Annotated in this window: 105 protein-coding genes, 1 tRNA gene, 1 pseudogene and 1 riboswitch (2 of these 108 only partly in view); of the genes and pseudogenes, 51 read left to right on the top strand and 56 right to left on the bottom strand. The window is 71.7% G+C overall.

Going from position 1 to position 113,154, the window contains the following annotated elements:
* The 8 genes from O7627_RS01300 to O7627_RS01265 form a co-directional block, all read left to right on the top strand.
* Positions 1-122, top strand: the 3' portion of a protein-coding gene (locus O7627_RS01300) for a ribbon-helix-helix domain-containing protein (protein ID WP_278091662.1). 94 nt of this gene lie to the left of the window's left edge; 122 of the gene's 216 nt are visible here — the last part of the coding sequence; its start codon lies off the left edge, out of view; its stop codon occupies positions 120-122.
* Complete coding sequence (locus O7627_RS01295) at positions 119-472, top strand: type II toxin-antitoxin system PemK/MazF family toxin (protein ID WP_278091661.1); 354 nt, start codon at positions 119-121, stop codon at positions 470-472. Before O7627_RS01300 ends, O7627_RS01295 begins: the two co-directional genes overlap by 4 nt.
* Positions 473-680: 208 nt before the next feature.
* Positions 681-2,699, top strand: a complete 2,019-nt coding sequence (locus O7627_RS01290; protein ID WP_278091660.1) for an AAA family ATPase — start codon at positions 681-683, stop codon at positions 2,697-2,699.
* An 88-nt stretch (positions 2,700-2,787) separates the two neighbouring features.
* A complete protein-coding gene (locus tag O7627_RS01285) occupies positions 2,788-3,429 on the top strand; it encodes a transporter (protein ID WP_278091659.1) in 642 nt (213 codons plus the stop codon).
* Positions 3,426-3,740, top strand: a complete 315-nt coding sequence (locus O7627_RS01280) for a transcriptional regulator (protein ID WP_278091658.1) — start codon at positions 3,426-3,428, stop codon at positions 3,738-3,740. Before O7627_RS01285 ends, O7627_RS01280 begins: the two co-directional genes overlap by 4 nt.
* Positions 3,741-3,742: 2 nt before the next feature.
* Entirely contained in the window at positions 3,743-4,639 is an 897-nt protein-coding gene (locus O7627_RS01275; RefSeq protein WP_278091657.1) for an ABC transporter ATP-binding protein, read from the top strand.
* A gap of 4 nt (positions 4,640-4,643) precedes the next feature.
* The gene (locus O7627_RS01270; RefSeq protein WP_278091656.1) at positions 4,644-5,381 is read left to right on the top strand and encodes an ABC transporter permease; all 738 of its coding nucleotides are present in this window, start codon (positions 4,644-4,646) and stop codon (positions 5,379-5,381) included.
* A gap of 121 nt (positions 5,382-5,502) precedes the next feature.
* The gene (locus O7627_RS01265) at positions 5,503-6,291 is read left to right on the top strand and encodes a VOC family protein (RefSeq protein ID WP_278091655.1); all 789 of its coding nucleotides are present in this window, start codon (positions 5,503-5,505) and stop codon (positions 6,289-6,291) included.
* Here the strand turns inward: O7627_RS01265 and O7627_RS01260 are convergent.
* The 7 genes from O7627_RS01260 to mqnE all read right to left on the bottom strand — a co-directional run bounded on the left by O7627_RS01260 (position 6,275) and on the right by mqnE (position 13,384).
* On the bottom strand, positions 6,275-7,078 hold the full coding sequence (locus O7627_RS01260; protein ID WP_278091654.1) for an ABC transporter ATP-binding protein: 804 nt from the start codon (positions 7,076-7,078) through the stop codon (positions 6,275-6,277). The genes O7627_RS01265 and O7627_RS01260 overlap by 17 nt on opposite strands.
* Positions 7,075-8,145, bottom strand: coding sequence for an iron ABC transporter permease (locus O7627_RS01255; RefSeq protein WP_278091653.1), 1,071 nt, complete (start codon positions 8,143-8,145; stop codon positions 7,075-7,077). Before O7627_RS01255 ends, O7627_RS01260 begins: the two co-directional genes overlap by 4 nt.
* Before the next feature lie 10 nt (positions 8,146-8,155).
* Complete coding sequence (locus tag O7627_RS01250; RefSeq protein WP_278091652.1) at positions 8,156-9,085, bottom strand: ABC transporter substrate-binding protein; 930 nt, start codon at positions 9,083-9,085, stop codon at positions 8,156-8,158.
* Positions 9,086-9,174: 89 nt separating this feature from the next.
* Positions 9,175-9,316: riboswitch (cobalamin riboswitch) on the bottom strand.
* A gap of 36 nt (positions 9,317-9,352) precedes the next feature.
* Positions 9,353-11,251 carry a M14 family zinc carboxypeptidase gene (locus O7627_RS01245; protein WP_278091651.1) on the bottom strand — a complete coding sequence of 633 codons (1,899 nt, stop codon included), beginning with the start codon at positions 11,249-11,251 and terminating at the stop codon, positions 9,353-9,355.
* A gap of 174 nt (positions 11,252-11,425) precedes the next feature.
* Positions 11,426-11,710, bottom strand: coding sequence for a DUF4229 domain-containing protein (locus O7627_RS01240; RefSeq protein WP_278091650.1), 285 nt, complete (start codon positions 11,708-11,710; stop codon positions 11,426-11,428).
* The gene (locus tag O7627_RS01235; protein WP_278091649.1) at positions 11,707-12,153 is read right to left on the bottom strand and encodes a hypothetical protein; all 447 of its coding nucleotides are present in this window, start codon (positions 12,151-12,153) and stop codon (positions 11,707-11,709) included. The genes O7627_RS01240 and O7627_RS01235 overlap by 4 nt, the downstream gene beginning before the upstream one ends.
* A gap of 61 nt (positions 12,154-12,214) precedes the next feature.
* Positions 12,215-13,384, bottom strand: coding sequence for an aminofutalosine synthase MqnE (mqnE, locus tag O7627_RS01230; RefSeq protein ID WP_278091648.1), 1,170 nt, complete (start codon positions 13,382-13,384; stop codon positions 12,215-12,217).
* Between the two features lie 296 nt (positions 13,385-13,680).
* Between mqnE and O7627_RS01225 the strand changes: the two genes are divergently transcribed.
* The 4 genes from O7627_RS01225 to O7627_RS01210 all read left to right on the top strand — a co-directional run bounded on the left by O7627_RS01225 (position 13,681) and on the right by O7627_RS01210 (position 19,756).
* Positions 13,681-15,231, top strand: coding sequence for a C40 family peptidase (locus tag O7627_RS01225; RefSeq protein ID WP_278091647.1), 1,551 nt, complete (start codon positions 13,681-13,683; stop codon positions 15,229-15,231).
* Between the two features lie 168 nt (positions 15,232-15,399).
* Positions 15,400-17,307, top strand: a complete 1,908-nt coding sequence (locus tag O7627_RS01220) for a hypothetical protein (RefSeq protein WP_278091646.1) — start codon at positions 15,400-15,402, stop codon at positions 17,305-17,307.
* Between the two features lie 208 nt (positions 17,308-17,515).
* Positions 17,516-19,078 (top strand): DEAD/DEAH box helicase, encoded by a 1,563-nt coding sequence (locus tag O7627_RS01215; RefSeq protein WP_278091645.1) that lies wholly within the window; start codon positions 17,516-17,518, stop codon positions 19,076-19,078.
* A 51-nt stretch (positions 19,079-19,129) separates the two neighbouring features.
* Positions 19,130-19,756: a putative glycolipid-binding domain-containing protein gene (locus O7627_RS01210; protein WP_278098106.1), complete on the top strand. Its 627-nt coding sequence runs from the start codon at positions 19,130-19,132 to the stop codon at positions 19,754-19,756.
* Between the two features lie 22 nt (positions 19,757-19,778).
* Here the strand turns inward: O7627_RS01210 and O7627_RS01205 are convergent, their stop codons facing one another.
* Together O7627_RS01205 and O7627_RS01200 are read right to left on the bottom strand one after the other, a co-directional pair.
* Positions 19,779-20,876 (bottom strand): PLP-dependent cysteine synthase family protein, encoded by a 1,098-nt coding sequence (locus O7627_RS01205; protein WP_278091644.1) that lies wholly within the window; start codon positions 20,874-20,876, stop codon positions 19,779-19,781.
* A gap of 44 nt (positions 20,877-20,920) precedes the next feature.
* Entirely contained in the window at positions 20,921-21,391 is a 471-nt protein-coding gene (locus O7627_RS01200; RefSeq protein WP_278091643.1) for an Lrp/AsnC family transcriptional regulator, read from the bottom strand.
* A 300-nt stretch (positions 21,392-21,691) separates the two neighbouring features.
* Between O7627_RS01200 and O7627_RS01195 the strand changes: the two genes are divergently transcribed.
* On the top strand, positions 21,692-21,973 hold the full coding sequence (locus tag O7627_RS01195) for a BldC family transcriptional regulator (RefSeq protein WP_278091642.1): 282 nt from the start codon (positions 21,692-21,694) through the stop codon (positions 21,971-21,973).
* 49 nt (positions 21,974-22,022) lie between these two features.
* Here the strand turns inward: O7627_RS01195 and O7627_RS01190 are convergent, their stop codons facing one another.
* Positions 22,023-22,652, bottom strand: a complete 630-nt coding sequence (locus tag O7627_RS01190; RefSeq protein WP_278091641.1) for a UbiX family flavin prenyltransferase — start codon at positions 22,650-22,652, stop codon at positions 22,023-22,025.
* Between the two features lie 150 nt (positions 22,653-22,802).
* Here O7627_RS01190 and O7627_RS01185 point away from each other — a divergent pair, with 150 nt between their 5' ends.
* On the top strand, positions 22,803-23,837 hold the full coding sequence (locus O7627_RS01185) for a terpene synthase (protein WP_278091640.1): 1,035 nt from the start codon (positions 22,803-22,805) through the stop codon (positions 23,835-23,837).
* Here O7627_RS01185 and mqnP read toward each other — a convergent pair.
* From mqnP to hemL, 10 genes are all read right to left on the bottom strand, one after another.
* Positions 23,826-24,728, bottom strand: coding sequence for a menaquinone biosynthesis prenyltransferase MqnP (gene mqnP, locus O7627_RS01180; protein WP_278091639.1), 903 nt, complete (start codon positions 24,726-24,728; stop codon positions 23,826-23,828). The two genes, O7627_RS01185 and mqnP, sit on opposite strands and share 12 nt — an antisense overlap.
* A complete protein-coding gene (locus O7627_RS01175; protein ID WP_278091638.1) occupies positions 24,725-26,188 on the bottom strand; it encodes a menaquinone biosynthesis decarboxylase in 1,464 nt (487 codons plus the stop codon). Before O7627_RS01175 ends, mqnP begins: the two co-directional genes overlap by 4 nt.
* A gap of 68 nt (positions 26,189-26,256) precedes the next feature.
* A complete protein-coding gene (locus tag O7627_RS01170) occupies positions 26,257-26,985 on the bottom strand; it encodes a VTT domain-containing protein (RefSeq protein ID WP_278091637.1) in 729 nt (242 codons plus the stop codon).
* A gap of 199 nt (positions 26,986-27,184) precedes the next feature.
* Complete coding sequence (locus tag O7627_RS01165) at positions 27,185-28,036, bottom strand: C39 family peptidase (RefSeq protein ID WP_278091636.1); 852 nt, start codon at positions 28,034-28,036, stop codon at positions 27,185-27,187.
* Between the two features lie 190 nt (positions 28,037-28,226).
* On the bottom strand, positions 28,227-29,240 hold the full coding sequence (gene ccsB / locus O7627_RS01160) for a c-type cytochrome biogenesis protein CcsB (RefSeq protein WP_278091635.1): 1,014 nt from the start codon (positions 29,238-29,240) through the stop codon (positions 28,227-28,229).
* Entirely contained in the window at positions 29,240-30,898 is a 1,659-nt protein-coding gene (locus tag O7627_RS01155; protein WP_278091634.1) for a cytochrome c biogenesis protein ResB, read from the bottom strand. The genes ccsB and O7627_RS01155 overlap by 1 nt, the downstream gene beginning before the upstream one ends.
* On the bottom strand, positions 30,898-31,875 hold the full coding sequence (locus O7627_RS01150; protein ID WP_278091633.1) for a cytochrome c biogenesis CcdA family protein: 978 nt from the start codon (positions 31,873-31,875) through the stop codon (positions 30,898-30,900). The genes O7627_RS01155 and O7627_RS01150 overlap by 1 nt, the downstream gene beginning before the upstream one ends.
* Entirely contained in the window at positions 31,875-32,459 is a 585-nt protein-coding gene (locus O7627_RS01145; protein WP_278091632.1) for a TlpA disulfide reductase family protein, read from the bottom strand. The genes O7627_RS01150 and O7627_RS01145 overlap by 1 nt, the downstream gene beginning before the upstream one ends.
* Positions 32,459-33,106, bottom strand: a complete 648-nt coding sequence (locus tag O7627_RS01140) for a histidine phosphatase family protein (protein WP_278091631.1) — start codon at positions 33,104-33,106, stop codon at positions 32,459-32,461. The genes O7627_RS01145 and O7627_RS01140 overlap by 1 nt, the downstream gene beginning before the upstream one ends.
* Positions 33,103-34,443, bottom strand: coding sequence for a glutamate-1-semialdehyde 2,1-aminomutase (hemL, locus tag O7627_RS01135; RefSeq protein WP_278091630.1), 1,341 nt, complete (start codon positions 34,441-34,443; stop codon positions 33,103-33,105). Before hemL ends, O7627_RS01140 begins: the two co-directional genes overlap by 4 nt.
* A gap of 124 nt (positions 34,444-34,567) precedes the next feature.
* On the opposite strand from hemL, the gene O7627_RS01130 reads away from it, so the two are divergent.
* Positions 34,568-34,906: an STAS domain-containing protein gene (locus O7627_RS01130; protein ID WP_278091629.1), complete on the top strand. Its 339-nt coding sequence runs from the start codon at positions 34,568-34,570 to the stop codon at positions 34,904-34,906.
* Positions 34,907-35,002: 96 nt separating this feature from the next.
* Here the strand turns inward: O7627_RS01130 and O7627_RS01125 are convergent, their stop codons facing one another.
* From O7627_RS01125 to O7627_RS01115, 3 genes are all read right to left on the bottom strand, one after another.
* Complete coding sequence (locus O7627_RS01125; RefSeq protein WP_278091628.1) at positions 35,003-35,143, bottom strand: hypothetical protein; 141 nt, start codon at positions 35,141-35,143, stop codon at positions 35,003-35,005.
* Positions 35,144-35,929: 786 nt separating this feature from the next.
* Positions 35,930-36,484 (bottom strand): response regulator, encoded by a 555-nt coding sequence (locus O7627_RS01120; protein ID WP_278091627.1) that lies wholly within the window; start codon positions 36,482-36,484, stop codon positions 35,930-35,932.
* Between the two features lie 40 nt (positions 36,485-36,524).
* Positions 36,525-40,889 carry a HAMP domain-containing protein gene (locus tag O7627_RS01115; protein WP_278091626.1) on the bottom strand — a complete coding sequence of 1,455 codons (4,365 nt, stop codon included), beginning with the start codon at positions 40,887-40,889 and terminating at the stop codon, positions 36,525-36,527.
* Between the two features lie 156 nt (positions 40,890-41,045).
* Between O7627_RS01115 and O7627_RS01110 the strand changes: the two genes are divergently transcribed.
* Positions 41,046-43,145, top strand: coding sequence for a SpoIIE family protein phosphatase (locus O7627_RS01110; protein WP_278091625.1), 2,100 nt, complete (start codon positions 41,046-41,048; stop codon positions 43,143-43,145).
* A 165-nt stretch (positions 43,146-43,310) separates the two neighbouring features.
* Here O7627_RS01110 and O7627_RS01105 read toward each other — a convergent pair whose 3' ends face one another.
* A complete protein-coding gene (locus O7627_RS01105) occupies positions 43,311-44,720 on the bottom strand; it encodes an FAD-binding oxidoreductase (RefSeq protein WP_278091624.1) in 1,410 nt (469 codons plus the stop codon).
* Between the two features lie 93 nt (positions 44,721-44,813).
* Here O7627_RS01105 and O7627_RS01100 point away from each other — a divergent pair, with 93 nt between their 5' ends.
* A complete protein-coding gene (locus O7627_RS01100) occupies positions 44,814-46,898 on the top strand; it encodes a S9 family peptidase (RefSeq protein WP_278091623.1) in 2,085 nt (694 codons plus the stop codon).
* 49 nt (positions 46,899-46,947) lie between these two features.
* Positions 46,948-48,174: a family 16 glycosylhydrolase gene (locus O7627_RS01095; protein ID WP_278091622.1), complete on the top strand. Its 1,227-nt coding sequence runs from the start codon at positions 46,948-46,950 to the stop codon at positions 48,172-48,174.
* Positions 48,175-48,261: 87 nt separating this feature from the next.
* Here O7627_RS01095 and O7627_RS01090 read toward each other — a convergent pair whose 3' ends face one another.
* A complete protein-coding gene (locus O7627_RS01090) occupies positions 48,262-48,429 on the bottom strand; it encodes a hypothetical protein (protein ID WP_278091621.1) in 168 nt (55 codons plus the stop codon).
* 450 nt (positions 48,430-48,879) lie between these two features.
* On the opposite strand from O7627_RS01090, the gene O7627_RS01085 reads away from it, so the two are divergent.
* The gene (locus O7627_RS01085) at positions 48,880-49,794 is read left to right on the top strand and encodes a helix-turn-helix transcriptional regulator (RefSeq protein ID WP_278091620.1); all 915 of its coding nucleotides are present in this window, start codon (positions 48,880-48,882) and stop codon (positions 49,792-49,794) included.
* 13 nt (positions 49,795-49,807) lie between these two features.
* Complete coding sequence (locus O7627_RS01080; protein WP_278091619.1) at positions 49,808-50,014, top strand: DUF397 domain-containing protein; 207 nt, start codon at positions 49,808-49,810, stop codon at positions 50,012-50,014.
* 18 nt (positions 50,015-50,032) lie between these two features.
* Here O7627_RS01080 and O7627_RS01075 read toward each other — a convergent pair whose 3' ends face one another.
* A complete protein-coding gene (locus tag O7627_RS01075) occupies positions 50,033-50,980 on the bottom strand; it encodes a threonine/serine dehydratase (protein WP_278091618.1) in 948 nt (315 codons plus the stop codon).
* Between the two features lie 131 nt (positions 50,981-51,111).
* Here O7627_RS01075 and O7627_RS01070 point away from each other — a divergent pair, with 131 nt between their 5' ends.
* On the top strand, positions 51,112-52,059 hold the full coding sequence (locus tag O7627_RS01070; RefSeq protein ID WP_278091617.1) for a DUF4352 domain-containing protein: 948 nt from the start codon (positions 51,112-51,114) through the stop codon (positions 52,057-52,059).
* 26 nt (positions 52,060-52,085) lie between these two features.
* Here O7627_RS01070 and O7627_RS01065 read toward each other — a convergent pair whose 3' ends face one another.
* From O7627_RS01065 to O7627_RS01025, 9 genes are all read right to left on the bottom strand, one after another.
* Complete coding sequence (locus O7627_RS01065; RefSeq protein ID WP_278091616.1) at positions 52,086-53,648, bottom strand: FtsX-like permease family protein; 1,563 nt, start codon at positions 53,646-53,648, stop codon at positions 52,086-52,088.
* The gene (locus O7627_RS01060) at positions 53,645-54,346 is read right to left on the bottom strand and encodes an ABC transporter ATP-binding protein (protein WP_278091615.1); all 702 of its coding nucleotides are present in this window, start codon (positions 54,344-54,346) and stop codon (positions 53,645-53,647) included. Before O7627_RS01060 ends, O7627_RS01065 begins: the two co-directional genes overlap by 4 nt.
* Positions 54,343-54,879 carry a PadR family transcriptional regulator gene (locus O7627_RS01055; RefSeq protein ID WP_278091614.1) on the bottom strand — a complete coding sequence of 179 codons (537 nt, stop codon included), beginning with the start codon at positions 54,877-54,879 and terminating at the stop codon, positions 54,343-54,345. Before O7627_RS01055 ends, O7627_RS01060 begins: the two co-directional genes overlap by 4 nt.
* A 67-nt stretch (positions 54,880-54,946) precedes the next feature.
* Entirely contained in the window at positions 54,947-56,491 is a 1,545-nt protein-coding gene (locus O7627_RS01050) for a fused response regulator/phosphatase (RefSeq protein ID WP_278091613.1), read from the bottom strand.
* Between the two features lie 2 nt (positions 56,492-56,493).
* On the bottom strand, positions 56,494-57,888 hold the full coding sequence (locus O7627_RS01045) for a sensor histidine kinase (RefSeq protein ID WP_278091612.1): 1,395 nt from the start codon (positions 57,886-57,888) through the stop codon (positions 56,494-56,496).
* Positions 57,885-58,922 carry a SpoIIE family protein phosphatase gene (locus tag O7627_RS01040; RefSeq protein ID WP_278091611.1) on the bottom strand — a complete coding sequence of 346 codons (1,038 nt, stop codon included), beginning with the start codon at positions 58,920-58,922 and terminating at the stop codon, positions 57,885-57,887. Before O7627_RS01040 ends, O7627_RS01045 begins: the two co-directional genes overlap by 4 nt.
* A complete protein-coding gene (locus O7627_RS01035; RefSeq protein WP_278098105.1) occupies positions 58,910-59,329 on the bottom strand; it encodes an anti-sigma regulatory factor in 420 nt (139 codons plus the stop codon). Before O7627_RS01035 ends, O7627_RS01040 begins: the two co-directional genes overlap by 13 nt.
* Positions 59,326-59,814: an STAS domain-containing protein gene (locus O7627_RS01030; RefSeq protein WP_278091610.1), complete on the bottom strand. Its 489-nt coding sequence runs from the start codon at positions 59,812-59,814 to the stop codon at positions 59,326-59,328. Before O7627_RS01030 ends, O7627_RS01035 begins: the two co-directional genes overlap by 4 nt.
* Positions 59,814-60,686, bottom strand: a complete 873-nt coding sequence (locus tag O7627_RS01025) for an STAS domain-containing protein (protein WP_278091609.1) — start codon at positions 60,684-60,686, stop codon at positions 59,814-59,816. The genes O7627_RS01030 and O7627_RS01025 overlap by 1 nt, the downstream gene beginning before the upstream one ends.
* Positions 60,687-60,844: 158 nt before the next feature.
* Here O7627_RS01025 and O7627_RS01020 point away from each other — a divergent pair, with 158 nt between their 5' ends.
* Positions 60,845-61,201 (top strand): STAS domain-containing protein, encoded by a 357-nt coding sequence (locus O7627_RS01020; protein WP_278091608.1) that lies wholly within the window; start codon positions 60,845-60,847, stop codon positions 61,199-61,201.
* A gap of 20 nt (positions 61,202-61,221) precedes the next feature.
* On the opposite strand, the gene O7627_RS01015 is transcribed toward O7627_RS01020, so the two are convergent.
* A complete protein-coding gene (locus tag O7627_RS01015) occupies positions 61,222-62,508 on the bottom strand; it encodes an MFS transporter (RefSeq protein WP_278098104.1) in 1,287 nt (428 codons plus the stop codon).
* A gap of 128 nt (positions 62,509-62,636) precedes the next feature.
* Here O7627_RS01015 and O7627_RS01010 point away from each other — a divergent pair, with 128 nt between their 5' ends.
* The 4 genes from O7627_RS01010 to O7627_RS00995 all read left to right on the top strand — a co-directional run bounded on the left by O7627_RS01010 (position 62,637) and on the right by O7627_RS00995 (position 64,667).
* Positions 62,637-63,329, top strand: coding sequence for an FCD domain-containing protein (locus tag O7627_RS01010; protein ID WP_278091607.1), 693 nt, complete (start codon positions 62,637-62,639; stop codon positions 63,327-63,329).
* A 65-nt stretch (positions 63,330-63,394) separates the two neighbouring features.
* The gene (gene mscL / locus O7627_RS01005; protein ID WP_278091606.1) at positions 63,395-63,847 is read left to right on the top strand and encodes a large conductance mechanosensitive channel protein MscL; all 453 of its coding nucleotides are present in this window, start codon (positions 63,395-63,397) and stop codon (positions 63,845-63,847) included.
* A gap of 93 nt (positions 63,848-63,940) precedes the next feature.
* On the top strand, positions 63,941-64,228 hold the full coding sequence (locus tag O7627_RS01000) for a hypothetical protein (RefSeq protein WP_278091605.1): 288 nt from the start codon (positions 63,941-63,943) through the stop codon (positions 64,226-64,228).
* 28 nt (positions 64,229-64,256) lie between these two features.
* Positions 64,257-64,667: a hypothetical protein gene (locus O7627_RS00995; protein ID WP_278091604.1), complete on the top strand. Its 411-nt coding sequence runs from the start codon at positions 64,257-64,259 to the stop codon at positions 64,665-64,667.
* Between the two features lie 9 nt (positions 64,668-64,676).
* Here O7627_RS00995 and O7627_RS00990 read toward each other — a convergent pair whose 3' ends face one another.
* On the bottom strand, positions 64,677-65,612 hold the full coding sequence (locus tag O7627_RS00990) for an SCO2521 family protein (RefSeq protein ID WP_278091603.1): 936 nt from the start codon (positions 65,610-65,612) through the stop codon (positions 64,677-64,679).
* 240 nt (positions 65,613-65,852) lie between these two features.
* Between O7627_RS00990 and O7627_RS00985 the strand changes: the two genes are divergently transcribed.
* Positions 65,853-70,205, top strand: a complete 4,353-nt coding sequence (locus tag O7627_RS00985) for a HEAT repeat domain-containing protein (protein WP_278091602.1) — start codon at positions 65,853-65,855, stop codon at positions 70,203-70,205.
* Positions 70,206-70,237: 32 nt separating this feature from the next.
* Here O7627_RS00985 and O7627_RS00980 read toward each other — a convergent pair whose 3' ends face one another.
* The 4 genes from O7627_RS00980 to O7627_RS00965 form a co-directional block, all read right to left on the bottom strand.
* Positions 70,238-71,200 (bottom strand): SCO2522 family protein, encoded by a 963-nt coding sequence (locus O7627_RS00980; protein ID WP_278091601.1) that lies wholly within the window; start codon positions 71,198-71,200, stop codon positions 70,238-70,240.
* On the bottom strand, positions 71,197-72,114 hold the full coding sequence (locus O7627_RS00975) for an SCO2523 family variant P-loop protein (RefSeq protein WP_278091600.1): 918 nt from the start codon (positions 72,112-72,114) through the stop codon (positions 71,197-71,199). The genes O7627_RS00980 and O7627_RS00975 overlap by 4 nt, the downstream gene beginning before the upstream one ends.
* A 1-nt stretch (position 72,115) precedes the next feature.
* The gene (locus O7627_RS00970; RefSeq protein WP_278091599.1) at positions 72,116-73,957 is read right to left on the bottom strand and encodes an SCO2524 family protein; all 1,842 of its coding nucleotides are present in this window, start codon (positions 73,955-73,957) and stop codon (positions 72,116-72,118) included.
* Positions 73,958-74,111: 154 nt separating this feature from the next.
* Positions 74,112-75,152, bottom strand: coding sequence for a LuxR family transcriptional regulator (locus tag O7627_RS00965; RefSeq protein WP_278091598.1), 1,041 nt, complete (start codon positions 75,150-75,152; stop codon positions 74,112-74,114).
* Positions 75,153-75,214: 62 nt separating this feature from the next.
* Between O7627_RS00965 and O7627_RS00960 the strand changes: the two genes are divergently transcribed.
* The gene (locus O7627_RS00960) at positions 75,215-75,949 is read left to right on the top strand and encodes a protein phosphatase 2C domain-containing protein (RefSeq protein ID WP_278091597.1); all 735 of its coding nucleotides are present in this window, start codon (positions 75,215-75,217) and stop codon (positions 75,947-75,949) included.
* A gap of 69 nt (positions 75,950-76,018) precedes the next feature.
* Here the strand turns inward: O7627_RS00960 and O7627_RS00955 are convergent, their stop codons facing one another.
* Positions 76,019-76,597, bottom strand: coding sequence for a hypothetical protein (locus O7627_RS00955; RefSeq protein WP_278091596.1), 579 nt, complete (start codon positions 76,595-76,597; stop codon positions 76,019-76,021).
* A gap of 169 nt (positions 76,598-76,766) precedes the next feature.
* On the opposite strand from O7627_RS00955, the gene O7627_RS00950 reads away from it, so the two are divergent.
* The gene (locus tag O7627_RS00950; protein ID WP_278091595.1) at positions 76,767-77,675 is read left to right on the top strand and encodes a YegS/Rv2252/BmrU family lipid kinase; all 909 of its coding nucleotides are present in this window, start codon (positions 76,767-76,769) and stop codon (positions 77,673-77,675) included.
* Between the two features lie 15 nt (positions 77,676-77,690).
* Here the strand turns inward: O7627_RS00950 and O7627_RS00945 are convergent, their stop codons facing one another.
* Complete coding sequence (locus tag O7627_RS00945; RefSeq protein WP_278091594.1) at positions 77,691-78,059, bottom strand: Uma2 family endonuclease; 369 nt, start codon at positions 78,057-78,059, stop codon at positions 77,691-77,693.
* A 285-nt stretch (positions 78,060-78,344) separates the two neighbouring features.
* Positions 78,345-78,563, bottom strand: coding sequence for a hypothetical protein (locus tag O7627_RS00940; protein ID WP_278091593.1), 219 nt, complete (start codon positions 78,561-78,563; stop codon positions 78,345-78,347).
* A 74-nt stretch (positions 78,564-78,637) separates the two neighbouring features.
* Between O7627_RS00940 and O7627_RS00935 the strand changes: the two genes are divergently transcribed.
* Together O7627_RS00935 and O7627_RS00930 are read left to right on the top strand one after the other, a co-directional pair.
* Positions 78,638-79,414 carry a helix-turn-helix transcriptional regulator gene (locus O7627_RS00935; RefSeq protein WP_278091592.1) on the top strand — a complete coding sequence of 259 codons (777 nt, stop codon included), beginning with the start codon at positions 78,638-78,640 and terminating at the stop codon, positions 79,412-79,414.
* Positions 79,401-79,589, top strand: coding sequence for a DUF397 domain-containing protein (locus O7627_RS00930; RefSeq protein ID WP_278091591.1), 189 nt, complete (start codon positions 79,401-79,403; stop codon positions 79,587-79,589). The genes O7627_RS00935 and O7627_RS00930 overlap by 14 nt, the downstream gene beginning before the upstream one ends.
* Before the next feature lie 28 nt (positions 79,590-79,617).
* Here the strand turns inward: O7627_RS00930 and O7627_RS00925 are convergent, their stop codons facing one another.
* Genes O7627_RS00925 through O7627_RS00910 form a run of 4 tightly spaced genes read right to left on the bottom strand, consistent with a single transcriptional unit; the run spans position 79,618 to position 86,499 of the window.
* Positions 79,618-82,548, bottom strand: coding sequence for a TIR-like protein FxsC (locus tag O7627_RS00925; RefSeq protein ID WP_278091590.1), 2,931 nt, complete (start codon positions 82,546-82,548; stop codon positions 79,618-79,620).
* Entirely contained in the window at positions 82,541-83,470 is a 930-nt protein-coding gene (locus O7627_RS00920; protein ID WP_278091589.1) for an AAA family ATPase, read from the bottom strand. The genes O7627_RS00925 and O7627_RS00920 overlap by 8 nt, the downstream gene beginning before the upstream one ends.
* A gap of 10 nt (positions 83,471-83,480) precedes the next feature.
* A complete protein-coding gene (locus O7627_RS00915) occupies positions 83,481-85,460 on the bottom strand; it encodes a hypothetical protein (protein ID WP_278091588.1) in 1,980 nt (659 codons plus the stop codon).
* Positions 85,461-85,500: 40 nt separating this feature from the next.
* Positions 85,501-86,499 (bottom strand): hypothetical protein, encoded by a 999-nt coding sequence (locus O7627_RS00910; RefSeq protein ID WP_278091587.1) that lies wholly within the window; start codon positions 86,497-86,499, stop codon positions 85,501-85,503.
* Between the two features lie 715 nt (positions 86,500-87,214).
* Here O7627_RS00910 and O7627_RS00905 point away from each other — a divergent pair.
* Positions 87,215-88,591, top strand: coding sequence for a hypothetical protein (locus O7627_RS00905; RefSeq protein ID WP_278091586.1), 1,377 nt, complete (start codon positions 87,215-87,217; stop codon positions 88,589-88,591).
* 218 nt (positions 88,592-88,809) lie between these two features.
* Positions 88,810-91,836 (top strand): ATP-binding protein, encoded by a 3,027-nt coding sequence (locus O7627_RS00900; protein WP_278091585.1) that lies wholly within the window; start codon positions 88,810-88,812, stop codon positions 91,834-91,836.
* A gap of 86 nt (positions 91,837-91,922) precedes the next feature.
* Here the strand turns inward: O7627_RS00900 and O7627_RS00895 are convergent, their stop codons facing one another.
* From O7627_RS00895 to O7627_RS00885, 3 genes are read right to left on the bottom strand one after another with little or no spacing between them, the layout of a single operon-like run.
* The gene (locus O7627_RS00895; RefSeq protein WP_278091584.1) at positions 91,923-92,597 is read right to left on the bottom strand and encodes a hypothetical protein; all 675 of its coding nucleotides are present in this window, start codon (positions 92,595-92,597) and stop codon (positions 91,923-91,925) included.
* Positions 92,594-92,866 (bottom strand): zf-HC2 domain-containing protein, encoded by a 273-nt coding sequence (locus O7627_RS00890; RefSeq protein ID WP_278091583.1) that lies wholly within the window; start codon positions 92,864-92,866, stop codon positions 92,594-92,596. Before O7627_RS00890 ends, O7627_RS00895 begins: the two co-directional genes overlap by 4 nt.
* Positions 92,844-94,124, bottom strand: coding sequence for a GNAT family N-acetyltransferase (locus O7627_RS00885; RefSeq protein WP_278091582.1), 1,281 nt, complete (start codon positions 94,122-94,124; stop codon positions 92,844-92,846). Before O7627_RS00885 ends, O7627_RS00890 begins: the two co-directional genes overlap by 23 nt.
* A gap of 288 nt (positions 94,125-94,412) precedes the next feature.
* Between O7627_RS00885 and O7627_RS00880 the strand changes: the two genes are divergently transcribed.
* Positions 94,413-94,487 (top strand) — tRNA-Lys (locus tag O7627_RS00880).
* Between the two features lie 790 nt (positions 94,488-95,277).
* On the top strand, positions 95,278-95,937 hold the full coding sequence (locus O7627_RS00875) for a TetR/AcrR family transcriptional regulator (protein ID WP_278091581.1): 660 nt from the start codon (positions 95,278-95,280) through the stop codon (positions 95,935-95,937).
* A 29-nt stretch (positions 95,938-95,966) separates the two neighbouring features.
* Here the strand turns inward: O7627_RS00875 and O7627_RS00870 are convergent, their stop codons facing one another.
* Together O7627_RS00870 and O7627_RS00865 are read right to left on the bottom strand one after the other, a co-directional pair.
* Positions 95,967-96,155 (bottom strand): hypothetical protein, encoded by a 189-nt coding sequence (locus O7627_RS00870; protein ID WP_278091580.1) that lies wholly within the window; start codon positions 96,153-96,155, stop codon positions 95,967-95,969.
* A 108-nt stretch (positions 96,156-96,263) separates the two neighbouring features.
* Entirely contained in the window at positions 96,264-97,967 is a 1,704-nt protein-coding gene (locus tag O7627_RS00865; protein ID WP_278091579.1) for a hypothetical protein, read from the bottom strand.
* A 78-nt stretch (positions 97,968-98,045) separates the two neighbouring features.
* Between O7627_RS00865 and O7627_RS00860 the strand changes: the two genes are divergently transcribed.
* Complete coding sequence (locus tag O7627_RS00860; protein WP_347404627.1) at positions 98,046-98,603, top strand: DinB family protein; 558 nt, start codon at positions 98,046-98,048, stop codon at positions 98,601-98,603.
* 18 nt (positions 98,604-98,621) lie between these two features.
* On the opposite strand, the gene O7627_RS00855 is transcribed toward O7627_RS00860, so the two are convergent.
* The gene (locus tag O7627_RS00855) at positions 98,622-99,677 is read right to left on the bottom strand and encodes a cellulose binding domain-containing protein (protein ID WP_278091578.1); all 1,056 of its coding nucleotides are present in this window, start codon (positions 99,675-99,677) and stop codon (positions 98,622-98,624) included.
* Between the two features lie 116 nt (positions 99,678-99,793).
* Entirely contained in the window at positions 99,794-99,943 is a 150-nt protein-coding gene (locus O7627_RS00850; protein WP_278091577.1) for a hypothetical protein, read from the bottom strand.
* Positions 99,944-100,193: 250 nt separating this feature from the next.
* Between O7627_RS00850 and O7627_RS00845 the strand changes: the two genes are divergently transcribed.
* From O7627_RS00845 to O7627_RS00835, 3 genes are read left to right on the top strand one after another with little or no spacing between them, the layout of a single operon-like run.
* A complete protein-coding gene (locus tag O7627_RS00845; RefSeq protein WP_278098102.1) occupies positions 100,194-101,075 on the top strand; it encodes an ABC transporter ATP-binding protein in 882 nt (293 codons plus the stop codon).
* Positions 101,072-101,923 carry an ABC transporter permease gene (locus O7627_RS00840; RefSeq protein WP_278091576.1) on the top strand — a complete coding sequence of 284 codons (852 nt, stop codon included), beginning with the start codon at positions 101,072-101,074 and terminating at the stop codon, positions 101,921-101,923. Before O7627_RS00845 ends, O7627_RS00840 begins: the two co-directional genes overlap by 4 nt.
* A 9-nt stretch (positions 101,924-101,932) precedes the next feature.
* Positions 101,933-102,157 (top strand): helix-turn-helix transcriptional regulator, encoded by a 225-nt coding sequence (locus O7627_RS00835; protein WP_278091575.1) that lies wholly within the window; start codon positions 101,933-101,935, stop codon positions 102,155-102,157.
* A 38-nt stretch (positions 102,158-102,195) separates the two neighbouring features.
* On the opposite strand, the gene O7627_RS00830 is transcribed toward O7627_RS00835, so the two are convergent.
* A complete protein-coding gene (locus O7627_RS00830; RefSeq protein ID WP_278091574.1) occupies positions 102,196-102,993 on the bottom strand; it encodes an A24 family peptidase in 798 nt (265 codons plus the stop codon).
* Positions 102,994-103,620: 627 nt separating this feature from the next.
* Here O7627_RS00830 and O7627_RS00825 point away from each other — a divergent pair.
* From O7627_RS00825 to O7627_RS00770, 12 genes and pseudogenes are all read left to right on the top strand, one after another.
* Positions 103,621-104,187, top strand: a complete 567-nt coding sequence (locus O7627_RS00825; protein ID WP_278091573.1) for a hypothetical protein — start codon at positions 103,621-103,623, stop codon at positions 104,185-104,187.
* Entirely contained in the window at positions 104,181-105,107 is a 927-nt protein-coding gene (locus O7627_RS00820) for a hypothetical protein (RefSeq protein WP_278091572.1), read from the top strand. Before O7627_RS00825 ends, O7627_RS00820 begins: the two co-directional genes overlap by 7 nt.
* Positions 105,104-105,760: an SAF domain-containing protein gene (locus O7627_RS00815; protein WP_278091571.1), complete on the top strand. Its 657-nt coding sequence runs from the start codon at positions 105,104-105,106 to the stop codon at positions 105,758-105,760. Before O7627_RS00820 ends, O7627_RS00815 begins: the two co-directional genes overlap by 4 nt.
* Positions 105,761-105,762: 2 nt before the next feature.
* The gene (locus O7627_RS00810; RefSeq protein ID WP_278091570.1) at positions 105,763-106,563 is read left to right on the top strand and encodes a ParA family protein; all 801 of its coding nucleotides are present in this window, start codon (positions 105,763-105,765) and stop codon (positions 106,561-106,563) included.
* Between the two features lie 778 nt (positions 106,564-107,341).
* A pseudogene (locus tag O7627_RS00805) lies at positions 107,342-108,733 on the top strand (CpaF/VirB11 family protein); the annotation flags it as partial.
* Positions 108,730-109,638: a type II secretion system F family protein gene (locus O7627_RS00800; protein ID WP_278091569.1), complete on the top strand. Its 909-nt coding sequence runs from the start codon at positions 108,730-108,732 to the stop codon at positions 109,636-109,638. The pseudogene O7627_RS00805 and the gene O7627_RS00800, both read left to right, overlap by 4 nt.
* Complete coding sequence (locus O7627_RS00795; RefSeq protein ID WP_278098101.1) at positions 109,638-110,513, top strand: type II secretion system F family protein; 876 nt, start codon at positions 109,638-109,640, stop codon at positions 110,511-110,513. Before O7627_RS00800 ends, O7627_RS00795 begins: the two co-directional genes overlap by 1 nt.
* A 42-nt stretch (positions 110,514-110,555) precedes the next feature.
* Positions 110,556-110,780, top strand: coding sequence for a hypothetical protein (locus O7627_RS00790; protein ID WP_278091568.1), 225 nt, complete (start codon positions 110,556-110,558; stop codon positions 110,778-110,780).
* Between the two features lie 2 nt (positions 110,781-110,782).
* Positions 110,783-111,226: a TadE family protein gene (locus O7627_RS00785; RefSeq protein ID WP_278091567.1), complete on the top strand. Its 444-nt coding sequence runs from the start codon at positions 110,783-110,785 to the stop codon at positions 111,224-111,226.
* Positions 111,223-111,717 (top strand): TadE/TadG family type IV pilus assembly protein, encoded by a 495-nt coding sequence (locus O7627_RS00780; protein ID WP_278091566.1) that lies wholly within the window; start codon positions 111,223-111,225, stop codon positions 111,715-111,717. The genes O7627_RS00785 and O7627_RS00780 overlap by 4 nt, the downstream gene beginning before the upstream one ends.
* A complete protein-coding gene (locus O7627_RS00775; RefSeq protein ID WP_278091565.1) occupies positions 111,717-112,148 on the top strand; it encodes a hypothetical protein in 432 nt (143 codons plus the stop codon). The genes O7627_RS00780 and O7627_RS00775 overlap by 1 nt, the downstream gene beginning before the upstream one ends.
* A 22-nt stretch (positions 112,149-112,170) precedes the next feature.
* Positions 112,171-113,154, top strand: the 5' portion of a protein-coding gene (locus O7627_RS00770; protein WP_278091564.1) for a LysM domain-containing protein. 111 nt of this gene lie beyond the right edge of the window; only the first 984 of its 1,095 coding nucleotides appear in the window; the start codon lies at positions 112,171-112,173; its stop codon lies beyond the right edge, outside the window.

Below are 113,154 nucleotides of genomic sequence, written 5' to 3'. Positions count from 1 at the left end.
AGGCGGTCGAGATGCTGCGCCACCGGGACCTCGCCGCAGACTACGAGGCGGCGAACGACGAGTGGATCTCCAGCGGTGAGGCCGAGATATGGGACGTCGCGACCGGCGACGGCCTGCGATGAGGCGCGGCGATGTGTTTCTCGCCGATCTGAGCCCGGCCCTGGGATCGGAGGCGGACAAGCGGCGACCGGTGATCGTGGTGAGCAACGACGCGGCCAACCGGAGCGCGCTGTCCCGGGGCCGTGGAGTCGTCACGGTCATACCGGTCACCAGCAACACGACCCGGGTCTATCCCTTCCAGGTCACATTGCCCGCGAAGGAACCGACCATCGGACTGTCGGTCGACTCGAAAGGCCAGGCCGAGCAGATCCGGTCGATAGATGTCTCCCGTCTGAGCCGTCGCCTCGGCGCGCTGCCACCAGCTCTACTCCGCCAACTCGACGACGCCCTCCGCCTGCACCTGACATTGTGATCATGGCCGAGTAGGCGAGCCGGAGCCACGAGTCAACCAACGGCGACGCCCGGATAATTCGGTGGGATCGGGTTGGTGGGCGGCGTAGGGTGATAGGTCGCTCGACGGCCGGGGTGAGCGCACCGCACCGGACGTCCCGCGCCGGGGTGCCGGCCATCCGCCCCCGGACACGCGAGCGAGCCGCGGTTGACCCGGTGAGGACGTCAGCGTGCCCGACCTCGATCTCGACACCGACCTCGACCGGGAGCGCGAGCATCTCGCCGCCTCCCGGGCCGCCCTGACCCGGATGCGCCAGCGCGCCCAGGCACTGTTCGCCACCGGCGACAAGGTGGCCGGCGACGCGTACACCGCCGAGCAGCTCGGCCGGCATCTGTCCCAGCGGGTCGCCGAGCTGGCCGACCGGCCGGACACCCCGCTCTTCTTCGGCCGGCTGGACTTCGGCGGCGGCGAGCACGCCGGCCGGCGCTACCACATCGGCCGGCGGCACGTCACCGACGAGGCGGGCGAGCCGATGGTGCTGGACTGGCGGGCGCCGGTCTCCCGCTCGTTCTACCGGGCCAGCGCCCGCGAGCCGGAGGGGGTCGGGGTTCGCCGCCGGTTCGGCTTCAACCGCGGGGAGATCACCTCGTTCGAGGACGAGCACCTGGACCGGGGCGAGGAGTTGGGCACCGCGTCGCGGATCCTGACCGCCGAGATCGAACGGCCCCGGGTCGGGCCGATGCGCGACATCGTCGCCACCATCCAACCCGAGCAGGACGTGCTGGTCCGCGCCGACCTGGCCGAGTCGATCTGCGTCCAGGGGGCGCCGGGCACCGGCAAGACGGCGGTCGGGCTGCACCGGGCCGCGTACCTGCTCTATCTGCACCGGGACCGGCTGCGCCGCTCCGGGGTGCTGGTGGTCGGGCCGAACCGGGCCTTCCTGTCCTATATCGCGGCGGTGTTGCCGGCCCTCGGCGAGGTGGAGGTCTCCCAGGCCACGGTGGCGGATCTGGTCGGTGCCGCCGGGGCGGTCGGGGTGGACGGGCCGGTGACCGAGGCGCTCAAGCACGACATCCGGATGGCCGAACTGCTGCGCCGTGCGCTGGCGGCGGGGATCGGCGAGCCGGTCGAGCCGATCGTGGTGCCGGACGGCTCGTACCGCTGGCGGATCGGGGTGGAGCCGCTGCGCCGGCTGATCGCCGAGACCCGGACCGAGCCGGTGCCCTACGCGACCGGCCGGGACCGGGTGCGGGCCCGGGTGGTGGGCCTGTTGCAGCGGCAGGCCGAGTCGCGGCGGGGCGATTCGCCCGGCGACGCCTGGCTGCGCCGGATGGCCCGCTGCCGGCCGGTGACCGATCTCCTGGACGCGGTCTGGCCGGCCGTCACCCCACCGGCGCTGGTGTACCGGCTGCTTTCCGACGCCGACGCGCTGGCGGCCGCCGCCGGTGACCTGTTCACCGCCGAGGAGCAGGCCGCGCTGCGCTGGCCGCGACCACCGCGCAGCGTCAAGTCGGCCCGGTGGAGCGCCGCCGACGCCCTGTTGATCGACGAGGCGACCGGGCTGATCGAGCGGACCGCCAGCTTCGGGCACGTGGTGGTCGACGAGGCCCAGGATCTCTCCCCGATGCAGTGCCGGGCCATCGCCCGGCGCAGCGAGCACGGGTCGATCACCCTGCTCGGGGACCTGGCGCAGGGCACCGCGCCGTGGGCCGCCACCGACTGGCGCGACTCGCTGCGGCACCTTGGCAAGCCGGCGGCCCGGGTGGTGCCGCTGACCACCGGGTTCCGGGTGCCGGCGGCGGTGGTCGAGTTCGCCAACCGGCTGCTGCCCGCGCTCGCCGTCGACGTACCGCCGGCCCGGTCGCTGCGCCGCGACGGCGCGCTCGACATCCGTACCACCGATGACCTGGCGGCGGCGACGGTGGCCGAGGTGCGGGCTGCGCTGGGCCACGACGGATCGGTGGCGGTGATCGCCGCGGACGCGGCGGTCGAGGAGTTGCGGGCCGCGCTGCGCGGTGCCGGGATCGAGTTCGCGGCCGCCGACGATCCGACGGCCGCGGCGCGCGTCACGGTGGTGCCGGCCAGCCTGGTCAAGGGCCTGGAGTACGACCACGTGGTGGTCGTCGAACCGGCCGGCATCGTGGCCGCCGAGCCACGCGGCCTGCACCGCCTCTACGTGGTGCTGACCCGGGCGGTCTCCCGGCTGGCCGTGGTCCACCACGCCCCGCTTCCGGCGCCGCTGGGCTGAACCCGCGCGACGCCGCCCGGCACCGCCGTCAGTGACAAGGGCCACCTGCCCCTACCGGCCAAGTACTTTGCAGCATAAAGTGCTTTGCATGAGCCCGGGAACCGATGACACGCCGCCGGCCGACCCGGCCGCGGCGCTGCGCCTGATCGAGGAGCAGCAGGCCGAGGCGGCCCGTCAACTCCAGCCCGACCTGCGCCTCTACTACTGGCCGTGGGGGGTGGCCTGGCTGGTCGGCTTCGCCCTGTTCTTCCTCCGCTACGGACCCGACGGCCGGATCTTCGTCGACCTGCCGGGGTGGCTCCCGCTGACCGTCCTGTTCACGCTGCTCGGGGCCGCCGGAGCGGTCTCCGGGTACGCCGGCGCCCGCTCCTACGGCCAGATCACCGGCGACTCGAACCGGCGCGGCGGGTGGTACGGACTGGCCTGGTTCCTGGGTTACGCGAGTCTGGTCGCCACGAACGTCCAGCTCAGCGACCACCTGTCCGACGAGTTGACCAGCCTGCTCTGGGCCGGCAGCTCGGTCGGCCTGACCGGCGCCCTGCACCTGGCCGGCGCCGCGATCTGGCTCGATCGGGGACTGCTCTACCTCGGCACCTGGATCACCGTGACAAACATCGTCGGGTTGATCGCCGGACCGGGCTGGCACGCGCTGGTGATCGCGGTCGCCGGCGGCGGCGGAATGCTGCTGTTCGGCACCGTCGCCTGGGCGCGTACCCGGAAACGACCGTGAGCGCGCCCCCGGAGCTCGACCCGGTGATCCACGCCCAGGCCCGCCTGCGGGTGGTGGCGACGCTGGCCACCCTCGCCGACGGCGACCGGATCGCCTTCCCCCGGCTACAGGAGGTCCTCGCCATGACCGCCGGCAACCTCTCGGTGCACCTGCGCAAACTCGAGGACGCCGGCTACGTCGAGGTGACCAAGACCCATCACGGGCGCACCCCGGCCACCCTGCTGCGGCTCAGCCGCCGCGGCCAACTCGCCTTCGAGGAGTACACCGCGGCCGTCCGCGCACTGCTCGACCCGCCCACCGAGAGGAATTAGTCATGATCCTCGCCCGCGCCGACCAGGCCACCCGCCGGTACGGCGACGTCACCGCCCTGGACCGGGCCGACCTGGACGTCCGCGCCGGTGAGCTGGTCGGCCTGCTCGGACCGAACGGCGCCGGCAAGAGCACCCTGCTGAACCTGCTGATCGGGCTGCGCCGGCCGTCCGCCGGCCGGGTCGAGCTGTTCGGCGGCGACCCGCGCGACGCGGTCCGCCGCCGGCAGCTCGGCGTCACCCCGCAGGAGACCGGGCTGCCGGGCACCCTGCGGGTCGGCGAGGTGATCGACTTCGTCGCCGCGCACTACGCCGACCCGCTGCCCCGCGCCGACCTGCTCGACCGGTTCGACCTGGCCGACCTGGTCCGCCGCCAGACCGGTGGGCTCTCCGGCGGGCAACGCCGCCGGCTCGCGGTGGCGCTCGCCTTCGTCGGCCGCCCCCGGCTGGTCGTCCTCGACGAGCCGACCACCGGTCTGGACGTGGCCGCCCGGCACGCCCTCTGGGAGGGCATCCGCGCGTTCCACGCCGACGGCGGCACGGTCCTGCTCAGCAGCCACTACCTGGAGGAGATCGAGGCGCTGGCCAAGCGGGTGGTGGTGCTCGGCCAGGGCCGGGTGCTGGCCGACGACACGGTCGAGGCGGTCCGGGCGATCGTCGGGGTGCACCGGGTCAGCCTGGTCACCGGCGACGAGCTGCCGAAGCTCGCCGGGCTGGTCCGGGTCGAGCGGACCGACGGGCGGACCCACCTGCTGACCACCGACCCCGACCAACTCGTCCGGGACCTGGTCGGTTCCGGGGTCCCGTTCACCGGGCTGGAGGTCCGGCCCACCTCGCTGGAAGAGGCGTTCCTGACCATCACGGCCGTCCCCGACCAGCCGCTCGCCGCAGACCGGAGGTAGTCAGGTGTCCCTCGTCCTCGTGCACGCGCGTTACCAGCTACTGGAGACGGTACGGATCCCGATCGCCCTGGTCGGCAGCGCCTTCTTCCCGGCCGCCTCGATGCTCTTCTTCGTCGTCCCGTTCGCCGGCGGCGACCCCGTCGGCGCGCTCTTCGCGACCGCCTCGATGATCACTTTCGCCATCATGATCAACAACATCTTCCAGTACGGCATCGGGGTGGCCGAGGACCGCGCCCAGCCCTGGGACCCCTATACCCGGACCCTGCCGGCCGGGCCGGCACCCCGGTTCGCCGGCCGGATCCTGGCCGGCCTGACCATGACCTTCATCTCGCTGGTACCGGTGGTGGTGATCGCGGCGGTGGCGACCGAGGCCACCATCACCCCGCTGAGATTCCTGCTCGCCGCCGCCATCGTGCCCGTGGTGGCGATCCCGTTCACCCTGATGGGGCTCGCCATCGGCTACGCGCTGCCGAGCAAGGCCGCCGTGGTCGTCGCCCAGCTCGTCTTCTTCCCGCTCGCCTTCGGCGGCGGCCTGCTCAGCCAACCCGACCAGGCACCCGGCTTCATCGAGACCATCGCGCCGTACCTGCCCACCCGGGGGGCGGTGGAGCTGATGTGGGCGGCCGTCGGCGACTACTCGGTGAACGTCACCTCGCTGACCATGCTCGGCGTCTGGATCGCCGTCTTCGCCGGGCTGGCCGGCTGGGCGTACCGGCGCGACGAGGGCCGCCGGTTCCGGTGAGCCGAACCGGCCCGGCCCGGGGCGAGTTCGGGCGAATGCTGGCGCGGGGTCCGGCGCGGCTGCCACTATCCGCGGAAGGGGCGGCCAGCCGGGTCGCCGGCCAGCCGAGGAGCGATCCGACATGACCGAACCGCCCCCGCCGAAGCCCGTCATCGCCCCCGGCGTACCGAACTGGGTCGACCTGGGCACCTCCGACCTGGCCGACGCCATCCGCTTCTACGCCGGGCTGTTCGGGTGGACGGCGCAGGTGACCCCCCAGCCGGAGGCCGGCGCGTACACCATCTTCCAGCTCGACGGGGTGGCGGTGGCCGGCGCCGGCCCGCTCTTCGGCGAGGGCCAGTCGACCGCCTGGTCCACCTACCTCGCCACCGACGACGCCGACCTGGTCGCCCGGCGGGTCGAGGCGGCCGGCGGCACCGTGCTGACCACGCCGTTCGACGTCCCGGACCAGGGTCGGATGGCCGCCTTCCAGGACCAGGCCGGGGCCGCCTTCTCGGTCTGGCAGCCGCTGGGCATGCCCGGCGCCGGGGTCTTCAACGTCCCCGGCTCGCTGAGCTGGAACGAGCTGACCACCCGCGACCCGGACGGGTCGAAGGTGTTCTACGAGGCGGTCTTCGGGTGGGCGGCCGAGGACCAGCCGATGGGGCCGATCACCTACACCGGCTGGCGGCTCGGCGACCGGGTGATCGCCGGCATGCTGCCGATGGTCGGCGAGGAGTGGGGAGACCTGCCCGCGCACTGGATGGTCTACTTCGCGGTCGAGGACGCCGACGCCGCCGCGGCCCGGGCCGAGGAGCTGGGCGGGACCGTCGCGGTGCCGCCGAACGACCTGCCGCAGGGGCGGTTCGCGGTGCTCACCGACCCGCAGGGCGCGATCTTCTCGGTGATCCGGCTCAACCCGGCCGGGTAGGCCGGACCGGGACGACAAGCGGGCCGTGTTCCCCGTCGACCACCCGCACCCGGGCCCGGTAGTGGAGGGCCAGCAACCGTTCGGTGAGCACCTCCCGCGGCGGGCCACTCGCCACCACCCGCCCGCCGTCGAGCAGCACCAGGCGGTCGGCGTACTCGCCGGCGATGGAGAGGTCGTGCATGGTGGCCAGCACCGTCAGGTCGCCGTCGCGACGCAACTGGTCCACCAGCTCCAGCACCTCCTGCTGGTGTCCGATGTCCAGCGCGCTGGTCGGCTCGTCCAGCAGCAGCAGGGTGGCGCCCTGGGCCAGCGCCCGGGCCAGGAAGACCCGCTGCCGCTCGCCGCCGGAGAGGGTGGCCAGCTGGCGCTCGGCGAAGCCGGCCAGATCCAGCCGGTCCAGCACCTCCCGGACCGCAGCCAGGTCGGCCGCCGACTCGCGGCCCAGCGGCGGGACGTACGGGGTGCGACCGAGCAGCACGTAGTCGAAGACCGCCATCCCGGGCGGCACCACCGGGGACTGGGCCACCGTGGCGACGATCCGGGCCCGGTGGCGGCGGCGCAGCCGCGCGGTCGGCGTACCGAAGAGGGAGACCATGCCCGCCGCGGGCAGCAGGCCGCCGACGGCGCGCAACAGGGTCGACTTGCCGGCGCCGTTCGGGCCGATGACAGTGACCCATTCGCCGGGTTCGACGGTGAGATCGACGCCGTCGAGCACCGGCCGCCCGCCGAGGACGACCCGCAGCCCGGCCAGGCGCACCGCGGCCGAAGGGGTCGGGTTGGCCGTCATGCCAGCGCCCGCTTGGTGGTCCGCAGGACGAGCACGAAGAACGGCGCCCCGAACAGCGCGGTGACCACCCCGATCGGAATCTCGGCCGGGCTGGCCATGGTCCGGGCGACCAGGTCCGCCAGCGCCAGGAACGCTCCGCCGAACAGCATCGACAGCGGCAGGATCGCCCGGTAGCTGGTCCCGGCCAGCAGCCGGACGAGGTGCGGCACGATGATCCCCACGAACCCGATCAGGCCGGAGACCGACACCGCCGCCGCGGTGCCCAGCGAGGCCGCGCCGATCAGCAGGTAGCGGGACCGCTGCGGGTGCAGGCCCAGGCTGGCCGCCTCCTCGTCGCCCACCGACAGCACGTCCAGCTCCCGGCGGTGCAGCAGCACCACCGCGGCGGTGACCGCCGCGTACGGCAGGAGCAGCAGCACGTCGTGCCAGCCGGCGGTGGCCAACCGGCCGAGCGTCCAGGAGTAGACCTCCCGGATGCTGTCCGCGTTGCGCTGCAACAGGTAGGTCTGGCCGGCCGTGAAGAAGGCGGAGACCGCCACCCCGGCCAGGATCAGCGTGGCCGGCGACCGGTCCCGGCCGCCGGCCGCGCCGAGCAGGTAGGTCAGCAGTACCGCCGCCAGCGCGCCGACGAACGCGGCCAGCGGCACGCTCACCGGCAGCTCGGCGGTGACGTCGCCGGTGCTGTCGGCGCTGTCCGGGCCGGCGCCGAGCCGCAGCGAGATCACCGCGGTCACCGCCAGCCCGGCCCCGGCCGCCACCCCGAGCAGGTACGGGTCGGCGAGCGGGTTGCGGAACACCCCCTGGTAGCAGCCGCCGGCCAACGCCAGCATGCCGCCGACCAGCAGCCCGAGGACCACCCTCGGCAGCCGCAGCTCGGTGACGATGGCCGCCTCCCGCTCGGTCAGGCCGCTCTCCAGGCGTACCCCGGGGAGCAGGTCGAGCAGTTCCCGGGCGACCCCGCCCGGTGGCAGGCTGACCGGCCCGAACGCCAGGCCGGCCAGACCCGCCAGCCCGACCGCGAGCAGCCCGACCGCCAGCCACCAGGGCCGCAACCGGGCCACTCTCACGGCCGGTCGCTCACGCCGGCACCTTGGCGACCGCGTCCACGATCGCCCGGACCAGGTCGACCACCCGGGGCCCCCAGCGGGAGGCGATGTCGTCGTCCAGGGCGACGACCCGGCCGTCCCGGACGGCGCTGATCCCGGCCCAGCCGCCGCGCGCGGCGACCGTCTCGGCCGACTGGGCGCAGCACTTGGTGTCGGCCAGGAAGACGAAGTCCGGGTCGGCGGCGATCAGCACCTCCTCGGAGAGCTGCGGGTAGCCGCCGGCCGCCCCGTCGGTGTCGGCCGCGTCGGCGATGTTCGCAAGGCCCACCATGGCGAACAGCGACCCGACGAAGGTCTTGCTGGTCACCGTGTAGAAGGTCGGGTCGAGCTCGTAGTAGTAGGTGAGCGGCTCCGACCGGGTGGGCAGGTCGCCGACCAGCTTGCCGATGTCGTCCTTCATCCGGGTCACCACGTCGGCGGCGGCGTCCCGGTTGCCGGTCAGGGTGCCCAGCTCGTCGAGCTGCCGGTAGGTGTCGTCCAGGGTGACCGCGGCCGACGCCAGATAGACCGGGATCTTGAGCTGGGTGAGTTGGTCGACGACCTTGTTCGTGTCGTTGGCGAGGACCACCAGGTCCGGGTTCTGGGCGGCGATCGCCTCCGCGTTCGGCTGGAAGCCGGAGAGTTCGGTCCGGGGCGCCTCGGGCGGGTAATTGGAGTTGTCGTCGACCGCCGTCACCTGGCCGCCGGCGCCGATCGCGAAGAGCATCTCGGTGGCGGTCGGCGACAGCGAGACGATCCGCTCCGGGCGGGCGTCGAGGGTGACCTCGCCCACCGTCACCGGATAACTGGCGGCGCTGCTGCCACCGGTGGCCGGTTCGCCGGCGGAATCGTCGGCGCAGCCGGCGAGGGTCAGGGCCACCGCCGCGAACGCGGCGGCCAGAATTCTCGGGGTACGTCTCATCGGTCCTCCTGTCGGTCGAGGATCTGGTGCTTCGCCGACAGGGGACACCGCTGCGCGCCGCCCGCCCGCGAGGCGCCCCTCCTCGAGAGCGCTTGTCGCGACCAGTCCGCAGGCGACCTGGCTCGGCCCCCCCGGTCAGAGGGGCATCACAGTTGCGGGACAGCGCCGGATTCGCACCGGCTTCGCTACGGGGTGGTCGGAAGAACGGTAACGCACCAGGTCCCGGCCGATCCGGTCGGCCGGGACCCGGCTGCGTCGCGGGTCGGTTCAGGAACTGGTGATGGTGACGTTGTCGACGGCGGCCTCGACCAGGCTCGCGGTGGCGGCGTCCGCCGCCGACACCACGATCCGGACCGACTGCCCGGCGTACGGGGTCAGGTTCAGGTTGGCCACCGCCCAGCTTCCGTTGCGGTTGGTGGCCGCGCCGGCCTGGCTGAACAGGGTGGTCGTACCGCCGCTGTGCACCACGCTGACCCGCAGGTAGTCGGCGGACGACGAGTTCGAGCCGTGCGCGAGATACCAGGCCAACGAGAGGGTGAGGGTGCCCGAGGAGGGCAGCGCGATGGCCGGCGACTGGGCCGTGGTGACCCCGCCGTCCAGGTCGTAGTCGCCGGCTCCGGAGCCGGCCAGCCGGCCGGTGACCAGGTCGTTGCTGCCGGCGTACGGGGTGAGCTGCTTGGCGCCGCTGGAGTTGGTCGCCTGGGCGGCACCCCGCTCGAAGGCACCGGTGGTGGCGGTGTCGGTGCCGGCCGGGTTGACCGTCCAGCCGGTCGCCGTCTCGAAGGTGTCCGACCAGACGGTGGTGCCGCCGCCGGTCCCGCAGTACTCGGCCTGCTTGCCGATCGCCCGGTACGGGCAGTCGGCGTACTCGCTCAGGATCAGCACCGCGTCCCGGTTGCGGGAGGTCTGGGCGGAGATCACCTCGTCGGGCGGGTAGAAGCCGCCGCCGGAGGCGGACCCGGGGTACATCTCGAAGGTGTACGCCCAGATGCCGTGGGTGGCCCACATCCAGTCGATGCTGCTGCCGTCGGTGATGTAGAGGTCGGAGGACTGTTCCGGGGTGTAGCCGTTGGTGGCCGCCAGCTGGGAGCCGATGGTGGCGAAGGTGTTGTACTGGTCGGCGCTCATCCCGGGTGCGGTGTTGGCGGTGGTGTAGCCGTACGGCCAGAGCACCAGCTGCGAGTAGGTGTGGAAGTCGATGTTGGCCTTGATCTGCTGCGTCCCGCCGACCACCCGGCTGTTGACGAAGTTGCGCAGCGCGCTGGTCTCCGGCGCGGAGAACGCCGACGGGCCGCGGTAGGTGTCCGACGAGGTGGACGACGACGAGCCGCCGCAGCAGCCCCAGTTGAAGCTCCAGTTCCGGTTCAGGTCGGTGCCCACGTAGGACGATCCGCTGTTCGGCTGCCGGTTCTTGCGCCAGGAGCGGTAGGAGCCGGTGGCGATGTCGTACTCGCTGCCGTCGGGGTTGACGGTGGGGATGATCCAGAGTTCCCGGGTGTTGACGACGTTGGTGATCCGGGAGTCGCTGCCGTAGTTGTCGGTGAACATGTTGAGCAGGTAGACGGCCATCTCGACGGTGAGGTGTTCGCGGGCGTGCTGCTGGGAGTTGAAGAGGATCTCCGGCTCGTTCTCGTCGGTGCCGACGTTGTCGGAGATCTTCACCGCCATCAGGTCGCGACCCTCGTACGAGGAGCCGATGCTGATCTTGCGGGCGATGCTCGGGTGGTCGGCGACCACCTTGTTCACGGCCGCGGTCAGCTCGGCGTAGTTGTGGTAGGCCGAGTCGGCGGGTGGGAAGTCGAGGATGCCGACCCCGTCGTCGGACCGGTCGGGCAGCGCCGCGATCGCCTCGAGTTCGAAGCCGAGCGCCTGGATCGCCCGCGCTTCGGCGCCGGTCGCCGAGACGTGCAGGACGCCGTGTTCGGAGTAGTCGATGGCGGCGCCGGTGCGGGCCACCGCGTTGCGGTCGGCGAGCGTACGCGGGCCGAGCACCCGGTACTGGGCGGTGGCGACGCGCTCGGCGCTCTGCTCTGGACTGGGTTGGGCCGCGACCGGGTCGGTCACGATCGTGAACAGTCCGATGGCGACCGTGGTGGCCAGGATGATCGTCCGGCGAAGCGCCGCCGGGCCGGCTGATGGCCGGCTGTCAGGACCGCGATGGGGCATGCAAAACCTCCCGGGGTGGCGGAGGATCCCGCTCTGTGGGGACAGCGCACCACCCCGGGCATGGTCATATCAATAACGGTCACTCTGCGTTCCATGCCAACATGATCGTCACGCCGGCAAAGAGTTACCGCGACGGCGGCGTGGGAGAAGGATTTCGCCGCCGCGATCCACCCTTCAGCGCGAGGTCTGATCCGCGTCCGGGTCCGGCGGCGGCTGATCGTCGCCGGCCAGCGCCGACCGCAGCCGCTCCCGCTCGGCCCGGCGCCGGTCGGCGGCGCCCGCCAACTGCGCCGCCATCTCGTCCCGCCAGCCACGCAGCAGGAAGAACGACAGCGCGGCGGAGAAGACCACCGCGAGCATCAGCTTGAGGAAGATGTTCATCTGGATCGGCCACAGCGCCAGCGCCACCGCCAGGAACAGCCCGATCCGGCCGAGGGTGTACTTGACCGCCGGTTTCACGACTTCTTCTCCGTTCCGCCGGTACCGCCGGCCAGCAACCGCACGCCGGAGAACCAGACCACCGCGTACGCCAGGGTGGCGACCGCGGCGGCCAGCGCCCCGGACCACAGCGGCGCGACCCCGTCCAGCAGACCCGCCGCGAGCAGGCCGGAGGCGATCGCGAGCGCGAACGCGACAAGCGCCGCGGCGATCCGGGCCGGCCCGGACCGCCAGGCCCGGAACTCCTCCACGAAGAGCCAGGCCGGCAGGATCACCGCCAGCCAGCCGTTCGCCCGGCCGAACTCGCCGAGTCCGATCAGGTCGAACACCCAGTCGAAGAGGATCAGCGCGAGCAGGCCGATGACGAAGCCGGCGGCGACCACCCCGGCCAGGTCCGCCAGGCCGACGATCCGTCCGTCGGCGTCCCGGCGGGGGAATCCCGCACTGTTCGTTTCATCAGCCATGACCAGACGAGGGTACGCGACCAGCCGGCCCGTCCGCCCGGCATGCCGGGCGCAACGCGGGTCAGGCCCAGACCTGCTGCGGTTGCGACCGGCGGTCGGCCAGCGACGGCGGCGCGTCGTACTCGCGGACCACCTGGTAGCGGGTGTCCCGTTCGACCGGGCGGAAGCCGGCGTCCCAGATCAGGTGCAGCAGGTCGTCGCGGTGCATGGTGTTCGGGGTGCCGTAGGAGTCGGCGTCGTGAGTGATCTTGTATTCGACCACCGAACCGTCCAGGTCGTCCACGCCGAAGTTCAGCGACAGCTGGGCGACCGACAGCCCGTGCATCACCCAGAAACACTTGACGTGCGGCACGTTGTCGAACAGCAGCCGGGAGACCGCGAAGGTCTTGAGCGACTCGGCCGGCGAGGCCATCGTGGTGCGCGCCTGGATCCGGTTGCGGATCACGCCGTCCGCCGAGTCCACGAAGTCGTGCTGGTAGCGCAGCGGGATGAAGACGGTGAAGCCGCCCGTCTCGTCCTGCAGTTCCCGCAGCCGCAGCACGTGGTCGACCCGGTGCCGGGGCTCCTCGATGTGCCCGTAGAGCATCGTCGACGGCGTACGCAGCCCCTTCGCGTGGGCCAGCCGGTGGATGCGCGACCAGTCCTCCCAGTGGCAGGCGTGGTCGACGATGTGCTGGCGCACCTCCCAGTCGAAGATCTCGGCGCCGCCGCCGGTGAGCGACTCCAGGCCGGCGTCGATCAGCTCGTCCAGGATCTCGTCGGCGGGCAGCCCGCTGATCTTCTCGAACCACTGCACCTCGGTCGCGGTGAACGCCTTCAGCTTCACCGTCGGCAGCGCGGCCTTCAGCTCGCGCAGCACCTTCGGGTAGTAGCGCCACGGCAGCGTCGGGTGCAGCCCGTTGACGATGTGCAGCTCGGTGAGCTGCTCGTCCTGCATCTCCTTGGCCTTGCGGACCGCTTCCTCGATCCGCATCGTGTACGCGGCCTTCTCGCCCGGCTTGCGCTGGAAGGAGCAGTACGCACAGCTGGCGCTGCAGACGTTCGTCAGGTTCAGGTGCCGGTTGACGTTGAACATCACCCGGTCGCCGTTGCGCTCGGTCCGCCGGTGGTGGGCCAACCGGCCCAGCCAGGCGAGATCGTCACTGGCGTAGAGGTCCTCGCCGTCGCGCCGGCTGAGCCGCTCCCCGGCGTACACCTTCTCTTCGAGCTCGCGCTTGCGCCCGACGTCCATGCCAGCCCCTGCCCCTTCCACCGCGGTCCGGCGAGTTTCACCCGCGGTTGCGGCTTTCGAGCCTACGTCGGCCGCCCGGCCGGTGCCGATCTGACCGGCCGGTCAGCGACGCACCTCACCAGGCCAGCCGGGTCGCGACGACCCGGCGTTCATGGAGTTCTCAGGGTCCCGTTACCCGCTACCGCATCGACATCGACGACAGATTGAGGTAAGACAAAGTGGGACGTCGAGCGACACACGATGCGATACCTCGGCCGCGCTGCGGGCGCGGCGTAACAACGCCGGACGGGGAGAACATGGCCCAACGCAGGCACCACCCGAAACATCGAAGTGGAACGATCTCCCCCCGACTACGTCCGGTCCTCTGGTCGGCGATGCTCGCCGCCGCCGGAGCCGTCGCGTTCGCAACCCCCGGGTACGCCGATCCGACGCTGCCCAACACCGTCCCCGACCCGGGCTCCCGGCCGGTGCCGTCCGGCTCGCTGCAACTGCCCGGCGCCACCCCACCGCCGGCCACCAATCCCCTGCCGGCCCCCGTCAACGGACCCCTCGCGGCACAGGTCACCGCGCTGCAGATCGAGGTCGCGACGCTCGCCGACCAACTGCTGGGCCTGGAACAGCAGCAGAACACCACGGCCAGCGCGCTGGCCGCCGCCGACCAGACCCTCCGGCAGGCCCGGCAGGCGCTGGCCGCCGCCCAGCAGTCCGCCGACGACGCGGCCGGCGAGGCACTCAAGGACGCCGCCGCGCTACCCCCCGGCGCGTTCGGCTCCGACCTGCACGGGCTGGGCTCGCTGAGCCGGATCGAACGCGGCGAACGCAGCGGCGGCGACACCACCGGACCGGCCCGCGAGCTGAACCGGGCGCGGGCGGCCGAGCAGGCCGCGTACCAGGCCTTCGTCACCGCCCAGGCGCAGGCCGACGCGGCCGACGCGCAGTTCGCCGCCGCCCAGGGCAACTTCCGCAAGCGGGAAGACGCGCTGGAGAAGCTGCGCCGCGACAACCGCGACAAGCTCATCGAGATCGAGCGCCTCCAGGAGGAGGCGGAGGGCCGCCTCGGGGCGACGATCGGGATCGACGGCATCGACGGCATGGCCGCCCACCCCCGGGCGCTGGCGGCGGTCTCGTACGCCCTGGCCCAGCGGGGCGACCCGTACCTCTGGGCGGCCGAGGGGCCGGACCGGTTCGACTGCTCGGGGTTGATGTGGGCGGCCTACCGGTCCAAGGGCGCCGACTACCGCCAGCTGCCCCGGGTCGCCAAGGACCAGTACTACGCCACCCGCGGGCGGTCGGTCGACCGGTCCGCGCTGCTCCCCGGCGACCTGATCTTCTTCGCCTCCGGGAGCCACTGGACCACCATCCACCACGTGGGCATGTACGTCGGTAACGGACAGATGGTGCACGCACCGCGCAGCGGTGACGTGGTGAAGGTTTCCAACGTGACCTGGTCCCGGTTCTACCGCGCGACCCGGATCTTCGGCGCGATTCCCGCCCCGGACACCCCGCCACCGACGAACCCCGGCCCGACCAACCCGGGCCCGACCAACCCGGGCCCGACGACGCCGCCGCCGACCACGCCACCGCCCACGACGTCGCCGCCGACCACACCGCCGCCGACCACGCCACCCCCCACGACGCCGCCGACCACGCCGGCGCCGACCGACCCGCCCACCACGCCGGCGCCGACCACGCCGCCCGCCACGCCAGCGACGACGCCACCGCGCACGCCCGAGTCGTCGACCGAACCGACACCGTCGGACGGGGCGGAATCCTCGTCGGCGCCGACGCCCGACGCCACCCCGGAGACCTCGCCCTCCGGCACCTCGCCCTCGGCCAGCGCGGACTGACGGCCGGCGGCATCGGCCCTCGACTGTGCCTCGCGTTCCGGGATGTGGCACGGTGAGACATGAAGCACTCTCCGGCCGGCGCCACCGGCTGAGGGCTGGCGCGGGAGGCGAAGCGTGGGCGACGAACGGGATCCAGATCAGGTCCGGCACTCCGACCGGAGCGTCACCATGACCGGAAGCACCAGCCCTTCCGGGGATTCGCGGACCAGTCCCGCCGACGCGGACGGCGTGGATGAGCTGCCGCCGCCACCGCCGGTCGGGACGGTGTTGCCGGCCGGGCGGCCGGCCGAGGAGCTGCCGGCCGCGTACGAACTGCCACCGCCACCCCCGGCCGGTGCGCTCTGGCCGGATTTCGGGACCCCCACCGAAGCGGACCCGGACAACGCCGAGCCCGAGGCCCGCCCCGCCGAACCGGCCGCGAAGCCCATGGAAACGGCCGAGCCTGGAGCAAAGCCCCTGGATCCGGCCGAACCGGAAGTGCAGCTCCCGGAAGCGGGAGAGCCGGGAGTGAAGCCGCTGGAGTCGGCCGAGCCGGTGGATGTGGCGGGGCCGGTCGCGGGGGTGGCCGCGCCGACGGGCGGGGCCGCCGTCATCCGGGGCCGGGCCGTGCCGACCACCGGCGCCGCGCCGACCGCCGAAGAACTCGCCCAGGCGCGGACCGGCGCGACCTCCGGCACCACCTACCGGGCCGGCCAGGCGGAAGCTGCCGGAACCGGGGCGCCCTCGGCAGTTCCGCAACAGCGGAGTCGGCCGGCAACCGGTGAGGCTGCCTCGGCCTGGTCGGCATTTGCCAGCGCCTGGCAGGACGGACCCGCTCCGGAGAACGCCGAGCCCGGCATCGACGATGGATTGCCGGAGCCGCCGCGGGCACCCGCGACGGAGCCGGACCCGGCATCCGCCGGGGAACCGGCCGCGCCGACCACTTCGGAGGAGGTGGCCCCGGCGACGGTCGCCGAACCGGTCCAGCCGGTCTACACCCTGCCGGCTCAGGAGCGGGTCGGCCGGGCCGTGACGGTGGCGCGGGCCCGGGTCTCCGTACCCGGTCAACGCCGCCCGACCGCGGCGGAGGCCGCCGCGGCCTCCGGGGCGCCGGCCGCGCCGGCGAAGGTCTACCGCGGGGCGGAGCCGGTACCGACCAGCCCACCCGATCCACCGCTGCCACCCGAACCGGTCGCCCCGCCCACCCCGGCCGAGCCGCCGCAGCCCGACGCGCCGGCCCCGCCCGGTCCGGGACCGGCCCCCGATCCGTTCCCGGCGGTCCCCCCGCCACCCACGCCGCCGGCCCCGATCCCGCCCGAGCCGACCCCGGAACCGGAGCCCGCGCGGCCGACGCCGCAGCCGGTGCCGCCGGTCCCCCCGTCGCCCATCCCACCTGTCCCGGCACCGATTCCGCCCGGACCGCCGCAGCCGATGCCGCCGACGCCCCCCGGCCCGGCTCCGGCGCCGCCGTTCCCACCGCCGCCGATGGGGGCGGTCCAGACGTCCGGACCGCCCGGACCGGCCAGCGCCCCGGCCCGGTGGGCCAGCGACCGGGACAGCTTCGACCGCCGCCCCGAGGACGCCGGACTGCCGGCCTACTCGCTGCCGCCGGTGGCCGCGCCGACCAGCGCACCGCCGGTCGGCCACCCCGGCCACAGCCAGCCAGGTAGGCCCGCCAGCCACGCTGAGCCCGCCAGCCACAATCAGCCCAGCAGTAACACCCAGTCCCCCAGCCACAGCCAGCTCGGTGTCCAGAGCCCGTCGGGTGCGCGACCGACGGCAGCCGCAGAACCGGTGCAGTCGGCGGGATACCGCGACTGGGCGCGCGACCAGCAGCCGGGGACCGTCTACGGCGGGCCGGTCGGGCACCTCACGGTGGCGTTGCCGGCCGGCAACCCGGTGGAGAACTCCGGCTCGCTGACCGGGCACATCCTGGCCCAGGGCTGGTCGGACACGCCGACCCCGACGGCCAGCACGGCCCGCGTGGTGATGGTCCTGCTGATCGGCCTGGGCATCCTGGTGGCGGTGGGGCTAATCGTCGTCTTCGCAGCCGGCGACGCGTTCAGCTCGCTCTTCGACGGGCTGCTCAACAGCTGACCGGAGGGCGGTCGGACGGTCCGACCGGGGTGACCCTGCCCACTGCGGCTTGCCGGCGGTGGTCGTCGCCGCAGACACCCGTACACTTGTGGGGTTCACCGACCTGGCGCGCGGAGCCGCGCGCCCCTGGGCGATCTTGCGGGCGATTCGGCGGCGACCTCTGTCGCGGCGGGCCATCGCGAAGATGCGCCCCGCTTGAGAGGCACACTTGACGACCTTCGCTGACCCCAGCACGTTCCCATCCGTCTTCGACGCACCGGTCGACCCCGACCTGGCCGTCGACGCTGACCCGACCCTCGACCCGGCGACCCCTGATCGGGCCACCTTCGCCGAGTTGGGCGTTCCCCAACCGCTCGTCCGCGCCCTCGACCGGGCCGGCATCACCAGCCCGTTCGAGATCCAGCAGGCCACCGTCCCGGACGCCCTGGCCGGCCGCGACGTGCTCGGCCGGGGGCAGACCGGCTCGGGCAAGACCCTGGCGTTCGGCCTGCCGGTGCTGGCCCGGCTGGCCGCCGGTGGGCGGACCCGGTCGCTGCGCCCACGGGCGCTCATCCTGGTGCCGACCCGCGAACTGGCCATGCAGGTCAACGACGCCTTGGCGCCGCTCGGCCGGGCGATCGGGGTCTCCCTCAAGACCGCGGTCGGCGGGGTCCCCTACGACCGGCAGATCGACGCCCTCCGGCGCGGGGTCGACGTCATCGTCGCCACCCCCGGCCGGCTCGGGGACCTCATCTCGCGCGGCGTCTGCCAGCTCGACGACATCGAGGTGACGGTCCTCGACGAGGCCGACCAGATGGCCGACATGGGCTTCCTGCCGGACGTCACCGAACTGCTCGCCAAGACCCCGGCCGGCACCCAGCGGCTGCTCTTCTCGGCCACCCTGGACAACGACGTCGACACGCTTGTCAAGCGGTTCATGACCGATCCGGTGACGCACTCGACGGCGCCGCCGACCGCCACCGTGTCGACGATGGACCACCACCTGCTGTTGATCCCGCCGAACGACAAGTTCGCCGTGGCCGCCTCGATCGCCGCCCGCGCCGGCCGGACGATGATGTTCGCCCGGACCCAGCTGGGCGTCGACCGGCTGGTCGAGCAGCTCGCCGCGGTGGGCGTGCGGGCCGGCGCCCTGCACGGCGGCAAGACCCAGCGGGTCCGCACCCGCACCCTCGCCGAGTTCAAGGAGGGTCGGACCAACGTGCTGGTCGCCACCGACGTCGCCGCCCGCGGCATCCACGTCGACGGGGTCTCGTTGGTCGTCCACGTCGATCCGCCCAAGGACGCCAAGGACTACCTGCACCGGGCCGGCCGCACCGCGCGGGCCGGCGAGTCGGGCGCCGTCGCCACGCTGGTCCTGCCGAAGCAACGGCGCAGCACGTTGGCCATGCTGGTCAAGGCGGGTGTCGAGCCGGCGGAGACGCGGGTCCGCTCCGGCGACGCGGCGCTGGCCGAGCTGACCGGCGCGCAGGCACCCAGCGGCGTACCGGTGGTGGAGGAGCCGGTCCCCGCCCGGCGTCCGGGCCGGTCCGGCTACGACCGGCCCCGGCCGGAGCGCCGCTACGGCGGCGACCGTGGCCAGGGTTTCCGGCCCCGCGGCGAGCGTGGCCACGGCGACCCGGGGCATCCGGAGCGGGCCGGGGAACGACGGTTCGGCGACCGGCCCCGCACCGAGCGCCGCTACGGCGAGCACTCCGGCCGCGGTGACCGGCCCGGGGACTGGCGTTCGGGTGACCGCCGGTTCGGCGGTCACCGGCCCACCAGGGCGCGCTGATCATCCAGCGGGCCGGCCGGCGACGCCGGTAACGTCGACCACATGGCGACGATGCCGAAAACGCTGTTCTGGGTCCGGACCGACTCCCCCGGCGCGGAGCAGGCCTTGGTCGACGACCGGCAGGGGCTCTCCGCGCGGGGCACCGCGCTCGCCGTGGAGCCGGTGCCGTACACCTGCCGGTACGAGCTGCGCACCGATCGGGAGTGGGTCACCTCGCGCCTGGAGGTGACCTGCGAGGGCGCCGGCTGGCTGCGCAGCCTGCGGCTGGAACGGGCCGCCGGGCGGTGGCGGGCCAGCACCGCCGAGCAGGGTGACCTGTCGGCGGCGTTGACGGCCGCCGGTCGGGTCGACGCCGGCCTGCCCGGCACCGAGGACCCGGACCGGCTGGCCGCCGCGCTGGATGTCGACCTCTCCGGTTCGGTGCTGTTCAACACGCTGCCGGTCCGGCGGCTCGGACTGCGCCAGGCGGCGGCGGGTAGGGCGTACCCGATCGAGGTGGCCTGGGTGCTGCTGCCCAGCCTGGCGGTGGTGCCGGCCGAGCAGCGTTACACCGCGCTCGACGGGGGCGGGGTGCGGTTCGAGGTCGAGGGGTTCTCGGCGGACCTCTCCCTGGACGGCGACGGATACGTCATGCACTACCCCGGTCTGGCCGAACGCGCCGGTCCTACCCCACGCTGAGCCGGGCGGCGGCCGGGCCGGGTCAGGGCGCCGGGCGCCACCGTCCGGTGGCCAGGAAGCCCTCGATCGTCTGCAGGTGCGATGTCGGGTCGAGTCCCTGCCCGGCCAGCCACTCGTCGGAGTAGTACGTGTCGGTGTACCGTTCGCCGCCGTCGCAGAGCAGGGTGACCACCGAGCCGTTCTCACCGGCGGTACGCATCTGCGCGATGAGCCCGAACGCGCCCCACAGGTTGGTGCCGGTCGACCCGCCCACCCGCCGGCCCAGCACCGCCGAGGCGGCCCGCATGGCGGCGATCGAGGCCGCGTCGGGCACCGGCACCATCCGGTCGACCACGGCCGGCTGGAAGGACGCCTCCACACTCTGCCGGCCGATCCCCTCGATCCGGGAGCCCCGGTCGGTGGTCACCGACCAGTCCCCGTCCCGCCAGGCCGGGAAGAACGCCGAATTCTCCGGATCGACGACGCAGAGTTTGGTCGGCAGCCGCTGGAAGCGGGCGTACCGGCCGATGGTGGCGCTGGTGCCGCCGGTGCCGGCCCCGACCACGATCCAGGCCGGCACCGGATGCCGTTCCAGGGAGAGCTGGGCGTAGATCGATTCGGCGATGTTGTTGTTCCCCCGCCAGTCGGTGGCCCGCTCGGCGTAGGTGAACTGGTCCATGAAGTGCCCGGCCCGATCCTCGGCCAGCCAGCGGGCCTCGACCACCACCCGGGCCGGGTCGTCGACCAGATGGCAGCGGCCGCCCTGGAACTCGATCAGGGCGATCTTCTCCGGTGAGGTGGAGGCGGGCATGACCGCGATGAACGGCAGTCCAAGCATCCGGGCGAAGTACGCCTCGGAGACGGCCGTCGACCCCGAGGACGCCTCCACGATCGTGGTGCGCGGCCCGATCCAGCCGCTGCAGAGGCCGTACAGGAAGAGCGACCGGGCCAGCCGGTGTTTGAGGGAGCCGGTCGGGTGGACGGACTCGTCCTTGAGGTACAGGTCGATTCCCCACTCCCGCGGCAGCGGGAAGGGGAGCAGGTGGGTGTCGGCGGAGCGGTTGGCGTCGGCCTCGACGGCCGCGATCGCGTCGATCACCCAGGCGCGGTCCACACCGTCGAACCGGTCCACGTGTTCCATGCCGGCAAAGGTAACAACGCTGGCCGGGGCGGTAGCGGCGGCCGTCAGGAGGGGGCGGGACCGTCTCCGGGCACCAGCGATTGGGGCCGGTACTCCCATTTTGTCGATAATGCGACAGCGGTCCGGGTGGAGGCCACCCCGGCGGTTCGGTTCAACCGCAGGATCAGCTGCTCCAACTCGGCTATCGTGCCGACCCGCGCCTTGAGCAGAAACGACTCCACCCCGGCCATGAAGTAGCAGGACTCGATCTCCGGCATCGAACGGATCGCCGCCAGGACGTCGTCGGTGTCGCCGCCGGAGTCCTCCACGATGCCGATCAGGGCGGTGACGCCGAGGCCGACCGCCTCCGGTTCGACATCGGCCCGGTAGCCCCGGATCACGCCGGCCGCCTCGAGTTTGCCGACCCGTTCGTGCACGGCGGGCGCCGAGAGGCCGACCTGGCGGGCCAGCTCGGCGAAGGAGAGCCGGGCGTTGGCCCGCAGCAGGTCCACCAGCTTCAGGTCGATGGAGTCCACGGCCGGTAACCCTAACGCCGGTTCGGTCTGCGGCGGCGCCGCGGCCCCTCGATCGGCTGCGGCGGAGGTCCGTTCAGGGCGGAAATGCCGTCGCCGCCAGTAGGCGCAGGATAACACTTAAGCGCTTAAATGCCGCAAAAACGGCCTACGAACTTCCCACACAGTGCGTTTTCGCGTTTGCCGGACACGACACTCCCACGATGCTGTAATGACATCACGTTCCTAGCGAAGGCTCTGGCAGGCATGTGTCCGGGGGCGGTCTTTTCAGTCCGGGGGCTTCGTCGATGCGAGGAGGGGGCTGTGGACACTGGAGATCGTCTGCTGACGCCGGGCGAGGTGGCTGCGCTCTTCCGCGTCGATCCGAAGACTGTCACCCGCTGGGCCGCGGCCGGGCGGATCGGCAGCATCCGAACGCCCGGCGGACACCGCCGGTTCCGGGAGTCGGAGGTCCGGGCCCTGTTGGAGGGCGAGGGCATGCTCGACGAGGTCGACGACGGGATCGCCAACCGGCCGCGCAACGCCGGCCCGGCCACCCCGAGCGGCCCGGGACCGGCCAACGCCGGCAACGTCGGCCTGCACTGACGGTGAGCATGGCTGGCCCGGCCGGGGAAGACGGGGGCGGCGTCCGGGTTCAGTCCCGGTCCGCGGCCAGCTCACCCGACCAACGACGAAACAGCGAATGCGGTACGCCGAGCGCGTCGAGCACCTTGCCGGCCACGAAGTCGATCAGTTGCCGGGCGGTCGCCGACTGCCCGGCACCGTAGAAGCCGGGGCTGGCGGGCAGCACCACCGCACCCGCGTCGTAGAGGGCGATCAGGTGCTCCAGGTGCCCCCGGGTGACCGGGGTCTCCCGGGGCACCACGACGACCCGGCGGCGCTCCTTGAGGTTCACCTCGGCGGCCCGCTGCAACAGATCCTTCGACAGCCCGATCGAGATGCCGGCGCAGGCCGCCGTGCTGGCCGGCACCACCGCCATCCCGCGGGCCGGGTACGACCCGCTGCTCGGGCCGGCGGCCAGATCCCCCGCCGGCCAGTAGCGCAGGTCCGCCGCCGAGAGGTCCCGGTCGAGCCAGGCGGCGAGGTCGGCGCGCCAGTGCGCGTCCCGGAACGGCCGGCCGGTCTCGTCCAGGATCGTCAACCGGGCCGCCCGGGACACCACCAGGTCGACCGGCTGATCGGCGTCCAGTAGGCCGGCCAGCACGGCCGCCGCGTAGGGCGTACCCGATGCTCCGGAAACCCCGACCACCCACGGCCTTCGCATGCCTACAGCCTGCCTCAGCCGGCCGGGGCCGGCGGTGCCGGCCCGCCGGCTACGGTCGGACCGATCCGGACGCCGGGGACGGCACCGCCCAGAGCGGGCACATCTGGAATGCTGCAACTTGCAGGGGGCAGCCCAAGGGGAGGCGACGTCATGTCAGGCAACCCGTCGATGTTGCGGCTCGACTGTCCCATTCCGTCGCGGATCTCGCCGCACGCGGACGCGGTGGGCGACTGGCTGGTCGACTGGATCAGCGGATTCGACCTGCCGATGGACGCCAAGGCCCGCCGGCGACTGGCCCAGGGCGGCTTCGCCCGGTACGCCGGCCGGCTGTATCCGGACGCGTCCGCCGCCGACCTGCGGGCGATCGCCGCCATTTTCACCTGGTTCTTCCTCGTCGACGACGCCTGCGATGACCCGACCGGGCCGCGTCCACGCCAGGTCCGGGCGCTGCGGGACGGGGTGCTCCGGTTGCTGCGCCCCGGCGGCGGCCGGGCCGGACCGCCGGACGGTGAGACCGCCTTCACCGGGCCGCTGCGCCGGATGTTGCTGGATGTCTGGCGGAAGCCGCGCCGCCGGATGCCGGCGGCCTGGCAGGCCCGGTTCGCCGACGCGGTCGCCCACCATCTCGACGGCGTGCTGATCGAGGTGAGCAACCGGGCCGCCGGCCGGCAACCCACCGTCAGCGAGTACGTGACGCTGCGCCGGGCCACCTCGGCGGCCTACGTGTCGTACACGCTCATCGAGTTCGCCAGCGGGCTGCCGGTGCCGGACCCGGTCTACCATCATCCGGCCGTCCAGGCGGTCGCCGCGACCGGCAACGACCTGCTCTCCTGGTTCAACGACCTGATCTCGCTGCGGCGGGACGCGGCCAGTGCCTGCGGACACAACCTGGTGCTGGCCATCGCCCACGAGCGGGGGCTGCCGGTGGAGGAGGCCATCCAGGTGGCCGCCGACCGGTGGCAGCGGACCATGCACCGGTTCGTCGAGCTGCGGGCCGAGGTGCCGTCGTTCGGCGCGGCCATCGACGAGCCGCTGCGGCACCATCTGGACGGGGTCGCCAACTCGGTGCGCGGCACCATCGACTGGTCGTTGGAGAGCGGCCGGTACCGCACCGACGACGGGCCGAAACTGGCGGTCCCGCCGTACCCGCTCCCCACGGCGGCGGCCAGCGCGTCAGGGGCGTAGGTTCAGCCGGAGCACCAGGTCGAGCAGGGCGAAGGCGAACAGCGCGATCCCGACGAACCCGTTCGCGGTGAAGAAGGCCCGGTTCACCCGGGAGAGGTCGCCCGGGGTGACCACCACGTGCTGGTAGCCGAAGGCCACCGCGGTCAGCGCCAGCCCGATCCACCACGGCCAGCCGAGCCCGATGACCGCGCCGAACCACAGGAACAGCGCGAAGGTGACCACGTGCGCCACGGTCGAGGCGTGCAACGCGAACCGCAGGCCGTGCCGGGCCGGCACGCTGCGTACCCCGATCTGGCGGTCGACCTCGGCGTCCTGGCAGGCGTAGATCAGGTCGAAGCCGCCGATCCAGAGCCCGACCGCCGCACCCAGCAGCCAGGCCGGTCCGGAGCCGGCCAGGGTGCCGGTCACCGCCAGCCAGGCGCCGACCGGACCGACCGCCTGGGCCACCGCGAGCACCCCGTGCGGCCAGTCGGTGAACCGCTTCGCGTACGGGTAGAGCACCAGCGGGATCACCGCGAGCGGGGCCAGCATCAGGCAGAGCGGATTCAGCGCGGCGGCGGCGCCGAGGAACACCACAAGCGCGACCACCGCGCCGGTCCAGGCCGTCCGGACACTCACCGCCCCGGTCACCAGCTCCCGCCCGGCGGTACGCGGATTGCGCGCGTCGATCCGCCGGTCGATGATCCGGTTCGCCGCCATGGCGAAGGTGCGGGCGCCGACCATGGCGACGGTGACCAGCAGCAGGTCGACCCAGCGCACCCGCCCGCCGGCCACCCACATCGCGGCCAGCGCCGACAGGTACGCGAACGGCAGCGCGAAGACCGAGTGTTCGATGGCGACCAACCGCAGGAACGCCTTGACCCGGCCGGGTGCCGGCTCGACGGCGGTCATGAGAGGCCGTACTCCGCCCAGCGCTTGTCGACCAGCGACCGGATCTCCGGGGTCATCGTCATCGGCTCCGGCCAGCCCCGGGTGTAGCCCTCGGTGGGCAGCTTGCGGGTCGCGTCCACGCCCGCCTTGCCGCCCCAGAACTGCTGGTAGGAGGAGTGGTCCAGGTGGTCGACCGGCCCCTCGGTGAGCAGCAGGTCGCGGGAGTAGTCGACGTTGCCGAACGCCCGGAACGCCACCTCGGCGTAGTCGTGCACGTCGCAGTCCTCGTCGACGATCACGATCAGCTTGGTGAGCGACATCAGGTGCGCGCCCCAGATCGCGTTCATCACCTTCTGCGCGTGCTTCGGGTAGCGCTTGCGGATCGAGACGATCGCACAGTTGTGGAAGACCCCGGCGGCCGGCAGGTCGTAGTCGACGATGTCCGGGATCAGCAGCTTGAGCAGCGGCTGGAAGATCCGCTCGGTGGCCTTGCCGAGGCCGTGGTCCTCCTGCGGCGGCTGCGAGGTGATGATCGAGTGGTAGACCGGGTCGCGCTGCATGGTCATGCACTCGACGTGCAGCACCGGGAACGGCTCGACCGGGGTGTAGAAGCCGGTGTGGTCGCCGAACGGCCCCTCCGGCAGCCGCTCGCCGGGCTCCAGGTAGCCCTCCAGGACGATCTGGGCGCGGGCCGGGACCTGCAGCGGCACGGTCAGGCAGTCGACCATCTCGACCCGCTCACCGCGCAGGAAGCCGGCGAACAGGTATTCGTCGATGTCGCCGGGCAGCGGCGCGGAGGCGGCGTAGCTGACCACCGGGTCGCAGCCGATGGCGACGGCGACCGGCAGCCGTTCGCCGCGCCGCTCGGCGACCGCGTGGTGCGCGGTGGAGTCCTTGTGGATCTGCCAGTGCATGCCGAGCGTGTTCGCCGAGTGCTGCTGCAGGCGGTAGAGGCCGAGGTTGCGCTTGCCGGTCTCCGGGTGCTTGGTGTGGGTCAGCCCGTAGTTGTGGAAGATTCCGCCGTCGCCCGGCCAGACCTGCAGGCCGGGCAGCCGGTTCAGGTCGACGTCGGCGCCCCGGTAGACCACCTGCTGGCAGGGCGCCGTCCGGACCTTCTTCGGCGGTACGGACTTGAGCTGCAGCACCTTGCCCAGGCCCTCGCGGATCCCGGACCAGCCGACCGGCAGTTCCGGCTTGACCAGCGCGCCGATCCGGTCGCCGATCTCGTCGAGCCGCTCCACCCCCAGCGCCATCGCCATCCGCCGCTCGGTGCCGAACAGGTTTATCGCCACCGGCATCTCGCCCCGGGTGGGTCGTTCGAAGAGCAGCGCCGGGCCGCCCGCGCGGACGGTCCGGGTGACCACCTCGCTGATCTCCAGGGTCGGGTCGACCGGCACGGTCACCCGCCGGAGTTCACCGGCGGCCTCCAGCGCGGCGAGGAAATCCTTCAGATCGGGGTACGGAAACCCGGGTGCTGCCATGTCCGCCAGTCTGACCTACCGGGCCGTCGGGCTGCCAATGCGGGTGGCCGGCCCGATGTCGTTCCGGTTCAGTGCTGCTCGCGGGCCTGCTCGGCCTGGGCGTACTCGCGGGCCTCCCGCTCGGCCTCGGCGGCCGCCCGGCGCTCGGCCGGGGTGGTGCCCCGCCGGGCCGCCAGCCAGGCCCGGGTCAGCTCGAAGATGATCGGCAGCACGGAGACGAAGACGATGCCGATCAGGATGTACTCGATGTTGGCCTTGACGAACGGGATCTGGCCGAGGAAGTAGCCGAGCACGGTGACGCCGGTGCCCCAGAGGATGCCACCGACGACGTTGTAGACCACGAAGGTGCGGTAGTTCATCCGGCTGACGCCGGCCACGATCGGGGTGAAGGTCCGCACGATCGGCACGAACCGGGCCAGCACGATCGACCGGGCGCCGTACTTCTCGAAGAAGTCGTGCGCCTTGAGCAGGTTCTCCTGCTTGAACAGCTTCGAGTTGGGGCGCCGGAACAGCGCCGGCCCGACCTTGCGCCCGAACAGGTAGCCGACCTGGTCACCGGCGATCGCGGAGATGGTGATCAGCAGGCACACCAGCCACAGCGGGTAACGCAGGTACTGCCCGTCGGCGACCAGCAGACCCGTGGTGAACAGCAGCGAGTCGCCCGGCAGGAAGAAGCCGATCAGCAGGCCGGACTCGGCGAACACGATCGCCAGCACGCCGATCAGGCCGAACGTGGAGATCAGGAACTCCGGGTCCAGCCAGTCGGGGCCGAGGGCCTGAAGGGCGACGGGCGTCATCACGGGGCGGCCTCCGAAGGTCGCTAGCGAGAAACGGGGGCCGGCGCTCAACGCATCGGTACGGCCCGACAAGCAGTCTAGGGCCCGTACCTGAGAAGCCGCCGGCAGACTGCCGGCCCCGGCCATCGCCCCTGCGTACGCCGAGGGGCCGGCCCGTTGCCGGGCCGGCCCCTCGCGCGTCACTTATCGGGTGTGCCGCTCAGGCGGAGTAGCCGCGGTCGGCCATCCAGTCCGCCATCTCGTCGGCGGTGACCCAGTACTCACCCACCGGGTCGTACGGGTCGGCGATCTTCACGACACCGCCGCCATCGCGGTACCCCACGATCGTCAGGTAGTGCCCACCCTCGTACGCATGCACACCACCATCGACATCGGTCGCCGTGCCCTTGATGTTCGCCACCACCGCACGACCGGCATCCACCGCGGCCACCACATCAGCCGACAACCGCTCGGTCGCCGCCGCACTGGCCGACGGACCCTCAACCGTCACCGTCTTGTACACCCCACGACCATCCCGGTGCCGGTCGCCGCGCCGCTCATCACGCCCACGATCCCGATCCCGGTCGCCACGATCCCGACCACGATCCCGGTCGTCGCCGCGATCCCGGTCCCGGTCGTCATCCCGGCCCGCACCGCCACCATTGAGCACCCGGGTCACATCCTCAGCGGAATTCGTCCCCGCCTCGGTCGTACCCAACAGCTTCGCCACCTCATCCTGCGACGGCGCCGCACCAGCCGCCGTCAACGCGATCCGCGTCGCCGCCGGCCCACAGTAGTAATAGTTCTCCTGCTTACGGTACTCATACCGCACTTCCTTCACCCCAGCGTCACGCTGCTGCGCCGACGCCACCACCGGCGGCCGCTCCGGCGCCGCCTGCGCCGCCACCGGCGCCGCCACGATCCCACCAGCGAACGCCAGACCCGCGACACCCAACACCGCCCGCCGAGCCACCACACCAAAACGCTTCTCAGTCTGGAAAACAGTCATCAGACCCACACCTTCCATCCGGGGATGGACGACCACCCACACACCCACCGGCGCGCGGACCATCGCCAACGAAAGGAAAGAAGAAAACCAACGAAAGAAAAGCAGAGAAGAAGACGGCACGCCCGAGGGCGGGGGGCTCCTCAGGCGTACGCGAGATATAACCGGCCCGGCCCGCCCAGCATTCCGCCGAACCCGACCCCCACCCACCCGATCATGGCCCGACGCCGACGCATCCGGCGCCGCACCGGACAGCTCAGTCCAGACCGCCGTAGGAGTGCAGGCCCTCGAAGAAGATGTTCACGCCGAACAGGTTCATCATCATCGTGAGGAACCCGACAATCGCGATCCAGGCCACCACCGACCGCTTGACGGCCGGGGTCGCCCGGGCGTGCAGATAGCCGGCGTACACCACCCAGGAGATGAACGCCCAGGTCTCCTTCGGGTCCCAGCCCCACGGTCGGCCCCAGGCGGCCTCGGCCCAGATCGCCCCGGCGATGACGCCGAAGGTGAAGAGCGGGAAGGCGAAGGCGTGCAGCCCGAAGGTCAGCCGCTCCAGCGCGCCGGCCGACGGCGCCCACTGGCCGAGCAGGTACGGGAACCCCCGCCGGCCCTGCTCGTAGCCGGACCGGATCAGGAACAGCACCGCCGGGACGACGCCGAGCAGCAGGATGCCGGAGGCGGCGATCACGGTCGAGACGTGGATGATGAACCAGTACGAGTCGAGCGCCGGCACCAGCGGCACGATCGGGGTGTAGAGCACCTCGCCGGCCACCCCGAGCAGCAGCACCATGGTGAGGGTGACGAAGAGCCCCAGCCGGCGGAACTCCGGCCGGCGCAGGCGCAGCAGCAGCCAGCCGGCGATCCCCACGAAGGTCACCGAGAGCACGAACTCGTACATGTTGCCCCACGGCATGCGCTCGGCGGCCACCCCCCGGGTGACCAGCACCGCCAGGTGCACAAGCGCCGCGAAAACGGTGCCGACCAGGGCCGCCAGCCCGGCGTACGCCGCCACCCGGGCCGGGTCAGCGGACCGGGCACCTCGGCCGTCCGACGGGTCGTCGGGTCCCGGCCCGCCGGGAGCCACCCGGTCCAGGTCGGTGTCGCCGGCGCCCCCGACCCCGGCGCCGACCAGTTGCCGGGGCGGACTTGCCGTCACCCGGGCGGCGATGCCCCGGCCGCTGAGCGCGGCGTCGACGGCGTGGCAGATCATCGCGACCAGGTAGCCCAGGATCGCCACAACCAGGAGCTGGTCGGAGAGTTCGGCCATCAGTCGGTCCCTTCCGGCTGCCCGGCGCCCCGGGACGCCTCCGGCGCCGCACCGGTGCGCTCCCGCACCGCCTCGACAAGATCGCGGAACTCCGTGCCGAAGCCCGCATGGTCGGTACGCGGCAGCCCACCCACCTCGATCAAGCTACTACCGGCCGTCGTGGATGTCCCGGCTGGGGTCTCCCCCGGCGGCACCCGGAACCAGACCCGGCGGCGCCGGACGACCAGGGAGAGCATCAGGCCGGCGAGCATGGTGCCGGAGCCGACCAGCAGGATCAGCGTGCCCGGGTCGTACCGGACGGAGATGGTGATGTACCGCCGGGTGCCGAGAAACTCGACGGTGGTGCCGTCGTCGAGCGTCCAGGTCTCGCCGGGGCGCAGCAGCTTGGCGTCGCCGACCTGGTTGAGTTGGCCGGTCCGCACCTGCCGCGGGTCGAGGCGGTACACCGAGCCCGGTATGCCCGCGTCCAGGCCCAGGTTGCCCCGGTACGGGATCAGCAGCAGGCCGGGTGACCGCTCGGCCGGATATTCGGACCGCACGTACGGCGGCTCGGCCGGCGCGGTGGGCAGGTAGAGCCCTTCGAACGCCACCTGCAGGTCCGGGTTGCGTTCGCCGGTCACCGGGTCGACGTTGACGTCCGGGAAGATCGCCACTCCCTCGCCGGTCAGGGTGGCGTCGGCGGTCAGGAACGGCTCCGCGGTGGTCTGTGCCCGCCCGTTGCGGTCGGTGTAGCGGATCTCCGGGGCGTACCCGTGCCCGAGCAGGTAGACGTTCGCCCCGGCCAGCCGCAGCGGCGAGTTCACCGAGAAGTCCTCGCTGCGCGGCGCACCGCCGTCTTCGTCCACCAGCACGGTGGCGTTGAACGACGACGGCTGCCCGGACTCCAGGAAGGTCGCCTCGAAGTCGGTCAGTTCCAGGCAGAACGGCGGCAGGTCGGCGGCGTCGACCCGCGGGCCGAGGCCGGACTCGCTGTACTGCTGCAGCGTGTTGCAGAACGCCTTGTCCGCGCCGGCCACCAGCAGCCGGTTGCCGTGCCAGCCGTACCAGGAGCCGAGCGCCACCCCGACCAGCACGGCGATGAGCGAGAAGTGGAAGAGCAGGTTGCCGGTCTCCTTGAGGTAGCCCTTCTCGGCGGCGACCACGCCGTCGGTGACCGACACCCGCCAGCGGCGGCGGCGCAGCAGCGCCGCGATCTCGCCGGTGAGCTGGGCCGGGTCGGCGGAGCCGGCCGGCGCGGGCAGCGTGGCGTGCTGGGGCAGCCGGTCCAGCCGCTTCGGTGCCGCCGGCGGGCGGGACCGCAGCGCCCGGAGGTGGTCGCGCAGCCGGGGCACGATGCAGCCGGCCAGCGAGGTGAAGAGCAGGACGTAGATCGCGGAGAACCACGGGGAGGCGAAGACCTCGAACGCGCCCAGCCGGTCCAGCACCGGGGCCAGGTCCGGGTGGGCGACGAAGTAGTCGTTGACGTCCTCGATGTTGACGTCGCGCTGCGGCAGCACCGAGCCCGGGATCGCCGCGACCGCGAGCAGGAAGAGCAGAATCAACGCGGTACGCATGCTGGTGAGCTGCCGCCAGGAGTTGCGCAGCAGGGCCAGCAGCGGATGGGGCCGCCGGGGCGGCCGCACCGGTGGCCGCTCGACCCGGTCCTCGACGGCCGTCATCAGATCACCACTTCGGTGGCGCCGATGGCCGGTTGCAGCCAGGCCAGGAAGCTCTGCCAGGCCCCGCTGACCAGGGCCAGACCGACCAGGATGAGCAGCGCACCGCCGAGCCGGGTGACCCAGCGACTGTTGCGGCGGACCGCCCGGAAGACGCCGAGCAGCCGCTCGAAGGCCAGCCCGAAGACCACGAACGGCAGCCCGAGGCCGAGACAGTAGGCGACCGCGAGCAGCACCGCCCGGTCGGTCTTTCCGCTCACCGTGGCCATCATCAGCACCGCGCCCAGGGTCGGGCCGACGCAGGGCATCCAGGAGAGCGCGAAGGTCGCCCCGAAGACCGGCGCCCCGAGCAGGCCGGCGGCGGGCAGCCGGCGGATCCGGAACTCGCGGGCCATCCCCGGGACCAGCCCGAGGAACGCCAGTCCGAGCACGATGACCAGCAGGCCGGCGCCGATCTCCAACGGCCGGCGGTGGGTGAACAGGACCCGGCCGATGGTGGAGAAGAAGATCGCGGTGAGGGTGAAGACGACGGTGAAGCCGGCCACGAAGAGCAGCGTGCCGGCCAGCACCCGGCCGCGTACCGCCGGCTGGTCCGGTCGTTCGGCGACCGCGACGGCGCCGCCGCCGGCCGGCGCACTCCCGCCCGCGACGGCGACGCCGGCCGTTCCGCCACCGACAGCGACGCCGGCCGTCCCGCCGGCGACAGCGACGCCGCCGGCCGTTCCGGTGCCGGCAGCGTCGGCACTGTCGTCGGCCGGCGGACCCCCGCCGACCGCGGCCGTTTCGGTACCGGTCGCGGGCGGTGCGGCGCGGGCCACGTCGAGTTGGCTGCCGGCCAGGCCGGTCACGTACGACAGGTAGCCGGGCACCAGCGGCAGGATGCACGGGGAGAGGAAGCTGACCAGCCCGGCCAGCGCCGCCGCGCCGAACGCCAGCAGCAGCGGGCCGCCCCGGGCCAGCTCGGCGAACGCCTCACCCATCAGCCCGGCCCGTCCGGCGCCGGTGACTCCCCGGCGACCCGGGCCACGAGCGGCTCCAGGGTCTCCTGGCGGATCGGCGACCGGATCATTACCGCGATCCGGCCGTCCCGGTCCAGCACGACGGTGGCCGGGATGCTGTTCACCGGGACCTCGAAGTCGAGGGCCAGCCGGCTACCCGGGTCGAAGAGGCTGGGGTAGCTGACCCGGTTCTCCTCGAACGCGCGGGCCTTGTCCCGGCTGTCCTGGATGTTGATGCCGAGGAAGCGCACTCCCGATTCGCGGGTCGCCTGGTAGGTGTTCTCCAGGTCCTCGGCCTCGGCCCGGCACGGGGCACACCAGGAACCCCAGAAGTTGACCACCACCACCTGGCCCCGGTCCTGCCGCAGGTCGTAGCTGGTGCCGTCGAGCAGCTCACCGGCCACCTCGGGCGCGGCGGGCCGGTCGGCGGCGGCGCACTCGATCACGCCCTCGGGGGTGGTCTCGCAGGCCTCCTGCCAGCCGCCGTCGGTGCAGCCGGCCAGCGCCAGCGCCGTCGCGACCGTGACGATCGCGGCGGCGGCCCGCCCAGCCGCGGTACGGCGCATCAGGCCCCCTTGGCCGTCCGGGCGCCCGGCGACAGGGCCACCAGATGGGCGGCCGGCTCGCTGTATCCGATGCCGACCACCTTCGCCCCGTCGAAGTGGAACGAGGTCAGGCTCGCCAGTCCGCATTCGCGGCGTCGTGGGTCGTGCCAGAGCCGCTTGCGTTCGACGTGCCGGCGCAGCGTCCAGATCGGGAGCTGGTGCGAGACGCAGACCGCCTCCCGCCCCTCGGCGGCCACCCGCGCGGCGTGCAACGCGGCGAACATCCGGCCGGCGATGACCGTGTACGCCTCACCCCACGACGGGGTGACCGGGTCGCGCAGCACCCACCAGTTGCGCGGATCGCGGAACGACCCGTCGCCCGGCGACACCCGCTTGCCCTCGAACCAGTTGGCGCTCTCGATCAGGCGCTCGTCCACCCCGACCTGGAGCCCGAACTGGGCGGCGAACGGCTCGGCCGTCTGCTGCGCCCGTTCCAGCGGGCTGGCCACCACGTAGGCGATGTCGCGGTCGGCGAGCGACTCGGCCGCCGCCTTGGCCATCTGGACGCCGAGTTCGGAGAGGCGGAAGCCGGGCAGCCGGCCGTACAGGATCTTCTCGGGGTTGTGGACCTCGCCGTGCCGCAGCACGTGCACCACCGTGTTGCTCATCGCGTCGACCCCCCGTTCGCCGCCGCGGCGCGGGCCGCCACGGGTAGCGCCGCCGCCAGCACCTCCAGCGCGGCGTCGTCCAGTGCGGCCGAGACGAACCACGCCTCGAACGCGCTCGGCGGCAGGTAGACCCCGCCGGCCAGCATGGCGTGGAAGAACGCCCGGTACGCGGCCACGTCCTGACCCCGGGCGGTGTCGTAGTCGACCACGTCGGCGTCGGTGAAGAAGATCGAGAACATGTTGCCGGCGGTGGAGAGCCGGTGCGGCACGCCCTCGGCGGCCAGCGCCTTGGTCGCGAGCTCCTGGACCGTCCCGGCAGTGGCATCCAGCCGCCGGTAGAGCGCGTCATCGGCCAGCCGCAGGGTGGCCAGGCCGGCGGCGCAGGCCAGTGGGTTTCCCGACAGCGTGCCGGCCTGGTAGACCGGGCCGGCCGGGGCGAGCCGGGCCATGATCTCCGCCCGGCCGCCGAACGCCGCGGCCGGCAGCCCGCCACCCATCACCTTGCCGTAGGTGTAGAGGTCGGCGTCGACCGGCGACAGTCCGGCCCAGCCGGAGCGGGAGACCCGGAAGCCGGTCATCACCTCGTCGAGGATGAGCAGCGCCCCGTGGGCGTGGGCGATCCGGGCCAGGGCCTCGTTGAAGCCGTCCCGGGGGGCGACCACGCCCATGTTGCCGGCCGCCGCCTCGGTGATGACCGCGGCGATCGCGTCGCCCTCGGCGGCGAAGGCCGCCTCCACGGCGGCGACGTCGTTGTACGGCAGCACGATGGTGTCGCCGGCCGCCGCACCGGTCACGCCGGGCGAGTCGGGCAGGCCGAGGGTGGCCACCCCGGAGCCGGCGGCGGCCAGCAGCGCGTCCACGTGGCCGTGGTAGCAGCCGGCGAACTTCACGATCTTGGAGCGGCCGGTGACGCCCCGGGCCAGCCGGATGGCCGACATGGTCGCCTCGGTCCCGGAGTTGACCAGGCGTACCTGCTCGACCGGGGTGCGGGCGACGATCTCCTCGGCCAGGTCGACCTCGCCGGCGGTGGGCGTACCGAAGCTGGTGCCGTGGGCGGCGGCGGCCTGGACGGCCGCGACCACCTCGGGGTGCGCGTGCCCGAGCAGCAGTGGCCCCCAGGAGCAGACCAGGTCGACGTAGCGTCGCCCGTCGGCGTCGTGCAGCCACGGCCCGGCGCCCCGGACCATGAACCTCGGTGTCCCGCCGACCGACTGGAAGGCGCGCACGGGAGAGTTCACCCCGCCCGGCGTCAGGGCTCGGGCGCGGGCGAAGAGGGCCTCGGAGGCCGGCGCGTCGGCCGGGTATCGGTCGGTGCCGGCGGCATACGTCTCGGTCACGGTAGGCGCCATTGTGTCAGCGCACTCCGGACCCCGGCCAGCGACCCCGGACCGGGTAACCGGGCTCACCCTCCTTCGGGCCGCTCACCGGGCCGCGCCTCCTAGATCGCGATAGGCTGGCCCGGTGGAGCGTGCGGAGCTGACGATCGGGGCGCAGCGGACGGCGGAGGAGCTGGTCCTCACCCTCACCGGCGAGATCGACATGCTCACCGCCAGCCGACTCGCCAGCACGGTCAACGAGGCCCTCGCCGACGCGCCGCCGCGAATCGTGCTGGACCTGGCCGGGGTGACCTTCTGCGACTCCCAGGGCCTCGGCACCCTCGTGGTGCTCAGCCGCAAGGCCAGCCACGCCCAGAGCCTGCTGGTGCTGACGAACGTCGGCGACTTCCTGCTCCGGGTGCTGGACATCACCGGCCTCCGGTCCGCCCTGATGATCCGCAACGAACAGGGCACCACCAGCTGACCCCGTCACCCACGCCCACCCTCACCGCGACCGCACGAGGTGAACACCAGTTACCCTACGATGCAGTTTTAGGGTAACTGGTGTTCACCTCGTGCACTAAGTGATCTCGACTTCACCGCCCGCAATCGCGGCCAGGGACCCGACGGCCGCGCCAATCACCTCGGGGTAGTCGGTGGTCAACTCCAACAGGGCGCTTTCGTCGAGGCTGTGCCCGAGTTCGGCGGCCTGGCTCAGCAACAGCGCCCCGACTCCGCGTACGCGAAGCGGATGATCTCGATGACCCGCGCGCCGCCACCAGCGGGCAGTTGCAGTGCGTTGCTCTCGTCAGGATGGGGGCCCGGTCGGTCAACCGCTCCCGGAACCGCACCGGAGCGAGCCCGATCTCGGCCAGCCGGGCGTAGGTTCCACCCGGCCCGGTGTCCGTGTAACTGATCGCCGTGCCCTGTGTCACGTCCAGCGGGAGGAAGGACGTCGCGAGCTGAACGGGCCGACCGTCCACCTCAAGGCGGCGTGCCCTACTGAGCACCGGCGCCCCTGGTTCGACGCCCAACTCCGCCGATACGAAGTCCGGCGCCGGCACCTCGCCGACGATCACGTCCACCGCTCGGGGCCGTACCCCGGTGTCGTGGTCCTGGATCGCGCGGCCACTCGCCCACCAGTCACGGCTCAACCTGCCCGGTGAGGAACGTCTGAGCCGCTGGAAGCGCCGGACGTAGGTGCCCGCACCCTGGCGGGTGACCACGAGCCCCTCCCCGCGCAGCACGTTCACCGCGCTGTGCACGACGGCGGTTGTCACGCCGAAGCGGTCGGCCAGTTCCGGCAGCGAGGGCATCCGGTCGCCCTCGGCCATCTCGCCGGTGAGGATGGCGAGCCGCAGCTCATCCGCCACCCGCTGGTACGCCGGCACACCCACCACTGGACAGCCCTCTCGCTAGCGATCGCCGCTCCCGTTATGGCTGGCGACTTTACGCGTACGAACACCGGCGGGATGGTGCGCGACGGCGTCATCGGTCCGGGCCGAGGTCAGCCGGTGGTGCCCCAGCGGGCCTGTTCGAGCAGTTCGATGGCGCGGTCGCGGGCGGTCGGGTCGTCGGAGCGGAGCAGGGCGGTGGCCGCGTCCACCGCCTCGGTCATCGCCCGCCACCGCTCGTCGCGCTCCCGGACCAGGTCGGACTGGGCGGCGAGCTGGCGGCTCTTCGTCCAGAGCTCGACGAAGACGGAGACCTTGGCCCGCAGCACCCAGGGGTCGAACGGCTTGGTCAGGTAGTCGACCGCGCCGACCGCGTAGCCGCGGAGCGCGAGCTGGGCGTCGCGGTCCGCGGCGGTGAGGAAGATGATCGGTACGTGCCGCGTCCGCTCCCGCCGCTTGATGTGGCTCGCCGTCTCGAACCCGTCCATCTCCGGCATCTGGGCGTCCAGCAGGATCACCGCGAAGTCGTCGACGAGCAGCTGCTTGAGCGCGGCCTCGCCGCTCTCCACCGCCACCGACTGCACCGGCAACCCCTGCAGGATCGCCTCCAGCGCCATCAGGTTCTCCCGCCGGTCGTCGACCAGCAGGGCCCGGGCCACCTCGCTCACGATGACCCCGTTCCGGTACGCCGTCCGCCGCCGCGCTCGATCACTTGCCGATCTCCCGTCCGCTGCCGTTGACCCACGAGGCCATCAGTCCGATCAGCTCGTCCAGGTCGACCGGCTTGGTGATGTAGTCGCTGGCCCCGGCGGCCAGCGCCGACTCCTGATCGCCCGGCATCGCCTTGGCGGTCAGGAACACCACCGGCAGGTCGGCGAACCGGTGATTGCGGCGGATGGCCCGCGTCGTCTCGTACCCGTCCTGGTCGGGCATCATCGCATCCATCAGCACGATGTCGACCTCCGGGTGCTCGGCGAGCAGCCGGACCCCGTCGGCCCCGTTGTCCGAGTAGAGCACCGTCATGCCGTGCAGCTCCAACGCGCTGGTGAGCGCGAAGACGTTCCGCACGTCGTCGTCGATGATCAGCACGGTGGCACCGTCGAGTTGGCGGGTGGTCGGGGCGACCGGCCGCTCCCCCTCGGGCTCGCGCAGCAGCGGCGGCAGGTTGCCCCGCAGCGGCGGCGCCGGCACCGGCACCGGCGCCACCACCGCCTCGGGGGTCAGCACGTCGGGTACGAAGAGGGTGAAGGTCGATCCCTGGCCGGGCGCCGACGAGACGGTGATCGTGCCACCGATCAACCCGGCCAGGTCGCGGCTGATCGACAGGCCCAGACCGGTGCCGCCGTACCGGCGGCTGGTGGTGCCGTCGGCCTGCTGGAACGCCTCGAAGATCAGGGACAGTTTGTCGTCGGAGATGCCGATCCCGGTGTCGATCACGGTGAACGCCACCACCCGGCGGGCGCTGGCCAGCGCCGGGGTGTCGAAGTAGGCGCTCTCGTGAGCCGGGGCGATCCGCAGCGTCACCGCGCCCTCGTCGGTGAACTTGACCGCGTTCGACAGCAGGTTGCGCAGGATCTGCTGCAGCCGCTGCGAGTCGGTGACGAGCGTCTCCGGCAGGTCCTTGGAGATCTTCACCTGGAAGTCCAGGCCCTGCTCCTCGGCCTGCGGCGCGAACGCCTGCTCGACGTACTCGCGGATCTCGGCGAACCGCACCTCGGTCGGCTCGACGTCCATCCGGCCCGCCTCGATCTTGGACAGGTCGAGGATGTCGTCGATGAGCGACAGCAGGTCCGACCCGGCGCTGTGGATGGTGCGGGCGAACTCGATCTGCTTCTCGGTCAGGTTCTGCTCCGAGTTGTCGGCCAGCAGCCGGGCCAGCAGCAGCAGCGAGTTGAGTGGCGTACGCAGCTCGTGGCTCATGTTGGCGAGGAACTCCGACTTGTACGCCGATGCCCGGGCCAGCTGCTGTGCCTTCTCCTCCAGACCGATCCGGGCCATCTCGATCTCCCGGTTCTTGGTCTCGATGTTGCCCTTCTGCTCGGAGAGCAGTTGCGCCTTGTCCTCCAGCTCGGCGTTGGTGCGCTGCAGCTCGGCGGACTGTTCCTGCAGCTCGTGCGCGAGCCGCTGGGACTGGGCCAGCAGCTCCTCGGTGCGCCGGTTGGCCTGGATGGTGTTGACCGCGATGCCGATGGTGAGCACCAGCCGGTCCAGGAAGCTCAGGTGCAGCTGGGAGAAGGCGTCCACGCTGGCGAACTCGATGACCCCGAGCAGTTCACCCTCGAAGAGGACCGGCACCACGACGTGGTCGTTGGGTGTCATGTCCAGCAGCCCGGACCGCAGCGTGAGGGCGCCGGACGGCCCGGCGCCGACCCGGATCGGCCGGCGGGAGAGCGCGGCCTGCCCGACCAGTCCTTCGCCGGGGCCGAAGGTCACGTCGTGGTAGCGGGCCACGTAGCCGTACGACGCGGTCAGCCGCAGCCGCATCACCGCCTCGTCGTTGTCGGCCAGGAAGAAGGCGCCGAGCTGGGCGTCGACGAGCGGGGTCACCTCCATCATGATCATGCGGCAGACCTCGCCCAGGTCCCGCTGGCCCTGCAGCAGGCCGCTGATCCGGGCCAGGTTGGAGTCGAGCCAGCCCTGCTCGGCGTTCTTCTTGGTGGTCTCCCGCAGGGTGACGATCATCTGGTTGATGTTGTCCTTCAGCTCGGCGACCTCGCCCTGCGCCTTGACGGTGATCCGCTGGGTCAGGTCGCCCCGGGTGACCGAGGTGGAGACCCGGGCGATCGCCCGCAGCTGGGTGGTGAGCGTGGAGGCGAGCTGGTTGACGTTCTCGGTGAGGTCCCGCCAGGTGCCGGAGACCCCCTTCACCTGGGCCTGACCGCCGAGCTTGCCCTCGATGCCGACCTCCCGGCCGACCCGGGTGACCTCGTCGGCGAACGACGAGAGCTGGTCGACCATGGTGTTGATGGTGTCCTTCAGCTCCAGGATCTCGCCCTGCGCGTCGACCGTGATCTTCTGCGACAGGTCGCCCCGGGCCACCGCCGTGGTTACCGAGGCGATGTTGCGGACCTGGGAGGTCAGGTTCGACGCCATCGAATTCACGTTCCCGGTCAGGTCCTGCCAGGTGCCGGAGACCCCCTTCACCTGGGCCTGACCGCCGAGCTTGCCCTCCGTGCCCACCTCCCGCGCCACCCGGGAGACCTCGTCGGCGAACGACGACAGCTGGTCCACCATCGTGTTCACCGTCGACTTCAACTCCAGGATCTCACCCTGCGCGTCGACGGTGATCTTCTGCGACAGGTCGCCGTTGGCGACCGCGGTCGAGACCTGGGCGATGTTGCGGACCTGCGAGGTCAGGTTCGACGCCATCGAGTTCACGTTCCCGGTGAGGTCGCGCCAGGTGCCGGCCACGCCGCGGACCTGCGCCTGACCGCCGAGCTTGCCCTCGGTGCCCACCTCGCGGGCCACCCGGGTCACCTCGTCGGCGAACGACGACAGCTGGTCCACCATCGTGTTCACCGTCGACTTCAACTCCAGGATCTCGCCCCGCGCATCAACGGTGATCTTCTGCGACAGGTCGCCCTTCGCCACCGCCGTGGTGACCGAGGCGATGTTGCGGACCTGGGCGGTCAGGTTCGACGCCATCGAATTCACGTTGTCGGTGAGGTCCCGCCAGGTGCCGGAGACCCCGCGCACCTGGGCCTGACCGCCCAACTTGCCCTCGGTGCCCACCTCCCGCGCCACCCGGGTCACCTCGTCGGCGAACGACGACAGCTGGTCCACCATCGTGTTCACCGTCGACTTCAACTCCAGGATCTCGCCCCGCGCATCAACGGTGATCTTCTGCGACAGATCGCCCTTCGCCACCGCGGTGGAGACCTGGGAGATGTTGCGGACCTGGGAGGTCAGGTTGCCGGCGAGCTGGTTGACGTTCTCGGTGAGGTCCCGCCAGGTGCCGGAGACCCCACGGACCTGGGCCTGGCCGCCGAGCTTGCCCTCGATGCCGACCTCGCGGGCCACCCGGGTCACCTCGTCGGCGAACGACGAGAGCTGGTCGACCATGGTGTTGACGGTGTCCTTGAGCTCCAGGATCTCGCCCTGCGCCGCCACCGTGATCTTCTGACTGAGGTCGCCCCGGGCCACCGCGGTGGAGACCTGGGCGATGTTGCGGACCTGGGCGGTCAGGTTCGACGCCATCGAGTTGACGCTGTCGGTCAGGTCCTTCCAGGTCCCGGCCACGTTCGGCACGTCGGCCTGGCCGCCGAGCTTGCCCTCGGTGCCGACCTCGCGGGCCACCCGGGTCACCTGCTCGGCGAAGAGCCGCAGGGTGTCGGTGAGCGCGTTGAAGGTGTGCGCCAGCTCGGCCACCTCGCCCCGGGCCGAGACGGTGATCTTCTGGCTCAGGTCGCCGCGGGACACCGCGGTGGCCACCTGGGAGATCGAGCGCACCTGGTGGGTCAGGTTCGACGCCATCGTGTTCACCGAGTCGGTGAGGTCCCGCCAGGTGCCGGCCACCCCGCGTACGTCCGCCTGACCGCCCAGCTCGCCCTCGATGCCCACCTCGCGGGCCACCCGGGTCACCTCGTTGGAGAACGAGGAGAGCTGGTCGACCATGGTGTTGACGGTGCGACCGATGCGCAGGAACTCGCCGCGCAGCGGCCGGCCGTCCATCTCCAGGGCCATGTGCTGGGAGAGGTCGCCGTCGGCCACCGCCATGATCACCCGGGCGATCTCGGTGGTCGGCCGACCGAGATCGTCGATCAGCGAGTTGATGGCCCGCTGACCCTCCGCCCAGGCCCCGTCGAGCCCCTCCTCGTCCAGCCGCTCGGTGAGCCGGCCGTCCCGGCCGACGATCCGGCTGATCTTGCGTACGTCGAGGCTCTGCCGTTCCTGCAGGGCCACGACCTCGTTGAAGGCGTCGGCGGCCTCACCGGCGATCCCGGAACGACGCGGCAGCCGAACCTTGAGATCACCCCGGCTGACCCGCCGGAGCGCCTCGGTGAGCTCACCCAGCGCGACCGCTTCGTCTGAGGCGGACCGGTCGACGGTGGCGGTCTGTTTCGCCGTGGTCATCGTTCCTCGCTCAACTCGGGGAGGGTGGGCGGACGCGGGTCGCCGGCAGCCTGCCGGGTACCCGCACCTCATCATTGTCCCTGCTTCCCGCCGAGTGCCAGCACTGCGCGGTGGCCGGCTTGGCACCGGCCCCGGCTTGCGGGGAGGATACGAAGCGTGTCAGCGGAAGCCGGCGACGCGTTTTCCAGCGGCGCAGATGAGCACATCCGTCGGGTTCGGCTGCCCGCGGACCGGCGAACACCGGCCGCCGCCCGGGCGCTGGTGCGCTCGGTGCTGGCCGAAGCGCACCTCGACGAACTCCTGAACGAGGCGTTGCTGCTGACCACGGAGCTTTCCACGAACGCCGTGGAGCACGCCCGCACCGAACTGGACATCGAAGTCATAGCGGATGATATTGGTCTGACCGTCACGGTTTCCGACTTCGCCGCCGGCCCGATCGACAATGTGGCGGCCGGCCCCCGCAACAATCTGACGAACATCTCCGAGGTCTCCGAGCGCGGTCGCGGCCTGCTCCTGGTCGACCACTTCTCCAGCCGGTGGGGCACCACCCACCTGCCCACCGGGAAGGGGGTCTGGTTCCGGCTCGACCGCAAACATCCGCCCGCCGGGGTCCGAGGGACTCAGGCGACCGGCGGGGGTACGGGTGGTCCGGCCGGGACGCCGGGGTTGCCGACCGGCGGCGGCGCGAACGGCGGCCCGGCGCCGAGCGCGGGGGCGATGAGCGCGCTGATGCAGACCGCGCCCGACCCGTACGCCGACGACCCGCTGCCCAACTTCGCGGCGGACCTGCTGGTCCGGGTCGGTGACATGGTCGGCGCGGCCGGCGGCGCGGTCCGGCTGGACCGCGGCGACGGCTTCGGCACCCAACTGCTCGCCCGGTACGGACGGCAACCCCGACCCGGTGACGAACTGCTCCGGGTGCCGCTCGCGGTGAACCGGCCGTACGCCGGCGAGTTGGAACTCGACGCCGCCCCGTCCGGCTACGCCCGGCCGCTGGCCGCGCTGATGGCGGAACGGTTGTCGCTGCACCTGGAGAACGACCGACTCCGCCGTGCCGACCTGCGCCGGCAGACCTGGCTGACCTTCCTCGCCGAGGCGAGTGAGTTGCTGGCCCAGTCGCTGGACGTCGACCTGACCATGGCACTGATCCCGCAGCTCGTGGTGCCCCGGTTGGGCCAGTGGTGCGCCGTGCACATCACCGACGAGTGGGGCCGCCTGCGGTTGGCGTCGGCCATCCACGCCGACGAGGCGGTGCTGCCGAAGCTGCACGAGGTGCTGCGGGAACACGGTTCCGACTCGGTGCTGACCCGGCTGCGGGAGGCGTCCCGGACCGGCTCCCAGGTGCCGATCGGCCCGCCGCTGGACGGGTTCGCCGTACCGCTGGTGGCGCGCGGGCAGCCGCTGGGCACGCTGGCCGTCGGCCGTCACCTGCGGCACCGCCACGACCCGGACGAGGTGGCGGTGCTGGAGGACGTCGCCCGGCGGGCCGCGCTGGCCATCGACAACGCCCGGATCCACGACGAGCGCCGCCGGGTGGCCCGCACCCTGCAGCAGTCGCTGCTGCCGCCGGCCCTGCCGGCGGTGGACGGGATCGGCTTCGCCGCCGAGTACGTGCCGACCGGCGACGCCGCCGACGTCGGCGGCGACTTCTACGACGTCCTGCCGTTGCCGGACGGCCGCTGGCTGGTGGTGGTGGGCGACGTCTCCGGCAAGGGCGTCCAGGCCGCGACGGTGACCGGCCTGGTCCGGGATGTGATCCGGGTGCTGGTACGCGACGGCAAACCGCTGCCGGAGGCGCTGGCCCGGCTGAACGAGACGCTCTGCGAACGCGGCGGCGGCCGGTACTGCACGCTCGCCCTGGCCGCGGTCGGCCGCGGCCGCGACGGGCGGCTCGACGTCTCGCTGCACCTGGCCGGACACGACCGGCCGGTGCTGGTCCAGGGCGACGGGCGGGCCTCGTTCGTCGGCACCGGCGGCACGGCGCTCGGGTTGCTGGACTCGATCGCCGCCCCGTCGTCGCAGGTGCCGTTGGGTCCCGGCGACTCGCTCGTCTTCTACACCGACGGAGTGACCGAGCGGCGGCGCGGCCGGGAACTGTTCGGCACCGAGCGGCTGCGCGACGCTGCGGCCCCGCTCGCCGGCTACTCGGCGGACGTGGTGGCCGCCCGGCTGCGGTCGACGGCGATCGGCTTCTCGGTCGAGTCCCCCCGCGACGACATCGCGATCCTGGTGCTACGCAACGAACACGCGGCCTGAGCCGGCCAGCGGGCCGCCGACCAAGCGGCGAGCCGGCCACCGGCGCCAACCAAGCGGCCTGAGCCGGCCAGCGGGCCGCCGACGAAGCGGCGAGAGCCGGTCACAGCCGGCCGCCGACCAGGTGGGAGCCGGGCCAGGGACCGCCGGTGAAATGGCGAGAGCCGGCTAGAGACCGCCGGTGAAGCGGCCGGGGGCGAGGCGGCGGGCCGGGTCGAAGCGTTCCTTGATCCGGTGCAGCAGTGGCAGGTCGGGCAGCTCGCCCCAGAGGTCGATGGCCCGCCGCACCGCCGGTGGGGCGGTGAGCACGACGCACCGGCCGTCGCGGGCGAGCAGCACGGTCCGGACCGCCGCCAGGATCGCGGCGACCCGGTCCGGCGGGGTGCCGCCCGGCAGTGCCGCGTGCACCACGCCCAGGCCGGCCGAGCCGCGCACCGGCACGGGCGCCCCGACCGCGTCCCGCAGCGCGTAGACCGCGGCGTGCAGGTGGTCGTTCGGGACCAGCAGCCGCAACCCCACCTCGCCCGGGCCGAACGGATAGCGCCGCCACCACACCGGTGGCACGGTGGCGACGTCAGGGTCGCCGCCGAGCAGGTTGGACAACCGCGCCGTCCGCTCGGCCACGTCCGCCGGGCCGCCCTCCAGCAGCACCACCAGCCGACCGAACGCGGAGCCGGCCCGGGCGGGCAGCACCGGGCGGATCGGCGCTCCCGGCGTGGCGCCCGGCAGGTCCACCTCGATCGCGGCCGGCGCCAGCCCGGCGGTCAGGATCTCGCCAAGCAGGTCGTGCACCTCAAGTGGGGTCCAGACCGGCCGGGAGACCCAGATCCGGCTGGCCGGTACGGGCTGCACCCGCAGCGTCGCCGACAGCAGCACCCCGAGCGCCCCCTGCGAGCCGCAGAGCAGCCGGGTCAGGTCATCGACGGCGGGACCATCCGAACCCGGCCCGCCGTCGGCCGAAACCGGCCCGCTGTCCTCCGGTTTGGCGCCGCCGGCCAACGTCGGCCCGGTGCCGCCGGCCGGAGCCGGCGCGGCATCGCCGCCTGCCGGCCGGCTGGCCCGGTGCAGTACGCCGGCGCCGTCCAGGTAGCTGACCTCGATCAGCTGCTCGCACGGGCCACCGTGCCGGTAGCGCAGCGGCCCCGCCTCGTCGGCCGCCAGCACGCCGCCGACGGTGGCGCCGGTCGACGGCGCGTCGAGCGGCAACCGGCGACCGGTGCGCTCCAGGACGGCCTGCACCGCCCGCACCGGCGTGCCGGCGCCGACCTCGGCGTACGGTTCGCCGGCCGGTTGGTGCCAGACGCCGGCCAGCCGGCCGGTGTCCAGCACGATGTCCAGGTGGGACGGGGGCGCACCCCAATCGATCTTGGTGCCGGCGCCGCGTGGCACCACCGACAGCTCGTAGTCGGCGGCGACCCGCAGCACGGCCGCCACCGCCTCGACCGTGCCTGGTACCGCCACCCAGCGGGCCGACGCCCCGGCCACCCCGTCGGCCGCGCCGGCCGGCCGGGCGAAGTCCTCCCCGCAGATGCCGGCCAGGCGGCGTGCCACCTGGCCACCCCACGACGGATGTGCCATTCGAATATCCCCCACGACAGTCATCGTACAGGTGTTCTAATCTTTGCCAATGCCCCCGGTCCGGCGGTGGGAGCCGGGCGGTAACGTGACCGGGTGACCACTGACACGCCCGTCTCCGCCCCGATCGCCAAGCGGGTTCCCACCGAGCGCACCCACCACGGTGACACCGTCACCGACGAGTACGCCTGGTTGGCCAAGAAGGACGATCCGGAGACCATCGCGTACCTGACGGCGGAGAACGAGTGGACCGAGGCGAGCACCGCCCACCTGGCGTCGCTGCGGGAGACCCTCTTCACCGAGATCCGGGACCGCACCCAGGAGACCGACCTGTCGGTGCCGGTCCGCAAGGGTGGCCACTGGTACTACACCCGCACGGTCGAGGGGCAGCAGTACGGCATCCACTGCCGGCGGGCGATCCGCGACGGCGAGACCGACCCGCCGATCCCGACCGACGGCGCTCCGCTGGACGGCGAGGAGATCCTGCTCGACGGCAACGTGCTCGGCGAGGGTCACGAGTTCTTCGCGCTGGGCACCTTCGACGTCAGCCCGGACGGCCGGCGGTTGGCCTACTCGACCGACTTCAGCGGCGACGAGCGGTTCACCCTGCGGGTGAAGGACCTGCAGACCGGTGAACTGCTCGGTGACGAGGTCCCGGACGTCTTCTACGGCAGCGCCTGGTCGGCCGACGGGTCCAGCCTGTTCTATCTGACGGTCGACGAGGCGTGGCGGCCGTACCGGGTGTGGCGGCACCAGGTGGGCAGCCCGTCGAGCGACGATGTGACCGTCTACGAGGAGACCGACGAGCGGTTCTGGGTGGGCGTGGAGCTGACCCGGTCGGAGAAGTTCATCGTCATCGAGTCGCACAGCAAGATCACGAGCGAGGTCCGGGTCATCCCGGCCGGCAACCCGACCGGGGAGCCGGCGGTCATCGCGCCCCGCCGGCAGGGCGTCGAGTACTCCATCGAGCACCACGGCCACCGGTTCCTGGTGCTGCACAACGACGGCGCGGAGGACTTCGCGCTGGCGTACACGTCGGCGGACCGGCCGGGCGACTGGGTGCCGATGATCGAGCACTCGCCCGGGACCCGGCTGGAGTCGGTCGACGCCTTCGCCAACCACGTGGTGGTGCAACTGCGCACCGACGGGCTGACCGGGGTACGGGTACTGACCGCCGGTTCGACCGACGCGTACGACATCGATTTCCCGGAGCCGATCTACAGCGTCGGCCTGGACTCGAATCCGGAGTACCAGACCAACACCGTCCGGTTGCGCTACACCTCGCTCGTCACCCCGGATTCGGTGTACGACTACGACCTGGTGACCCGGGAGCTGGTGCTGCGCAAGCGCAAGCCGGTGCTGGGCGGTTACGACCCGGCCGGCTACGAGCAGCACCGGGGCTGGGCGCTGGCCGACGACGGGACCCGGGTGCCGATCTCGCTGGTCTGCCGGGCCGGCACCCCTCGGGACGGCTCCGCGCCGTGCCTGATCTACGGCTACGGCTCGTACGAGATCAGCATGGACCCGTGGTTCTCGGTGGCCCGGCTCTCGCTGCTGGACCGTGGGGTGATCTTCGCGGTGGCACACGTGCGGGGCGGCGGTGAGCTGGGCCGGCACTGGTACACCGACGGAAAGATGCTGGCCAAGAAGAACACCTTCACCGACTTCGTGGCGGTCGCCCGACACCTGGTGAAGACCAACTGGACGGCGGCGGACCGGCTGGTTGCCCGGGGTGGCTCGGCCGGCGGTCTGCTGATGGGAGCGGTGGCCAACCTGGCGCCGGACGCCTTCGCCGGCATCGTGGCGCAGGTGCCGTTCGTGGACGCACTCAACACCATCCTGGACCCGTCGCTGCCGCTGACCGTCACCGAGTGGGAGGAGTGGGGCAACCCGCTGGCCGATCCCGAGGTGTACGCGTACATGAAGTCCTACGGTCCGTACGAGAACGTCGCGGACCACGACTATCCGGCCATCCTCGCGGTGACCAGCCTGAACGACGCCCGGGTGCTCTACCACGAGCCGGCCAAGTGGATCGCCAAGTTGCGGGCCGTGGCGCCGGGCGGGACCTACCTGCTCAAGACCGAGATGGGTGCCGGGCACGGCGGGCCGAGCGGCCGGTACGACTCCTGGCGGGAGGAGGCGTTCGTGAACGCCTGGATCCTGGACCGTTTCACGGGGTAATCAGTTAAGAACCTTGCCAGAAAGCGCTCTCTGCGATAGAAGTGTTTCCATGTGGAAACGCCGTACCCCCTTGGCGCTGGCCCTGGCCGGCGCGACTCTGGCGACGTCACTGGTGGTCGTGCCCGCAACCCCCGCGGCCGCGCAGCCCGGCGCGATCACCTGGAGTGACGAGTTCAACGGTGCCGCCGGGACCGCCCCCGACGGCAGCAAGTGGAAACACGACATCGGTGGCTCCGGCTGGGGCAACAACGAGATGCAGTACTACACCAACAGCACCAGCAACGCGGCACACGACGGCAACGGCAACCTGGTGATCACGGCCCGGCGGGAGAATCCGGCCGGCTACAACTGCCACTACGGCAGTTGTCAGTACACCTCCGCCCGGCTGCTGACCGCCGACCGCTTCACCCAGGCGTACGGCCGGTTCGAGGCCCGGATCAAGGTGCCCCGCGGGCAGGGCATCTGGCCGGCGTTCTGGATGCTCGGCAACGACATCGGCAGCAACCCGTGGCCGAACAGCGGCGAGATCGACATCATGGAGAACATCGGCCGCGAGCCGGGCACCGTCTACGGCAGCCTGCACGGTCCGGGTTACTCCGCCGGCAGCGCGCTGACCACCGGCTACACCCTGCCGGGCGGGCAGGCCTTCGCCGACGCCTTCCACACCTTCACGGTGGACTGGGCGCCGGACTCGGTGACCTGGTACGTCGACGGCATCCAGTACGCCCGCAAGACGCCGGCCGACACCCGCGGCAACCGCTGGGTCTTCGACCACCCGTTCTTCATGCTCCTGAATGTCGCGGTGGGCGGCTACTGGCCCGGCTATCCCGACGGCAGCACCCAGTTCCCGCAGCAGATGCTCGTCGACTACGTCCGGGTCAACGCCTGGAACAGCGGCGGCAACCGCATCATCGGGTACGGCAACAAGTGCATCGACGTGCCGGGCGGCGACCCGGTCGACGGCGCGCACCTGCAGCTCTGGGACTGCAACGGCACCGCCGCGCAGGCCTGGACCTTCCCGGGCGACGGCACCGTCCGGGCCTTCGGCAAGTGCATGGACGTGGCCTGGGGCTCCACCGCAAACGGCGCGAACATCCAGCTCGTCGGCTGCAGCGGCAACCCGGCCCAGCAGTTCGTCCTGACCGCCGCCGGTGACCTGGTCAACCCGCAGGCCAACAAGTGCGTCGACGTCCGGGACTGGAACACCGCCAACGGCGCCAAGCTGCACCTGTGGGAGTGCACCGGCGGCGCCAACCAGAAGTGGCGCCGCGGCTGACCAACCTGAACCGTCCGTGGTGTGGCGACGGGCAAGTCGTCACTCCACGGGCGAGGCGTTGTCCCAGCCACCATCTCGACGCAACCGTCACTCGCCGCCGCACGGCACGGTGGCCGCCTCCGCCAGTGGGTCGACCAGCTCTGCCAGCGTCAACAGCGCCTCGACCGTCAAACCCTTGCTCCAAGCCAATATCGCCAGCTCGTGCATGGCCTGGTAGAAGCGCACCTGAACGGTCAGCTCGTCCAACAGGCTCACCGAGCCTCCCTGTGTCGGCTCCCAGGACACAGACTGCGGTCCCCGCTGATCACAATTGACCCGCCCCGAGGTCGGCCGGGGGGCGGTCACGCGGGACGCTGCCAGTCGGTGGGTGGAGCGGTGTTTTCGCCGCACCTTGGACACCGTGGGGACTTGACCCGGAAGCTGAACAGCCCAGCCGCGAAGCCCAGCAGGGCCACGCCGAGCAGGGCACCAAGCGACGCCATGAGCAATCCCTTCGCGAGGTACGGGCAACCCTGCCCCGGCGGGAAGCGGCGAGCTGACACCTGACCGAGCAGCCGCTCCCCGCCGGGTCTTGCACCGCTACCGCCAGGGATCTCGGATCCACCCAGCGGCATCGGACGAGTACAGAGTGGCACGACACTCTTCCGGGCTCAAGAGTTCAGTGTAAGTTTCTTCCAGTAAGTTCGATGGTCTTGGTGCGGCGGCTTGCCCGCCTCAGTCAAGAAAGGAAGACTGCGCATCTACTGGCTGGAGAAGGGATCTGACGTGCCCAGAGCAAGCGGTCCGACCATCGCCCGATGGCAACTCGGCAGGCAGATCAAGGCCGCCCGCGAGGCAGCGAGGATCACCCAGATCGAGATCGCCGAGGTCCTCGCCTGCAGCGAGTCGAAGATCTACAAACTTGAGGCCGGCGACGTCGGCATCAATCGTGGCGATCTCATCGTCATGCTCGACCGCTATGGGATCACCGACGAGCAGCGTCGCCTCACCATCTTCGACCTGCAACAGCAGGGCAAGCAGCGGGGCTGGTGGGCCAAGTACGGCCAACTGCCCAGCAACTACAGCATGTACGTCGGACTGGAAGGCGCCGCCGTCGAGGTGAAGAACTTCGAGCTGGCGGTCGTGCCCGGACTGCTTCAGACCGAGGAGTACGCCCACGCGATCACCAGCGCCGCATGGCCCGGTCAGGAGGACGAAGTCCGCCGGCGGGTAGAACTGCGGATGGCGCGGCAGGCATGCCTGACCGAGGACCCGCCGCTGAAGTTCTGGGGCATCGTCGACGAGGGCGTGCTACATCGGCGCACCGGCGGCGCAGAGGTCATGCGCGCCCAACTCCGCCACCTGATCGACCTGAGCAAGCGGCCGAACATCGAGCTACAGGTCGTCCCGTTCGGTGAAGGTTGGCATCCCGGCGCGATCGGCTCGTTCTCGATCCTGGAGTTCCCCGAGGACGTCCACAGTCCCGTCGCCTATGTCGTAAGTCAGGCCGGTGACGCCTATCTCGAACGCGAGGACGACATGCGGCGGGTTACGCTGACATACACCCACCTGCACGCGGCGGCGCTCAGCGCGAGCAAGTCCCGCGACCTGATCGCTGCCATCGCCAGGGACCTGGGGTAGACCCGAGGGAAGGATGCCGGCGATGGACCTCTCCGACGCCGAATGGCGCAAGAGCACCCGCAGTGACGCCAACAGCCAGTGCGTCGAGGTCGCCCGGAACCTTCCCGGGCTGGTGCCCGTACGAGACAGCAAGGAGCCTTCGGGTCCGGTGCTGACCTTCAGCCCCGCAGCCTGGGTGGCCTTCACCGCGTCCATCAAGGACGGAAAGGCCACCGGGTAACGGCTGGTCGCCACTGATTCAGCCGTCGGTGGCGGCAGTGGCCAGGACGGCTGGGTCGACGTTCCCGCCGGTGACCACCGCGACCGTCCGACCCGTGGGTAGGTCGGGCGCGCGGAAGATGCGGGCGGCGGTGGCCACGGCGCCGCTCGGCTCTACGACCAATCGGGTACGCCGCACCAGCCGGGCCATCGCTGCGACGATCTGCTCCTCGGTCACGGTGACGATGCCGTCCAGCCGCTCCCGCAGGTGGGCGAAGGTGAGCGCGGACAGGTTGGTCCGCAGCCCGTCGGCGCTGGTCCGGTAGGTCCGGTCGACCCCCCAGGCCACCAGCTCGCCGGTGGTGAGCGACTCGCGGGCGTCGGCGGCGTACTCGGGCTCGACCCCGTAGACGGCGGTGCCCGGCCGCAGCGCCTTGACCGCGGTCGCGACTCCGGAGGCGAGTCCGCCACCCCCGACCGGCACCAGCACCACCTCGACGTCGGGCAGGTCCTCGGCGATCTCCAGCCCGACGGTGCCCTGACCCGCGATGATCCGGCGGTCGTCGAAGGGTGGGATGAGCGTGCGGCCGCGCTCGGCGACGATCCGTTCGGCGGCCGGCAGCCGCTCGGCCGGCGGGACGATCAGCACCTCGGCGCCGTACGCCCGGACCTGATCGATTTTGATCTCGGGCGCGCCGGCCGGGATCACCACCGTGCACGGCACTCCGGCCTGCCGGGCCGCGTAGGCGAGCGCCTGGCCGTGGTTGCCGGACGAGTGGGTGACCACGCCGAGGGCCCGGCGATCCGGGTCGAGCCGGGCGATGGCGTGCGTCGCGCCGCGCAGCTTGAACGAGCCGACCGGCTGCAGGCTCTCCGGTTTGAGCAGCAACTCGTCGTCCCAGGGGCAGGGCAGCAGCGGGGTCCGGACGATCCGGCCGGCGAGGTCGGCCGCCGCCGCCCGGACGTCGTCGAGGTGTACCAGATCCATCCGATCATCCTGCCGCCCGCGCCGCCCGGCACCGGCCAGTGGGGGTGGCGATGCTTGTCGGCCATCTTCACCCGGACAAAGGCCACAAAAAGTAGTATTCGCCTGAGTAACGACAGCATTCGGGGGCCACGATGACCACGCCCGACCGGGCCGAGAGTGGTCCAGAGCAGCCCCACGCACAGCCGTGGGACTGGTCGGTGGACCCGCCGCCGCCGGTCGGACCGAGCCAGGAGCCGACGGCCGACCCGGCCGCCGGCCACTCGATCGACGAACCGCCGCCCGAGCCGCCACCCGAACCGCCGGTCTGGTCCACGCCGCAGACCCCGCCGCCGGCCTGGTCGACTCCGGAGACGCCGGTCACCGCACCCCCGCTCGGCGGCGCCGCGGCCGATCCCACCTCGTACGGCGGCGCCGCCGCGGGACCGGCACCGTACGAGGGCGCCCCGACGGGCTCGCCCCCGCACTGGCCGCCGTTCCCGCCCTGGCTGGCCGACCAGCCGGCCGGCGACCCAGGTCGGCAGCCGGCCGAGGAGCCCCGGGCCGGCCTGCCGAACCGCCGGCTTTGGCTGATCCTCGGCCTCGCGGCGATGCTCCTCTCCTGCTGCTGCGTCGCGACGGCGATCGTCGCCCTGACCTGGGGCGAGGACATCTACCGCGAGATCCGCGACCGGACCGATCGGACCGTCGGACTGAACCAGCCGGCCCGCGACGGCGACCTGGAGTTCCGGGTGCACCAGGTCGAGTGCGGCTACGACAGCGTGGGCGATCCGTTCGTCAACCAGGCTGCGCTGGGGCAGTTCTGCGTGGCCGAGTTGACCGTGCGTAACCTCGGCAGCGCCCCAGGCTCGTTCACCGACGGCCTGCAGCGGGCCTACGGACCGGGCGGCGAGGCGTACGGCGCGGACAGCACCGCCAGCATGCTGGCCAACGCCGACCAGCCCGGAGCGCTCGACGAGATCGGGCCGGGCACCGACCAGGCCGGGGCGGTGGTCTACGACATCCCCCGGGACTCCCGGATCGTCCGGCTGCGGCTGCACGCCACCGCCGGCTCGCGCGGCGTCCTGGTCCGCACCGACTGAGCCCGACCGGGCAGGCTCCGCCGCCGTCAGGCGACCCGCAGTTCCTCCACCGCCGTGCTCGGCCGCAGGAAGAGCAGGCCGATCGCGACCGTGACCAGCACCGCGCCGAACGCACCGGCGCCGAAGACCGCCAGCCGGCCGATCGCCAGGTCGACAGCGTGCCAGACCACCGGGTCCTCGACGATCCGCAGGTACGGCTGCCGGGCGACCGGATCGGCGCAGACCGCCGCGTCCGCGTCGCAGAACTCCGTCGACCCGCCCCCGCTCTGCACGTCGCCGAGGTAGCCCCGGGACAGCGCGCTGCCGACCGCGAGGGCGACCAGGATCGCCGGCAGCATCGGGGTCACCGCCTGCCAGAGGATGGCCCGGCCGATGACGCCGCGCGGCACCCCGGTGGCCACCAGCGAGGCGTACGTCCAGCGCCGGGAGACGATCTGCTCGGCGAGCATCACCACCAGACCACCGGCGGCGATCACCAGGGCCACCAGCACCGCGACGTCGATCAGGTCGATCGTCTGCAGGTAGAACGGATTCGACCACGCGTAGGTCCCCGGCGCGACCCCGTCGGCGATCTCGGACATCCGTTGCCGCTGCGCATCCGCCCGGTTGCTCGTGACGAAATGAGCCCGGGCGGCGATCGCACCCGCCCCGAAGACCACGCAGGCCAGCAGCGCCGCGAAGACCCTGCTGCCTGACCACGGATCGTCGGTGAGCCGCCGGGCGGCCAGCAGGGTCGCCGGCCGGCGGGCGTACCGGTGCAGGATCCGGCCGGCGGTGTACGAGATCCAGCCGGTCCCGAGCACCACCCCGATCATCGCCACCAGGCCACCGACCAGCAGGATGAGCGCCAGCAACGCGCCGGGGACCGACGCACCGCGTTCGCCGAGCCAGCGCAGGGCCGGCTCCAGGCCGGCGAAGGTGCCCAGGCCGATGGCGATCAGCAGCCCCGGCCACCAGCCCGGCGAACCCGTACGCCGCACCCGGCGGACCACGCCGGCCGGGGTCAGCGCGACCCGGCGCAGTAGGAGCGCGGCGGCGAGTCCTGCCACCAGCGGCAGCCCGAGGACCACCGCGACCAGCACCGGCGGCGCCGGCAGGACGTCGGTCGGCAGCGGGAGCCGACCGTCCGCGGTTGGACGGTGCAGCAGCTGCCGGCCGAGTAGATAGGCACCGAGACCGGCCGCCGCGCCGAGCAGGCTGGCCAGCCCGGTCTCGGTAGCGGCGACGGCGACCGCCTGGCCGGGGGTGGCGCCGGCCAGCCGGATCGCGGCCAGCCGGCGGTCCCGGGCCGGGGCGCCCAGCCGGGCACACTGTCCGGCCAGGGCGAGCACCGGGATGCTGAACAGCAGCAGCGTGATCGCCAGTCCGGGCCGCAAACCTGGTTCGATCAGCAGGTTGAAGGTGTAGTGCGTCGAGTGGTTGGCGGTCCAGTTCTCCGGATCGAGCGGCGGGGTCGGGATGGCGAGCACGGTGAACGCGGCCAGCAGTACCAGGGCGGCCAGGGCGGCACTGAACCCGGTGAGCAGCACCCGCAGGGTGTCGGTCCGGGTGCCGGCCAGCGCCAGCCGTACCAGGGTGGTGATCTTCATTGGACGCGGCCCGCCACGGGCGCGCCGAGGCCGAGCCCGGTCGGGTCGACCGTGCCGTCCCGGAGCAGCACCTCGCGGTCGGCGTAGCCGGCCACCCGCGCCTCGTGGGTGACCAGGATGACGGTGGTCCGCTGCTCGCGGGCGATCCGCACCAGGTGGCCGAGGACCTGCTCACCGGTGAGGGTGTCCAGCGCCCCGGTCGGCTCGTCGGCGAAGAGCACCCGGGGTTCGGTGATCAGTGCCCGGGCGACCGCGCAGCGCTGCTGCTGGCCGCCGGACATCTCCCCCGGTCGGTTGTCCGCCTGGTCGGCCACCCCGAGCCGGTCCAGCCAGGAGAGCGCCGCCGTCCGCGCTGCTCGCCGCCCCGTGCCGGCGAGTAGCAGCGGCAGCGCGACGTTCTCCGCCGCGGTCAGCTCGGCGACCAGCTGGCCGAACTGGAACAGCACCCCGAAGTCGCCCCGGCGCAGCCGGGACCGGGCCGACTCGGACCAGGTGTCGATCCGGTGCCCGGCGTAGTGCACCTCGCCGGCGTCGGGACGCACGATGCCGGCCAGGCAGTGCAGCAGGGTGGACTTGCCGCAGCCGCTCGGGCCGGTGACGGCGAGGATCTCGCCCTCCGGCACGTCGAGCGTCACGCCGCGCAGCGCGGGCGTGTGACCGTACGACTTGACCAGTGCGCGGGCCGTCAACAGGGTCATGAGTGCACCTCCCGGTGCCAGTCGGCGACCCGGTCCAGGGTGGTCTGCAACCACCGCAGGTCCGCGTCGAGATGGCCGATGGCGAAGTCGGCGGCGACGACCTCGCCGAGGCTCGCCGCCGGATCGGTCTTCACGGCGGTCAGCTCGCGCAGCCGCTCGGTGTGCGCCCGCCGCTGGGCGATCAGGTAGTCGCGGGCCAGCTGCTCGTCGGCGACCAGCAGGGCGACGACCACCTTCGCGAAGAGCGCGCTCGTCACGTACGGCACTGGCGGCTCCACGCTGCCGAGCCAACCGTCCAACGCCTGTCGGCCGCGGTCGGTGACGGCGTACCAGGTGCGGTCCGGTCCGCCGTCCCGGTCGCGGCCGGTCGGCTCGACCAGCCCGTCCCGCTCCAGCCGGCCCAGGGTGGCGTAGACCTGGCCGAACGGGACCGGCTTGGCCCGGGGCAGGCGCTCGTCGTGCGCGCGTTTGAGCTGGTAGCCGTGTTGCGGGCCGGTGGCGAGCAGGCCCAACAGGATGTTGGCGGTGGACACCCGAGCAACTATTCATCAAGAGAATAGCTGCGGTCAAGTCTCCACCGGTGAGTCGAAATCGGATCGGTCAGCGGCGGCGGAGGGCGAGGACGGCCACGTCGTCCTGGATCTCCGGTGGGGCGAGCTCGACCACCAACCGCTCGCAGAACCGGTCCAGGTCGTCGTCGACCGTCGCCGCGCAGCCGGTCAGCGCGCGCAGGCCCTCGTCGATGTCGGCGTCCCGCCGCTCGATCAGGCCGTCGGTGTAGAGCACGAGTGTCGCCCCGGGCGGCAGCACGAACTCCCGGTCCGGCGGCCGGGCGGCCTTCACGCCGAGCAGCGGGGCCCGGTGCTCGATCAGCTCCACCTTGCCGTCCTGCACGATCAGTGGCGGCAGGTGGCCGGCGCTGGCCATCCGGATCCGCCCGGTCGGCGGGTGCAGCAGCGCCACACAGACGGTCGCCAGCTCACCGGGGAGCAGCGTACGCATCAGCAGGTCCACCCGTTCCAGCACGGCGCCCGGCTGGTGGCCCTCGACCGCGTACGCCCGCACGGTGTGCCGGATCTCGGCCATCACCGTGGCGGCGTGCAGCGAGTGCCCGGCCACGTCACCGATCGCCACCAGCAGGTGGCCGTCGAGCATCACCAGCTCGTAGAAGTCGCCGCCCACCTCGCTCTGCGCGCTGGCCGGTTCGTACCGCACCGCCAGGTCCAGGCCGACGATCTGCGGAATCCGCTGCGGCAGCAGGCTGCGCTGCAGGGTGACCGCGATCCGGTGCTCCTCGTCGAACGACCGCTGCGCCTCGATCGCGGCAGCCACCGCCTGCGCCAACTGCACCAGCACCGGCGAGCCCGGCGTCTGCACGCTGGCCGGCACCACCACGTAGAGCGGAGCACGGTCCGGTCGCAGCCGGGCCGCCGCGACCGTCAGGCGCTCCTCCTCGGCCGGCCAGTCGACGAGCGCCCAGCCCGCCGGCCGCTCCTCGCGCAACGTCGAGCCCACCGGCACGCCGGTGTCGTCGACGATCCACTCCTGGACCGCGGGGGTGGCGTCGGGGCCGGCGGAGATCCCGGCGAGGCAGTCGCCGTCGAAGGTCTCGGCGACCACCGCCGCCGGGGTACGGAAGATCTTCGACGCGCCGGCCGCGGCCAACTCCAGCATCTGGCCGAAGTTCGGGGCCGAGTTGACCGCGAGGGTGGTGTCGGCGAGCCGGGCCAGCCGCTCGGCGAGCAGCTCGGCCCGCAGCCGGGCCCGGTAGTAGCGCAGCACCGCCTGGGTGGTGGCGACCAGCTCCTCGGGTTCGATCGGCTCGGCGAGGTAGGCGTCCGCGCCTCGGGCCAGCCCCTGGGTGCGATCCCGGACGTCGACGGCGTGCGCCGAGACGTGGATGACCGGCAGGGCGGAGTGGACCGGGTCGGACTTGATCCGTTCGCAGACCTCGAAGCCGTTGATGTCGGGCAGCCGGACATCGAGGACGACCAGGTCGATCCTGGTGTCGGCGACCCGGGCCAGCGCCTCGGTGCCGGTCTCCGCCTCGATCACCTCGAAGCCGGCCCGGGTCAACCAGTTGACAAGCAGGTACCGCTTGGTCGCGCTGTCGTCGACCACCAGCACCGTCGCCGGAGAGTCCACGGCTATCCCCCGCCTTCGGGCCGATCGGCCGCCGCCGCGGCCGGTACGCCGCCGATCGGCAGGGTGACCACGAACGTGCTGCCCGCACCGACCTCGCTCGTGACCTCCAGGGCGCCGCCGAGCAGGGTGGCGAGCTGCCGCGCGTACGGCAGGCCGAGGCCCGTGCCGGCGGAACGACCGCCCCCCGGCGCCTGGTAGAACTCCTCGAAGATCCGGTCCTGCAGTTTCGTCGGGATGCCCACCCCGGTGTCGTGGACCGAGATCCGCCAGAATCCGCCGTCCCGCTCCGCCACCATCCGGACCTCGCCGCGCTCGGTGAATTTCAAGCCGTTGTGCAGCAGGTTACGCAGGACGCGGGAGAGCAGCACCTCGTCGGAGCGGAGTACGGACCCGGGTGGCGGTTCCTCGACCACCAGCCGGGCCTTGGTTTCCAGGGCCCGCAGCGTCCCCCGGAGCTGACCGAAGACCACCCGCAGGTCCACCTCCGTCCAGGCCGGCTCGATCCGGCCGGACTCCGCCTTGGCCAGGTCCAGCAGGTCGTTGACGAGGGTGAGCAGGTCCGCCGCCGAGTTGCGGATCAGGTCGACCTGCCGGCTCTGCTCCTCGGTGAGTGGGTCGGAGGCCGAGTCGGTGAGTAGCCGACCCAGACCCAGGATCGCGGTCACCGGCGCGCGCAGTTCGTGGCTGACGTTGGCCAGGAACCGGCTCTTCGCCTCGCTGGCCGCCCGGAGCTGGGCGGACTTCTCGTCCAGCTCCGCGTAGAGGGCCACCACGCCCCGGTTGGTCTCCTCCAGCTCCTCGGAGAGCTGGCTGTAGAGCGCCAGCACGCCCTGGTTGGTCTCGGTCAGCTCCGCGTTCAGGCGGGCCAGTTCGTCCCGGTGCCGGCGGGCCTCGTCGAGTGCCGCGATGAGCTGGGAGTTCTGCGCGGACAGCTCGTCGAGCGGAGCCGTCGGACGGCTCTCGGTCAATTCGGTACGCAGCCGCGCCAACCGTTCACCGGTCACCGGTTCGGCACTGGGCGGAATGCGTCTGGACATCTGTACGACCGTAGCCTGCCCGACGTCCTGAATGTGGAGTTGGTCCACCAGCCGCGCGACGGCGACCGCCGGACCGGTCGACAGCGTGGTGGGCGGCACCGGCACCGGGGTCGTCAGCTCGACCTGCAGCCGTGGCTGGTCGCCCGCGACGGCGCGGAAGTCCACCTCGGCGCCGCCCGCGTCGACAAGCAGTTGGCGGGCGACCTCGCTGAGCGCGGTGGCGATCCGGATCTGGTCCTGGTGCTCCAGACCGACCGCCGCCGCCACCTCCCGGGCCCGCTGCCGGATCAGGAAGATGTCGTGTTCGACGCGCAACGCCATCCGCATCAGCGACTCGGGCTGGCCGAGTCGGTCGGTCATGTCGGTGCCCTCGCCGCGAGCACACAGGCGTCGTCCCGGCGGATTCCGGCGTCCCGGAGCACGGTGGCCGCCAGCAGCACCGGCGCCCGGCCGAGCAGCCCGGGATAGTCGGCCGGTCGCCACCGATCGGTCACCCCGTCGCTGTGCATGACGACGGTGCTGCCCGGCCGGAGCGGATACTGATATTCCCGCACGGTCCGGCGCTGGTGGCCGGCGATGCCGGGCAGCGAGACCATCCCCCGCCGGTCCTCGCCTTCCAGCACGGCCCCGGCGATGTTGCCGAGGCCGGCGAACCGGACCACGGCCGCCGGGACGTCGAGTTCGGCCACCGCGAGCGCGGCTCCTCTGGTGTGCCGGATCGACCGGTGCAGGTGTTCGACCACCTCGGCCGGCGGCGCCGTCGGGGCGGCCCGGAACGCGTTCAGCGCGGCGGCGGTGGCGGCCGCCGCGAGTGGGCCGTGACCGAGTCCGTCACAGAGCAGTACCTGGTGCCGGCCGTCGCGGATCCGGCTGGCGAACCCGTCACCGCTGACCGCCTCACCGGCCAGCGGCCGGTTGACTCCGGCCGCCCAGAACGGCTTCGGCGGCGTTTCCGGCCAGATCTGCACGGCGAGCGTGGTGCCCCGGTTCGGGACGGAGTGGGCGTCGAACCAGCTGGCCTGCCGGACGATGGCGCCGAGACCGATGCCGAGGGTGCCCGCGGTGGAGTGTCCGTCGGTCGCCGACCGATCCATGTCGATCATCCCGGGGCCGGTGTCGATGGCGATCAGTTCCACACCGGCCTGCTCGTCGGCCCGGACCGGGCGAAGCAGCAGCAGTCCTTCGTCGGCGTGCTTGACCAGGTTGCTGGCGAGCTCCGCCGCGACGATGGCCAGGTCGGCGGTGCGCTGCTCGCCGAGGTTGAGTTGGGCGGCGAGCCGCTCGGCGGCCCGCCGGACCGCGCTGGCCGCGCTCGTCACCTCGACCCGGAACCACGTCCCGCTGTCGCTGACCTGGTCGGATTCCAGCACGGGCGCTCCGCTCATCGGGACCATTTGGTCACCGTGACGCGGGTGCCTCGGCCCACCGCCGTCTCGATGTCGAACTCGTCAACCAGCCTACGCGCCCCACTCAGCCCGAGCCCCAGCCCGCCGCCGGTGGTGTAGCCGTCACTGAGGGCGAGGTCGAGGTCGGCGATCCCCGGTCCCTCGTCGACGAAGACGATCCGGACGCCCTTGCGGCGGTCGGTGCTGACCGTGCTCACCTCGACCGCGCCCCCGCCGCCGTACACCAGGGTGTTGCGGGCGAGTTCGCTGGCGGCGGTGACGAGTTTCGTCTGGTCGACCAGGGAGAGCTTGACGGCGACCGCGACGGTACGGACCAGTTGACGGACCCGGACCACATCCTGGTCCGCGGTGATCGTCTGCGTCTGCGGCCGGCCGACGTCGAGCCCGGCCATCATGGCTTGGTCGCCGCCCACGGCCCCGCATCCGGTGCCGTGCCACCAGTATTCGAGGATCCGGACCCGGGCCGGTCGGCCAGCCAGGGTGGCGGGTCCTCGGCCGCCTCGTCGGCGTGCCCGCCCTCCGCCTCAGTCCGGGCCGCCGCGATCAGGTCCATGCCCCGCTCGACGTTGAGCGCCGTCCGGATGCCGTTGAGCGAGAGCCCGAGCTCGACAAGCGTGATGGCGACGGCGGGCCGCATGCCGACCACCACCGTCTCGGCGTCGAGCACCCGGGAGATCGAGGCGATGGTGGAGAGCATCCGCCCGATGAACGAGTCGACGATGTCCATCGCGCTGATGTCGATGATCACCCCGTGACAGCCGGTGGCGACGATCCGGTCCGCCAGATCCTCCTGCAGTTGCAGGGCCGTCTGGTCCTCCAGGTCCACCTGGATGCTGACCAGCAGGATGTCGCCGATCTTCAGGACCGGCACCCGGTCCATCAGGCGTCCCGGCGGGCGGCGCGGCGCGCGGTTTCGACGCCGATGACCCGTAGCGCGTGCCGCAGCGCGTCCGCCAGGCTGGCCTTGGTCGCGATGTCGCCGAACTCGATGCCGAGCGCCACGATGGTCTGGGCGATCTGCGGCCGGATGCCGGAGATGACGCACTCGGCGCCCATCAGGCGGGCCGCCACCACGGTCTTCAGGATGTGCTGGGCGACCTGGGTGTCCACCGCCGGGACGCCGGTGATGTCGATGATCGCGTACGGCGAGCCGGTGTCGACGAGGGTCTGCAGCAGCCGTTCCATCACCACCTGGGCGCGGGCCGAGTCGAGCGTGCCGACCAGCGGCACCGCGACGACTCCCTCCCAGAGCTTCACCACGGGCGTGGAGAGTTCCAGCAGCTGCTCCGCCTGGTCGGCGATCAGCTCCTCGCGGGCCTTGGCGTACGCCTCGAAGGTGTAGAGCCCGAGTTCGTCGATCAGGCCGGAGAAGGCGACGAAGTCCCGCAGGGCGTCCTGGGCGTTGCCGCCGCCCTCCCGGTCGTCGTCCAGCACGTCGAGCAGCGCCCGCTTGAGCGCGAAGACGCTGATCGCCGTCTCGGTGGCCGAGAAGCCCTGTCGCGCCCGGTGCCGGCTCAGCTCCGCGAGCACCGCCCGCAACTCGGTCGAATCGTCGCTGTCGAGCACGATTCCGTCCCTGGCGGCCGACCGGAGCGCGTCACACAGCTCGCTGATCTGCTGCTGGAGTTCTGCCCGGCTGAGCCGCCCGCGTAGCGAGGCCGCGACGCCGTCGGTCCAGCGTTCGACGATCCGATCACCGTGCCGCGCCAGCAACGCCGTCAACCGGTTACTCTCATCCGCGTCCAACGCCACCGTGTACCTCCCCTAGCTCGGGCCGCGCCGGACTCTATCACCGCGCGCCCATGGACTAGTTGTCTCAAGGCAAAGGAATGGCCCAGGCCACCCCCGCTCCCGACCGGCGATCCGATGGCACCGTGGAGTACGGTTCGTGCAATACCAGGAGGTCGAGAATGTCCCTGACAGTGCACACGGAACAACGCGGTGACGTGGTCGTCGTCTCGGTTGCGGGCGAGCTCGACATGGCCACCGCGCCGCAGCTGCAGGACCAGATCACGGACCTGCTGGACAAGGGCCGGAGCCGGCTGGTCTTCGACCTGACCGAGGTCTCGTTCTGCGACTCGACCGGCCTGTCGGTGTTCGTCCGGGCGAAGAACAGCTGCGACGAGGCCGGCGGCGAGGTCCGGTTGGCCGCTCCGCAGCGCGGCGTGCTGCGGATCCTCGAGGTCAGCGGCCTGGTCGAGGTGCTTCAGACCTATCCGACGGTGGATGAGGCGGTCGCCGCCGAGCCGAATCCGGCCTCGTCCTAGCCGTCGCCCGCGCCAGCCGGTCACCGATTGGTGACCGCGCGTGGGTCGTCCTCGACGAATCGTGGTCGGGCGATCTCCAGTCCGGCGGCGGTCTGCACCGCCAGCGCCACGATGAGGAATCCGATCGGCACCGCCCAACCGGCGGTTGCCTCGTAGAGGATGCCGACAAGCAGTGGTCCCAGCGCCGCGATGGCGTACCCGGTGCTCTGGGCGAAGGCGGAGAGCGCCACGGTCCCCTCGGCCGTCCGGGTCCGCAGCCCGATCGCGGCCAGGATCAACGGGAACGCCCCGTGTCCGACCGCCAGCAGCCCCACCCAGGCCGCCGCCGCCCCACGCGGCGCCAGGGCCAACCCGAGGTACGCGACGACAAGCGCCGCCGACAGGATCAGCACCAGCGGCCGTAGCGTCCGCAGCCGGTGCACCACCGCCGGCATGACGAGCGCGATCGGCACCCCGAGCGCGGTCACGGCGGCCAGCAGCAGACCGGCGTCGCGCGGGCTGTACCCGGCGTCGCGGAACAGCTGGGCCAGCCAGCCCATCACGGCGTAGCCGCCGAGCGACTGGGTGCCGAAGTAGATGGCCATCGCCCACCCGAGCCGGGTCCGCGCGGGCCGGACCAGGAGCCGGCCGGCCGCCGCCGGACCCCCGGTCCGCCGGCCGGCGCCGCGCCGCAGGGCCAGCGGCAGCCACGGGAGTACGGCCAGCGCCGCCAGCCCGGCCCAGACGCCGAGCCCGGCCCGCCACGATCCGAAGGCGTGGGCCACCGGGACCGCCGCCGCGGCGGCCACCGTGGCGCCCGCGGTCAGGGCCATCATGTACGCCCCGGTGACCAGCCCGGCGCGGCCCGGGAAGTACTGCTTGACGAGCATCGGCAGCAGGATGTTGGCGACCGCGATGCCGGCCAGGGCCAGTGCGCTGGTGGCGATGAAGGTGACCGATCCGCCGACGAGCACCCGGAGCCCCTGCCCGACGGTGAGCGCGGCCATCGCCACCACCAGCACCCGGGCCGGCGAGAACCGCCGGACCAGCCACGGCGTCAGGGCGCCGAAGACGGCGAAGGCGATCGCCGGCATCGTGGTGACCAGGCCGGCCATCGCGCCGGAGAGCTGCAGGCCGGTGCGGACCTCGTCGAGCAGCGCGCCGAGGCTGGTCATCGCGGTACGCAGGTTGACCGCCACCAGCAGCATGCCGACCAGGACGAGCAGACCCCCGCGCCGGGTCGCCGCCGAGTCGCGGGGCGGCGCCGGAGCCGCCGCCGAGCCAGACGCGGCCGGCGGCGCGGGGGCCGGCGGCGCGGGGGCCGACAGGGTGGCGGGAGCCTCGGCGGGTCGGCTGGTGGTCGTCGAGCGGGGTCCGGTCAGCAGGGCAGGGGGTGGCGGGGTCACTCGCTCGACTCTACAATCATGGGATGATTTTTGATGGGGTGATGTAACCGATGACACCCCCGGCCACCGACCGGCCCGGCGCCCGCCCACCGGCCCGGCAGACCCTGGTTCGCCAGGTGATCGACGAGCTGCGCGCCCGGCTCGACGCGGGCGACTGGCCACTCGGCACCAAGATCCCGACCGAACCGCAGCTGGTCGAGGCGCTCGGCGTCGGACGCAACACCGTCCGGGAGGCGGTCCGGGCCCTGGTGCACGCGGGCGTGCTGGAGTGCCGGCAGGGCTCCGGCACCTACGTGATCTCCACCGACGAACTGGCCGGGGCCGTCACCCGCCGACTCTCGGCCGCCCAGGCCACCGAGACGATCGAGGTACGCCGAGCCTTCGAGGTGGAGGGGGCGCGGCTGGCCGCGCGGCGGCGTACCCCCGAGGATCTGGTCGCGCTCGACCGCGCGCTCGCCCACCGGGAGGCCGCCTGGCGATCGGGTCGCGTTGCCGAGTTCGTGGCCGCCGACACCGCGTTGCACGTCGCCGTCGTGGCCGCCGCGCACAACACCATGCTGGCCGAGCTCTACGCCTCGTTCGGCACCGCGCTGCGGGCCAGCGTGGCCGACGCGATGGGGGAAGAGCTGCGGCCCGAGCGGTACGTCGACCACGGTCGGCTGGTCGAGGCGATCCGGGCCGGCGACGCCGACGCGGCGGCCCACGAGGCCGGCGCTTTTCTCGAAGCGCCCGCCGGGGAATAGGTTGTCGCGGACAGCTCCGCCGGCGCTCCCGCCGACCGGCTCACCCCCACCCTCCGGAGACAGGGATGCTCAAGGGATTCAAAGACTTCATCATGCGCGGCAACGTGGTCGACCTCGCGGTCGGCATCGTGATCGGCGCGGCCTTCACCACCGTGGTCAGTCAGCTCACCAAGTCGTTCCTCGAACCCACGATCAAGCTGATCAGCGGTGGCAGCGGGGTCAACGCCGGCGCCTGGGAGCCGGTGACCGGGGTGAAGTACGACTGGGCCGCGTTCATCAACTCCGTGATCACCTTCGTCCTCACCGCCGCCGTGCTCTACTTCCTGGTGGTGCTGCCGATGAACAAGCTGGCCGAGCGGCGTCGCCGGGGCGAGGAGCCGCCGCCGGCCGCGCCGAGCGAGGAGGTCAAGCTGCTCACCGAGATCCGCGACGCGCTGCTGGCCGGCGGCCTCTCCGGCGACCGGAACCCGGACGCGCCGCAGCGGCCCCGGGACTACCCGCCGCCGCACCGGGGATGACCGGACGGCCGCGGGTCGAAGGGACGAATCGCCTGATCAGACCCATGATCACCCACCCAACCTACTCGAACGCATGTTCGATAGGGTCCCACCATGGAGCAGCGAAAGCACTGGTGGAACGGCAAGTGGGGACGGCTCGCCCGGCGTGACGTCTACCTGCGCGCCGACGCGGACCGATGGCACGTGGAACAGCGGGCGGGCGGCGCGGAGGGGATCTCCCGCTACTACGAGTTCGACGGCGAGGACGAGGCGTACGAAATGATGAAGGGGCTGCTGGTGGGGCCGGACAACTGGCGGGAGCTCTCCGCCGGCCGGCCGACCCCGCCGGCGGTCGACAGGTCCGGGCCGCCGGCCGGCGGCGAGGGTCGGCCCGACGTTTAGCGCCAGCGGGCCGGGGAACCGGACAGACATGCACACCGAACGCGACCGCCGCCCGATCCCGCTCGATCAGATCGCCACCGGGATGCGGGTGCTCGACGCGGCCGGCGAGGACGTCGGCCGGGTCACCGCGGTGGCCCTCGGTGACCCGTACGCGGCGACCGCCCAGGACCCGCCGGACGGTGCCGGGGTGCTCAGCGACCGGGTGCCGCACACCGAATCCGGCGACGAGCCCGAGGTGTCGCCGGATCTCGCAGCCCGGCTGCTGCGCTCCGGCTATCTCCGGGTCACCGCCGCCGGTACCGGCTCCGGCAACCGGCTGGCCGCCAGCGGCTTCGCGCCGAGCGGCGACTTCTACGTCGCACCGGACCAGATCGGCGAGATCAGCCCGGACACGGTGGAGCTGACCGTCACCCGGGCCGGGCTCGCCACCCGGCACTGAGCGGCACCGTCAGGCGACCGGCGCCTCCTCCAGCAGCGCGATGGTGCTCAGCGTGACCTGGTCCCGGATCCGGTTCACCGAGGTCTGCCACTGCCGGGTGAAGCCCGGCCGCCGTTCGAGGTCCTGCCAGACCGGCAGCACCGACTCGTCGAGCCGGGCCGCCGGCATCCACAGGTGCAGCAGGCAGTCGATCGCCGGGCGGAGCCGGTGGATCTTCTGCGTCCGGGTGCCGGGACCGGTCAGGCTGAACTCGATGAGCGACAGCAGCGTGGTCAACAGCCAGTCGTGCAGCGCCAGGTCCTCGCAGAGCTCGACGATCGCGTGTCCGTCGTCCTGCCCCGCGACCAGCTCGATGGTGCGCAGCCCGTTCGCCTCCACCCGGAACGTGCCGCGCGCCTCGGCCGACGGTTCGGGCGCCGGCAGGACCACCCACCGCAGCCGGGTCCGCTGGGTCCGGAACGGCGACCGGCGGTCGAGCCCCGACGAATTCTGTACGGTGTCCATCACCCGGTTGCTGATCGAGCCGAGGTTGAGTGTCTGCGGCTGGTACCCGGCGGTCAGGAACCCGGCCGCCATGTCCCGGGCGTCCACCTTACCGATCGCCTCGATCTGCCCGGGCCGGGAGAGATAGTGCGACCAGACCAGTCGGCGGTTCGCGGCCGCCCGGTCGACCCTGGTGTAGCTGGAGCCCTGCAGCACGTGCCCGCCGGTCATCGCGGCGTGCGAGACCACCGTGCCGACCCCCCGGGACACCCGCCCCGACGCGCTCGGCAGCCGGCAGTCGACCCCGGTGAACTGGTCCGGCGAGACCGCGTACGCGATCGGCCGCTCGGAGCGGCGTACCCGCTGCCCCACCATGACGTCGAGCAGCTTCACGGTCCGGTCCAGCGACAGCGGGCCGGAGTTCTGCAGCAGTCCGGTGTGGACCTCGCCCATCGTCAGCATGGCACCTCCACCGAAACCCGCTCGGCCACCCGCGGCACACTCGCCGCCGACCGCTCCGATCGGATGATTTCATCCCATCATCGGTGCCCGGCGCAAACGCGCCACGGCGGCCGCGCGTCATCCGATCGGACCTGCCGTCGACCGAAGTGCGATCGTCGAGGTGCCACAAACTGACAATTGCTTCTTGCGTCGCATTGCTACGGTGGCGTCACGTGCCGCTCACGCCGCCAAGGAGCCGCCGTGACCAAGGTCTATGTGTCAGCCACTTTTCGGGATCTGCAGGAGTGTCGCGCCGCGGTCCAGCTCGCCCTGCGCCGGCTGCGGGTCGAGGACATGGCGATGGAATCCTATGTGGCGGAAGATCGGCGACCCCTGGAACGCTGCCTGGCCGATGTTCGCGATTGCGACGTCTACATCGGCATTTTCGCCTGGCGGTACGGATTTGTCCCACCGGGATTCGATCAGTCGATCACGGAACTGGAGTATCGGGAAGCACTGGCCGGCGGAAAGCAGTGCCTGATCTTCCTCCTCAGTGAGGACGCGCCCTGGCCGCGCAACGTCGTCGACCGCGGTGCCGACGCCGACCGGATCGAGGCGCTGCGGGCGGAGCTGGCCGACCGGCACATGTGCAGCATCTTCTCCGACGCGGCGGACCTGGCGGCGCTGGTGACGGCGGCGGTGGCCAACTGCCTGGCCGACACCGGCTGGCCCGGCCAGGGGCTGCACGCGCTCAGCCCGGACACCCTCAAGCAGTACTACATCCGGCTGCGCCAGCAGTACGGCGTGCTCGACCTGGATGCGCTGACCCCGGCCCAGAACGAGGAGTACCTGCAGATCAGGTTGACCTCGGTCTTCGTCGAGCAGTCGGTGCGGGAGGATCCGCCACCGGTGGAGCTGCCCCGCGAGCTGCTGCATCGGATGCGGGCCGACGGGCACCTCGGCACCGAGGACGTGCCCGAGCAGGTGGACGCCGACGAGCTGGTCCACCTGACCGAGTCGTACCAGGCCCGGCCGGTGCAGCGGCTCTTCGACGTGTTGGGGGCGCCGGAGCGGCGGGCCATCGTGCTGCTCGGCGACCCGGGCGCCGGCAAGTCGACCGCCACCCGGTACATCGCGCTGGCGTTGGCCGGCGGACACACCGACGAGCGGCTCGCGGTGCTCGCCGACCACCTGCCGCTGCTGATCGAACTGCGGTCGTACGTGACCATGGCGGCCGAGGGCCGGTGCCAGAGCTTCCTGGACTACCTGGACCACCGGGCCGGCACCGACGGACTCGGGGTGGAGCGCGCGGCGCTGCTGCGGCACCTGAGCCTCGGCGGCCGGGCCGTGGTGATCTTCGACGGGCTGGACGAGGTGTTCGACCGGCGGCGCCGGGAGGAGGTGGCCGGTCAGATCGCCGGCTTCACGGCGATGTACCCGCAGGTGCGGGTGATCGTCACCTCGCGGATCATCGGCTACTCCCGCCGAATTCTCACCGAGGTCGGGTTCACCCACTACACCCTGCAGGATCTCAACGAGGCGCAGACCGCCGACTTCCTGACGAGCTGGTATCGGCTGGCCATCCACGACCGGCCGCAGGATGCCCAGATCCGGTGTGCCCGGCTGCTGGACGCGATGCGACACTCGCACGCCATCCGGGAACTGGCCGGCAACCCGCTGCTGCTGACCATCCTGGCCATCATCGGCAAGCACCAACCACTGCCGCAGGAACGCTGGAAGCTCTACGACCACGCGGCCACCGTGCTGGTCGAGCAGTGGGACGTGAACCGGCACCTGCGCGAGGAGAACAGCAGCCTGGAGTTCCTCGACACCGAGGACAAGAAGGAACTGCTGCGCCGGCTGGCGTACCGGATGCAGTCGGCCGAGCGCGGGCTGACCGCCAACTACATCGCGCGTGAGGAGCTCAGCGAGGTTTTCGAGCAGTACCTGACCGAGCGGTACCAGCAGGAGCCGGCAACCGCCCGGTCGGTCGCCCATCTCATGATCAATCAGTTCCGGGAGCGGAACTTCATCCTCAGCCGGTACGGCCCCCACCTGTACGGCTTCGTGCACCGCACGTTCCTGGAGTTCTTCTGCGCCGACGCGGTCCTCGCCAAGTTCGAGCACGACCAGGTGATCACCATGGACGAGATCACCGAACTGTTCCGCCGGCACTGGGCCGACCTGTCCTGGCGGGAGGTGCTCCGGCTGCTCGCCGGCGCGCTGCACGAACGGCACACCGCCCGCCTGATCCGGCTGCTCACCCACGAGGTGAACCAGCCCTGGCCGCCGGAGGGCTTCGCGCCGCCCCCGTGGAACCTGGCGCTGGCGGTGCAGTGCCTGGCCGAGGTGCGCAATCCGCACGCCGACGTCGCCGAGCCCGCCGAGTCGCTGCTGCGGCAACTCATCCTGCTGCTGGAGCACTGCGTGTCGATCGACGACCGGGAAACCGCGGCGCTGATCGAGGAGGAGATCCTGCCCTCGGCGAAGGCGATCGGCCCGGCCTGGCCGGGCCGGCAGGTCTACCTGTCCTGGTACCGGCGGCGGGGGGTACGGGTGGTCTGGTCGCCGGTGTCGGCGCACGCGGCCCGGCTGGCGGCGATGCTGTCGGCACCGGCCGAGCGGATCGACGACCTCTTCGACGAGGTGCTCGGCGAACTCAACGACAGCCCCGCCTCGTACGCGTCGGTCGCCGGGTTGGCGGAGGTCGCACAGCTGGCCACCACCGTCGTGGACAGTCCGGCGCATCAGGCCGCCGCCTCCCGGGCCCGGACCCGGCTGGTCAAGCGGGCCCGCGCCGACCGGCACGCGGGGGTCCGGCTGGCCGCCGTGCGCGCGCTGGGCGAACGGTTCGGCACCGATCCGCAGGCCCTGGAGCTCCTGGTGGAACGGGCCCGCGCCGACCTCTACCCGGGGGTCCGGCTCGCCGCCGTGCAGGCGCTGGAGGAACGTTTTCCCGGCGAACAGCAGGTCCGGGCGCTCCTGGTCGAACGGGTCAACGCCGACCGGCACCCCGGCGTACGCCGGGCGGCGGTGCAGGCGCTCGGCGACCGGTACGGTGGCGACGACGAGCTCCGCGCCGTGCTGCTGGAGTGTCTCGGCACCGACCACGACCCGGAGGTGACCCGGGCCGCCACCCACGCGCTCGTGGAACGGTTCGGCGCCACCCGCGAAGTCCGCGACCTGCTGATCGACTGCGCCCGCCGCAACGTCGACGGGCTGGCCCGCCGCACCGCCGTCCGGGTCCTCGGCGAGCGTCTCGGCACTGACGGCCAGGTGCGTGCGCTGCTTATCGACCGGGTCCAGAAAGATGGCGACGCCGGGGTGCTCCGCGCCGCCGGCCGCTGCCTGGTGGAACGGTTCGGCCCCGACGGCAAGCTCCGCGACCTGCTGATCGAACGCAGCCGCACCGACCGCGACGAGGTCGTCCGACGGACCGCCCTGCGGATGCTCACCGATCACTACGACCAGGACCAGCCGCTCGTCGCGCTGCTGACCGCCACCGCCCGCACCGACCGGGACGCCGACGTTCGACTGCTCTCCGCCGAGGCACTTGCCGATCAGATCGGTGTCGCGCCGTCGGTCGGCGACGTACTCGGCGAGTTGGCCCGGCAGGACGCCGACGCCCGGGTCCGGCTGGTCGCCGCGCAGGCGCTCGTGGACCGGGTCGGGATGGACCCGGCCGTCTGCGACGTACTCGCCGATCTGGCCCGCGACGACGCCGACCCGGCGGTCCGGCTCGCCGCCGTGCGGGCGCTGGCCGCCAGCCTCGGCAGCAACCCGGCCATTCCGGTCGTGGTGGCGGAACGCGCCCGGGCCGACAGCGACCCGGCGGTCCGGCTCGCCGCCCTGCGGGCGGTAGCCGCGGCCGGCGACCCGGACCTGGTCCCGGGCGTCCTCGACGACCTGGCCCGCACCGACAGTGACGACGGGGTTTTCGGGTACGCCGCGGCGACCCTGCTGAAGATCACCGGCTCCACCGGGGTCAGCTACCAACTCCTCGCCGACCGGCTCCGGGACGGCAACGCCCGGGTTCGACTCGCCGCGGTCCGGCTGCTGGTCAGGCACTTCGGCGTCGATCCCCCGGTGCGCGAACTCCTGATCGACCGGGTCCGCGTCGACCCGGACCCCGATCTGGTCCGGGAGGCCGCCGTCAAGCTCGCGGCCCACCACGGCACCGACATCGAGCAGTGCGAGGTGCTCGTCGCCCGGGCGACCGGTGACGACGCGACGATCCGCTGCGTCTCGGTCGCCATTCTCGGCGAGTGGTTCGGCGCCGACCGGCACGTCCGTGAGCTGCTCATCGAGCGGGCCGGCCACGACCCCGACGTCCAGGTCCGCCGGGAGGTCCTTCGGGTACTCGGCGAACGACTCGCGGCCCACCCCGAGGTCCGCAGCCTCTTCGTCGAACGCCTCCAGGACCGGGACTGGTCGGTCCGGGCCGCCACGGTCCGGGTCCTCGGCACCCAGTTCGGCACCGACCGGCAGACCCGGACGCTGCTGGCGGAGTTGGCCGGCACCGACGCCGACCCCGAGTTCCGCCGGCTCGCCGCCCAGGCGCTGACCTGGCTACCCGGGGCCGACCCGGACCACCTGCCGGACGTCCGGCCGTGACCGGCTGGGCGGTCGTCGGCCGGCCGGTCGGCTCAGTCTCCGACGAACGCGTACTCGACCCGCTCGACCAGGTCCTTCGGCAGGTCGACGTGTTCGGCGCGGCTGCGGGTGTGGATCTGATCCAGCACGGCCGGGTCGATCGAGACCTGGCTGAGGATGGTCCGCACCGCATGCTCGATCGGCAGGAACCGCGATCCGAGCACCGAGAAGGTCCGGTACGCGCTGAACGGCGCGGCCCGCGGGTTCAGCTTGACGACCGCCGGCATCTTGTCCCAGTCGTCCGGCCAGTCCTCGACCTGATAGGCGCTGGTGACGCCTTCCCCCTGGTGACGCAGCAGGCCCAGCCGCATCAGTTGCCAGACCGCTGCGAGGAACGGGCAGGACCACCGGCGGGTGCCGTCGTCCTCATAGTCCCAGAGCTCGACGTCGAGGAAGATCGAGTGCCGGTTCGCGGCGTTCTGGATCGGCGGCAGCCAGTCGCTGTGCGGGCTCATCGCCTGCGCCGGGCCGGAGACCGGCGACCGCTTGCCGTTGCACAGCCATCCGGTCTCGGTGACCGGTGGTCGCTCGCCGGTCGTCTCCGGCACCGGGTCGGAGACGAGTTGGCCGAGCGCCAGTTCGGCAAGCGGGATGTCGTCGGCCTGCGCGCAGCCGGCCTCCCGGGCGAAGTAGTCGATCACCAGGCCGGTGCCCTCGATCGCCTCCAGCAACTGGTCGAGCACCCCTCGCGGGGTGCTGAACCGGGTGAAGTAGTCGTCGATCAGGAAGCAGGTGCTGATCCGGACCCGGCCACCCGGGAGCCGATCCGCGGCCATCTGGCGGGCCGCGGTAACCCAGGGCGCCACCCGGGCGAAGTGCCGACGCAGCTGCTCCGGCCCGCCGGCGAACTCCTCGATGTAGAGATGACCGAGCTCGATCGAGAGGTGCGACAGCGGGACGGACTCCACTCCCCGCCGCGCCGCGGACTCCTCGAAGGTCACGTCCTGTTTGGTCACAGCGTCTCCCAGGCCGAGTCGTCCGCGATGCGTTTGGCCAGTTCGGAGAAGGCCTCGACGGTGCCCAGATTGGCGATCTTCCGGGCGTACACGTCGTTGTCCGAGATCAACTGCTCCTGCCACTGCAGCACCGGGTCGTGCGGGACCGTTCCCAGCAGCACGGTCCGGCCGACCCGGCTCTCGCTGGCGAGGTTGAGCAGGTCGCGGTTGCACTCCCGCAACCACGCCACCTGGGCCGGTTGCAGTCCGGCCAGCTCGGGCGAGTCCGGGTCGACGTACGCGGTCCGGACGAACCGCAGCGCGTTGCGGAGATCGTCCAGCTGGTGGCCCCGCTGCACGCCGCTGTCGAGAATCCCGTTGGGACTGTAGACCAGACTGGAAGCGGCGTAGATGTGCTGCCGCGTCCAACGGTGGAAGATCAGCCAGCGCGATTTCACCGACTTCATCTGGGGCAGCGCGGTCGCTTCCAGGGCCATCTGGGTGGCGTAGGACCGGCCGGCGCTCAGATCCACCAGGGTGACATCGAACTCCTCCTCCATCCGGAGGAAGAGCCGGGCGCACCGCTCGACCATCTCCCGGTTGTGCGGGAACTCGCCGCCGCCGCTGTCGCCGGGCAGCAGCACCAGGCGACCCGCGCCGGGCGGTCGGTCCCGCAGGCTCGGCCGGAGCGACTCGGCCCATACCTCCAGCCGGTGCGGCTCGGCCAGCGAGCCGTCCAGGTATCTGTGCAGACCGCCCCGGGTGGTGCCGTGCGAGACCGAATCGATGGCGAAGATCGTGCCGGCGGTCGGCGAGCCGAAGTCGAAGTCGAGGTAACCCACGTCGAGACCCTGCAACGCACTGCGGTAGAGCACGTTGCTGCTGGTCACCGATCGGCCGGTACCACCCTTGTCGGAGGAGGCGAAGACGAGCATCTCAGGTGGCCTCCCCGACGTCACGGCGGGCCATCGTCATCTCGTCGAGCAGCCGCAGTACCCGCTGGGCCAGCGCGACCGAGGTGCCGGGACGCTCCTGGACGACCTCCCGCGCTCTGGTCAGATTCACCTGCATGATCTGCAGTTGCTGTTGGATGGTCGGTCCGGCCTCCGCCGCCCCGTTGAGCAGCTCGACGTCGTACAGGTGTTCCGCCTCGGCCAGCAGGGCGACCGCGATCTCGACCAGCTTCTCACTGCTCAACGGCGCCCGTTTGAGCATCTTCGCGGTGGCGATCAGGGCCTGGACCACCCGCTCGGTGTAGTACCACGACACATGGTCGTAGTGGCCCTTGACCTCGGAGAAAGCCTGATCCGGCTGGTCCCAGAGGCGGCGTCCGATGCCGTCCTGCAACCGCCGCCGGACCAGGTGCTCCCAGATCTGGTCGGCGAGGTCGAGCAGTTGCGCCCGCTCGCTCGACTCGTTCAGCAGGCTGGCGATGAAGGACGTGCGCTGCAGCAGCAGCGCGGAGAACTCGCTCACCAGCCAGCGGAGTCCCCGCTCGCCAAGTTGTTCGGTGCCGACCAGGCGCAACCTGACCCCGGGGTCGTGCAGGCTCAGGGCCGGATCATTGTCGACCGGACGGCGGGTGATCCGCGCCCGGTTCGCCAGTTCCAACAGCACGCCGCCGACCCGGGCGAATTCGACGTCCCGGCCGCGCTCGCTCACCAGACCCTTCACGGCGAGGGAGGTGACCAGCAGGGTGTAGTAGTCGGAGGAATCCTCGTCGGTGGTGCGCCACGGGATGTCCTCGAGCGGCCAGCGGTGGCCGTCACCGAAGGTGGCGACCGTGGCCCAGTAGGTACGGGTCAGCTCCCACCGCAGTTGCAGCGCCCGGCCGAGCCGTTGCTGCTCCTCGTTGAGCAGACCGAGGACGCGGGTGCGTTCGGAGAAGAGGTCCTCGATGGCGTCGATCGCGATCACGGTGAAGTAGAGGTACGGCTCCTCCGGCGCCACACCCTTACGCTGCTCGCCGATCGGTTCGGTGTTCTCCACCTCCGGCGCGTCCCGGACGATCCCCCAGGACCATCCGCACTCGAAGAGCCGGCTCGTGCTCTCCAGGTCGGCGACCTGGCCGGATCCGATCATGACCTCGCGGAAGCTGGCGATCGTCTCGAGCAGTTCCTTGCGGAGCTTGGCGACGACCTGACGCGGCGGCATGTTGTCCTGGTTGAGGGTGCGGACCAGCGCCTGTCCCTCACGCGAGTCGAGGTCGAAGACGTTCACCGCGAAGCTGCGGAGCAGTCCGACCATGGCCGCACTCAGCCGGGCACTGGCCAGCTCCTCCAAGGTGGCGATCTCCCGGTGGATCTCCTCCCGCCGGACCGCGTTCCGGAAGACCTTCGCGAAACCGATGGTGGCCAGGGAGAGGGTGACCGACACCGCGAAGGAGTCCACGATGTCCAGCTGCAACTGCTGCTCGGTGGGGTGCGGGCCGTCGTCGTCGCTGGGGAAATACGAGCCACCTGAAAATACGGGCGTACCGGAAGCGTCGGTGTACCTGAGGAAGTACTCGGTCAGCACCCTGATCAAGACCTGCGGGATCTGGCTGGCGTTTCCGAGCGGGCGGAGCGCCCTGATCATCGCCTCGGCCGTCTGATCCGGATTGTCTATCTTGAAGGTGCTTTCCTGGGTGGCCGGGAGAAGGAGACAGAGCAGTTGCTCGGCATCACTTATCGAGTTCGGCTCGTTCCGTCCCCCCCACTGCCAGGCACCATCCTTCCAGGACGCCCGTACGGTGGCTGCCCAGATCTCCAACAACTCCTGACGAGGTCGAATCCTCATCTTTCGCGCACCACCATCCGCCGATTTCGCCGTCTGACCTGCGAGCGCCGCTCGTGTTTATGTGGCTGGGACGCCGGAGCTTCCCGGGAGAGACAAAGTAGACACAGCCCTCTCCCCCAATGATGGCGTACGCGTCAAGCCGTCGGCCGGATCGTCAGGGACGGCCGGCCGGATCATTGAACTGGTGTTCGAGGGCCCAGAGGGCGGCCTCGGTCCGCGACGCCGAACCGGTCTTGCGGAGCAGGTTCGACACGTGCACGGTGACCGTGCGGATCGAGATTCCGAGCGAGCGGGCAACCTGCTTGTTCGACATGCCGGCGGCCAGGCAGCCGAGCACCTCGATCTCCCGACCGGTCAACTCGGCGGGGACCCCGGCCGGGCCGGCGTTGACCGGCCGGCGGGGCGCCGGGCGGGCCGGCGCCGGCCGGTCCGCCAGGCCCGCCAGCCCGCGCCGGCCGTCCGTGGCCAGGTATTCGATCAACCGGTACGGGTTGCCGCCGGTGCGTTGCCAGACCGCGGCCGTCACCGTGGCGGGCACCTTCTGGTCGGGATAGACCTGGGCCAGCACCTCGGCCACCTCGGTCCGGGTCAGCTCGTCGAGGTGCTGCCGGACCGCGCCGGCAACCCCGCAGAGCCGGGCCAGGGTCCGCCGGGTGAGTTCCGGCGAGACCGCGGACGCCGCCGGTCGGCTGGCGGCGATGAGCAGGACCGGCAGCTCCGGCGCGGCGGCCAGCTCGCCGACCAGGTTGAGACTCGCCGGGTCGAGCGCGTGCAGGTCCTCCACCACCAGCACCGCCGGGCCGGCGCCGACCAGGGCCCGGACGGTACGGACGGCCAGCCGCAGCAGCGCGTCCGGGGCGTACCGCTCGCGGGGCGCGTTCGGGTGCTGGGCGAGCCAGGCCAACGCGTCCGCCGGCAACGGCAGATTTCGGGTGTCGCAGCCGGTCAACACCGCGGCGAGCCAGTCGTAGGGGGCCGGCGAGTGCACCCGGGCCGAGCCGGAGAGCACCGCGCTCGGCCGGGGGATCAGGGCGTCCAGGGCGGAGGCGATCAACAGGCTCTTGCCGACCCCACCGGCGCCGGTGACCACCACCGTGCGGGCGGCCCGTCCCGGTCGCCGGTCGACCACGGCCGACCAGGCGCGGACGAGCTCGGCCAACTCGCCGGCGCGCCCGACCATGGAGACCGGCATCATCGCTTCACCCTACGCAGTACTGCGTAGAGACGGATCCGGGGAGTTCTTGGCAAGATCGACGCATGAGCCTGATCCTGCGCGCGGTGGCCGTCACCGATCCCGGCCTGGTCCGGCCCGAGAACGAGGACGCCGCGCACGCCGGTAGCCGGCTGATCGCGGTGGCGGACGGGATGGGCGGGCTGCCGGCCGGCGAGGTGGCCAGCGAGATCGCGATCCGAGCGCTGGCGGCGCTGGAGTGGGCGCCGGCCGACGACCCGGTCGCCGCGCTCAACGGCGCGGTCGAGACGGCGAATCTCCAGATCCGGGCGGCGGTCGAGGCCGACCCGGCACGGGACGGGATGGGCACCACCATCACCGCGGTACTGCTGGCCGACACACTTCTCACCGTCGCACATGTCGGCGACTCCCGGGGTTATCTGCTGCGCGGCGCCACGCTGCGACGACTGACCAGAGACGACACTCTCGTCCAGGCGCTTGTCGACCAGGGGGTGTTGACCTCGGCGGAGGCCCGCCGGCATCCGCAGCGCTCGCTTGTCACCCGGGCGGTGCAGGGCGCCGGGCTGGCGCCGAGCATCGACACCGTCCCGGCCGCCGCCGGTGACCGGCTGCTGCTCTGCAGTGACGGGCTCTCCGATGTGGTCGACGACCAGGCGATCGGGCAGACCCTGGCACACTGGGCCGACCGGCACCAGTGCGGGGAGCAGTTGGTCAAGCTGGCCCATCAGGCGGGCGCGCCGGACAACGTCACGGTCGTGGTGGCCGACGTCGAGACCGAGCCGGCCCCGCCGGCCGGGTGACGGACGAGGCCGGACGGGGGCGGACCCCCGCTGTCGCGGGAGTCCGACCACCCGTCCCGGGGTCCACGCTCAGCGGCTCTGCAGGGCGTCCAGCGCGACCGCCATCGCGACCACCAGGCGCCGGTCGAGGCCCGGGTTGTGGATCTCGACCACGTACTTGTCCCGCAGGCCGAACTTCTTGATCACGGAGAAGGCCGGCTGGCCGTCCAGCACGAAGTCGAAGTGGTACGGCAGCCAGGAGAGCGAGTCGACGAACCGCCGCAGGATGGCGACCGCCATGTTCCGCTCCTGGCCGATCATCGCGCCCAGGCCGGGCTGCTCAAGGTGCCAGGTGGAGCGCAGCAGCGACTGCTTGAAGTCCTTGCGGAACAGGCCGATCGCGCTGCCACCGGCGTCCGTCACGTCGTAGGTGGCGGCGAGGTCGAGGACCTGGCGGGCCTTGAAGCCGAGCACCGGCTGCTGCTTGGTGTCGTCGCTGTAGAGCGTCACCTGCTCACGGAAGGCCATCCGCTTCTGCTGCGCGTACGCCAGTAGTTCGCCCTCGCCGCCGTCCGGTCCGGCGGCCAGGACCTCGTACTGGTTGACCATGAGCCGGATCCGCTGGCGCACGATCAGTTGGCGCTGGGCCTGGAGTGTCTCGATGTTCATCGTCGTCCCCTGTCGTTCGCCCGGTCGGAGGGAAGGGCGTCGGCCGGGAGTGTTGCACAGGGTTCCGGGCTCGCCGCCCACCCACCCCGGCCAGGCGCCGGGGCCCCATCGGCTGGCCGAGGCGCGGCGGCGCGGTAGCTCCGGCGGCCGGTTGGGTAAGCGGGATGGCATGAAACAGCCAGCAGCGCCCCGAGTCGCCGTCGTCGCCCACCGCCGGAAGTCCCTCGGCGGCGGCCTGCCCGAGCTGCGCCGGCTGCTCGCCGACCGGGGCATAGAAAACCCCATCTGGTACGAGGTGCCGAAAAGCCGCAAAGCCCCAAAGAAGGCCCGCAAGGCGGTCGAGAAGGGCGCCGAACTGGTGCTCGTCTGGGGCGGCGACGGGATGGTGCAGCGGTGCATGGACGCCCTCGCCGGCCGCGACGTGCAGACCGCGATCATCCCGGCCGGTACGGCGAACCTGCTCGCCACCAACCTGGGCATCCCGGAGGATCTGGAGAAGGCGGTCGAGATCGCCTTCCACGGCCGGCCCCGGGCGATCGACCTCGGCAAGGTGAACGGTCAGCACTTCGCGGTGATGGCCGGCGCAGGCTTCGACGGCGAGTTGATCGGGGACGCCGACCGGGGCCTGAAGGACCGGGCCGGCAAGCTCGCGTACGTCCTCACCGGGCTGCGGCACGTGCGGGACGAGTCGGTGCCGACGAAGATCAAGGTGGACGGCCGGAAGTGGTACTCCGGCGACGCGACCTGCGTGCTGTTCGGCAACGTCAGCATGATCACCGGTGGGATCGAGGCGTTCGACGACGCGGAGCCGGACAACGGCCGGCTGGAGGTCGGCGTGGCCACCGCGCACGGCCCGCTGGACTGGGCCCGCACGATCGGCCGGATGGCGGTCGGCCGGACGGAGAAGTCCCCGTTCGTGCAGGTCACCCGAGCCAGCAAGGTGACCGTGCGGCTGGCCGAGAAGACCACCTACGAGCTGGACGGCGGCGAGCAGGGCGCAACCCGCAAGCTGAAGGTCAGGGTGGTGCCCGCCGCGATCACGGTCCGCGTCCCGGTGCCCGACCCCGCCGAGGTCTAGGCGGTCTGGTCGGTTCTAGTCGAGATGGTCGCCGGGCGCGGTCTGCAACAGCCAGGCCAGCGGCAGCTTCGCCTGCTCCTGGTAGCCGCCAAGCCCGGTCAGGCGGTGCAGGGTGGCCGTCTGAGCGTCGTCCCGGTCGACCACCCAGTAATGCGGGATGCCCACCGCGGCGTACTCGCGGAGCTTGGTCACCGAGTCCATCGCCTCCGACCCCGGTGAGACGATCTCGACGACGAGGAGGATGTCGGGGGCCGACAGCCAGACGCGGCGGGGCGGTTGCTTGCGCCAGACGCTGAGGTCGGGGATCCGGCCGCCATCCCCGTCCGGCCCCGGAATCCGCACCCCGGCGGCCTGCAACACCTGCTCGGCCGGCCAGCCGGCCATGATGAGCCAGGCGAACAGCCTGCTGGCGATCTCGCGTGTTCGGAGTCGGGTGGGGGCGTGACCGACAGGACCCCTTCGGGGCTGGTGTCGTAACGGTGACCGTTCGAGTCCGCGGCGTTCATCGCCGCCACGTCGTCGAGCGTCACGATGGCGGGCATATGCATGCCGACTGCATCAGCGCTCATGACCCCTCAATGTAGTTTCGCTACAGAAAGATCGTCAGGACATTGGGCACGCTATTTCGGCGCTGGGCGTGCTGAATGTCCTGACGATCTTTTCGGTCGGCTAGGCGTTCGGGTCGTCGGCGGCGCGCCGGTCCAGCGTCAGGTTGTAGAGCCTTTTCTGGGCCTGCCGGCCGTAGAAGCAGAGCCCGGTTTCCTCACCGAGTGGCAGGCCGCAGCGGCAGTTCTTCTCGTCCTTCGCCTCGTGTCGGGCGAGCAGTGTTCGCAGCGTGTCCGCTTCGACGTCGGCCGGGATCGCGTCCGGCACCGGCTTCCCGAGCACGCCGGACAGGGTCCCAGTGCCGAACGCCGGCCGCCGAATGCCCGACCCGCCTTTCGTATACGGGGGTGATACCGGTGAGCGAGCTTCCGAAGACCGTCAGACGGCTCCGCACCGAACGCAAACTGACCCAGCGCCAACTCGCCAGATCGATCAAGGTCAGCGCATCGTTGATCACGGCCATCGAGAATGGCCGGCTCATTCCGCAACCCGACACCACTGATCGACTCGACCTCGCCCTCGGCGCAGAGGGAAAGGTCCGGGAGGCGGTCGCGACGGCACGGGACGAGGCGACGGAGCTCTGGCTGCGCCCGTGGACCTACCACGAAAGCCGCGCCACCATGCTGCGCTGGTTCGAGCCCAGCCTGATCCCGGGCCTGCTCCAGACCGAGGACTACACCCGCGCGGTGCTGCGCGGCGGCCGGCTGCCGGAGAGCGAGGTCGAGCGCACCACCAAGGACCGGCGCGAGCGGCAGGCGGCCACCGTCGGCCGCCCCGATCCGCCGATGCTGACCGCCGTCATCGGCGAGTTCGCGCTGCGCTGCGGCCCGCCCGAGGTGATGAAGGACCAGCTCGACCACCTGATCAGCGCCACCCACCAGACCCGGACCCAGGTGCTCGTCATCCCGAACGGCACCGGCCTGCACGCCGGCCTCGCCGGGGCGTTCGTGCTCGCCACCCTGCCCGGCCGGCAGCGGGTCGGCTACGTCGACGGTCCATTGCGCGGCGACGTCACCACCGACGCCGACGACATCGCCAAACTAGAATTGGCCTGGGAGATCGTCTCCGGACTGGCGCTGCCCGTCGACCTGTCACGCAAGCTGATCGAGAAGGTGGCCGATGAGTACGAGTGAGCGCCCCCGCTGGCGCACCAGCACCCGCAGCAGCTCCAACCAGGGCGCCTGCGTCGAGGTGGCCGACAATCTCCCCGGCCGCGTCCTGGTCCGCGACTCCAAGGACCGCCCCGGCCCCACCCTCACCTTCACCCCCACCACCTGGCAGACCTTCATCCAGTCCGCCAAGCGGTAGGGAGCCGAACGAAGTCCCAGATCATGGGTCATGGCGCATCCGGCTCGCCTTCGAACTGGAACCCTGCCTCAACAACAGGTCGACGTGAGCTGCGTGATGACGGCTCATCCTCTGCCGAGCTGTGCAGAGTGAAGAGGCGATTACGGGCCACTTCCAGCACCACCTGCAGGTCCTCGTCGAAGGCCCGGTGACTGAGGATCTCCGGCCGGAAGGCGAAGGCCTCACCGGCGCTGGTCCCTCGGGCGAACAGGCGGCGCAGGCCGCCAGCGAGCTGAGGCCAGTTCTCTCTGGTCTCCCGATCCTCGGGGTTGATCGGCACCATCGCCGTGGTTACCAACTCGGAGCGCCGCGTTTCTATCCACTGCGACAGAACGCGGCGATAGGTCGCGATCTGCCACACCCAGCAGTCGACCAGCAGTACCACGATCCCCCTGGATGGCATCCTGGTCCAGTGCCCAGCCAATGGCGACACCTCGGAGGTGAGCCTGCGCTTGGAAGCTACCGCTCGGGCGAAATCAGCCAGCGGTTGCCTGAAAGTCGGCCGGTACGGTGCCCACTCGACCGAGTACTCCCCGTAGTAGGCGACATCGCGTCGGACCGCGCGCGCCTCCCGCCGATTCGGCGCTGCGATCACGAAATGCACATGGTCCTGGACTACGTGGCTGTACGGGGAGCGACCATCCGGTCCGCGTAGGGCGCCTTGCCGGTTTACCCTTGGCGACTCTATCGACGTTTCGGCTTGGTGAAAAGCGCTCGGCACCCCCACGAACTCCACCCGCTCCTGCCGCGGAATCGGCGGCAACGGATCGGTGTCGACGTTCTCCACGATCTGATCGGCGAGCACCGCCAGCAGTTCGATGTACTCGTCCTGGTTACGACTCAGCCGCAGCAACTGCCGCAGACCGTCTCGGCGATACCCCTCCCCGAACGCGGCGCTGTCGTACTGCAGCCGCTGCACTGCCTCCGGCACCTGACGCGGCGGCAACCAGAACGCCGGAATGATCGTGCGAGACCGGGAGCCGGTGGCCAGTTGATGCCGCTCGACCCGCTCGGTGAAGATCTGCCACTCCCGACCGCACGCCTCACTGACGAAGTACCGCGGCGAGCAGAGCGCGACAAACGTGCCGGACTCGGCCAACGCATCCACCAACTCCGACGACCAGGTCGCCCCGATACCGATGCTGTGGGTATCGAAGAAGCCGACCTCCTCACTGCTGGCCAACCCCGCCCGCACCCGCACCTCACCACAGAGATCCCGGAAGAACTGCTCGACGTACGGATCATCGTCACTGCGCGCATAACTGAGGAAGAAGTAAAGCCGGGGCCGCCGCGGCACCTCCTGCTCCACATCGTTGCCACCGGCCGGAGACTGCCACGGAGGCTTCGGCGGCCGACTGCTCGTGAAGCGTGTCCCGCCTCCGGTCAATGACCTACTGGCCGTTTCTATCGTGATCGGATCCTGGTCCGGTGGCGTGACGCCGAGGAGACGCAGGATGTCGTGTGACGCGTCCGCGAGCGGGTGACGGCCAGGCACAGACAATTCGGTCTGACCTCCGACGGCCAAGGTCAACTGACCGGACGGAGTGAAATTCCGTTCGACGTACCTGCTGACCACCTCGTATGCGCGCCAGGCGTCGTTCGCAGTGAGCAGCGCGCTCAGGGCTGGACGAGCGTCCGGGTAGAGATGGAAGACCGGACCGTCGACCTCAGAGACGACAGTTCCGATTCCGCCAACCAGTACCTCGGCCATATCGCTGACGGTGGCCAGTGGGACCACCTCTTGGCGGAGAAGATGCAGGTGCTCGATGCTGACCGCGCTATGTGGCGCGCAGAGGGCGGCGAGCCGGACGGCATTCTCGGACGCGATATGGCGGAAGCGCGCCACCCGGTCGATCGGGTTCGAGTCGGGGATCGAACGGTCAGCCAGCCGGTCGACGCGGCCGGAACTGGGCACCAGCACCACCTCGCACCCCCGGGGATCGAGACGCATCAGCGTATCCGCCCAGCGTGAGATCGAATGGGGCGTCAACGTGAGGACCGGGACGGGAAGCCAGCCATCAGAGCTGGTCGATAGGCGCAACAGGGTGGGAAGAAAGTAGTGCAGCTCGCGATTCGCCGTACCGATGCGCGACGCGTGGACCGTGGCTCCGGGCAGCGACAGCCCTGTGCGACGCCACAGGGTCGGGCTCAGCGGATTGATAAGGGCGGTCGGCGTGCGGCGGCACCAGTCCCAGACGGCTCGCCAGGTCCTCGATTCCTGCCATGAATCGCCCGCACAGTCGGAGATAACAAGCACCAGCAGGCGCTTATCGGGTGTCCTCAACCGGCTGACGTGGATCGTCCGACCCGTCGCCTGGTCGGCGAGCGCGGGCCCGCTGTCGTTCACCGTGAGCTTCCAGGACCGGACGGATCGGAACGCGCCGGTATGACGCAGCGTCCGTACCAGCGCATGAACGGTCGATTGCCAGACGGACATCGAAGGTGAACCGTCGACGACGACCGCTACCTCGAACCAGCGTTCGGGAGCCGGCCGCATGATCGGAATCAGTTGGCCGGTCTGGGCGTATCTCTCGACGGTCGTCCCCAGGTCGAGTTGCTGGCGCCGGCCGCTAGGCCATGGCCGCCGAAAAGCCCGCAATGCTCGCTCGACGTCGAGTGCAGCCGGCAGCGCGGTCGCGCCCCGTACTCGCAAGTTCTGGTCGGCAGGGTTTGATGGTTGGTCGGCCGTGTCGTAGAGGTTGAGCGTCGCCGACGACCGGTCCGGCCGGCCAGGGTCCGGGTTTTTCGCCTGAAGCAGTGTGTGGGGGTCTGGCGATTCTCGGTCCTCAACCGAATCTGGGGCACGGATGGTGGCGGCCAGCCACAGCGCTTCGGCGATATTGGTCGCGTCCAGGGCAGGCCCGAGGTGCCGGATGGCCTGGACCGCCCAGTCGAGTGCGCCGTCGGCGAGGTCAGGCACCGGAGAGCTCGCGGAGCAGGTATTTCATCACCTGGTCGCGCTGGTAACCCACCGGAGCGGCGCCGCCGATCACCACGAAGACCGCGTTGAGGAGTTGGTCGAGCGCGAGCAGGTCGCCGGACCGGGTCCGGGCGACGAACTGCTCGATGAGCTCGACGATTGGCTCGCTCTCGACGTCGACCCCCTCCAGGTGCGCGCGCACCGCCCGCTTTACGACTTCGATGTCGGTGTGGACGGGCATGGTGTAGCGGATGCATCGGCGAAGGAACGGCGCAGCGAACTCGCGCTCGCCGTTGTCGGTCATGACGATGACCGGAAACTGCGTGCAGGCGACCCGGCCTCGAGTGATGCCATGAAGCTGGTTGCTGTCCCAACCGCGTACGGCAACGGTTGCCCGCTCGTACCGAGCCAGCTCCGGGATCTCGAACTCACCTCGTTCCAGCACGTCGAGCAGATCGCTGGGCAGGTCGAGATCGCTCTTGTCGATCTCGTCGATGAGGAGTGCTCGGGGCCGGGCGGCGGGCAGCAGCGCGGTCCCGAGCGGTCCGAACTGGAGAAATGGGGAGATGTCGTCGGTGTCACTGCCGAGCTGCCGGGCGTGGATACGACCGAGGACGTCGTAGCGGTACAGCGCCTCGGTCAGCGAGCTCCGGGAGGTGATGTGCCACCGCAGGACCGGTCCCAGATCCAGCTCCTCCGCCACCGATTCGATCACTGTCGACTTGCCCGAACCCGGTGACCCGGTGATGAGCAGCGGGCGACGGAGGAAGAGCGCGGCGTTCACCGCGCTGACGAGGCCGGGCGGTGGTTGGAATTTCCCGCCGAGCGATTTGCGCGGAAAGGTCCGCCAGGGCGGAGGCGGCGGCAGCGCGACGCCGGGCCGCACCACCCCATTGCCCTGATACACCGGATCCCAGGTCATCGGTCGCTCCTCATGCCTTGCCGAACTGATACGACTTGCAGAAATCGAGCCATTCCTGGTCATCCCAGACGGCCCGGAGGTCAGCGATGAGGCTGCTCTGCTCCGGGTTCCGCCACCGATCGCGATAGGCTGCCAAGAGTTCCGCGGGCATCCGGTCCCAGCAGTGCGTGAGGGCAAGACGGCTGCCGGCATCCAGTGGAGCGACGGTGCAGGGCCAGAGCATGACCGGGACGTACGCGAGGAGCAGCGAGAACAGCCTCGCCTTCTCGGCCGGAGTGGCACTGAGCGCCACCGCCGGGTACGCCCCGCCGGTCAGCCTCTCTTCGAGACCCACCAGGTCGGCGATCTCGCCGATGTCCAGCCACTGCACCGGCATCTCGCCGTTCGCCATCCGCGCGAGTCGACCTTCGGCGCTTGTCACGACCCACTGCATCGCGTCCGGCGGGCTCAACCGCTCAGCCCACCGCGTCACCACGTCGAAGCGGACGCCCAGCCACTCGCCGCGTTTGATCTGCTCGGGACGCCAGTCTGCGAGCAGTTGAGTGGGCACGGCCACATCCACCTGGCGCAGCGGCAGCCGCATCGAAGCCGCGACCCGCTCCGCTTTGTCGACGGCTCGTGCGATGGCCAGTTCGACGCCGGACCGGTCCGGACCGGCACACTGGAGCCGTTCCTTGCTGTGGATCTCGCCATCCAGCACCAGCCAGGTCTCGATCAGTTCGGGCCAGGTGCCGCCGATGGAGGCATGCAGACTCACGACGAGGCGCAGCCGGCGCTCGGAGTTGAGTCGATTGGCCCAGGCCACAGCGTCGTTGACCTGCTTCAACGCCGTGATGGACAGCGCCCACGTCCGCAGAAGCGGATCGTTGAGGTTCTGAACGTCGTCCAGAGCGAGGGCTACAACGAACCGACAGATCTGCGATCGGCAACTCCCGTCCCTCGCCGGATACGAAAGCGCCAGCCGCTCCAGGACGTCCGACACGTCGTCGAGAGCGGTGACCCGAGGAGCCTGTGGGGCAGCGGTCAGCGCGACCGCCCTGCGCAGCCGATCGGTTTCGATCGCGCCGGGAATCCACTCCTGAAGGAAGCGCGCCGTCTGCGCCGCTATGAAGAGGGAATCAGCGACCTGCTGCGCGCGCACCGCCTGCGGTGACAGCGGCAACTGACTGAGCCGTTCCCGCAGGGACGCCAGCTCCTCCGGAGTCCATCGGCTGGTCATCGCTGGCTGGTCATCTATCGCTGCGAGTGCCTGGTCCAACTCGGCACGTCCGGCTCGCCCCAGGTAGGCGGAGGCCCGGCCGGCCTGGTGACCATAGTTGCGACTGAGCCAGAGTGGTTGCGGTGTGCTGGGATCGCCACCGAACTCAAAGACACTGATGCTGGGACCGCTTGGCTTTGACCCGAGCGCGCTTCGTACTGTCTGCAACTCCAGGACCGCCGGCGCGTCGTCGACGCCGCTGCGGAGGAGGTCAGTGATGTCGGCGGTGAGGCGCAGGTCGTAGGCGTTCTGGCCGACGCCCGACGCCATCAACAGGCCGCACCGGGTCCGGCCACTGCGTTGGCCGGTGACGATTCGACCGATCGCCGGCACCGCGCCGGCGGCCGAGCAGGTGTCGATGATCCCGATCAGGCCGGCCAGGCCGACATGGTCGGCGGCGTCGGTGAGCAACTGGCTGACGTTGACCGCCCCGATCGACTCGCCCTCCCGGGAATCACCCACCATCAGATAGAGGTCGGATCCATCGCCTGGGCTGAACCCGTGTCCCATGAGTGCCAGCACCAGGACCGCCCCCTCCGTCCCCGCGTGGCGGACAGCCGCCCGCACGTCGGTACGGACCTCGTCGGCAGTCAATGCCCCGACCCGGATCGAACCACCGGGCAGCGGGCGGTGGGTGGACGGCAGAGCCGGCACGCAGGCTCCGCGCTCGGGGTCCAGGAGGGTTGTGTGAAGTCCGTGCGCTGCCTCGGCGAGCGTCTCCAGGGTCGGCATGGATGTGCACTGCGACGCCAGGACAAGGAGATGGCGCCTGCTACTCACCGGTCGCCCGTCCGGCCATCCGTTTGAGCGCTGCGGCGACCCGCCCACCGACCTCGGGATGCGCCAGATACTTCGTCGCCGTGTGCACCCAGACCCCGTCGGAGTCCACCCGGCGACTCTCTGGGGCCACCTGCCGGTCGTTAGCGGCAATGTCCGCCTCCAGCTTGGGACGGGTCACCACCAGGTCATCGCGGTCCCAGCAGTTCAGCCACGCATCCACGCACGCCGGTGTGGTTGGTGGCTGGGGTCGCAGCTTGGGCCACACGACCGAGCGCATCCCCAACGGTGAACCGATCGTCACCAACAGCGGGACCGTCAAGCGGTGGTGGTGAAGGGCCTCGAACGCCACCACCGTTCCGAGTGAATGCGCAACCACCACCGCCGGCTGGTCCGACAACCGCGACAGCAGGATCTCCCGGATCCGCTCGTCCAGGGTCCGGCCCTCCTCGACCTCCCGCCGGGCGAGATAGCGAACGACCTGTGAGAGGTCCCGGACCAGCAGTTTGCCGCTGAGCCACTGACCGCCACGCGCCACCGGCGGGAGAGAAAGCAGAGTGGTCGCGGCATTGAGCGAGCCGCGGACGAGGTTGCCGGTGCCCTGCGCCGTCCCGGTGGGTCGAAGTTCTCGCTTGGCCGACGAAAGCACCTGACGATGTACCGGATCATCGGTCTCTGCCAACCGCCCGTCGATCACCTCGTCGAGCAGATGACACAACATGACGGCCTCATCACGGTCGTGCACCCCAGCGTCCGCCATCCCTTGAGCGCCGCGCGGGGCGAACAGGTCGCCGTAGTACGCGAAGACCGTTTCGCAGCGGCCCTCGTCGGCGAGCAGGTCCGACAGGTCGGAATGCCCGGCTCGACGGGCACCGGCCAAGAGAGCTGACAGCCAGGCCGTCCGCTCGGTATCGGCGTCGCGGTGGCCACCCACTCCGTGCACAAACACCAAACGCGACGCCAAAGCTACTCCCCGGTGTCGTTCGGCCGCCATGATGCCACATCACGCAAAGCGTGGGAAGGTCGCGAACGCACTGCTCTAGACCGCCCAACTGTGCGTGAGTCCGATCAGGATCTTCAGTCGATCCTTGACGAAGACGCTGGGCGCCTGCGACCGTCAGCCGTGCCTGCCCCGAACCCGTTCAGCAGGGGCGTCAGGTCTAGATCGCCGCCCGGGCTCGACCGGGAATGCGTCCAGACCTATGCCCAGTGCGTCCAGGGCGCGCAGGATCAGACCGAATTCAGCGGTCGACTTCCCCGCTTCGAGGCCGGATAGCCAGCGACGGCTCACTCCAGCCGCTGCGGCCAACTCCGACTGGGTCTGACCCCGGTCGCGCCTCGCCTGCCGGACGGCGAGACCAAGGTCGCGCGCGTTTACGATCCTCATCGAGCCCTCAGATGTGCACGATCGTGCCCATGATCGCTCATGAGAACGTTCGTGCTTACATCTTCTCGTGCGCACGAACGTGCACATCCCAGGGTGGAAATGCTGAGCGAACCTGCATGCATCGTGTCGAACGGGTCGCCCAACGCCCCGAGCGGCTCGACAGTCTTAACCGGACAGTCAGATAACCGGTCCCGCAGAAGGGCGCCGACCCGGTACCTTGTGTCTTCCGGTGTTTCGAGCCGGCCCATCGGTCGGCGGTTCGCCGGACACCACCTCTCTCTCGCACCGCCCACCCGCGGTGCCAATCCCATGGGGGTTTGCTTTGCGCGTTCTCCGCGGTGCTGTTGCCACCGCTGTCACGCTCGCCGCAGTCCTGACCGGTCTTCCCACCACCGCCGCCTCCGCCGCCGGGTCGGCCGCCGCCGCCCAGGCCGGCGCGGACGGCACCTACCGTCCGGTCGGCCCGCAGCGGCTGCTCGACACCCGTAGCGGGCTCGGTGCCCCGGCCGGCGCCCTGCCCGACCGCCGGGTCCTCAATCTGCAGGTCACCGCCCGGGGCGGCGTCCCGGCCAACGGCGTCTCCGCGGTCGTGCTCAACGTGACCGTGACCGCGCCCACCAAGGGCGGCTACCTCACGCTCTACCCGGCCGAGTCCACCCAGCCGACCGCGTCGAACCTGAACTTCTCGGCGGGCAAGACGATCGCCAACTCGGTGACCGTGCCGATCGGTGCGGGCGGCCGGGTCGCCATCCTGCACCGGGGTGGCAGCACGCACGTCATCGCCGACGTGGTCGGCTACTACCTCAGCGCCGCCTCGACCGACATGGGCGGCGAGTATTACACCGTCGAGCCGGGGCGGATCCTGGACAGCCGGGACCCGGACTTCGGCGGGCCGCTGCCGGGCGGCTGGATGGTGACCGTGCCGGTCGACTTCGGCGAGGAGGGCAACGCTCACCTGCGCGCGCTGGCGGTCAACGTCACCGCGGTCAGCCCGCAGACCGGGGGCTACCTCACCGCCTGGAACGGTGAGAACGACCCGCCGAACACGTCCACGCTGAACTACGGCAAGGGCAAGATCGTGCCGAACATGGCAATTGTCCCGGTGGCGCCCTGCCCGTGGGACTACCCGTGCGCCGGTCTGCCGTCGATCAGCATCTACAACGGATCCAGCGGTGGCACGCACATCCTGATCGACCTCTTCGGCGTCTACGACGACGGCACCTTCGCTGAGGGCCTGCGGTTCCGGCCGCTGAGCCCGACTCGGGTCGCGGACACCCGGATCGGGCTCGGAGCCCCGAGCGCGATCGGGCCGAACAGCACCGCCACGATCACCGCTGGCGAGCCGGTCTCGACGCCGGACACCCGGGCCCTGGCGCTCAACGTCACCGCGGTGCAGCCCACCGCCGGCACCTACCTGAGCGTCTGGCCGGCCGGTCAGGACCGGCCCGTGGTCAGCACCCTCAACCCGGCCCCGGGCGAGACGGTGCCGAACGCCGCCATCACCGAGATCAGCCCGGCCTACGGGTTCAACGTCTACAACCGGTCGGGCAGCACCCACCTGGTGGTCGACGTCGCCGGCACCTTCGAGTACCTGTACCCGGCCGCGCGGAACCCGGCCGATCGGGCGGCGGAGGGTCGGCTGCCGGGCGGCGCCGAGCCGCGTCCGGCTCCCGCTCCGGTCGCCAAGCGGCTCGGCTGACGCCACGACGCTGAGCTGCCCGCCCCGGCGGCGTACCAGTTGATCCCGGGCCCCGCGATCGTGATCGCGGGGCCCGGGGCATGTCCGGTCGGCTGCCGGGATGTGTCGTGCCCGCCGTGGTCACATTCATCCGATTGGCCGGAGGCGTCGACAAACGACGATCTACCCGCCCGGGTCGGCCGGTCGACTGTCGACTGTGGCTGCCACAGACTTGCGCTGTGACGCGATCAAACTGGACCGGGCTGTGGCTGGCGTTGCTCGGCCTGGCAGCGGTGGGTAGTGCGGTAGCAGCCGTCAGTTGGGGACTGCGGGGCGTCGAGGTGGCCGGCTGGATCGCCGGCATCGGCAGCTTCCTGCTGGCCGGCGTCGCGTTGCTCCTGGTCAACAGCGGCGGAGGCGGCTCCGCGAAGCCGGCGAACACGTTCCTGGCCAGCCTGGGCGGAAAGATCCGGCGGATGGTGCTCCCGGCCGCGGGCAACACCGTCCGGGCCACCACCGGCGGGGTCATCGAGGACGTCCTGGTCGGCGAGCAACGCCCGGTCGCCGCCGAGCCCTCGGCCGTCAGCGAACCGGCGGGGCTGCAGACCGTCATTCCACCCGCCACGCCGATCAGCCCGCCGCAGATCTCGCCGTCAACTCAGCCGCAGACTCCGCCGCCGGCTCCGCCGTCAACCCAGCCGTCGGCCCCGCCGGCGCTGACCAACGGGTCCATTCGCATCACCGCCGACGGCCTGGTGGGCCGGGACGCCCAGCTCGATCGGCTGATCAGCGGCATCCGGGCCGGGCGGGGTGGGACGTTCGTCGTCCTCGGCGGACACGGGATGGGCAAGACCTCCTTCCTGGACCAGCTTCGCGCGGTGGTGGAACGGGATCTGCCCGACGTGGTGCTGCTGCCACATCGCGGCATGACCGTCGAACCGTACGGGCTGGATGAGGCGTACCGGGGCGAGTACGGCGAGCACGCCACGATCAACACCCTGGCGCTGCGCTTCAAGCAGTCGACCCAGCTGCTCGGCGACCTGGTGCAGGATCTGGACGGCCAGTTCAGCGGCTTCGTGACGGCGGTCGAGGGTTCCCGCGGCGAGGCGACCGCCGCGGTCACCGTGTACCACAACCTGACCGCCAAGACGTGGGGGCGGATCTCCAACGCCGACCTCCCGACGACGAACGTGTACGCCTCCGGACGGAGCCCGCAGGAGCGGCTACACGAAGCGCAGGGCCGGGTCGACAAGGCGTTCGTTGCGGACTGGCGGACCTTCCTGGCCGGCCGGCGGGGCGTACTGGTGCTCGACGGATTCGAGACGCTCATCGACGACGTGGTCGGGCAGTGGTTCGTCGGACTCGCCGCCCGGCTGACCGACACGGTGGTGGTGCTGCCGATGGTGCCCCGCGAATACGCCGAGCACGGTCGCGCGGTACTCGACCCGGCACTGGCCCAGGAGCTACCGAAGTTCTCCCTGCCGGAGGTCACCGCCTACCTCGACCACCATTTCGGGGACCGGTCCGGTCCGGCGCTGGCCAGCGTCGTCATGCGCTACACCGGCGGCCACCCTTACGGCCTGAAGCTGGTGGTCCAGTTCATTCGCTCCCAGCTCGAACAGCAGCCGGCCCGGTCCGGCCAGCCGCTGAACGCCGAAGACCTGCGCGACCTGCTGCAGAAGCTCACCAGCAACGACGAACTGCCGGTGGACGCACTGGTCAAGGCGGTCGTCGCCCCGCACCGGAATCCGGAGGTGTGGCAGATCGTCGAGACCGTGTCGCTGCTCAACACCTTCGACGTACCGATGGTCCGGCAGCTCCTCGCCGCCGGTGACGACGCGATGGACCAGGTGGTGGCGGGCAACGCCCTGCAGCGGATCGAACGGCTCGGCCTGCTCGACCCGCTGCCGATCGACGGCCGGTTCCGGCTGCACGACTTCATCCGCCCGGCCCTCTCCCGCGCCCTGCGCCAGTTCCAGCCGGCCCGCTGGGAGGAGATCCATCGCGGCGCCGCCAGCTACTACTACGACAAGATCTCCTCGTTCGAGGACAAGACCCACAAGACGTACGGCTCCTGGTTCAAATTCGAGGACCCGCTCTGGCAGATGTACGAGGCGGAGTGGCTCTTCCACTCCGCCCAGCTGCCCGACCAGCGCGACCTCACCCGTACCCAGTTCGTGGTGATCTTCCTGGAGGCCTTCTGGTGGTGGGCGCTCTACATCGACTTCCCGTTCTGCCACTCGCTGCTGGACAACTGGCAACGGGCCAGCCGGGACGACCGTGACCGGACGCTGCTCGACCAGCTCGGCCGCTTCCACCGCAACTACCCGGTCGGCTGGGACAAGCGTCCCGGCCCGCACTGGACCGAGGCCCGCCGGGCGCTGCGCACCATCGGCGAACTCTGCGACCTGCACCGCGGCTGGCGGGACCCGGCCTATCCGGCCGAAACCCAGGAGGTACGCCGGCAGGCGTGGCTCTACCTGCGCCTGTTCACCGCCCACACGCTCTGGTACGACAAGCGGTACGACGCGGCCGACGCCGCGTACCGCGACCTGGAACCGGAGTTCGCGGAGCTCGACGACGAGTTGCTGCTCGCCTGGTTCTACTACGAGTGGGCGGACATCGCGGCGGGTGCGGGTGACCGGCGGGCGGCGGCCGGTCGGGTCGGGCAGGCGGTCTCGTGGATCCGCCGGATGGCGGCCGACGGTGAGGTCGAGTCGGAGCTGCTGGGCAATCTGCACCGGGTGCTGGCCGACCTGCACCGCGACACCGATCCGCTGACCGCCGCCGCCGAGTACGGGCACGCGGTGCTGCGGGCCTTCCTGTTCCAGCGGGTCGACAACGCGCTGGAACACTCCCTCAACGCACCCGACGAGTACACCCAGCAGTTCTACCTGGAGATGACGACCCGAGCGGCGCAGCAGATGCTCGCCTGGGGTCGACACCAGCATCGATCGGAGTTCATCGCCGCGCTGGTCGGCCCGATCGGCGGCGACCCCGGAGCCGTCCCGGTCGGCTCCGATGCGGCGGTTGCGGCCGCTGCCGACGATGCCGCCGAGTCGGCCGAGCGGGTGGTCCAGGTGGCCGGGCTGCTCTTTCCTCGCGGGCCGCTGGAGGCGGAGCTGCACGGACGCAACTCCGAGTTCACCGATCACTGGGGCGACATCGTCGAGACCCTCAGCGTCGACACGATGGCCGAGCTGGACCGGATCGAGGCCCTGGCGGCCCGGACCGCCGCTGGTGACCCCCGGTCCGCCGTCGGCTGACCTCGGTCCGGAGCTGCCCCGTCCCGACCCGCAGGCCGGCTGGCCCGCAGGCCGGCTGGCCCGCAGGCCGGCTGGCCGGCGACGAGTCAGCCTTCGAGGTCCAGGTGCTCGACCAGCCACGTCGCCTGCCAGCGGCGCTCCTCGGCGTACCGGTCTCTTGTCCCTTCCGCCCGTCTCGCCTGGGCGGCGCGGGCCGCGACGTACCCCATGCCGGCGACCGGATAGACCCCGAGCATGTCGATCGCGTCGACGAGGTAGCCGCAGACCTGGGCGGCGGTCCGCTGGCCGGCCAGCGCCGCCGCCTCCTGCCGCCGGACGGCCACCTCCCGCAGCGCGGCCAGCCCACCGTCGGGTTCCGGGCCGACGATCGGCTGGTCGGGGTCGGCGTGGTCGGCCAGCCGCTCGGCGGCGGCGGCCAGTGCTCCGTCGTCCAGTTCGCCGCACTCCGCCGCCGCGTGGGCGGCCGTGCGGGCCAGACACCTCCGGCCGAAGGCGTCGGCGCACTGCGCGTTCCACCCGACAACCTGCCCGACCAGCCGGGCGCGCGGCGCCACCACCTGGTGTCCCAGCCGGGTCACCGGGCCGGCCAGCTCGATCCGCCACAACTCGTCGTGCAGCCAGAACGGCAGATCGGTGGGCCGGCAGGCGTGTACGCCCTGCTCGCAGGCGACGACCTGCCGGGCGTCGAGCCAGTCGTCGGACCAGGGATGACCGGAGAAGGGCGCGATCCGACCGGCGGCCAGGAACTTGTAGTAGGTCATCCGTCGGTCCGATCGGTCGCCGCCCGGCCGGCGTTGGTGGCGAGGGTCAACAGGTCCGCCGGGATCTGCTGGGCGCCCGGTCCGGGGTGCTGACCGGGCAGGTCACCGAGGAAGGCGCGCAGGTCCCGCACCTTGCCGAGGTGTGCCAGGCACGCCGGGCAGACCAGCAGGTGCATCTCCACCAACTCGCGACGGTCCGGCTCGACCGCCCCGTCGACCAGCCGCGCGGTCAACGACACGACGTTGTCACAGCGCAGGAAGTTGTCCATCCGATCCCTCCTCGTCGAGTGCCCGGTCGATGAGCGCGATGACCTCGGCGCGGGCCACGCCGACCAGTTCGTGGTGCTCCTGCTCGGACTGCCCGGTGACGGCCACCGCCTGCGCCGGGGTCAGGCCGAGCACGTCGGCGAGGACGACCGCGACCCGCGGCAGCGGAGGCAGCCGGCGCACGGTCGGCCCGGCCAGTCGGGTGAGCGGGGTCCACTCCGTCCACTGTGGCGGGTCGCGGCGCCACCAGCCGGCCCACGGGTCGTCGTCGCCGGCGAACCACCAGCCGAGCACCGAAGCGTCGGAGGGGTCATCGGAGACGAAGAAGAGACCGGCGTCGGAGAGGGCGTCCAGCAGGTCGGTGATCACCGCCAGGCGCGGGATCGGGATCGACTCCCCCCGCGCCATCCGGTCCAGCACCCGGTGCCAGACCTCGTCGAGCACCGGCACCGCGCGGTCGTCCACGGCGAGCAGTCCCAGGGCGGCCAGCGTCGCCGGATAGTCCCGGCGCAGCAACTCGGCCGGGACGTTCAGTGGTGGGATCTCGGCGTACCGGTCGGGTGGCAGCAGGGTGAGCTGCCGGCCGCCGCGCTCCACAATCGCCAGCAGCGCGGCGAGTTCCGGATCGTCGTCCGCCCGCACCCCCTCGGCCGAGTCGAAGTACTCGGTCAGGAAGGCGTGCAGCAGCCGGGCGGGTACCAGCTCGCCGGCCCGCTCGTCGGGTGCGACAACGAGCAGCATGCCGCGTACCCGGTCCTGGTCGGCGGCCACCCGGGGCTGCACGAACGGGACCGGCAGCAGGCGATATCCCTGCCGCTGGTAGAAGCGCACCCGGGCCGCCGGATCGCCGAACTCGGTGGGCCGATGGGCCCGCGGATCCTCGATCTCCGCCACCACGATCTCGGAATCCGAACGGTCCCGCCAGCTCGGCAGCAGGTGGCGCAGCAGCGCGGCGCCGACCCCGCCGCCCCGGATGCCGGGCCGGACCGCCAGATAGCTCAGCAGCAGCACGGGGGCTTCGTCGAAGGTGTCCGCCACCACCATCCCGATCGGAGCGTCCTCGTGCAGGGCGACCGCGGCGTACGTCGAATTCGCCGCGACCCGGTCGGCCAACCCGTCGAGGTCCTCCAACTCGCCCGGTGGCAGGCTCGGCACGAGGATCTCCAGATAGCCGCGGCGCAGCAGGCCGGTGTCCGGATTGACGGAGAGGTCCTGAAGATAGATCTTTCCGAATGGCACGTCGACGGCCGAGAGACTCACCTCGGTATCGTGGTTCGCGAATCCGTCGTCCACAACCCTCCCGACGGCCGAGCCACCGAGGGCCGGGGGGCCATCCGACCGAACTCTCCTGGTTCCGGTCCGGTCCGCTACCGGTCGACGTGGTGGTAACGGCAGGTGACGATCTCGACGTCGTCCTTGGTGATCCCGCCGCACCGGCTTTGTGGTCTACTGTCCCGTATCGGGCGCGCTGGCCTGACCTGGGCGTCTACCGGCGCCGGAAAGCCTCGCGCCCGCCCCGCAGGGCCTCGGGTAGCCTGGTGACGCGGCGGGCCGCTAGCTCAATGGCAGAGCTGTGGACTTTTAATCCATAGGTTCGGGGTTCGAATCCCCGGCGGCCCACCAAACCCCCAGGGCAGCGGCCCGGTGGAAGCGTCGCGTCGCGTACCGCCGCCACTGCCAGGGCCCCGGGCCGCAGGTCCGCGCTGTCGCGGCGCAACCAGTGGACGCGTACCCCGGTGGGTGTCTCGACCGGCCGGATGTCGGCTCCGGTCGCGACCTCCAGGTAGACCTCCGTGGGCAGTGTCGGCGGCGTGCCGTCCAGGATCGACAGGATGGCGGGCAGCGCGCTGTCGTCGCCGACCAGCAGTTGCCCCTGCACGTTCTCCGGCAGCCGGTAGGTGGTGCCCATGTCGAAGATCCCGGCCGGATCGCCCGGCTCGGCGCGGCGTGCCCAGGCCGACAGGGGAGAGTCGCCGTGCAGGGCGACCTCGATGTCGATCTCGTTGTCGGCCGGTCGGGCCTGCCGGATCGTGAGGCTACGGACCCAGGGGCGGGCCGACTTCGGCGTCAACAGCAGCTGGGCCATCCAGGCGTCGTTCGAGAAGGTGGGCATTCGCAACCCGGCCTGGCCCTCGCGGGGGAAGAACAGCCGGACGGCCTGGTCGTTGCCGGTGACGATGAGGTCGCGCAGGGCGGGGCCGCCGAGGGTGACGCTGGCGAAGCCCGGGGTGAGAAGCTCCCGGCGTCGTACCTCCAGCGTGATCATCGTACGCGACTCGGGCAGCTGGACCCTGGGTATCACGATCCACTACCCGATCCGTACGCGTCCTTGTTTTTGCAGCTCACCGTAATATTCTGAGCAATAGCTCAGCTTTCTGGCTACTCGCTTTTTCCGCTGCCGAGGAGGACCCGGATGCCATCCGGCGACCATCGCCTTGCGCCACGTCGCAAGCCCCGCCAGGTCCGTGCCGAGCTGACCCGGGAGCGCATCCTGACCGCCGCTGCTCACGTCTTCACCGAGTTCGGCTACGCCGCCGGCACCACCAACCGCATCGCCGAACACGCCCGCATCTCCATCGGCTCGCTGTACCAGTACTTCCCGAACAAGGACGCCATCCTCGCCGAGTTGCTGGTCCGGCACATCGATCGCGGAGCTTGGCAGCATGCCGATCAGGTCGACATGTCCGCCGGAACCCTGAAGGCGATGGTCCAGGCGATCGTCCGCGACGCGGTCGACAACCATCGGGACGACCCGCAACTGCTCCGCATCATGATCGAGGAGGCGCCGTTCTCGCAGGAACTGCTCGGCAGGATCAACCGGCACGGCGAGATCCGCGTTGGTCAGCTGCGTGACCTGCTCACCCGGCACCCGGATGTCGACGTACGCGACGTAGCCACCGCAGCCGAGCTGATCCTGTTCACCGTGGAGGTCAACACGCACAAGCTGATGGCCGATCCGCGCGGCATCCCGGTCGAGACGCTCGAAAACGAACTGGTCGACATGGTGACCCGGTACCTGCGTGGTGACAGCGTCGGAAAGGCGGCCCCGGCTCGCGCCGGGACCGCCTCCTGAGCCTCCGCGGCGTCCGCGGACGAGGTTTGTCACCGACGCCAGGCCGGACGCCGCTTCCGGTTGCCGTGCAACATGTCGGCCCCCTTGCGGAGCAGCCCGCTGGTCCGGGACGGCCCGCGCCGCGACTCCATCTTCTGGCTGACCTTGCGGGCTCCCGCCGCGGCGACTGGCACCGCCACGGCCATCACAGCCCACCGGGCGATCTGCTTGCGCACCATGACAATCTCCACCTTCCGGGTCCGCTGCCGTCGTCTGTCGTGGCTGAGGGATACCCCACTCACCCGCCCGTTATGCGGCCGAGTGACCGCCATCGCGTCCGAGCCCGCTCAGCCGACGTCAGCGCCGAGGCTGGCCAGGACGGCTCCCCGGTAGAGCACGAGGGGCGGCTCGGCCCCGTCCAGCCGGACCAGGACGATCTCGTCGCGCGGCCCGGGGTGGGGGTACCCCCCGGCGGCCGCCCGCAGCGAGACGATCAGGTGCTGACCGTCCGCGGTGGCGACGAAACCGTTGATCCGTTGGTCGGCGTCGGCGCCGGTGTCGATCTCGACGCTGCCGCCCCCGGTGTCGAGCACCGAGAGCCGGTCGTGCCGGGTCTGGTCTCCGTCCTGTGCCGTCAGCAGATGCAGCATCCGCTCACCCGGCAACCCGAGCCGCGGGACCAGCCCGGGCGGGGCGACCGTCACGGTGCCGTCGGCGGCGATGGATGCGGTCTCCCCGCCGGGGGCGAAGCGGAGCGCTGCGGGCTCTCCGGCGGCGCGCTCACTGACCGGGTCCGCCCCGCCGGCGGGACCTGCTCCGCCGGCCGGGTCCGGGCCGGGTGCGAGGGAGCCCGACCATTCGCTTGCGGTCCGTCCGGTCGCCCGGGCGGTGGTCGCGGCAGCCACCGTGGTGATCTCCCGCAGGTCTCCGGTGCTCAGGTCCACCGCCTGGACCCGAGCCGGTCGGGTGGCGTCCGGATCCAGGTCGACGGCGCGGATCTCGGCGACAAGTGCCCGCGACCCGGTGACCGTCATCACCACCCGGCCCTCGATCGGCGCGGCCCCGGTGACCGGGCGCACCGTGCCGGCGGCCAGGTCGACGACCGCGAGTCGACTCGGCTCCGGGCGGGTCTGCACGACCAGCGCGAACCGGCCGTCCGGAGCGAAGGCGACCTCGCCGACCGGGGTGAGCAGCGTCCGCACCGTGCCGTCCGGGCGTACCACGAGCAGTTTGCGCAGTTCGCCCGGGCGGTGGTGCACCGTGGCGTACCCGTCGGCGGTGAAGACGCCGGCGCCGGTCGCGGAGCCGCCGGGCAGTTCGATGCTGGTGGGGGTCGACGTCCCCCGCTCGGCGTCCCCGATCACCAGCCGGCGGGGTCGGTCGCGGGTGACCGTCGCCAGGTGACGCCCATCGGCGGAGACGGCGATCGGATGGTTCGGTAGGGAGACCGGGCCGGTGGCGGTGCCCGTGGTCGGATCGATGCCGCCGTACCGGGGCTCGCTGCGTACCTGCCAGGTGAGTCCGCCGTCGCGGGTGGCGTGGCACCTCGCCTCCACGGCCGGCCGGGTGACCGTGGCGTCCGCCCGGACGATCAGGCAACGGGACTCGGTCCACGACCGGTCCGGGCCGAGGCGGAAGACCCGCTCGGCGTAGGTGTCTTCGGGCAGGGTCGTGTCGACCAGCCGGCCGCCGACGAGGAGCGCATCGCGGGGGTCCTCGGCCAGCCCTTCGGCGACGGTGGGCGTCGTCGGGTCCCCGAGGGCGATCCGGGCGTGCCGGCGGGCGGGCGGCACCTCCGCGATCTCGTCGCCGAACCGGTGCACCGAGACCAGGCCGACCAGATCGGTACGCCGTTCGTCCTCGACCCGGACCGCGAAGACGGCCGGGCCGAGCCCTTCGACGCCGGCCGGGACCGGGTTCACCCGGACCGGCCCACGGGAGTCCTCCTCGCCGCCGCTGGAACAGCCGGCACCGGCCAGGACCACCAGCAGGACCGTCGCAACCCGGCGGGTGGAACGGGAGGAGGAGGCCATGCCGGGATTGTCGATCATCAGGGCAAACCTCGCCGGGTCACCACCTCAGCCGACGCGGACCGAAACCGTCCGGGGTTGCCGCTAGCCTCCCGAATCATGGACATCGACTGGACCGGGCAGCTGGCGGATCAGCTGGACTGGCACTGGCAGCACCTGCTGCGCCCGCGCCTGCACGGGCTCACCGACGCCGAATACTTCTGGGAGCCGGCGCCGGGCGGCTGGAGCGTGCGGCCCCGCGCCGAGGTGCCGACCGAGATCGCGTACGGGGCCGGCGATTACGTCATCGAGTTCGCCCGGCCGGAGCCGAACCCGCCGCCGGTCACCACCATCGCTTGGCGACTGGGCCACATCATCGTCGACGTCTTCGGGTTCCGCAGCGCCAACCACTTCGGCGGCCCGCCCTGCGAACCCGACATCTTCGCGTACGCCGGCAGTGCCGACGAGGCGCTGCGCCAGCTCGACGCGGCGTACGCCACCTGGATCGGTGGCGTACGCGCGCTGGGCCCGACCGGTCTGGCCCGGCCGTGCGGCCCCGCTGAGGGCCCGTACGCCGACGCGCCCCTGGCCATGCTGGTGCTGCACATCAACCGGGAGGCCATCCACCACGGCGCGGAGATCTGCCTGCTCCGCGACATCTACCGGGCCCAGGGATGACCACGAACCGGGCACCCGTCAGCCGGCCGCCAGCGCACACTCCTCTCCGTTGAGCTGGAAGGCGGTCGGTGCCGCGTTGGCGCCCGGCCGGGTCGCGACGAACCCGATCGAGGTTTCACCGCCCGGACGGATCGCCCCGTTCCAGCTGGCGTTGCGGATCGTGACGCCGCTGCTGTCCTGACCGACCAGTTCCCCGCCCCACATGTACTGGATCCGCTGGCCGCCCGCGAAGCGCCAGGTGAGCGTCCAGCCGTTTGTCGCGACCGAACCGGTGTTGTGGATCCGCACCTCGGCCTGGAAGGCGCCGCTCCACTCGCCGGCGATCCGGTAGCCGATCGAGCAGCCCGCCGTCGAGCCGCCGGTGGTGGTCACGGTGACCGGTTGGGAGGTGGCCGAGTAGTTGCCGGCGTCGTCGCGCGCCCGGACGGCGAACCGGTAGGTCGTCCCGGGGCTGAGGTTGCCGACCCGGGCGGTCGGCCCGGTGGGCGGGTGCTGCGGTGCGGTCGCGACCACCTTGCTGCCGGTGTCGTCGATCTGGAGCACCTCGTAGAGCGCCACATAGATGTTGTCGGTCGACCGGGGCCAGGTCAGGGTGACCGAGGTGTCGTCCAGGCTGGTGACGGTGGGCTGGCCGGGCACGGACGGCGCCTGGTCGTCGCCGGGCGGCATGGTCAGCCGCAGCGACGACGCGGACCGCGAGCCGTTGCCGGCGGCGTCGTAGGCCCGCACGTGGAACGTGTAGGTCTGGGAGGGGTAGAGCCCGGTGACGGTGATGCTGTTGGAGGGCGTGTTACGCACGATGCCGTAGTCGGCGGTGAACTGGACCACCTCGTACCGGCTGACGCCGACGTTGTCGGTGGCCGCCGCCCAGATGAGCTGCACCTGGGTTTCGCTGATCTCCGCGACCTCGATCGCGCCGGGTGCGCTCGGCGGCTCGGTGTCGGCCTGGGCGGCGTGGGCGGGTGCCGCCCCGACCCCGCCCAACGCCGCGAGCACGGCCAGGGCGGCGGCCGACGCGGCGGCCCCCGCCCAGGACCTGTTCAGGCCACCGGGCGACCGGTCCCTCTCCGTCATCGGGTCTCACCTTTCCGTCGATAGATATTCATGATGAACGATGCAGTCAGGGTTCACCAATAGCTATCGGGGATCGGCGCCGAAAGATCGACGATTCCGGGCCGGACGGACGCCGGTCAGCCGTCGGTGAGGACCGGCCAGGCGTAGGCCAGCAGGGCGAAGGCGGCGCCGAGCAGGGCCAGCGAGATGCCCCGCGGGCGCAACGGCAGCGCGGAGACCGCGACGAGGATGATGGCGATCAGATAGAGCACGGCCTGGACCGACACGGTTCGCTCCTTGGGAGGTCGGGGTGCTTTTCAGGGACGCCGATCACTACCCGGCCACCCTCCACAGCAAACGGACCGCCGGCGGCGGCGGAACCCGGTTGCGCCCACCTGTAGCATAAGTGCTATCTTCCGAGGCAGAAGTACGACGGGGAGGATTGGGTCAGTGGCGGTCGACAACGATCTCGGCAGCGCTCCGCGTACGCTGCCGCAGCCGGACGTGGGCGCGGCGCTCGACGTGCGCGACCTGCGGATGCGGTACGGATCCACGGACGTGCTCAACGGCGTCTCGTTCACCGCGGGGCGGGGCGAGGTGCTGGCCCTACTCGGCCCGAACGGAGCCGGCAAGACCACGACCATCGAGATCCTGGAGGGCTTCCGGATGCGCTCGGCCGGCCAGGTCAGCGTGCTCGGCGTGGACCCGGCCCACGGCGACGAACGCTGGCGGGCCCGGCTCGGCGTGGTCCTGCAGTCCTGGCGCGACCACAGCAAGTGGCGGGTCCGCGAGCTGCTGACCCACCTCGGCTCCTACTACGCCCCGTACTCCACCGAGCGGATCCGCCGGCCCTGGGACGCTGACGAACTGGTGGAGGCGGTCGGGTTGACCGCGCACGCCGGCAAGAAGGTCGGGCAGCTCTCCGGTGGGCAGCGCCGCCGCCTGGACGTGGCGATCGGCATCGTCGGCCGCCCGGAGGTGCTCTTCCTGGACGAGCCCACCGCCGGCTTCGACCCGGCCGCCCGGCGCGAGTTCCACGACCTGGTGCACCGGCTCTCCGACACCGACGACACCACCATCCTGCTGACCACTCACGACCTGGACGAGGCCGAGAAGCTGGCGGACCGGATCCTCATCCTGGCCGGCGGCCGGATCATCGCCAGCGGCTCGGCGGACCAGCTGTCCCGCCGGATCGCCACCGACGCCGAGGTGCGCTGGAGCCGGGGCGACGACCGGTTCGTCCACTCGACGAGCGACGCCACCAGGTTCGTCCGCGAGCTGTTCCAGCAGCACGGCGAGGAGATCACCGACCTGGAAGTGCGCCGGGCCAGCCTGGAGGACACCTACATGGCCCTGGTGTACGAGCACGAGGCCGGCCACGGCGGCTCCGCCGCGCTGGCGTTCGAGGAGGCCCGATGAACCCGATAGCGACGGCGGCCCGGGCGGGCCAGCAGCGCGGCTGGATCGAGCTGCGGCAGTCCTTCACCAACGCGGAGACCCTCTGGGGATACCTCTTCCCCACGGTGATCCTGCTGGTGGTGATGTTCTTCCTGCGCGGCTCGAAGGTGCCCGGTACGGAGTTCTCACTGGGCGCGCAGACCCTGCCGAGCACCCTCGGCATGACGGTGGCGTTCGGTGGTCTGGTCAGCATCGCGTCGATGCTGGTGACCGAACGGGAGGACGGCACCCTGCTGCGGGCCAAGGCGACCCCCAACGGGATGCTCGGCTACCTGATCGGCAAGATCGTGGTGGTCTCCGGGATGACCCTGGTCAGCATCCTGCTGCTGCTGGTGCCGGGCGCGCTGCTCTTCGACGGCCTGAACCTGGGCAACCCCGGCGGCTGGTTGACCCTGGCCTGGGTGCTGCTGATCGGCATGGTCGCCACCATGCCGATCGGCGCGGTCCTCGGCTCGCTGCTGTCGAACCCCCGCAACATGGGCCTGATCATGCTGCCGATCATGGGCCTGATCGCCACCTCCGGGATCTTCTACCCGATCACCAGCCTGCCGGGCTGGCTGCAGGGAGTGGCGCAGGTGTTCCCGATCTACTGGCTCGGGCTCGGGATGCGCTCCGCGCTGCTGCCGGCCAGCCTGTCGGTGGTCGAGATCGGACAGTCCTGGCGACATCTGGAAACGCTGCTGGTGCTCGGCGCCTGGGCGGTGGTGGGGCTGGTCGTGGCGCCGGGGGTGCTGCGCCGGATGGCCCGGCGGGAGTCCGGGTCCAGCGTGGCGGCCCGGCGGGAGAAGGCCATGCAGCGGACGATGTGAGAGGGCGCCATGAGTGAGGTGGTCTACAACCGCATCGCGATGCTGCGCGCGGAGCGCGGCATCTCCCGCCGGCAGCTCGCCGAGGCGCTCGGCGTGCACTACCAGACCGTGGGCTACCTGGAACGCGGCGAGTTCAGCCCCAGCCTGCACCTGGCCCTACGCATCGCCCACCACTTCGAGGTCCCGGTGGAGACCATCTTCTCCGCCACCCCCTTCCCCCGCCTCGGCACCTGACCCGCCCGCAGATCTTGGTGGCGATCGGCCCCCTGGGTTCATCGGGTGAGCGCGATCGCCAGGAGGGCGCCGGCGAGGAGGAAGGGGCCGTGTGGGATGTGGTCCTTGCGGCCGGCTCGGCGGGCGATGAGCAGCGCGGTCGCGTAGCAGCCGGCCAGGACGAAGCCGGCGGCGGCTCCGACGAACGCCACCGCCCAGCCGAACCACCCGGTCGCCAGCCCGACGGTGAACGCGGCCTTCGCGTCACCCAGCCCCATCCCCGCCGGCGCGACGAGCACCAGCACGAGGTAACCCACCCCCACCACGACCGCGCTGACCAGCGCCGTTCGCAGCTCGGTGGCCCGACCGTCGGCCAGCGCCGCCATCCCGAACAGCCCGAGGCCACCGACGAAGGCGGCCAGCGTCAGCCGATCCGGCAGCCGGTGCACGGCGATGTCGACGAAGGCCAGCACCACCCCGATCGTGGCGATCCAGCCGAGCGCGGGCCACGACCACGGGTCGTCCACCCGCCACGCGAGCAGCGCCAGCACCGTCGCCGCCACGATCTCCACCACCCCGGTACGCGGACCGACCCGCTCCGCGCAACCCGGGCACCGACCTGTGGGCCGCGACACCGCCAACCACCTGGGCCGGCGCGACCAGCCGAGCCCGCCAGGCTGGCCGGGCGCAGGCTGGTCGGGCCGGCCAGTGTGGACCAGTTGGGTGCCGCAGTGGGGGCAGTCGGTGCGCCACGGCTCGCCGGCTGGCACGGCGTACCGGAAGATCTGGGACCGCAGTGGCGGCCCGAGTGACGCGCCGACGGCGGCGGCGACCACGGCGGCGATCGCGTCAGCCATCGGCGGGCCGCCGGACGCCCTCGATCACCACAACGCTAAGTAACTTCATGATCGCATTTTGGCCACAGTACTGGCCGGTGTGGACGGTCGGTGAAGGGCCGGATCGGCCGGCCGCGGGCGACCCCGCACGACCGCGACGACCCCGCCCGAACCGGGGTACGGACCGCACCACACCACCCTCATCCCTGGCAATTCGCGCCACGGCAAATCGCCAATTCGCCCCGAGAGTCCGCCCCCGCGTAACCGGCGGGTAACCAGTGATCCGATCCCGATGATCACCGGCCACCTAACCGCCACGACCTTGAGTGACAACGACGCCCGTAACCGTACGTGTTCCTTCGGATTTCCTCTGTTGCTTCGTCGGCGGCAAGCTTATGCTCGCCCCCTGAAGGCTGCGCTACCGGCCAGAACAACGGCGCTACCGGCCGAAAGGGCGGCGAGCGGCGACCAAACTGAAGATCGACTTTAGTAAATGCAGGATGGGACGGCACCGGATCCGGACAAGACCGACCGGGCCCACTGTGTCGTGCCCGACGACGAAGGCAAGACCCCTCACCCGGCGGCGTCGGCGTGGGGCCACCCTCACCCGTGGGATCGATGGCGAGCGGTGGAAGGAGAGGACGCACGTTGCGAGCACAGCATCCGAGCCGGCTCCCTACCGCGCTCGTCGCGATCGCGGCACTCGCCTGCGTCACCACCGGCTGCGCCCGCGACGAACCCGCCCCGACCGAACGCCCGAGCGGCGCGTCGGCCCCGGCCCAGGACACCGAGGCGGAGGAGGCGGCGGCCGCCGAGGCGGCCCTCGCCGCCTACGCCGGCTATCTCGCGGCCTCCCAGAAAGCCGAACAGACCGGCAATCACCGCCACCCTGACCTGAAGAAATACCTGGCCGACCCGCTACTGACCCGGGTTCGGCTTGCCATTCGCGATGCGAAGGAGAACGGCGCGATGCGCACCGGCTCGCTCATCTCCGACCCGACTGTCACGTCGGTCACCCTCGACTCCGTCCCGGCCGCCGTCTCGATCCAGGACTGCATTGACGCCACCAAATACAAGCTGGTCAACAGGGACGACAAGAAGGCCATCCCGGGTACGGTGAACAGTCGCTATCTGGCCACCGCCACCGCCACCCGATATCCGGACGGTCGCTGGCTGATCAGCGAGGGCGCCGCCCACGAGGACCAGCCGTGCTGACCGCGACCCGACCGACCAGCCACGGAAGGGCCGGGCGGCGTCATCGACGGTCCGCGGACGGGCGCCTGCGTCGGCTCGTCTCGGCTGGCACCACCCTGGCACTGGCAGCCGGAGCCGCGCTGGCCATGCCGGCGCCCGCACTCGCCCAGGGCGGGGCGGAGTGCCCACCAAGCCAGACCAACTGCCACGTGTGGAACCCTGGCAACCCCGGTAACCCAGGCAACCCCGGAAATCCGGGCGATCCGGGGGATGGTGGCGGCGGTGGCACCTACGACCCCGACTTTGGCTGGCTCAGCTCGGACGGCTGCTACTACAAGCTGGCCGAGCCGCAGCCGGACAACGTGCCACCGGGCCAGCTCGCCTACGTCCAGACCTGCCTGGGCCCACCGCGACAGACCATCGAGGTTTTCCGGGCCGCCCCGCCGGACGGATTCGACCCACCGAACCCGGCGGACGTCGCGCGGGACCTCTGGGCGGAGGTGGATCGGCGCCGGCCGACCATCCGAATGGCGCCCAGTGACGGCCCCGGCCTGGTGGGACTGCCGGTCTGGCTCTGGACCGACCAGGACGCCGAGGCGCAGCGCCGCACCTGGGGCGAGCTGTCGGACAGCATCACCGTGCAGGGCGTGACCGTCAGCATCACCGGCAACGTCCAGAAGATCGTCTACCGGATGGGCGACGGCAGCGCCCCGATCGAGTGCGTCAAGAGCCGGCAGGGCGTCTTCAACGACGGCGATCCCACCCGCGAACCGCCCTGCGGCTACCGCGGCTACCAGCGACCCGGGACCTACGAGATCACCGCCCGGTCGTACTGGCTGGTCGAATGGGTCAGCGGCAGCCAGACTGGCGAGTTCCCGGACGACGAACTGACCGCCGAGGCGACGATTGAGATCGATGAGCTTCAGGTGGTGACCGAGTGACCGTGGCCAGTACCCGCAGCACGCCCGGGCCGGTCGACTCGCCGGTCGCCCCACCCAAGGTGGTCCGGCAGCGCCGGATGCGCCCCGGCCTGCTCGGCCTCGCGGTCCTGCTGATCGCGCTCGGCGGCCTCGGGTCGGCGTTCGCGGTCACCTCGGTCCGGGCCACCGGCAGCTACCTGGCCGTCGCCCAGGACGTGCCGGTCGGCACCGTGCTGACCGCCGACCACGTGATGACCGTCGAGGTCTCCGGCGGGCAGGGGCTCTCACCGGTGTCGGCGAGCCGGCTCGCCGAGGTGGTCGGCATGCGGGCCGCCGTCACTCTCACCCCGGGCACCCTGCTCACCATGGCCCAGCTCACCGACCAACCGCTGCTCGGCCCCGACCAGCAGCAGCTCGCCCTCGGCCTCGGGGTCAGCGCGGTACCGGCCAAGAAGCTGCGCCCCGGCGACAAGGTGGTGCTGTTCAGCACGCCCGGCCGCAACGAGACCAGCAACGCGCCCGGCACCCGGTTCGAGGCGACGATCATCGACACCGCCACCCCGGAACGCGGCGACGTCGTGCTCTACCTGGCGCTGGCCACCAAGGACGTACCGGCGGTGGTGGCGCTGGCCGACCAGAACCGGGTCGCCGTCGTGCTGGACGCGGCGGCCTGACCGTGGCGATCATCGCGCTCGTCGCCGCCAAGGGCTCCCCCGGGGTCACCACGGCGGCGCTGGCCTGCACGCTCACCTGGCACCACCGGGTCGTGCTGGCCGAGTGCGACCCGGCCGGCGGTTCGATCCTCGCCGGCTACCTCGGCGGTGCGCTGGACGGCCCGCGCGGCATCGGCGAGCTGGCCGTCGGCGAACTGCGCGACGGCAACCTCGAAGAGGCGTTCTGGTCGCAGCTGGTCGACCTGGACGCGCCCAAGCGGGAACGGCTGCTGCTGCCCGGGGTGGTCGACCCGGTCCAGGCCGGCAGCGTCACCCCGCTCTGGCAGCGGTTCGCCGACTTCTTCGTCGAACTGGAGAAGGGCCAACCCGCGTACGACGTGATTGTCGACTGTGGGCGGCTGCAGGTGGTCGCCCCGCCGTGGCCGCTGCTGCGGGCCGCCTCGGTGGTGCTGGTGGTCACCTCCGCCCACCTGCCGCACCTGTCCAGCGCCCGGGCCACGGTGAACGCGATCGAACGGGACTTCGCCGACCACCGGGTGCCGGCCGGATCGCTGCGGCTGCTGCTGGTCGGCGACGGCCACGGCCGCGGCGAGGTCAGCAAGGCCCTCGGGCTGCCGGTGATCGCCCAACTGCCGCACGACCCGCGTACCGCCGAGGTGCTCAGCCACGGCGGCACCGTGCGCGGCGGACGGCCGCTGATGCGGGCCGCCGACTCCCTCGAAGTGCCGGTACGCACCCTGATGGACCGGCGCCGCGCGCGGCTGAGCTGGCCGTCCAGCCAGGAGGTGCCGCATGCGGTTTGAGCCGGTTTCCAGCGACCCACGGGTCCCCGACGACAGCGCCACCTCGACCACGCCCCCGCTCGGCCCGCCGCCACTGCGCGCCGCCCCCGGCACCCCGGCGAACCCCGACGACCAACCGCCACATCCCGGCCCTTCCGCGCCCGGAAGCCAACCGCCCCACGGCGGCCAGTCGGCTCTCGGCAACCGGCCCGCCCTCGGCAACCTGCCGGCCCACGGAAGTCAGCCGAACTACGGCGGCCAACCGAACTACGCCGGCCAGCCGAACTACGCCGGCCAGCCGAACTCTGACGGCCAGTCGGTGCACAGTGCACCGTTGCCGGGTGCGGCGCGCTCAGCTCACCCGGCCAACCTGGTCCGGTACCCGGCACCGCCCGGTCAGGCGGCGCCCGTCCGCACCGCCACCCCGGCGCACGGCGCGCCGACCGGCCATCACCCGACGACCGCGAACCGGGCGGACGACGGCGCAGCGCCGACCACCGGGCGGTCCGCCCCCAACGGCCATTCCACCGCCGCTCGCCAGGTCGCGTACGCCCCGCCGACCGGGCGGCCGCCGGCGAACGGTCCGGGCACCGGGCACGGGCCGGCGCGACCGCCGGAGCACGCCGGGCATCCCTGGCACCCGGAACCAGGTCCGCCGTACCCCCGGCAGGCCCCGCAGCACAACGAACCGGCCCCCCGGCACGCCGACCCGGTCCCGCGACAACTCGGGCCGGGACCGCAGCACGCGGCGCCGGCCGCGACCGCCCCGAACGGGTACGCCGCCCCGGCCGACGGTGCGCCGCCGCTGCGCGCCCGGGTCGACTTCGCGCTGGTCCGCCAGCTCCGCCGGGAGCTGAGCGAACGGCTCACGGTCTGGCAGCGCGGCCGGGCGTACACCCCCGCCGAGGAGGACGCCGAGCGCGGCCGGCTGGCCGTGGCGGTGGTCGCCGAGTACGCCGACGCGGCCCGCCGGGCCGGCACCCCGATCCTGGCCAGCGACGAACGCAGCCTGCTCGACCAGGTCACCGCCGAACTGGTCGGGCTCGGCCGGCTGCAGACCCTGCTGGTCGACGACACCATCGAGGAGGTGCACATCCTCGGCTGCGACCTGGTCCGGATCACCCGGCGCGGCGGCGGCGTCGACTGGGGCGACCCGATCGCCGACAGCGACGAGGAGATGGTGGAGATCCTGCAGGCCGCCGCCCGGCGGGCCGGCTCCACCGAACGGTCGCTGTCGACCTCCAAGCCGACCCTGGACCTGCAACTGCCCGACGGCAGCCGGTTGGCCGCGGTCTTCCTGGTCAGTCACCGCCCGTACGCGGTGATCCGCAAGCACAACACCCTCGACGTCACGCTCGACGAGCTCTGCGGGGCGCGCGGCGACCTGGACGAGATGCTCGACGTGCTGATCCGCGACTTCCTGCGGGCCGCCATGCGGGCCGGGCTCAACATCATGGTCGCCGGGCTGGCCGGGGCCGGCAAGACCACCGTCATCCGGGCGCTGATGGACGAGATCCCGCCGGACGAGCCGTACGTGCTGCTGGAGGAGAGCCGGGAGCTGCTGCCGGCCCGGCGCCGGCTCAAGCACCGGGCGGTGATGAGCTTCGAGTCCCGCGAGGGCCACGGCGAACGCGGACTGGACGGCCGCCCGGCCGGTGAGGTGACGATCGCCGACCTGATCCCGGTGGCGCTGCGGATGGGCGTACTGCGGATCATCGTCGGCGAGGTCCGGTCCCGCGAGATCGTGCCGATGCTGCAGGCGATGACGACCAGCCGGGGCTCGATGTGCACCATCCACGCCCGTACCCCGCACGGGGTGAGCGAGCGGATCATCGAGCTGGCGCTGGCCCACGGCCGGGAGATGACCGTGGAGCAGGCCCGCCGGATGGCCGGCAACGCCCTCGACCTGATCGTCTACGTCACCATCGAGGACGAGACCGCGATCGGCGGCCGCAAGCACCGCTTCATCTCGCACGTCGAGGAGGTGATCGGCGTGGGCGACAGCAGCCGGATCACCACCACCACGGTCTTCGGTCCCGGCCCGGACGGCCGGGCCATCCCGATGCACCTGCCGGAGCGCATCCGCGAGCAGCTGCTGCGGGTCGGGTACGACGTACGCCTGCTCAGCCGCTACATCGAGGCCCGGACCGGCGCCTGGCGCCGGCCGCGCAACACCAGGTTGGCGCCATGAACCTGCCCGCCAACATCGAACTGATCGCGGTGCTCAGCGGGGTCGCCTGCGTGACCGGGCTGGTGCTGGCGATCGTCGCGCTGGTCGGCACCACCCGGCCGCCCGGCCCGCCGTCCCGGCTCGGCGGCTCGGTGCGGCGGCTCTGGCTCGGCTCGGGCACCACCAGGCGCGACCAGCGGGCCCACCAGACCCTGCTGGCGTTCGCCGCGCTGGCCGGTGCGCTGGCCTTCCTGCTGACCGGGTTGCCGATGGTCGGGCTGCTGGTGGCGGTGGCGGTGCCCGGCGCGCCGTGGCTGTTCAGCGTCGGCAGGGCCGAGCAGCGGGCGATCGCCCGGATCGAGGCGGTCGGTGAGTGGACCCGGCGGCTCAAGGACGTCTCCGGCACCGGCCAGGGGTTGCAGCAGGCCATCATCGGTACGGTCGCCACCGCGCCGGCGGAGATCGAGCCGGAGGTACGCCAGCTCGCCGCCCGGCTGCAGGCCGGCTGGCTGGGCCGCTCCGCGCTGCTGGCCTTCGCCGACGAGATCGGCGACCCGGTCGCCGACCAGGTGGTCGCCGCGCTGATCCTGCACATCACCGACCGGGGTGAGCGGCTCGGCGACGTGCTCGCCTCGATCGCGTCGGCGGCGGCCTCCGAGGTCGCCACCCGCCGCGAGGTGGAGGCGAAGCGGACCCAGCCGCGCTTCGCGGTGCGGTTCCTCACCGGGATGACCCTGCTGGTGCTCGGCTACGGGCTGTTGAACCCCGGCTACATGCATCCGTACGGCACCCCGGTCGGCCAGGTGGTGATGGTGGTGCTCGGCGTCTGCTTCATCGCCCTGCTGGTGTGGGTGCGGGCGATGAGCCTGCCGCCGACGCCGACCCGGTTCCTCTCCCCGCCGCCGGCCGAGGAGGTGGTGGCGTGATCCTCAACTGGCAGCTGGCGCTCAGTGTGGTCGCCGGAGCGACGGTGGGACTCGGCCTGTTCCTGCTGGTCCGTGAGGCGCTGCCGGCCACCCCGGCGCTCGGGCCGGCGCTGCGGCGGCTGCACCCGCCGGTGACCGTTGGCACCGCCCGGTCGTCGGTCTCCGCGGGCGGTGAACTCGACTGGCTCACCGGGGTGGCCCGCTGGCTGCGCCCGCCGCACCGGCAGCTCGCGCTGATCGGCCGGACCCCCGAGCAGTACGCCCTCTCGCTGGTCCTCTCCGGCCTGATCGGCCTGGCCGCCCCGATCATCGCCACCACGCTGGTGTACGTCGCCGGCCACCGACCGCCGGTGGTGGTGCCGGCCGTGGCGGGGCTGGGCCTCGGCCTGCTGGCCATGCTGGTCGCCCACCGCGACGTGTTGAGCCGGGCCGCCACCGCCCGCCGGGAGTTCAGCGCGGCCGTCTGCACCTATCTCGACCTGGTCGCCCTGCAGCTCTCCGCCGCGCACGGTCCCGTCCAGGCGCTGGAACGGGCGGCGGCGGTCTGCGACGGCTGGGTGTTCGAACGGATCCGGGAGGCGCTGCGGCTGGCCCAGTTGCAGATGCACTCCCCCTGGGACGAGTTGCGGGATCTGGCCGAGAAGATCGGCGTCCCGGAACTCGGCGACGTGGGCGCCATCATGCAGTCCTCCGGCACCGAGGGCGCCCAGGTACACGACACCCTGCGAGGCCGTGCCGACTCGCTGCGCGATCAGATCCGCACCGACAACCTGGCCCGGGCCGAGGCGGTCACCAGCCGGCTGGACATCCCCGGGTCCCTGCTCGTCTTCGTCCTGATCGGCTTCGTCATCTACCCCTTCCTGGCTCGCATCTGACCCAGGTAGCCCTCCCCCAGATCATCGAGAAAGGAGCCATCCGTGAGATTCCCCCTCGACCTCTTCGACGCCTTACGCACCCGACTGACCGAGCTGCGGGTCACCGCCGAACGCGACCGGGGTGACAGCCCGGTTCCCACCGCCGTCATCATCGCCGGCCTGGCGATCATCGCCCTCGCGCTGGTCCTGCTGGCCGAGACCGCCGTCACCGACTGGATGGGTGAGATCCCCGGTGTGGGCGAAGGACCTGGCGGGGACGGCGGGTAGCCGTGCCGCACCGGACGTGGCCCACCGGGCGCCGCATCGCGTACGCGGTGCGGCGCGCGGTGGCGTGCCACGGCCGGGACCGGGGGGCGAACCCGGTGGAGTTGGCCATCCTGATGCCGGCGATCCTGGTGCTGCTGTTCGGTTCGATCCAGACCGCCGCCTGGTTCCTGGCCCGCACCACCGCCATGCACGCCGCTCAGCAGGCGGTGAACGCGCAGCGGGCCTATCAGGCGCCGGCCGGGGTCGGCGAGACGCAGGCCGAGAGCTTCCTCGACCAGGCCGGCGACTGGCTGGTCGACTGGGACGTGGCGGTGACGGTCAGCCCGGACACCGCCGAGGTCAGCGCCACCGTCGAGGGCGAGGCGCTGACGATCATCCCGTTCCTGCCGATGCCGGACATCTCGCAGACCGCGCACGGCACCGTGGAACGGTTCACCCCGCCATGACGGCCCGACGGTGGGCCGCCGCGGCGGCGAGGTCGAGGGAGCAAGGCTCCGCCTCCGTGGAGGTGGCGATCCTCGCGCCGGTCTTCATCTGGCTGATCGTGCTGGCCGGGATGGTCGGGCGGGCGGCCGTGGCCGGCCAGGCGATCGACTTCGCGGCGCACGACGCGGCGCGGGCGGCCTCCATCGCCCGGGACGCCGACGAGGCCAAGACCGCCGCCGCCGAGGCGGCCGCCGCCCAGCTCGACTGGACCGGGCTCTCCTGCGCGGACGAGCCGACGTTGGACTTCACCGGGCATGTCGGGGGCGACGAGGTGGGCTTCGACGAGGCGTTCGGCAGCCTGCCCGGCCAGGACGCGTCGGTGACGGTCACCGTCTCCTGCTTCGTCTCCTATCTGGACATCACGATCGCGGGGTTCGACATGGACGACGGCGCGTCGATGGAGGCCACCTTCACCTCGCCGCTGGACCGCTACCGGGCCCGGAGCGACTGATGGGCGAGCATGCCGCGCGGGACGCCGGCCGGGTGAGCCTGCTGCTCGCCGTGGCGCTGGGCGGACTGTTGATGGTCATCGGCCTCACCTACGACGGCGCCGGCCGGCTGCAGGCGGCCCAGCGGGCCGCGAACGTCGCCGCCGAGGCGGCCCGGGCCGGCGGCCAGGCCATCGACCTGGCGTCCGCGATCGCCGGCGGCGAGAAGGTGCTCGACGAGGCGGCGGCCACCCAGGCCGTCACCACCTACGTCTCCGACGTCGACGGCGCGGAGCTGGTGAGCGTCAGCTTCGACGAACCGGGCGAGCAGGACATCACCGTCGTCGTCACGGTCGACTACGACACGATCTTCCTCGATCTGTTCGGGTTCCCCGACACGATCGAGGTCACCGGCACCTCCACCGCACGACTACTCACCACCTCTGACGTGTAACCCCTCGCCCTAGGAGGCAGCGATGCCCACCCCGCGCGTCTCGGCGGCCCGGCGGACCGGCCAGTTCTTCACCGGTCTCGGCGCCCTCGCCGTCCTGGTCGCCGTGCTGGCCGGCGGCCCGATCGCGTTGCTGGCCTTCGCCGGCAACCCGCTGCCCGACCACGTTCCGACGCTCAGCGAGATCGGCACCACCCTGACCAGCCGCGACGACGGCCAGCTCTTCCTGCGGGCGCTGGCGCTGCTCGGCTGGGCCGGCTGGGCGACGTTCGCGCTCTCCGTACTCGTGGAGCTGCCGGCCCGGATGATCGGCCGGCCGGCGATCCGGCTGCCCGGGCTGAGCCGGCAGCAGCGGGCGGCGGCCGCGCTGGTCGGGTCGGTGGCGCTGATTCTGGTCGCCAGCCCGGCGGCCACCGCCGCGAGCACGATGACCGCACCGCACTACGCGCCGCCGGCGGCGCCGGCGGTCAGCGCGCCGGCCGTCGCCCGCCCGGCGCCGCCGGCGACCGCGGTGCGGGCGCCGCACTGGCTGGTCAACCAGGCCAGCAACAACACCGAGCCGGCTGATCCGGTCTACCGGGTGGAGCGGGGTGACTACCTGGGCCACATCGCCGACCGCTACCTGGGCGACTTCGACCAGTATCCGGAGCTGGCGAAGCTCAACAAGATCCGCAACCCGGACCGGATCCAACCCGGCCAGCTGCTGAAGATGCCGGCGGACGCCCGCGACCACGGCCTGCGCCCGCACGCCACCGGGCTGGTCCGGGTACCGCCGCCCCCGCCGCCGCCTGCCGATCAGGACCGGGCCGGGCGACCGGGGGCCGACGCGGCCGAACCGACGGCACCGCCGGAGTCGCCGGCCCCGCCGGTCCGGCCGCCGAGCGACGACGACGGCCGCACCGCGGGCGACGGCCGCACCACGTACGCCAGCGGAGCGGCCCGGTCCGGTGATCCGGGCGAGATGAACCGGCCGTTGGCGGTCTCCGCGGTGATCGCCGCCGCCAGCATC

The organism is Solwaraspora sp. WMMD1047, from assembly GCF_029626155.1.
In the GTDB taxonomy this organism is placed as follows: Bacteria; Actinomycetota; Actinomycetes; order Mycobacteriales; family Micromonosporaceae; genus WMMD1047.
Note: the sequence above shows the minus strand (reverse complement) of the source record. Positions and strands in the feature narration are given on the sequence as shown.

Bases quoted from the DNA above. Each gene is read 5' to 3' on its own strand.
- O7627_RS01295 (WP_278091661.1), top strand. From the start codon at position 119: ATGAGGCGCGGCGATGTGTTTCTCGCCGATCTGAGCCCGGCCCTGGGA.
- O7627_RS01285 (WP_278091659.1), top strand. From the start codon at position 2,788: ATGAGCCCGGGAACCGATGACACGCCGCCGGCCGACCCGGCCGCGGCG.
- O7627_RS01275 (WP_278091657.1), top strand. From the start codon at position 3,743: ATGATCCTCGCCCGCGCCGACCAGGCCACCCGCCGGTACGGCGACGTC.
- O7627_RS01265 (WP_278091655.1), top strand. From the start codon at position 5,503: ATGACCGAACCGCCCCCGCCGAAGCCCGTCATCGCCCCCGGCGTACCG.
- O7627_RS01260 (WP_278091654.1), bottom strand. From the start codon at position 7,078: ATGACGGCCAACCCGACCCCTTCGGCCGCGGTGCGCCTGGCCGGGCTG.
- O7627_RS01250 (WP_278091652.1), bottom strand. From the start codon at position 9,085: ATGAGACGTACCCCGAGAATTCTGGCCGCCGCGTTCGCGGCGGTGGCC.
- O7627_RS01245 (WP_278091651.1), bottom strand. From the start codon at position 11,251: ATGCCCCATCGCGGTCCTGACAGCCGGCCATCAGCCGGCCCGGCGGCG.
- O7627_RS01235 (WP_278091649.1), bottom strand. From the start codon at position 12,153: ATGGCTGATGAAACGAACAGTGCGGGATTCCCCCGCCGGGACGCCGAC.
- mqnE (WP_278091648.1), bottom strand. From the start codon at position 13,384: ATGGACGTCGGGCGCAAGCGCGAGCTCGAAGAGAAGGTGTACGCCGGG.
- O7627_RS01225 (WP_278091647.1), top strand. From the start codon at position 13,681: ATGGCCCAACGCAGGCACCACCCGAAACATCGAAGTGGAACGATCTCC.
- O7627_RS01220 (WP_278091646.1), top strand. From the start codon at position 15,400: ATGACCGGAAGCACCAGCCCTTCCGGGGATTCGCGGACCAGTCCCGCC.
- O7627_RS01210 (WP_278098106.1), top strand. From the start codon at position 19,130: ATGCCGAAAACGCTGTTCTGGGTCCGGACCGACTCCCCCGGCGCGGAG.
- O7627_RS01205 (WP_278091644.1), bottom strand. From the start codon at position 20,876: ATGGAACACGTGGACCGGTTCGACGGTGTGGACCGCGCCTGGGTGATC.
- O7627_RS01190 (WP_278091641.1), bottom strand. From the start codon at position 22,652: ATGCGAAGGCCGTGGGTGGTCGGGGTTTCCGGAGCATCGGGTACGCCC.
- O7627_RS01185 (WP_278091640.1), top strand. From the start codon at position 22,803: ATGTCAGGCAACCCGTCGATGTTGCGGCTCGACTGTCCCATTCCGTCG.
- mqnP (WP_278091639.1), bottom strand. From the start codon at position 24,728: ATGACCGCCGTCGAGCCGGCACCCGGCCGGGTCAAGGCGTTCCTGCGG.
- O7627_RS01175 (WP_278091638.1), bottom strand. From the start codon at position 26,188: ATGGCAGCACCCGGGTTTCCGTACCCCGATCTGAAGGATTTCCTCGCC.
- O7627_RS01170 (WP_278091637.1), bottom strand. From the start codon at position 26,985: ATGACGCCCGTCGCCCTTCAGGCCCTCGGCCCCGACTGGCTGGACCCG.
- O7627_RS01165 (WP_278091636.1), bottom strand. From the start codon at position 28,036: ATGGTCCGCGCGCCGGTGGGTGTGTGGGTGGTCGTCCATCCCCGGATG.
- ccsB (WP_278091635.1), bottom strand. From the start codon at position 29,240: ATGGCCGAACTCTCCGACCAGCTCCTGGTTGTGGCGATCCTGGGCTAC.
- O7627_RS01155 (WP_278091634.1), bottom strand. From the start codon at position 30,898: ATGACGGCCGTCGAGGACCGGGTCGAGCGGCCACCGGTGCGGCCGCCC.
- O7627_RS01150 (WP_278091633.1), bottom strand. From the start codon at position 31,875: ATGGGTGAGGCGTTCGCCGAGCTGGCCCGGGGCGGCCCGCTGCTGCTG.
- O7627_RS01145 (WP_278091632.1), bottom strand. From the start codon at position 32,459: ATGCGCCGTACCGCGGCTGGGCGGGCCGCCGCCGCGATCGTCACGGTC.
- O7627_RS01140 (WP_278091631.1), bottom strand. From the start codon at position 33,106: ATGAGCAACACGGTGGTGCACGTGCTGCGGCACGGCGAGGTCCACAAC.
- O7627_RS01115 (WP_278091626.1), bottom strand. From the start codon at position 40,889: ATGACCACGGCGAAACAGACCGCCACCGTCGACCGGTCCGCCTCAGAC.
- O7627_RS01105 (WP_278091624.1), bottom strand. From the start codon at position 44,720: ATGGCACATCCGTCGTGGGGTGGCCAGGTGGCACGCCGCCTGGCCGGC.
- O7627_RS01095 (WP_278091622.1), top strand. From the start codon at position 46,948: ATGTGGAAACGCCGTACCCCCTTGGCGCTGGCCCTGGCCGGCGCGACT.
- O7627_RS01080 (WP_278091619.1), top strand. From the start codon at position 49,808: ATGCCGGCGATGGACCTCTCCGACGCCGAATGGCGCAAGAGCACCCGC.
- O7627_RS01075 (WP_278091618.1), bottom strand. From the start codon at position 50,980: ATGGATCTGGTACACCTCGACGACGTCCGGGCGGCGGCGGCCGACCTC.
- O7627_RS01070 (WP_278091617.1), top strand. From the start codon at position 51,112: ATGACCACGCCCGACCGGGCCGAGAGTGGTCCAGAGCAGCCCCACGCA.
- O7627_RS01065 (WP_278091616.1), bottom strand. From the start codon at position 53,648: ATGAAGATCACCACCCTGGTACGGCTGGCGCTGGCCGGCACCCGGACC.
- O7627_RS01060 (WP_278091615.1), bottom strand. From the start codon at position 54,346: ATGACCCTGTTGACGGCCCGCGCACTGGTCAAGTCGTACGGTCACACG.
- O7627_RS01045 (WP_278091612.1), bottom strand. From the start codon at position 57,888: ATGACCGACCGACTCGGCCAGCCCGAGTCGCTGATGCGGATGGCGTTG.
- O7627_RS01040 (WP_278091611.1), bottom strand. From the start codon at position 58,922: ATGGTCCCGATGAGCGGAGCGCCCGTGCTGGAATCCGACCAGGTCAGC.
- O7627_RS01035 (WP_278098105.1), bottom strand. From the start codon at position 59,329: ATGATGGCCGGGCTCGACGTCGGCCGGCCGCAGACGCAGACGATCACC.
- O7627_RS01030 (WP_278091610.1), bottom strand. From the start codon at position 59,814: ATGGACCGGGTGCCGGTCCTGAAGATCGGCGACATCCTGCTGGTCAGC.
- O7627_RS01020 (WP_278091608.1), top strand. From the start codon at position 60,845: ATGTCCCTGACAGTGCACACGGAACAACGCGGTGACGTGGTCGTCGTC.
- O7627_RS01010 (WP_278091607.1), top strand. From the start codon at position 62,637: ATGACACCCCCGGCCACCGACCGGCCCGGCGCCCGCCCACCGGCCCGG.
- mscL (WP_278091606.1), top strand. From the start codon at position 63,395: ATGCTCAAGGGATTCAAAGACTTCATCATGCGCGGCAACGTGGTCGAC.
- O7627_RS01000 (WP_278091605.1), top strand. From the start codon at position 63,941: ATGGAGCAGCGAAAGCACTGGTGGAACGGCAAGTGGGGACGGCTCGCC.
- O7627_RS00995 (WP_278091604.1), top strand. From the start codon at position 64,257: ATGCACACCGAACGCGACCGCCGCCCGATCCCGCTCGATCAGATCGCC.
- O7627_RS00990 (WP_278091603.1), bottom strand. From the start codon at position 65,612: ATGCTGACGATGGGCGAGGTCCACACCGGACTGCTGCAGAACTCCGGC.
- O7627_RS00975 (WP_278091600.1), bottom strand. From the start codon at position 72,114: ATGCTCGTCTTCGCCTCCTCCGACAAGGGTGGTACCGGCCGATCGGTG.
- O7627_RS00970 (WP_278091599.1), bottom strand. From the start codon at position 73,957: ATGAGGATTCGACCTCGTCAGGAGTTGTTGGAGATCTGGGCAGCCACC.
- O7627_RS00965 (WP_278091598.1), bottom strand. From the start codon at position 75,152: ATGATGCCGGTCTCCATGGTCGGGCGCGCCGGCGAGTTGGCCGAGCTC.
- O7627_RS00960 (WP_278091597.1), top strand. From the start codon at position 75,215: ATGAGCCTGATCCTGCGCGCGGTGGCCGTCACCGATCCCGGCCTGGTC.
- O7627_RS00955 (WP_278091596.1), bottom strand. From the start codon at position 76,597: ATGAACATCGAGACACTCCAGGCCCAGCGCCAACTGATCGTGCGCCAG.
- O7627_RS00950 (WP_278091595.1), top strand. From the start codon at position 76,767: ATGAAACAGCCAGCAGCGCCCCGAGTCGCCGTCGTCGCCCACCGCCGG.
- O7627_RS00945 (WP_278091594.1), bottom strand. From the start codon at position 78,059: ATGGCCGGCTGGCCGGCCGAGCAGGTGTTGCAGGCCGCCGGGGTGCGG.
- O7627_RS00930 (WP_278091591.1), top strand. From the start codon at position 79,401: ATGAGTACGAGTGAGCGCCCCCGCTGGCGCACCAGCACCCGCAGCAGC.
- O7627_RS00920 (WP_278091589.1), bottom strand. From the start codon at position 83,470: ATGACCTGGGATCCGGTGTATCAGGGCAATGGGGTGGTGCGGCCCGGC.
- O7627_RS00915 (WP_278091588.1), bottom strand. From the start codon at position 85,460: ATGCCGACCCTGGAGACGCTCGCCGAGGCAGCGCACGGACTTCACACA.
- O7627_RS00910 (WP_278091587.1), bottom strand. From the start codon at position 86,499: ATGGCGGCCGAACGACACCGGGGAGTAGCTTTGGCGTCGCGTTTGGTG.
- O7627_RS00895 (WP_278091584.1), bottom strand. From the start codon at position 92,597: ATGACCTACTACAAGTTCCTGGCCGCCGGTCGGATCGCGCCCTTCTCC.
- O7627_RS00890 (WP_278091583.1), bottom strand. From the start codon at position 92,866: ATGGACAACTTCCTGCGCTGTGACAACGTCGTGTCGTTGACCGCGCGG.
- O7627_RS00875 (WP_278091581.1), top strand. From the start codon at position 95,278: ATGCCATCCGGCGACCATCGCCTTGCGCCACGTCGCAAGCCCCGCCAG.
- O7627_RS00870 (WP_278091580.1), bottom strand. From the start codon at position 96,155: ATGGTGCGCAAGCAGATCGCCCGGTGGGCTGTGATGGCCGTGGCGGTG.
- O7627_RS00865 (WP_278091579.1), bottom strand. From the start codon at position 97,967: ATGATCGACAATCCCGGCATGGCCTCCTCCTCCCGTTCCACCCGCCGG.
- O7627_RS00860 (WP_347404627.1), top strand. From the start codon at position 98,046: ATGGACATCGACTGGACCGGGCAGCTGGCGGATCAGCTGGACTGGCAC.
- O7627_RS00855 (WP_278091578.1), bottom strand. From the start codon at position 99,677: ATGACGGAGAGGGACCGGTCGCCCGGTGGCCTGAACAGGTCCTGGGCG.
- O7627_RS00845 (WP_278098102.1), top strand. From the start codon at position 100,194: ATGCGGTACGGATCCACGGACGTGCTCAACGGCGTCTCGTTCACCGCG.
- O7627_RS00840 (WP_278091576.1), top strand. From the start codon at position 101,072: ATGAACCCGATAGCGACGGCGGCCCGGGCGGGCCAGCAGCGCGGCTGG.
- O7627_RS00835 (WP_278091575.1), top strand. From the start codon at position 101,933: ATGAGTGAGGTGGTCTACAACCGCATCGCGATGCTGCGCGCGGAGCGC.
- O7627_RS00830 (WP_278091574.1), bottom strand. From the start codon at position 102,993: ATGGCTGACGCGATCGCCGCCGTGGTCGCCGCCGCCGTCGGCGCGTCA.
- O7627_RS00800 (WP_278091569.1), top strand. From the start codon at position 108,730: ATGAACCTGCCCGCCAACATCGAACTGATCGCGGTGCTCAGCGGGGTC.
- O7627_RS00780 (WP_278091566.1), top strand. From the start codon at position 111,223: ATGACGGCCCGACGGTGGGCCGCCGCGGCGGCGAGGTCGAGGGAGCAA.
- O7627_RS00775 (WP_278091565.1), top strand. From the start codon at position 111,717: ATGGGCGAGCATGCCGCGCGGGACGCCGGCCGGGTGAGCCTGCTGCTC.